This is a genomic window from Legionella bononiensis (assembly GCF_016786215.1).
GTDB lineage: Bacteria > Pseudomonadota > Gammaproteobacteria > Legionellales > Legionellaceae > Legionella > Legionella bononiensis.
The window spans coordinates 1-115,343 of record NZ_JADOBG010000002.1 but is presented as its reverse complement, the minus strand read 5'-3'; the positions used below and the strand labels follow the sequence as shown (position 1 = coordinate 115,343).

Below are 115,343 nucleotides of genomic sequence, written 5' to 3'. Positions count from 1 at the left end.
GCATTTCAAAGTCACTGGTGCTTATTGAAATTTCTTCATCAAAGAGATGAACACTCTTAGTACTAAAATTGATAGAAAAATTGCCAAATTGAAATTGATTTTGATTATTAACTAAATTGGGTCGACGTAACAATGCCTCTATTCTTGCTTTCAAAACCTCATCTGCAACAGGTTTAGTTAAGTAGTCATCTGCTCCTAAATTTAAAGAGGATACTTCATTTTCAATATCATTAATTGCTGTTAGCATGAGTATTTTCCCCAAATACTCATCTCTAATGGTATGGCATATTTGATCTCCATTCATGCCAGGAAGCATTATATCTAATATGACTAGGCAAGGTTGCTCACGAATGATGCGATAGACCGCTCTATCACCACGTTTTTCAATAGAAACATCATAACCTGCTTCTTGTAAGCTTTCTTTGAGGTAATTGGCTAACTTAACGTTATCTTCTACAAGCAATATTGATTTATCTTTCATTCGTTCTGTCTAAGCCTCTTTAAATAAGAAAACTCTCTAAACAAATTTAGTCTGAATTGATTTTTAAGTTCAGTGTTACATAGATATCAGTAGGTAAGCAAACACACGGCGCATCCGTACATTTTATATACAATTGATCTGTTTTAACTCGATATAATGATAGCTAATGGGCGAATCTGTGGAGATAAATTATGAGCGCTTATGTTAAAAATTTTGATGAACATAAAGAAATCAAGTCTTCACGTGACATTTGCAAATCATTAAAACCTGTTCCCACAGCATATATGGACAATAAACATTGTGAGCATTGCTATCCCGAAAAACGTTCTCATTTTCGAAGAAAATTTTTTAATTTATTCCATTATTTTATATTCAATCCATTTATCTATCTTTTATCTAAACTCTTTCTCCTATCAGAGCATGATTTTTTACGATTCAATAACCTATTAAATCAGTTGGTCATTAATATTTTTCAAAAACTAAAACTATATACCAAGACTCAGACCATTGATAGGAAACAATTCAATAACAGTGTCCTTGCATTTTGGGATGAAGCACAAAAAAGAGGGCTAGAGCTGTATAATTTTAAGGAATCTAACTTGCATACTCTGTATTTTAAGTTGGTCTACAATAAGAAAAAATATTATTTCATACAGACTCCAATCTCTCTTATTTCTCAAAAAAATACACGCTTTGATGAGGATACTAAATATGATAATAAATGGATCTTCAAGAAAAAATTATTAGATAGCCAAATTCCCTGCCCCTTAGGGAGGGTTTTTATTTCCAGCAAAAAAGCCTACAACTATGGCATTTCATTGGGATTTCCTCTTGTGGTTAAGCCATTATCTGAATCTCTAAGTATTCACACTTCATGTACTATTCAAACTCCAAATGAATTAAAAGAAGCGATAAACATAGTAAAGCAAGTTGATTTTCGCGTGCTGGTTGAAAAACACATACCTGGGGATGTTTATCGGTCATTAATTATTAATGATTCATTAATCGCTTGTGTGAGGCGACAACCTGAGAGCATTGTTGGCGATGGTGTCACTATACTTCAAGAGTTAATTGATAAAAAAAATAAAGTTACGTGGAAAGAAGGTCATGGTAAATATCCATATAAAATTACTCCAAATAGCAACTTGATAAACATTTTGTCAGCCCAGGGAGTTGCTCTTAATACGGTAATAAACAAGGGACAACAAATCTTTATTGCAAAAAAAGTTACTATGAGTAGTGGTGCAAAAATCAGTGATGTTACCGATCTGATACATCCTGAGAACAAACTATTATTGGAAAAAGCACATAAAATCCTCAATATACCGCTTACGGGTCTTGATTTTATTTGTCAGGACATTTCTCTTCCATGGCATAAGCAACAATTTGGAATTATTGAAAATAATAGCTTCCCTTACATTGAATTACATCTCAATCCGTCTGATGGGAAAGGAATTAATGTAGCAGGTAAAATTTGGGACTATGTACTCGATGTTTTAAGTCAAAAAAACGAGTAACCCAATAAATGTACAATTTATATACAATTGGGTTTTTTTAACTCGGTATAATAACAGATAAGTAAATCTTTATTCGGATGAAACCATTATGAACTTGCACTGGAGTATTCTCATGAAAAAAGACAAAGAAAAGCATCAGCCTGTCCTTGAATCCATAACGGCAGATGAACCCAAAACCTCTTCTATAGCATTAGCTTTACAACAATTTAGAAAGGAAGCAGAAAAAAAAGAGGCTGCTGAGGAAGGTGCAAAAGTACGCTGTCCGACTTGTTTTAAAGAAATCGCACCTAAGCGCCTTTGTTCCGGACATGGCGCAGGTGGTAGCGGAGGTGATAGTGCCACCTCTGATAAGAAGACATCTGAGGAAAAAGCGAGTCCTGGTGAAGATAAATTCCTAACTAAATCAGGCAAAGTAGTTGGGTCTGAAGATGAATTGGTAGGAGTGTTTGGTTCAGAAGAACTTGATTTAGAGTCTGGTTTTGACCCAGAAATAATTGAAAAATTAATTGCTGATGGGAAATTGTTGGTTGATAGTGATCGTGAATCAATGACTCTTAAGCTTGAATTACAATGTGATCCTAATGAATTAACTCCAAAGCAACGACATGAATTAAAAAAATTCATGGAAGCGATTATAAACGAATTCAGTGAATTTAAAGAAGAAAATCATCTTTCTGATGATTGCATACAAATCCTTCAGGATGAGGAGGGAAACATACATTCTCTTCGCATTACCATGCCCACATTAGCTTTATACGATGCATTTATCCAACAGCTAGCAAATAATTTAGTACCCGTACCCAGTCCGAAAGCACAAGAAAGAGATGAGGTAACAAAAGAGCAAAGCTTTGCTCCAAATCCACTTTCGAGGGAACCCAGGCCGTCTAATAAAGATCAATCCTCCACACAAGAAGCTAATGAGATACATACTAAATCTGAAGATGGGGAACAAGAAATTTTTAACCCATCTCCTTTTAATATGAAGCCGTGGTAATAAAGAGCAGGGGTTTATTGATTATTGAAAAGAACTATTCAAGATCCCCTTTCGTATCCAATAATACGATTACGTAATTGGGAAATACCATTTATGCTTTCTCCAAGACGGAGCCCTTAAGTCTTGGCACAAGAGCGTTGAGGTCATTGGTTGTAGTGTTGATGCTCTTCAGTGGGGCGTCGATTTATAACTGATATTTATTTTTCTGGTTTTCCTATTTATCTGATTGAATGGTGTAGCTTTTTAGGCTATGATTGAAGCTTAGTTGGCTTCAAAATAAAAATCATGTTTGATACTTCAATATTGTTTTCTGAATATCGGCGGCGTGTGCTGGCACTTTTATTGCTTCATCCTGATGAGCGTTATCATGTCCGAGAGATTGCGCGGTTAACGAATACCACAGCGGGTACACTTCATCGAGAACTATCCAAACTTGCTAAATCCAAAGTACTTCTGCGCGAGCAGAGTGGTAATCAAGTTTATTACCAAGCAAATCGAAATTTTCCTATTTATATGGAGCTTACAAGCATTTTAAAGAAAACGTCTGGTTTGGTGGATGTGTTGTTTGATTTTTTAACTCCATTAGCTGAAAAAATTGAAGTGGCTTTTTTTTTGTTCGGTGGCCAAAGGAACTGAAAACCTTGGAAGTGATATTGATGTGCTTATTATTGGTGAGGTTGACTTTACAGAAGCAGTTGAGGCTCTTTATGCTGCTCAAGCTAGTTTAGGGCGAGAAATTAATCCCAAAATATATTCCAGGGAACAATGGAAGGCATCTTTACAAAAACAAGATCTTTTCATTCAGGAGGTTTTAAATAATCCCAAGCTATTTATTATGGGAGCTGAACATGACCTTGGATAATTTAATTGGCATCAGCCTGGAACAAATGGATGTGTATCAATCCGATGAGGTGCAGGATTCATTTGATGGTGTTAAGCCAAGCATTAATGGGTTTTATGCAATAAAAAAAGAACCTCCATTTTTGTCTGTCCCTACCCATGGAGTTGCGATGGTCGCTGTAGTAAGTGGAGCTATTTTTCTTGAGGACTGTGTTTGAACAGGCATTGGCTTTAAGATTAAAATGCCCGCATAGGGAAAACCCATCAATTAATGCTTTTTTGCAGCATTTATTTTGAACTAAAACGAGTAAACTAACATGGAAATAAGAACCGTAGCCTTTGAATCCGATTTAATTATTACCCTGGAAGGCAATCAGAAGGTAGTTATTACTCCCTTTAAGACTCTTGAGCCTGGCAACTTTAAGTTGGGTATTGAGGCTCCTAAAAATATATCCATTAACAGACAGGAAATCCATTTAAGAAAACAAGAACAATTAAAGAAATATGAGGGTTAGGGAAGACTGGTGCTATTTTCGTAATCTGCTGCATCGCAAAGAGGTGAAAAAAATTATTCAATAGGTAGAAAGTAGATTGAATTAAAAGGAGGTTCCTCTATATTGATATGATGGTGATCGTGTTAATGGGTATTTTTGAGCATTAATTGGGAACAAGAAAAGGCCATTCTAATATGTCAGTCAAAATCACACTGTATCGTTGGGAAGGACAATATGGGGCTTTCAAAATCAAAGTCCCTTGTGGTGAATGTTCGCTCACCAAGGATATTATCTTGGATGCGATTGCAACGGATTTAAAAGACATTCCTGTCGAATTGGACATTCATGCCTGGCTTAATGAGTGGTGGAAGCCGTTATTGAAAGGGGCGTGGCATGCCCCTATTGTACTGGTTGAGGGTAAAGTGATTAGCCAAGGCCATGCTCTGAATCGTGGGGTGTTAACTCAAGCGGTGATTGAGGCCCATGCAAAACAAACCACATTAACGGGGAATCATATTTTTGGTAAACCCCATTGCATCCACTGCCAGCATGCCAAACAGTATTTCGAAGAAGCCAAACTTTCTTATGAATTTCACGATGTGGTAAAAAATCCAAGGGATTTGTATGAGATGCTGGCACGGGTTAAGCCCATTGTTGGTGCAAAAACACCGATAACTGTTCCTCAAATATGGCTTGATAGTCAATACGTTGGAGGAGCTGAGGAATTAAGTGCCATTCTTGGGCGAGAGGTTGAGCCTAATCCTGAGCGAGGGATTTGCTCTCTTACCGCAAAAGGCCATGAGAAAAATTAAACCACTGATTAAATCAGTTCAACGTCTTCTGCTTGCAAAGACAATGTGATTAAAGATACCAAAGACTGGAGAAAAAGTAATTATTTTCTTGTGCTGATTATTATTGCACCGCCTAAGATAATCATAGTTCCATGTGAATTAGTCATGATGATTCTCCTTAGGCTCCAATGTGGTGAAAAGAAGGGCAGAGGTTATTCGGTCGATGCTGTTTACACGGATGCAGTAAGTGCTGCAATGCCACCTTTAATCGCCTTAACTCTTCAATTGGTGGATATCATTATTCTGGGGATTTTCCAGCAAGATTTTTATGAATTTACTGTAACTCCAAACGGAACAAACAGTGTTTTCCCATCGATTTGCACTTGGGCGAACATTTTAATAAATCCTACTTTGTTAGGTTTTATATGAAATAGCAATTCAGGTCCTCCTCGTTCCGTATTATTTGTAGGCTCCTTGCCCATTGGATGAACATGAGTTACTGTTTTAAAGTCCTCATTAAAACCAACGATGTGGGCATAAGCACCCATAATGGGCTCTAAGGTATGAACTGGGTTTTCCTTTGCATCGGTGATGTCAATTTTGCCCATGACTGCTTGACCGACGTGCAATGGTGTTTTATCAAAAGACAATTTAAAATGGTAGCCATCAACACTACTTTCAAATAATGGTTGTCGATGAATAGGATTTTCCAATTTCTTTTTTGTCTTTGGGAAAGGTAAATCGGCAACTACATATTCTTGGGTTTTTGTATTAGTCGGTATAAGATCAGCCCATGCTCGATAGGAGGCACTCTTAAGCGTAGGCTGCCATTCAAATTGATAGATGCCTGGTATCGTTGTTTCGACTGGATGGACATGACTATAGTCAAGGAGGCTATCATCGATAATCAACAAATGAATCTTTTGTGTATGTGCTTCAATAAGATCGTTTAAGGTGATTGGTTTATTGTTTTTTGTGTCAATTAATTTGATGAACACCAGTTTCTTGTCCTTTTTATCCATTATCTCTTGAATAGATAATTGCAAGGTATTTTTTGATTTCAAAGAATGTGTTGCTTGATTGTTCATCATGCGCTGATTAGGCTTTTCCGAGAAAGCAGTGGGATGATATAAGTTAATGAATATCAAGCTCATTAGGGTGATGGCAAATTTCTTCACAATATTTTTGTCTCCAAGAAAACCAATTGGTTATAAAATAATTTCTTATAGTCCTATTCTGTAAGCTATTTATTTTGATCAGCATATAGAATGATATCATGATTGTCCTTTTAAGACAGGCATTAAATATAAGTAAAGGTATCTTAAATGTTTATTAGGAGCGTCATCGATGTAATTGATTGGGATGACGAAATTGATGTGATATGTGTCAATTAATAGTTTAATATTTCAAAAAACCAGCTCAAATTTTGAATCGGTTTAGGATACGAAAAAAGTGAGCTAAAAACAATTCAACTATCATTCAATTAATTCAAAACAAAGGGACAAAATTTTCTTTTGCACGCTAAATCTTTTTAGGTTTTTTTGAGGACACATCAAGACATTTTAATTGGGTTTCTCAAAGGTTATTCTTAGCTAACTGTCTGTCAAAGCAGAGAACACTTTGTTTTGACTTATCCATACCAAAGAGTCTATATTGTAATTATTTCCCTTTAAAATCAAGGATAGAAATCATCATGAAACAAAGTCATTGGATGGTTTTGGCGTGTTGTTTTATTCTTACTGCATGCATGAGCAGTGGCACGAGCAGTAAGAATACTAAGAGTCTGGAAGAACATGTCGCTCAAGGCCATGTTGGTCATGGTGGCGGTGGTGGTCGCTAACACTAAAATCTTTTACTCAATCCTAAAGGTTAACATGAGCGCTCACTCTATTAAATAAGAACTATTTGGGCACTAAAAATTGGGATAAAATGATGCGCACCACATCATAATGGATGGCGAATGCAAAGGATGGCTGTTATGGCAGAACAGTGGCACGAAAAATCACCTGCAGATATGGCATTGTTGTTTGAAACTGACTTATCTTTAGGACTATCTGAGAAAGAAGCACAACAGCGGTTAAAAGAAGTGGGACTCAACCTGCTGAGTCAACAGAAAAAAACGTCTCCTTTCCTCATTTTTTTGCAACAATTTGCAAGTGTGGTCACCTGGGTGCTTTTAGGTGCTGTTGTTGTGTCTTTTTTGTTGGATGAAAAAGCCGATGCCATTGCCATTTTGGCCATTGTCATTTTAAATGCCATCATTGGATTTGTTTTAGAATATCGTGCCGATCGCGCCATGCTTGCTCTTCAACAAATGGCCGCTCCTAAAGCCACCGTGTTGCGAGATGGCCGCGTGAGGGTGATAGCTGCTTCTGATATCGTACCAGGAGATATTCTTCTATTTGAAAGCGGTGATTTAATCGCTTCCGATGCTCGCCTTTTTGAATTATCAGCGCTTAAAGTCAATGAAGCACCACTCACCGGAGAATCGATACCAGTCGCTAAAAACCTAGAGATTTGTGCTAAAGAAACGCCTCTAGCCGATCGTAAAAACATGGTGTTTATGGGCACCTCTATAGCCGATGGCACAGGTCGCGCGCTTGTCGTGGCGACTGGTATGCAAACGGAAATGGGGCACATTGCCAAAATGCTGGGTGAAGCATCTCGTGATGAAACGCCTTTGCAGAAAAAACTCAATCAAGTGGGTTCTCGTCTATTGTGGCTTTGCTTTTTCATTATCATTGCCATTTTTGGCTTAGGTCTCTTACGTAACATCCCTATCTTCAGTTTGTTCATGAGTTCAGTCAGTCTTGCAGTGGCTGCAATTCCTGAAGGATTACCTGCTGTAGTCACAGTGGCTTTAGCGCTTGGCGTGCAGCGTATGGTACGGCGTGCCGTACTGGTAAGGCGATTATCGGCGGTTGAAACACTCGGCTGTTTACAAGTCATTTGCACCGATAAAACAGGAACGTTGACGGTAGGGGAAATGACGGCGCGTAAGCTTGTGACAGCAAGTGATGTTTATAGCATTCAGGGAGAGGGTTATAACCTGACAGGGGGATTTTCACTACAAGGCCAGGAAATTAATGTGTCTGATGACACGTTGTTGCAAGCTACCTTACGAGCAATGACAGTTTGTAATAACGCAGAATTTAGCGAGCAAAATGGACAGACGACAACCGTGGGAGACCCAACTGAAGTGGCTCTTTTGGTTGCTGCAGCCAAAGGAGGCGTTTGGCAAGGGGAACTGCGATCCTCTTATCCTCGCATCAAAGAGTTACCCTTTAGTTCCGAACGCAAACGCATGACGGTTGTGTGTCGACAAGACCATCAAAACATCGCTTTTGTTAAGGGAGCACCCGAACTCATTTTGGAGCGCTGCACCTATATTTTGACCAAAACAGGCATTAAAAAATTAACACCTAATGATAAAGCGCGCATGAAACAATCCTGCGAACTCATGGCCAGCGAAGCATTAAGACTGTTAGCTTTTGCTGAGCGTCAAATAGAGCCTATAGCTTTAGAAAAAGAAGAGGAAGAGATTGAAAATAACCTGGTTTTCTTAGGTCTTATTGGTCTTCAGGACCCCCCTCATGCGAGTAGCAAGGAATCCATCAGTCGCTGTAAAAAGGCTGGCATTAAACCAGTGATGATTACAGGAGACCATCCTGATACAGCAAAAGCCATTGCCAAAGAGCTTGGCATTTTGGAGGCAGGGGATCGATTGCTCACTGGCAACGAACTTGAAAACATGTCAGAGGAGGAGTTTAACCATTGCGTCAAAGACATTGCTGTTTATGCTCGTGTGACTGCGGAGCATAAATTAAAAATCGTACGGGCCTGGAAAAAACAACAAATGGTGGTGGCGATGACAGGCGATGGGGTGAATGATGCACCTGCTTTAAAAGAAGCATCTGTGGGGATTGCGATGGGAAAAACAGGCACTGCAGTTACCAAGGAAGCCTCTGACATCATTGTCATGGACAATAATTTCACCTCGATTGTGGCGGGCATTGAAGAAGGCCGGACTATTTACGATAACATTGCCAAAACACTTGGCTTTTTATTAGCAGGCAATAGTGGGGAGTTACTGGTTGTGTTTGTAGCCCTTTTAATTGGTTGGCCATTGCCGTTGCTTCCTATCCAATTATTATGGATTAACTTAGTAACCGATGGTTTACCGGCCATTGGCTTAGCTACCGATATGTCAGAGCCAGGGATTTTGAATCGTCCCCCCAGAGCCACGCAAAAATCCATGATGGATATGGCGTTTTTCAAACGAGTAACCTTTGTGGGTTGTTTAACGGCTTTAGTCACTCTTGGTGTGTTTGCTTATGAATATTTAATCGATAAGGATTTAGTCCAAGCCCAGGATGCGGCGTTTTCTGTCTTAGTAACCGCCGAACTTTTACGGGCCTTTGGAGCACGAAGCGACACGAAGAACATCTGGCAAGTAGGATTGTTTTCCAATTTAAGACTCTTTTTTATTGTGAGCATCAGTTTTTCCCTGCAGGTCTTGATTCATCATATCCCGGCGCTGCGCGAATTATTTGGCATTGAACCGGTCTCACTCACTCAGTGCGTTGTTTGGATTCTATTAGGCATGGTGCCTTTGTTAGTGATAGAAGCTCAGAAGCGGCTAAGGAAGGCACCAAATGAAGCATTTTAGTGTTAAAAAAATGATTTGGACTATTCTCTTAGGTTTTTCATGTTTTACAGGACCAGTATCTTATGCCAAGATACCGCCTGCTTTATCGCAGCTAATCAATGAGGCCACGCAAAACAATCCTCAAATTCGTGCGGCACGCGACCGACTGCTGGCAGCAATCCATGTGATTCCACAAGCGCGTGCGTTACCTGATCCCAAGTTGAATGCAGGGTACATCAACATGTCTGAGAATATCCCTATGGATGTGGATCCAAGGCGAGAGCAAATGTTGGGTGGCCAACAAGAAATTCCTTTTCCTGGTAAACTCATTGTGCGAGGAAGGATAGCAACGCTAGAGGCCAAAAGAGCGGAAGCAGAATATCAAGCCACTAGTTTCGCCGTTATTGCTGAATTAAAACGGCTTTATTACGACCTTTATTTTGTCAATAAATCCATTGAAATCGTACAAAGAAACCAAGAGCTTCTTCATGAAATGGAAAAGAGTTCCGAAGCCAATTACAGTGTGGGGAAAACACCACAACAAGATATTTATCGTGCCCAAACTGAGATTTCTCGTCTGCTGATGCGTTTAGTCATCTTAAAGCAACAACGGGGATCCCTGCAGGCGGGTATCAATCGCCTTTTAAATCGTTCTTTAGAAATTACAATCCATACACCAGCAGTGCTCCCTGTAACGCCAATGTGTCATAATTTAGAGTATTTTTATACGCTCGTTAAGAGCCGAGCGCCGCAATTAATCATGCAGCAACGTGCTGTTCAAAAAGGACGGCAAGCCATCCGCTTAAGTAAAATGGAGTATTTCCCGGATGTGGAAATCGAAGGGGGACGACTTCATGATACGGGAATGCACACCAAAGGCTATCAAGTCTTGTTAAAAGCAACCGTGCCTCTTTATTTCATGCAAAAGCAAAATCATGCCGTGCGCGAATCACTTGCGCGGTATAATGCGGATATTGAGGATTTGCAGACCACCTATCGTATGCTTTCTTTTCAAGTGAAAAATGCTTATTTGTTGGCAGAGCGCTCTGCAAAACTCATTCATCTGATTCAACATACCATCATTCCACAAGCCAGCTTAACATTTACTTCATCGCAAGCCACCTACGGCGTGGGCAAAGTGGATTTCTTAACGATGCTGAATAATTTATTGACGCTGCAAGAAAATGAATTGGAATGGCACGGTGAACTCGCTGAACATGAAAAAGCGATAGCACAAATCGAAGAAAGCACAGGGACGTTCTTATGAATTTTAAGATGATAATCAAGGGTGTGGTTATCTTGAGTTTACTTTCGTTGTTGCAGGTAACTCAGGCGCAACAGGCCATGGATAATCATGACAAGATGGACATGAAACAGTCCACTCAAGGAAATGAGATTGTGATTGATCCGGCTCGTTTACAAGCCATTGGCATTACGTCAGAGCCGGTGCGTCGCCAAGTGGTTGAAAAAATAATCCGTACCGTGGGGCGTGTTGAAGCCGATGAGCGGCGTGTTGCCCATATTCATGTGCGCTTTGATGGGTGGATTGAGAACTTATTCATTAATTTTACTGGAGAAAAAGTCAAAGCAGACCAAGCTCTTTTCACCGTTTACAGTCCTGAATTGGTCGCCACCCAGCAAGAATATTTGCTCGCCCTTAATGCCCAAAAAATATTAAGCAAAAATACGACATCGAGTGCGGCTCGTGGTGCGCAGTCTGCTTTTCAAGCAGCCCACCAAAGGTTGTTGCTGTGGGGGATTTCCGAAAAAGACATTGAGCAATTAAGACGTACGGGCAAAATCACTCGGACGATGACGATTCATTCCCCCATCCAAGGTACGGTGCTTAAAAAAATGGCGCTGGTGGGCATGCGCATTGAGCCAGGAGATGAACTCTATACCATTGCTGATTTATCACGCTTGTGGGTTTTAGGGGACATTTACGAATATGAGCTTCCTTATATTCGTCTTGGTCAAATGGCTGATTTGACCCTTACCTACTTGCCCAATGAATTATTTAAGGCCAAGCTTGATTTTATCTACCCTACGATTGACATGAAAACACGTACAGCCAAGGTTCGCTTTGAAGTGGACAACCAGAAGGAGCAATTAAAACCGGGCATGTATGTGAATCTGGAACTCAAAGTACCTTTGGGTGAACGTCTTGTGGTCCCTAAAAATGCTGTTCTACTCACAGGTGAGCGCGCAGTGGTGTTTATTTACCATGGTAATGGCAAAATTGAATGGCGGGACGTGACCTTAGGGGTTAGGGCAGGGGATTTGCTTGAGATAATCAAAGGGGTTAAAGAGGGCGATCAAATTATTACGTCTGCCAATTTCCTCATTGACTCAGAGAGCCAGTTGAAAGCGGCCATGGGAGGCATGCAACATCAATAGATTTTCTTTCTGAACCGCTATAATGGGAAAGAAGCTCTAATAAAGAGGCGTGATTTGGCCTTGGAATAAAGGGATTTTATGGTCGAACGGATTATTGAATTTTGTGCACGCAACCGGTTTATTGTGTTGCTTTTTGTGCTCGGGTTTTCTTTCATGGGCTACATTGCCTTGAAGAATACCCGTATGGACGCATTGCCTGACATTTCAGACACTCAAGTCATTGTGTATACGACCTGGATGGGGCGCTCGCCCGATCTGATGGAAGATCAAGTCACTTATCCCATTGTAACCGCCCTCTTATCTGCACCAAAGGTTGTTGCTGTGCGGGGATTTTCTGATTTTGGCTTTTCTTATGTCTACATCATTTTTGAGGATGGCACGGATATTTATTGGGCGCGCTCTCGGGTCTTGGAGTACATGAGTCAGCTGGCTGGAAAATTACCTGAAGGAGTGACTCCTCAATTGGGGCCTGATGCGACACCGGTGGGTTGGATTTATCAATACGCCTTGGTGGATGACAATGGCAAGCATAACCTGGCTGAGTTACGCACATTTCAGGATTGGTATTTGCGCTATTGGTTAAGAGCGGTTCCTGGGGTGTCTGAAGTAGCCAGTGTGGGAGGTTTTGTCAAGCAATACCAAGTCAATTTGGATCCAGTCAAAGTCCTTGCCTACAACCTATCGGTTCCTGAGATTGTTGAAAAAATTCGCATGAGTAATAATGACACCGGTGGTCGAGTCATTGAGTTTTCGGGCGTGGAATACATGATTCGTGGTCGCGGGTACATTAAGTCTACTGAGGATATTGAAAAAATTGCCGTGGGCACCAATGCCAATGGCACACCGATTTTATTACGTGATGTGGCGACTGTTCAGCTTGGCTCGGATATGCGCCGCGGGGTGGTCGATTTAAATGGCCAAGGCGAAGCCGTGGGCGGTATTGTCATCATGCGCTTTGGTGAAGACGTGTTGCAAGTGATTGGCCGCATCAAGGATAAATTGAAAGAATTAGCTTCGGCCATCCCGGAAGGGATAAAAATGGTTCCTGTGTATGACCGAAGTAACTTAATCAGAGAAGCGATTTCCACGGCCAATTGGAACTTGATTGAAGAACTGGTGGTGGTTGGGTTACTCATTATTGTGTTTTTAGGACATTTTCGTTCCGCACTCATTCCTATTATTACCTTGCCGCTGGCGATTTTGATTTCGTTTATCCCCATTTATTTCTTACATGTTGGACTGAATATTATGTCCATCGGCGGCATTATTGTCGCCGTTGGTGATATGGTCGATGCGGCCATCATCATGGTCGACAATGCCCATAAACGCTTAGCGGATTGGGAAGCAAAAGGAAGCCCAGGCGATCGCACCCAGGTGTTAATCGATTCGGCGAAAGAGGTGGGGCCTGCCATTTTTTCATCCCTTTTGGTCATTGCCATCTCTTTTATGCCTGTTTTTACTTTGGAAGCTCAGGAAGGGCGGCTGTTTTCGCCCTTGGCTTATACTAAGAATTTAGCCATTTTCATGAGTGCTTTACTTGCCATCACCTTAATTCCTGTCCTATTGCCTCTTTTGGTGCGTGGTCGAATCATTCCTGAACAAAAACATCCGATTACGCGGTGGATGCAAGCCATGTACGCGCCCGTGTTGAGGCTTGCTTTGAGATATCGCCAATTTGTGGTGGGAATTGCCATTGTATTGGCTATGGCCACCATTCCTCTTTATAAACTCATTGGCTCTGAATTCATGCCCCCTCTTTATGAAGGGACGATTTTGTATATGCCGGTTACTTTACCAGGTATTTCAGTCACTCAAGCGACGGGTTTACTTCAGGAAATGGATAAGAAATTAAAAGCATTTCCTGAAGTGGCGCACGTTTTTGGCAAGACGGGAAGAGCCGAAACGTCCACCGACCCTTCTCCATTTAATATGATGGAAGTGATTGTGGAGTTAAAGCCTAAAGAATTTTGGCGCAAAGGAATGACTTATGAAAGCCTGGTTGCCGAAATGGATGAAGCGTTGCAATTTCCAGGTGTGAGTAACGCTTGGACCATGCCCATTAAAGCACGCAATGACATGCTCACCACAGGCATCCGAACGGCTGTAGGGATTAAAGTTTTTGGTCCTGACATTAAAAAGATTGAAGCCATTGGTAAAGAAATTGAAATGGTGGCCAAAGAAGTGAAGGGCACCAGTACGGTCTATGCAGAGCGGGTGGCTGGAGGTTACTTCCTTGATTTTCAAATTAATCGGGACCAGTTGGCTCGCTATGGCTTAACCATTATGGACGTCAATCGCATCATTGAATCCGCTGTAGGTGGTGAAAACATTGCTACCACGATTGAGGGGCGTGAGCGCTACCCAGTGAATGTGCGTTATTTGCGAGAATTGCGTGATGACCCCGACAAACTCAATCGTATTTTAGTCAAAACACCCAGTGGTGCGGAGGTACCCGTTGCGCAATTGGTGACTTTAACCTTTCGTTCAGGACCTGCCATGGTTCGCGATGAGAATGGCATGTTAGCAGGTTACGTCTTCATTGACATCAGTGGCCGAGACATTGGTGGCTATGTGGAGGAATTAAAGCAAGTGGTCAACGCCAAAGTGAAATTGCCTCCAGGCTATACGCTTGCTTGGTCGGGACAATATGAGTTCATGCAACGGGTCTATGAGCGACTTAAAATTTTTGTGCCACTGACCTTGGCCATCATTTTTGTCTTATTTTACTTTACTTTCCGCACCATTACCGAGACCTTGATGGTGATGCTTGGCGTACCCTTCGCTTTATTTGGCGGCTTTTTGCTGCTTTATATATTAGGGTACAACATGAGTATTGCCGTTTGGGTGGGGATGATTGCGCTTGCTGGTGTTGCGGCTGAAACCAGTGCCGTGATGCTCGCTTACCTTGATTCTGATTACAATGAACAAAAGGAAAAAGGGTTGCTCAAAACATTGCCCGATTTAATTCAGCTGGTACAACTTTGTGCGGTCTCCCGCATTCGTCCCATGGCCATGGCGGGTCTTGCTAACATCATTGGCCTATTACCGGTGATGTGGGCTACAGGCATTGGGGCTGATGTGATGAAGCGTCTTGCAGCACCCATGGTCGGTGGGGTTTTTTCTGCCCTTTTATTGACTTTAATTGTGATTCCTGTGGTTTATGTGATGTGGCGTTGGCAAGTGGATTTGAAAAAAACAGCAGACTTAACGGAGGCAAGATGAAATTAACTTTTTTAGGAGCAACTGAGACGGTTACTGGTTCTAAATATCTTTTGACCATTGGTTCTAAAAAAATCCTGATTGATTGCGGTCTTTTTCAAGGCTACAAAGAATTACGATTACGTAACTGGGCGCCCTTGCCAATTGATCCCCATGATATTGATGCGGTGATTATCACTCATGCGCATATTGACCATTCAGGCTATCTTCCCTTGCTCGTCAAAAACGGATTCCAAGGCAAAATTTATACAACACCGGGTACCAAAGCACTGTGTTCCATTTTGTTACCCGACAGTGGTCATCTGCAGGAAGAAGAAGCACGCTTGGCCAATAAGTATGGATTCTCCAAACACCAACCTGCTCTTCCTCTTTATACTGAAAAAGAAGCTCGGACAGCATTGCAGTATTTTGAAACCATTGATTTTGATACCCCGCATCAATTATTCCATGATTTCAGTTTTGAGTATCATCGTGCCGGTCACATTGTGGGTGCGGCCATGGTCAAAATAAAAACCCAAAAGGGTTCCATTGTGTTTACTGGAGACATTGGCCGTCCTTATGATCCCGTTATGAAAGCCCCTGCCTTCATTCAAGAAACGGATTATCTGGTGATGGAGTCCACCTATGGTGACCGATTGCATGATGCCACAGATCCCTTACCCCAAATGGCTCAGGTGATTAATCAAACCGTTAAACGAGGGGGCTCAGTCATTATTCCTGCGTTTGCAGTAGGGCGTGCGCAAAGTCTTCTTTATTTTATTTATGAACTGAAACGACAAGGGCAAATTCCCAAAGACCTTCCTGTCTTTTTAGACAGCCCCATGGCCATTGATGCCACTCATTTACTCTGCGCTTATAAAGAAGACCACCATTTAACTGCAGAACAATGTCGTGGACTATGCCATGTTGCCACCTATGTGAACACACCTGAGGAGTCCAAGGAGATTGACCGTCATCACATGCCGCAAATCATCATAGCGGCCAGCGGCATGGCGCAAGGCGGCCGCATTCTGCATCATTTAAAAGCCTTTGCGCCTAATCCTAAAAATACTCTACTTTTTACTGGCTTTCAGGCAGGTGGCACTCGTGGTGCTCGAATTGTGAATGGGGAGAAGCAAGTCAAAATTCACGGGAGTTTTATTCCGATACAAGCTAAGGTCGTAGTCATGAGCAGTACATCGGCTCATGCCGACTACCTGGAATTGTTAGAATGGCTAACTCATTTGACTAATCCGCCTAAAAAGGTTTTTATCACCCATGGGGAGCCTCACAGCGCCCAATCGCTAAAACAGAAGATTGAGAAGCAATTAGGTTTTTCTTGCACCATTCCTTCTTATCTGCAAACGGAGGAATTGTGGTGAGTAAGAAAACCTCTCATGGGCTTCGGTTAAAACATTTAGGGATTAAAACTTATCACGAAGCTATTATTTACATGCGCGAGGATTGTCATGTTTGTCATTCGGAAGGATTCGAAGTACAGACGCGTATCCAAGTGACTTTAGGTCAGCACTCTATGATAGCCACTCTTAATGTGGTGACCTCAGAGCTACTTCAGCCTGGTGAGGCTGGTTTGTCGGATTACGCCTGGGAGTCTTTACATGCCAAAGAAGGCGATGAAATTCAGGTCTCCCATCCAAAACCCTTGGAATCCTTAAGCTATGTGCATACCAAGATTTATGGCAAAGAACTGTCTTATGAACAAATGAAGATCATCATTGATGATGTGTTAAGCGGTCGTCTTTCTGATGTACAAATCTCCGCTTTTTTAGCGGCAAGTAGTGCAGGACGTCTAACCCGTACGGAAATCATGAAACTCACCAAAGCCATGATAGACAGTGGTGATCGCTTATCCTGGTCTTCACCTCTGGTCGTCGATAAACATTGCGTGGGAGGATTGCCGGGAAATCGCACAACTCTGATTGTAGTTCCCATTGTGGCCGCTTTTGGATTGATGATTCCAAAAACATCATCGCGTGCCATTACATCACCCGCGGGGACTGCGGATACCATGGAGACTTTAGCTCCAGTCCACTTAAGTCCCCAAAAGATGCGCCAAGTGGTTGAACAAGAAAACGGCTGTATCGTATGGGGTGGGGCTGTGAGTTTAAGTCCTGCTGATGACGTGCTCATCCGTGTGGAACGAGCCATTGATTTAGATAGTGAAGGGCAATTAGTGGCTTCCATTCTTTCTAAAAAAATTGCAACAGGGGCCACACACGCGGTTATTGATATCCCCGTAGGACCTACTGCCAAAGTGAGGAATCAGTCTATGGCGCTCCTTCTGAAACAATTGCTTGAGGAGGTAGGTAACGAGTTAGGGCTTGTTGTCCATACTTTATTTACGGATGGGACGCAGCCGGTAGGCCATGGCATTGGCCCGTCGTTAGAAGCTCGCGATGTATTGGCAGTATTACAAGGGTTGCCTGATGCGCCCAATGATTTGCGTGAACGAGCGTTGACGCTTGCAGGTGCTGCGTTAGAGTGTTCTTCGAAAGTACCAACGGGTTTAGGTAAATCCATTGCGACGCAATTATTGGATAGTGGACAAGCGTTTAAGAAATTTCAGGCCATTTGTGAGGCTCAGGGTGGGATGAGGGAATTGACCAAGGCACGTTTTACTTATCCTGTTGTGGCTGCAAAGGCAGGAAAAGTCTCCCTCATTGACAATCGAAAGCTTGCAAAAATAGCTAAGCTTGCTGGTGCGCCTAAATCGAAATCGGCGGGTATTGACCTCCATTCCCATGTCGGCGAATCCGTTGAAAAAGGCGAACCTTTGTTTACAATTCATTCGGAGTCTTCAGGGGAGCTCCATTACGCCTGTGATTTACTTCGCGATAAACAAGACATCATTATTTTAGGAGAAAATTCTTGAAGCCTCTGTTATGTTCATTATTTGATTCTTCAGAAATTGCCGGACAATTACAAAAGACACTTCAAGTGGAAGTGGGTAAGGTCACATTCCACCGTTTTCCTGATACAGAATGGTACTTAAAAATTGATTCAGAGGTTAAAAGTCGCAGCATTATGGTAGTGGACAGTTTAAACCAGCCGGATGAAAAAATACTGCCTTTGTTGTTTTTTGCCAAAACGGCTAAAGAGTTGGGGGCTAAAAAAATCGGTTTGATTGCTCCTTATCTTTCCTACCTACGGCAAGATAAACGTTTTCACGAAGGAGAAGGAATTACTTCACGTTATTTTGCGGACATTTTATCGACTTCATTCGATTGGCTCATGACGATTGATCCGCACTTGCATCGCTATCACTCTTTAGATGAAATCTACTCAATTCCCACTTTTGTTTTGCATGCCACATCGATGATTGCCACATGGATTAAACATCATGTTCCTAAGCCAATTCTTATTGGTCCTGATATGGAAAGTGAGCAGTGGGTTGCCGATATTGCAGAAAAAGGTCGTTTTCCTTATGCGATTTTGGAAAAGATTCGGCATGGTGATAAAGAGGTGACTATTTCAGTACCCTATATTCCTGAGCTCGAATCTTCGACACTCGTGCTCGTCGATGACATCATTTCCACCGCCAGAACCATGGTAGAGACGGTGAAGCATTTACAACAAGCAGGGAGCAAGTCCATCGTTTGTATTGGTGTGCATGCGCTGTTTGCAGAAGACGCTTATTCTCTATTATCTGCGATGAAAGGGGTGCAAGTCATCACGTGTAATACCATTCATCATGTCACCAATGCGATCGATGTGAGTGGTTTGGCTGTGGACGTTTTAGTCCAAAACAAACTGGCCGCTTTAAAAAGTAAGCGTAAATGAGTTGATTATTAACAAGGAGTATCCATGTTGAAAGCCTTTAGAATGATTGCAGTGCTTATTGGGTTAATCGGAGGACCATTCTTTTTGAGTTCCTGCGATGGAGCAGTGAAGCATGGCTCCCAAGAGGTCGATGGCGGCTATGGAGGACACAGCGCGGGTGGGCATGGTGGTCATGGCGGTGCTGGGCATTAAGCCCATTCGCTGCATTGGTAAATCAAGCCAAAGCATACTCACACTTAACAGGTAGGGCAAACCATGAAACACGACCACCATCAAGGACATACCCATTCTGGTAAAGGACATGCTTGTCCTCACGAACATAATTCTCCCAAGACTCAGCAAGCCTCTTCCAAAATGGAGGGGCCTATTGTTTATACGTGTCCCATGCACCCAGAAATTCGCCAATCTGCCCCTGGTCATTGTCCTCTTTGTGGTATGGCTTTAGAACCGGAAACGGTGACGGTTTCGGAGGTTGTGAGCCCTGAATATCTTGATATGAGACGTCGATTTTGGATTGCATTGATGTTAACTATACCTGTTGTGATATTGGAGATGGGTGGACATGGTTTGAAGCATTTTATTTCTGGTAATGGTTCCAGTTGGATCCAATTGCTTCTTGCCACGCCAGTGGTGTTATGGGGAGGTTGGCCTTTTTTCAAGCGCGGTTGGCAGTCTCTAAAAACAGGCCAACTCAATATGTTTACCTTGATTGCCATGGGTATTGGTGTGGCGTGGATTTACAGTATGGTGGCTGTCCTTTGGCCAGGTGTATTTCCCCATGCGTTTCGAAGTCAAGAAGGAGTAGTTGCTGTTTATTTTGAAGCGGCAGCAGTGATTACTACGCTTGTCTTGTTGGGGCAAGTGCTGGAACTAAAAGCTCGAGAACAAACGGGTAGTGCCATCCGTGCCTTGTTAAAATTGGTCCCTGAAAGTGCACACCGAATTAAGGAAGATGGCAGTGAAGAGGAAGTGTCCCTGGATAACGTTGCCGTTGGTGATTTGTTGCGTGTTCGGCCTGGTGAAAAAATACCAGTGGATGGTGAAGTGCAAGAAGGCCGAAGCTTTGTCGATGAATCCATGGTGACGGGTGAGCCCATTCCAGTTGCTAAAGAGGCCAGCGCTAAAGTTATTGGTGCTACGATTAATCAGACGGGTAGCTTTGTCATGAAAGCGCTGCATGTGGGCAGTGATACCATGCTTGCACGCATTGTGCAGATGGTGAGTGATGCCCAACGAAGCCGTGCGCCGATTCAGCGACTAGCCGATACCGTCTCAGGATGGTTTGTGCCCGCTGTGATTTTGGTTGCGGTGCTGTCTTTTATTGTGTGGGCACTGTTGGGTCCGCAACCAGCGCTTAGCTATGGTTTGATAACTGCTGTGTCAGTACTCATCATCGCTTGCCCTTGTGCGTTAGGTTTAGCAACGCCCATGTCCATTATGGTCGGTGTTGGAAAAGGAGCACAAAGCGGGGTATTGATTAAAAATGCCGAAGCGTTGGAACGAATGGAGAAGGTCAATACCCTGGTGGTCGATAAAACGGGCACGCTTACTGAAGGTCACCCTAAATTGACACGCATTGTGACCGATGATTTCGTGGAGGATAATGCTTTAGCATTAGCTGCGGCACTTGAGCATCAAAGTGAACATCCGCTGGCCAATGCTATTGTGCATGCTGCAAAAGAAAAAGGATTGTCCCTTGGAACAGTCGAAGCGTTTGAAGCGCCCACTGGAAAAGGGGTTGTAGGTCAGGTAGACGGCCATCATGTTGCTATTGGTAACGCCAGATTAATGCAAGAGCATGGAAGCGATAATGCCCCTCTTTTTGAAAAGGCTGATGAACTTCGTGGTAAAGGCGCCTCAGTCATGTTTATGGCGGTTGATGGTAAAACAGTAGCTCTCTTGGTGGTTGAAGACCCTATTAAATCGAGTACTCCAGAGACCATCCTCGAACTTCAGCAAAGTGGCATTGAAATTGTCATGCTCACCGGAGATAGCAAAAAAACAGCAGAAGCGGTGGCAGGGACCCTCGGCATTAAAAAGGTGGTAGCTGAAATCATGCCTGAAGACAAGAGTCGCATCGTGAGTGAATTAAAAGACAAAGGTCTTATTGTTGCCATGGCAGGAGATGGGGTGAATGATGCCCCAGCGCTTGCCAAAGCTGATATTGGTATTGCCATGGGAACAGGCACTGATGTGGCCATCGAAAGTGCTGGGGTCACCTTGTTGCATGGAGATTTGCGTGGTATCGCCAAAGCGCGACGTTTGTCAGAAAATACCATGAGCAACATTCGCCAAAATCTTTTCTTCGCATTTATTTATAATGTACTGGGTGTGCCTTTGGCTGCTGGGGTTTTGTACCCCCTAACCGGCTTGCTCTTAAGTCCTATGATTGCAGCAGCGGCGATGGCGCTTTCTTCAGTGTCAGTGATTATCAATGCGCTGAGACTAAAGAGAGTGACACTATGAAAAAAGGATGGTCAGATGAGCTTAAGATGTGATTAGTCTTTATTGTATTGGCTAAACAAAAATCATCACGATCACTTCATTGAAGAAAAATCAAGTCTATACTAAAAAAATAGTTCAGACTGTATTTAAGGCAAAATCATGGTTATCCCAGTTGTTATGATAGTGTTTGGTATTGTCTTTCTTGCTAAAGGAGCTTATTTAATCAATGGATTAGTGCAACAAGGGAATCACTATCGGCGACTAAGGTTTGTTTCTCTTTCTTTTATTGGCATTTTTATCCTCAGTTATATAGCCAGCATTTTTTATGGTTTATTGGTCGACCCTCACTGCCTTAATTATTTTTATGGCAGTGTATTTTTGTTAGCAGCGACTTATACTTATTTTTCGTGTCATTTGGTGACTAAGACCATTCAAAAAGCGGAATTAATGGCTGATTTTAAAAGTCGCTACGAACTATTAAGGCAGCATGCTCAGTATGATTCGCTAACTGGCTGTCATAACAGAGAGACCCTTTTTGAGGTTTTGAACACAAGGCTCCAACAAATTAAGATGCATGGAGGATGGGTTATCGTTCTTTTTATTGATATGGATAAATTTAAGACGGTCAATGACCGTTATGGTCATGATGCGGGAGATAACACGTTACAAACATTTGGGCAACTCCTAACGCAGCGATTGCGAAAGGATGATATCGTGGCTCGTTATGGTGGGGATGAGTTTATTGCCGTGATGGAAAACATCTCTATCGATGAGGCGAAAAAGATTGCTGAAAATCTTATCACTGTGACGAGACAATCGTTCAAAGAAGGTATTTTATCGGAGCTTAATCTAGGTTGCTCTATTGGCATCACTCAGATGAATCCTCACTCGGCCTCAGTGAATACCGTCATCAAAGAAGCGGATTTGGCGTGCTACGCGGCAAAACAAAGAAAAATCAATGGCTCGGTTTGTGTCTATAGTCCAATGCTTGCAACAACAAACCATCTCATCGACACGAGTATCCATCCAATCGCTGACTAGAAAAAGAGAATGCATAAAACAGTCATCTTACTGCAGAAGCAGGTACGACATCATCTATTATTTTACAACCCATTGTTTAATGGCATTGGGTGGGAGATACTAGAAAATAAAAATAATAAAAAGAAGGGATTAATTTATGACTCATTATCTGATGAAACGCACCCTCCTGGTGATAATTCCCGCCTTTCTGGTGGGTTGTTCCTATAATGCCAAGTTAACCCCTGAAGGAGAAAAAGTAACCATTCTCCAGTCAGGTCAGCTCTCAAAAGGCTGTACTTTTTTAGGGGAAGTCAGAGCCTACGATCGCAATGGCATGAGCCAATCCTATCAATCACACGAGCATTTGATCAAGGACGAACGAAATATCCTAAGAAATGAAGCGGCGTTATTAGGTGCTAATACGGTTTTGGTGAGTCAACATCAGCAAACTTATGAAGGCAATCCCAAAAATGATTTCGTGGCAGACCATTGGATGGTAGGTCGAGCCTACCGATGCAAGATAAAACAATAGATAGACCTCTTTGAGCCATTGTTTATGGAATATCATCGTGCTTGGCGGTTTTCTTATAGGGTCGTTCTTCTGTTGCTGTATGCCTCTTTGGCAACAGCGGGGAAGGCATGGACTCTTCAGGAAATAACTCAAATGGCTTTTGCAAACAACAAGGATTTAAAAGCCGCTCGTTATAATGTGGCTATTGCCAAGGCCCGTTTGCTACAAGCTGGCCTTTGGCCCAATCCAAGCCTCAACCTCTCCAACAACGACGATCGCTTATTTAATGATGAAGGGGAATATTCACGAAGTGCTGGGTTTAATCAAGCATTCCCTATTTCTGGGCGTATTGCAAAGCAAAAGACAGTGGCGCGTTTAGATGTATTGAAAGCCATGGCAGAAATCAGGGAAGCAGAGCGCCAATTAAGCGCCAAAGTAGCAAATGCATTTTATGCCGCGATGATTACTGAGCGTCGCACGCAACAGGTGAATTACTTATTACGGATAAACCAAGAGCTTGTTGATGTGATTCATAACCGTTATCACGCGGCTGAAATTTCAAAGCTGGATGAGAATGCGGCACGCATTGAGTATCTGCGTATCGGGCAAGAAAAGCACCTGTTGCATAGTCTTCGTATTAGCCAATATGCGCTACTGAATCAATTGATGGGGCGAGAAGCCAATTCACCCTTATCCCTTAAGATGGATTTTATCGCTGAGAGAACGCTCCTTAAATTACCCCGCTTAAAAGCCTTAGCGCTTAAAAATCGTCCAGACCGTCAATCCATCGCATTATCGATTGAACGCGCCAATGCCGATCGCCGTTTGGCCAAAGCCGAGCGTTTTGCTGATTGGACGGTAGGGCTTGGGGTACAACAAGATAAAATTGTGGTCGAAGAGGGCCCACCTCAACCTGCCGATAGGACTTTGGGTGTGACTCTTTCCGTGCCTCTTCCTCTGTTTAATCGTAATCAGGGGCGAATTTTAGAAGCAAGTCACACAGGGACTCAGGCAATAATGGCTTTGCGTGCTTTGAATTTAAGTATTGAGACGGAAGTAACCAGTAACTATGGGCAATTAAAAGCGCTGCAAATGAGTCTTAGGGAAACGCAACAGGTTTCTCTGAAATTAGCGGTTGAGAATGTCACACTGGCTCGTGACTCTTATGAGAATGGACAAATTTCTTTTTTGAATGTGCTGCAAGTACAAAAACAACAAAATGATTTACAAACGACTTATCTCAACACGTTAGAAAAGTATTTGCAAGTGTATGTGGCTTTATGTACAGCTATTGGTCCTGGTAAAACCAATGGGTTTTGCCCTTATTTAGCGTATCAAAGGAATGGGGATAGTAAATGAGATGGCAACAGCGCATGAGAAGGATGGCATTAATTAGTCTGTTTCTTAGTCTACTCTTTCCTATTCAAGGGTGCTTTGCCCATGGAGAAGAAATTGAAGTGAGTGAGGGAGGAGCTAAAGGCCCAGTTCATTTAACACCCCAGCAAACCAAGATGCTTGACATCAAGGTGGTGGAAGCAACCAATCGTCCTATGGCGCAAATGCTTGGTTTAAATGGCCAAATTCAATTGTTACCTGATGCGCAAGCGGATGTTAGCATTCGGATTAGCGGAAGTGTGACGGCCATTGATGTGAATTTAGGAGATAATGTCAAGGCAGGACAACGCTTAGCCACAGTGCAATCAAGATTAGTGGGTAATCCTCCACCAAGTGTTGCGGTCACGGCACCCATTGCGGGCATCATTGATGCCAGGAACATTAACTTAGGTCAAGCCGTTGAACCGAACACCGTTCTTTTTCACATCAGCAATCGCGACAAACTGTTAGTCATCGCTCAAGTGTATGAAGAAGATTTAGATAAGATTAAGGTAGGGCAAGAAGTGAATGTTCATGCCCTAAGTTACCCCAAGCGAACTTTTCCAGGCCAAGTGACTTTAATTGAACCCAATCTTGACTCCTTAACCCGTACCGTGAATGTGCGCATCACCTTGGATAATGAAGAGAAACTCCTAAAGCCCGGAATGTTTGTACGCGCCAACGTCATTTTAGCGCGTAATGAAGCAGCACTTGCCGTACCCAATGCGGCCGTGTTGCAGGCAGATAACGAGTCGTTTGTTTTTGTGCAAAATAAGGATATTTATGATCGCGTCGTTGTTCAAATGGGTGCCGTGGATGATGAGTATTCAGAAATTAAAGACGGGCTAGTTCCTGGCGACCTTGTTGTGACGCAAGGACATCGTGAGCTTTATACTTTGTGGTTGAGTGGGGGTAGTAAGCCTCATTCAGGCCAAGAGGAGCCTCACTAAATGTTTACGCACTTAATTGCCTGGTCGTTACATAATCGCCCCTTGATTTTGGCCTTAACGATTATTCTTTGTTTGCTGGGTGGTTATACTTTAAAACAAATGCCAGTAGATGTGTTTCCCGAATTTGCCCCACCGCAAGTGGTGGTGCAAACGCAAGCGCCTGGCATGGCCACGCAAGATGTAGAAACTTTAATTACTTATCCTTTGGAAAGTGCGATTAATGGCACGCCAGGGGTGGTTAGTGTGCGCTCTAAAACGTCTGTGGGACTGTCCACCATCACGGTGGTGTTTGACGACCAAACTGACATTTATCGTAATCGCCAGTTAGTTAATGAACGCATTCAACAAGTAGTCAATCGCCTCCCTCCTGGCGTTGAGTCACCCATCATGTTACCGGTTACGTCTGCCGTGGGGTGGTTGGTCAAATATGCGTTGGTGAGCCGCACCGAAAGTCCTGAAACCTTGCGCACTATTTCGGATTGGACGATTCGTCCCAGGATTCTAGCATTAGGTGGCGTAGCTTCTGTAGTTTCCCTGGGTGGTGAGGTCAAGCAATACCAGGTGCGCCTCATTCCTGAGCGTATGCTCGCTTATCGAATCTCGGTGGAAGACGTGCGACAAGCGCTGACATCGGCGAATCAAAACGTACCCGGTGCCTTTGTTCACCAGGCAGGAACCGAATTCGTAGTGAGTACCCTTGGGCGGATTAAGACGCTTAAAGACATCAAAAAAACATTGATTGTGGTTCGTAATGGGGTACCTATTACCATGAATAATGTGGCAAATGTTGCTTTTGGTGGAGAAATTAAGCGAGGTGATGGAGCTTATAATACCCAAAATGCGGTGATTGGGACAATTTCTAAAGCCTATGGGGCTGATACGGTCACGACCACAGAGAAAGTCGAAAAAGCACTTGCGGAAATTAAAAAGTCCTTGCCTCACGATGTGACCTTAATGACTAATGTGTTTCGCCAAACCAGCTTTATTGAATCTGCCATTCACAATTTAACTCGGGCTTTGCTTGAAGGGGCTGTGATTGTTATTGCGGTTCTTTTTGTTTTTTTGATGAATTGGCGCGCTTCGTTTATTACGTTCCTTTCGATGCCCGTTTCGTTCGTAGTGGGTATTCTAGTGCTTCATTATTTTGGTATTGGCATCAATTCCATGACCTTAGGTGGTATGGCCATTGCCATTGGAGAAGTAGTCGATGACGGCATCATTACGGTGGAAAACGTGGTGCACCGTTTACGGATTAATCGTCAGGAAGCCCATCCTTTACCCACCATACAAGTAGTTTTTGATGCGGTGCTTGAAATTCGAAGTTCAGTGGTTTATGCCACGATTATCATTAGTTTGGTTTTTTTACCCATCTTCTTTTTATCGGGGATTGCTGAGCATATTTTTAGCCCCTTAGCCATTGCCTACATTGCCTCGGTATTGGGCTCTCTCGTGGTCTCCATCACTATGGTTCCTGCTTTGTGTTACTGGTTACTGGTGTGTGGTCAAGAAAAACAGCAAGATGTTGAAGTGAGTCTGCACGCTTTATCGAATAAGGAACGGCATTATGCCGTAGAAAAGGAAGGTAACCATCAGGCGGAGTCCGAAACTCGCTTTGTCTTGTGGCTTAAAAAGCATTTTTTAACAGCACTCCAATGGTCTATTGCCCACTGCAAAATGGTTCTTGCGTTTGCATTATCGGCTTTTGTCTTTGCACTGGCGTTACTTCCTTTTTTTGGCACGTCTTTTTTACCGGAGTTTCATGAAGGCAACTTTATTGTCGTGATGAGTACCTTGCCGGGAACCTCCCTTAATGAATCCATGCGTTTAGGTCAACAAGTACAAAAAGCATTGCTTCGCTATCCGCAAGTGATTTCCATTGCGCAGCGGGCAGGGCGCAGTGAGCTTGATGAAGATGCGCTACCACCCAACATCAGTGAATTTGATGTGCTTCTTAACTTTGATAAAGACAAGTCCATGAGACCTGATGAATTGCTGCGTCGCATTCGTGCGGATTTGGCGAATATTCCTGGAGCCGTATTTAACGTGGGGCAATTCATTGCTCATCGTATGGATGAAGTGCTTTCTGGGGTACGCGCTCAAGTGGCCGTTAAGATTTTTGGGGATAATTTATCCACACTCAATGAACTAGGACAATCGATGGAGACCCTGTTAAAATCAGTACCAGGGGTGGTGGATGTGAATAAGGAACAACAGATTAAAGTCCCTCAATTGGTGATTCAACTCGATCGCGAAAAAGCAGCGCGCTATGGAGTCAATGTGGGGCAGATTTCGGAAGACGTGCAAGTGCTTCTGAATGGCGTGAGTGTTTCCAGCGTTTTAGAGGGGCAACGCACGTTTGATTTGTATCTTCGAATGGATAAACCAGGGCGTGACAGCGTCAAGAACATTCAAAACATGCTGATTGATGCTCATGGCGTGGGGCAAAATACCATTACGCAAATCCCATTGCGGGCTGTGGCTGAGATTGCATTGGAACCGCAACCTTTTGCAATTAATCGTGAGAACGTGCAACGGTTGCTGGTGATTTCTTTTAATGTGGAGGGGCGGGATTTAGGTAGCGTGATTGCTGAAGTGCAACAAGAAGTGCAGGAAAAAATCAAACTACCCACTGGTTATTTTATTCAATACGGCGGCCAATTTGAAAGCCAGCAACAAGCCTCCAGAGTGATTTTGGTTTTTGGTGGCTTGGTGATTTTTGTGATGCTGATTTTGCTGCATAAAGCGTTTGGGACGTTTCGAGAGGCTTTATTGGTGATGTTTAATTTGCCCTTGGCACTTATTGGTGGGGTCATTTCATTGTTTGTGGTGAGTGGCGAGATGAGTGTGGCCGCCATGATTGGGTTTATTACGCTGTTTGGAATTGCGGCGAGAAATGGCATTATTTTGGTGAGCCACTATAATCAATTACGATTGCAGGGAAAAACTCGGGAGCAGGTGGTCATTGATGGCACCATGGACCGCTTGGTGCCCGTATTAATGACAGCTGCTACAGCGGCACTGGGCTTGATTCCTTTGTTGTGGGGTTCGCCTGCCGGAAAGGAACTTGAACGACCTTTGGCCCAAGTGCTTTTAGGTGGGTTATTGACTTCTACGGTTCTCAATATGTTGGTAGTACCTACGGTGTATAACGCCATTGAAGTATGGCGAAAAAAACGGATGCAATTCAATGAAACAGAACAAGGAGAAATAACATGAAGCACATTACTTTGAAACAAAAAAACCACTTCTGGTTGGGGCTTATAGCCAGTGTTTTGATGGTTTTCGGGAGCTCCCAGGTTTTTGCTAATCCAACTGAATCTATTCCTAAAACCGTCCCAGCCATTTGGGAAGCAATAGACAAGCATTCTGCATCCATTAATCAAATATTAGGCGGGGATGATTTAACGTCCATACACGAGCATGCGTTTGCCATTCGTGATTTAGCCAATGCATTACCTGCTTTAAGCAAGGATTTATCAGAGGAGCAGAAAAAGACACTGCAACAAAATCTAAGCTATGTTGGTCAATTGGCGACTCGTCTTGATAAAACAGGAGATGCCAATGATAAAGAAGGGACGCAAGCCAACTGGCAAAAATTGCAAAAAGTGTTAGCACAGCTGCGTGCGCTGTATACTCCCAATGCCCCTAATTAATCAAGGAATGAGTCATGAGGGGTGCAGGAATTCAATGGATTGAACATTTTTGTAAAAATCTGTCCACAACAGATAAAGATGTGGATTATTCAGGATGGTGGTGACGCATGGACAAGGAAAACACCGATTCGCCTTATCAAATGGGGCATGATTTTATTTCTTATCAACTGGATTGTTGGCAGCGTTCTATTTTATTTTGGGATACCTTGCGTGAACGCGCCAATAATATGATGGAGCACGAACAACAAGGGTTGCCACCACTGCTTAATTTCAAATATGAATTAGTTTTGGATGGGAAATCATTGGAACCCAAAACCAATTATGCATTGGTTAAAATTCTTGAGGTCGGTGATGTGTGCTTTGAAGAGTGTTTTGATCCTCATGCTCATCCGGTGATTATTGTGGATCCCAGATCAGGCCATGGGCCAGGGATTGGTGGTTTCAAACGGGACTCTGAAGTGGGCGTAGCACTTCATAGTGGTCATCCTGTGTATTTTGTTATTTTTTATCCTAATCCTGTGCCTCATCAAACGCTCGCCGATGTCCTGATGACTTTGCGCCATTTTGTTGAAAAAGTCCAAGCCTGGCATGAAGGTAAAGCCCCCATTCTTTATGGCAATTGCCAAGCCGGTTGGATGCTGGCTTTATTGGCCTCTGATTGCGCGAGATCGGTTGGCTTGACAGTCATGAATGGCTCACCGGTTTCTTATTGGTCCAACAGCGAAGAAGAAGCCAATCCCATGCAGTTATTAGGGGGACTCTTGGGTGGCTCCTGGAGTGCCCGTTTTCTATCGGATTTAAAAGAAGGGATCTTTGATGGGGCGTGGTTGGTCTCTAATTTTGAGTTACTCAATCCCACCACAGCCATTTGGGATAAGTATTATGGCTTATTTGATGAAATTGACACAGAGCAGGAGCGATTCTTGGAGTTTGAACGCTGGTGGAATGGGTTTTACCAATTTAGCCAGGAAGAGATAATGGCCACCGTGAATAATCTTTTTATTGGCAATCAACTAGAGCGCGGTGAAATGCGGATTCATAAAGGATGTGTTTACGATTTGAAACGCATTCAAAGCCCTATTGTTCTCTTTGCTTCCCAAGGCGATCAAATTACCCCACCGAGGCAGGCTTTACATTGGATAAGAACAATTTATCCTACGACACAAGCATTGAAGAAGGCCAAACAGCGAGTGGTGTATCTGCTTCATCCTTCCGTTGGGCATTTAGGAATCTTTGTATCGGCTAAGGTCGTTCGTTTGCACCATCGTGCTATTTTAGAGCATAGTGATGCCATTGAGCAATTGCAGCCAGGGCTTTATGAAATGATAATCGTTAACCCAACAGGCGATCCCGATTGCAGTAAAGAACAATATCATGTGCGTTTTGAAGCGCGCGAACTCACAGAACTTTGCACAACGAGCTCCACGCAACAGTTTGACAAGGTTCGTCAAACATCCGAAGCCAATGACTCGATTTATCAAAAAGTTATCCAACCTTCCGTGCAGAGCTTAAGTAATCCTTTTTTATCCTGGTGCCTTGAGAAAACGCATCCCATGCGCCTAAGTCGCTATGTGTTTTCTGAAAAAGTGAATCCGCTGATGAAAGCAATCGAACTATTAAGCCCACCCATTCAAGCCAATCGCCGCATGGCTACACAGAGCAATTGTTTTAAAAAAATAGAGCATGGTGTTGCGCAGATGATGAGGGATTCGTTGGAATCCTCCCGAATCATGCGTAATGACGTGATGGCAAATTGGTTTGAAGCCCTTTATAAGGATCCCGATTAACAGGCGAGGAAATTAATTCATGGAGCGTATGGCATCAAATTCCTCGTCAAGGTTCATTTCACTCTCTAAGTCCGCTTCATGAACCCCTTTCTCATCAAAAAGAGGGTTAGTTTCTCGAGCTTTTTCTTCGTAGTCATTCTCTACAAAACAATCCTTAGCGTTCATAACAATTCCTTCAAAATGATTGTTCTTGTCCTTGCCAACGACTAAAGACAACCCGGTTTATTGTTGCTATTTTCATCTCTGACATTTAGCATAACGGATACGATTCAATGAACAAAAATAAGAAATAAAAAGGGGTCAACTGAATAGCCATTTGGCTATTTTTTTATAAGAAGAAACGAGGGAATGGGATGTTGGTTCCCCAAACTGGAATAAGGAACGCATCGACCATGATAGAAATTATCCCCAATTGGCACCCCATTTTTGTCCATTTTACCGTGGCCTTATTTACTGTTTCGGTGATTCTTTATGCCCTAACCTATGTATCCTCTTACATTCATTGGAACACCAAGCCATTGATTGTCGAATTGGAAATTGTGGCGCGTTGGTGTTTATGGCTGGCCGCATTGAGCACGATGACCACCGTGTCCGCTGGGTTTTATGCCTTTTATACGGTAAAACATGGTGCTATGGCGCACGCCGTAAAAGTGATTCACCGCAACTGGGCACTGGCTACTGCAAGTGTCATTTTACTTATGGCGTTTTGGGTTGTTTGGCGTTATATTAAACACCAAAAACCGACGCTGCTCTTCTTAATGGCTTTATTCCTTGTGCAAGTGCTGTTGCTCACAACCGCTTGGTATGGGGCGGAATTAGTCTATCGGCATGGGTATGGTGTTTTGCCTGTCACAGCAGAAAAGACGGTATCACCGCATTAATACGATTTTTATGGAAGGATGGAAACATGTTACAAAAGGATTTGCGTTGTTCAATTAGGAATTATTGCTTTATTTTTTCCTTTTTACTGCTCGGTTCTTCTGCTGTGTTTGCCCAGCATGAGCAACATGGTGCCTCAACACAACCGTTAACTTCCTCGAAGAGTACACCATCTCAATCGAAACCTGCACAATACAAAATGGAACAACCTACCACTAAAAAACAATCTCCTAAAGCGGTGACGCCTCTAACTATTACAGGTGGAGCAAAGCGTACGGTTAATTTGGTGGTTGCTTATAAAACGGTGAATTTTGCAGGCAAACCAAGACGCGCCATTGCTGTTAATGGGCAAATTCCAGCACCGACGTTGCATTTTAAAGAAGGGGACGATGTCACCATCAATGTGTATAACCATTTGGATGAGGGAACGTCCATTCATTGGCATGGTCTTTTAGTCCCTTGGCAAATGGATGGGGTGGACGGGGTGAGTCAAAAACCAATTCCCCCAGGAGGCGTGTTCCATTATCGCTTTAAGCTTTACCAACGAGGGACCTATTGGTACCATGCCCATGCCAAGGTTCAAGAACAAGAAGGCTTATACGGGACTTTTATTATTGACCCGCCTAATCCTCCAAGCTATCACTACACCAAAGATTATGTGGTGGTGTTATCCGATTGGAGCAACACCCCTGCGGAACAAGTACTTGCGAATTTAAAAAAAGACGGCGACTATTACGGTCCTCGATTTCCCCTACAACCCTCGCTTATGAAGTTTCTTCATGATTATCGTAAAGCGTCATCCGAAGAGCGTAAAAAATTAATTGCTGATTATAAAATGATGCAACAAATGCGCATGAGTATCTATGACTTAAGTGACGTGGCGTATGATGCGTATTTATTAAATGGTCACCCTAAATCTCATCCTTGGACCGCCCCTGTGAAAGTAGGGGATAGGGTGCGGCTACGCTTCATTGGCGCAGGAGCAAGCACCATCTATCGTGTTAAAATTCCTGATGCCAAAGTGGAGATGGTGCATATTCAGGGAAATGATGTAACCCCCTATCCCATTGAGGATTTTTGGATTGCACCAGGTGAAACCTATGATATCCTGGTGACCATTCAAAAAAACGAGCCTTACATTATTTATGCCGAGTCGATTGACACGCTGGGCAAAGCGTATGGGGCTTTAGTGACTCATCCTAATCAAGTCGTCAACTATCAGCACGTGACTCCTTTCCCTGAGCCACTTCCTGTCACAAGAGAAATGATGGCCAACATGATGCAGTCTATGAATAGCGGGGGGATGAGTGGAAATCAACAACACGCCTTGATGAACAAAAAAACATCATCAACGGCGATGAAACCCTCCATGACCATGCCTTCGCACTCTCAAGCAATGAGTTCGCAAAGTGCTAATCATTCGATGTCCTCTAAGACTATCCAAAAGAAAATGGACAATGCATCCAATCATTCCGCTCACACCTCATCAATGAAGTCCAAATCCTCATCGACCTCGATGAACAAGAGTATGGACATGCCAGGTATGAATCATGGGGCAATGAGTCAGAGTAAGACGCCTAACTCTGCTCAAATGAAATCTGACCCCTCGTCGACCTTAATGAACAAGAGCATGGCCATGCCGGGCATGAATCATAGCGCAATGGGTCAGAGTAAGAAGTCTCACTCTGCTCAAATGAAGTCTGACTCCTCGTCGACCGCAATGAACAACAGCATGGCTATGCCGGACATGAATCATAGCGCAATGAGCCAGAGTAAGACATCTCACTCTGCTAATGACATGTCTATGAATAGGAACATGAAGTCAGATAGGCCTATGGAACATGGCATGTCGATGAATGATTCCATGAACATGCAGATGCCTATTGAGCCGACCATCATAGGCGATAAAATAGAGCCGCCTGATTCAGCAAAAGCCACCACCTTAGGAACCAAATACCAAGAGTTAAAAGCAGCAGTGAAAACCAATAATCCGAATAAACCAGTCGATGGGATTATTAAAATGGAATTGTTTGGTTATATGGACCGTTATATCTGGTTTATTAATGGCCTACCAGAATACAAGGCCAAACCGATTTTGATTGAGCCAGGCAAGCGTTATCGGATTATTTTTACCAACAATTCGATGATGCGTCACCCCATGCATATTCATGGTCATTGGTTTATTTTACGCAATGGTCATGGGGCTTACGATCCCTTATTACATACCATTGAGGTGGCTCCAGGAGCTACTGCCGTTGCCGATTTTGATACTGAAGCCAGCGGCCAATGGTTTTTCCATTGCCACCATCTTCTGCACATGACCGCAGGCATGGCGCGGGTATTTCAATACACCACCATCATTGAGATTGCCAAAGGCACTCGAAAGCCAGACAATTACGCCTATCAGCAAGCCTACATCAATCGGCCGGTCGTACGAGAAGACGAAGTCATGCCACTGGATGCTTCTCTCATCAAACACCCCGCAGGGCATCATCAAGGTTTCTATCGTTCAAGCTATATTGAACTCGGTGAAGATCCTTTTCATAATGCTCAGGAAATGACGTTTAGAGGCCTCTATGGCCCAGATTACAATAAGCTCCAGTTGTATACTGAGGACGCTGAAATTTATAAAGGAACCGTTGAAAACGCAGATATCGATGTGTTCTATTGGCATTTGATTAGCCAATTTTGGGCAGTTAAAGGAGGAGTCAATTATTTTTATCGCCCCGGAGGCCCTTATTGGCAACCTGGTATTGGTATTGAAGGGTTAATGCCTTGGTATATTGATACCAATATTAGAACGTATTATCGTGATGGCAGTGTGAAGTTTGACATTCAGTTAGCACGGGCTAACCAACTGACCAATAACTTCTTCTTCCTCACTGGGCTTCGCAGCATTCTGGCCACTCATACCGTCGTCAAAAACGAGATTGGCAATGGCTTAAACCAAATGCGTTACATCCTTAGGCCTTATTATCGTCTTAAGCCAGGGCTTAATATTTTTACAGAGTACGAACATGATGAAGAATATGGTGCTCTTAAGAGAATTCTTCGAAGTCAAGGAGAGCCTACCACTCAAGATACAATCACGTTAGGAGTAGCTGTTCTTTTTTAAACGGTCACGTGAGTTGCTTATACCAGGATACTGGAGTCCTGGTGCACTAGATAAAAGTACCGGTTTAAGCCCACGCTCTTGCTCATGGGTTTGAAATTATTTTGAGTTCAGAGTAGGCCAAATAACAAATAGTTAGTACCCATGGTTTGTCCAGAAGAAACCTCGTGAATGCACTAATTGGAGGAATGTATGTATTTAGATGCTCTTTCACGGCTTGATAAGGCCGCTTCATTTTGTCGTATTGATTCCGAAGCTTTAGAGAAACTGAAACACCCTAAATCCTGTCTGGAAGTATCTCTCCCAGTTCGGATGGATAATGGTGAATTAAAAATTTTTACAGCTTATCGAGTCCATCATAATGACAGCCGTGGTCCTATGAAAGGGGGCATACGGTTTCATCCAAAATTGGATTTAGATGAGATAAAAACTCTTGCATTATGGATGACAATAAAATGCGCTGTCGTCGACATCCCCTTTGGTGGTGCAAAAGGTGGGGTAATTGTTGATCCAAAACAATTATCTCGCATGGAGTTGGAGCGATTAAGTCGAAGCTACATTGAGTTAATAGCGGATTTTATTGGACCAGACAAAGACATCCCTGCTCCTGATATGTATACCAATGAGATGATCATGGGCTGGATGATGGATGAGTATGCCACCATTGTTCGGCAAAATAGTCCAGCGGTAATCACAGGCAAGCCTATTTCTTTGGGAGGGTGCTTGGGGCGTGAGGGTGCGACCGGTCTAGGTGCCTACTATTGCATTAAAATTCTTGAAAAAAAGAAAAAATGGCAGTCTTCTGAGCTACGAGTTGCTGTTCAAGGATTTGGTAATGCGGGACAAAGTATTGCTAAGCTGCTTTACGACAATGGCTATAAAATTGTTGCGATAAGTGATTCGAAAGGAGGAATTTATAATACCAAAGGCATCGATATACCTCGCATGATTGAAATAAAAAACAGCTCTAAAGAGGTGCAGTCCATATATTGCAAAGAGTCTGTTTGTAAACTTGCGAAGGATGCTACCATTACGAATGAAGAGTTATTGGAACTCGATGTCGATTTACTTATCCCAGCTGCTGCACAAAATCAAATTACCCAAGAAAATGCAGCCAGAATTAAGGCGCCAATAATCATTGAAATTGCAAATGGTCCAATAACCTTAGAGGCCGATGCACTATTGCAGAAAAAGGGAGTATTAATTGTACCCGACATATTAGCCAATACGGGTGGGGTCATCGTAAGCTATTTTGAGTGGGTTCAAAATAAATCAGGTTATTATTGGAGTATGGAAAAAGTTCAAGAAGAATTACAGACTATCATATCCCGTGAATTCAAGAATATTTGGCAGCTGATGGAACAATATCAAACAGATATGCGGCAAGCGGCATACATTCATGCCTTGAGTCGATACGATAAAGCAGTTACAGCCCAAGGAACTCGCGGATATTTTTCAAATTTAAGCCTAAGCCTATAAGGAGAGTTATCCTGCTTGAATTTCATGCCTCTTCTTACTGGGGCTCATTGTCCTATTATTGGTGTTGATTGGGGTATTAGGCTTACTCTCCCCAAAGATTAGAAGGTCCTTCCCCACGTCTTTATGACGGTGACTGATTTACCTGACTGAATATATTTGGCACAAAAAAAACCTCTTAACAACATGTTATTACAGTACCACGCATCAAGAGAATGAGCTCCCTTCTTCTTAATGTCCGCTGCCATGCCCGCCTTGCCAGCCGTGTCCACCTTGTCCACCGTGATGCCAGTTTTGTTGGTGCCAATTTTGATGCCAGTTATGATGCCACTTGTAGTGGTATTGAATCCAATGCCATCTATGTCCATCCCAATGCCACTTACCATGTCCACCATGAGGTGTCCAATGAGGTGGATGATGGACACTGGCAGCCAATATCATAGAACCTAATTGGGAATCATTTTTGACTGAGGTATCAAAAGCAGCGGCTACAGCAGTTGAGCCTATCAAAGCGGCTACAGCAACAAACCGCTTCAACGTCTTTAAAGTCCACATATTGCCGCTCCTTGTAAAGGATGTGATAGCGTTATTTCTAAGCTAGTCTAAATCCAATACTTATCAATCTAAGTATAGACAAGATAGCACTTTAGTTCGAAATTTGAACAATATATGGGTGATACTTTACTGGCGCAATCTTTTATCAGGATGGACTATACTAATAAAATTTAATGAGCAAAGGAGGGCACATCATGTCGCCTGAACCTAAGCATCACCCGCAGTCATCAAAACCACAAAAAGAGATGCACTTTTGGAGTTCTCCTTCTGGTATGGTGGCCATCATCATTATTGGGATTATTGGCTATTTCTTGATTGTAGAGCATGGTGCTCACATTGCGAGTTTTCTTGGGGCTTCGCCTTTTTTGCTGTTAGTCTTACTCTGTCCACTAATGCATCTGTTTATGCATAGAGGACATGGAGGTCATGAAGAGGAGCATCATCATAAGTCTGATAATGAGGACGACTCGTCTGAGGATAAGGATTAATCGAAAATGGAACATACTTCGTATGCCTATGGTTTGTGGTTATTGGTCATTGTCAATTCGGCTATTTTCATTTTGTTTGCGTACAGTTTTACCACCACGTTTAAAACAAGGCGAGATTGGCGCGCCTTTGGTGCTTTTTCTGCGTTTGTCATCGCTTATTTTACCGAAATGTATGGTTTTCCTTTAACCATTTATTTTCTGTCAGGATGGCTTTCTAAATATTATCCTGGAGTAGATTTATACGGTCATGACAGTGGTCATTTACTCCATACCCTGCTTGGCTTGAAAGGTGATCCCCATTTTGATGTCTTTCATATCTTAAGTTTTGTCTTCATTATCGGCGGTCTTTGGATGATTGCATCCGCCTGGGGTACTCTTTATCGTGCTCAAAAGAAGCATCAACTTGCAACCAGTGGGCTGTATGCCAAAATTCGTCATCCGCAATATGATGGGTTTATTCTGGTGATGATTGGTTTTTTATTGCAATGGCCAACCATTCTGACCTTAATCATGTTTCCTATACTGGTTTATATGTATGTTCGTCTCGCACGTAGGGAAGAAAAAGAGGTTTTGGCGGAGTTTGGTGAGGAATATCAACGCTACGCTGCGGTTACTCCTGGGTTTATACCTCGTTTTGGTAAACAACAAGACAGTAAAGGAGGTGCACCATGATGTTTATGTTTCACAGTGCCGAGATGCTCGGCCTTATCGCAATAGCGCTTGGAATCATGTTGGTCGTCTGGGCATTACGTAATGAAGGCAACAGTACTGGATTAAGCAAAGTATTTGGATGGCTGATTGTCATTATTGGGATTTTAGGGGAATTATGCAGTTCTTATTACGCAATTAAATACTGGTATGCAGGCTATTTCCAGATGCCAATGATGTCAGGTGAAGCATTCCTATTTCATGTGGCTCAGATGTTGTCTTTGATTGCTATAGCGTTTGGTATTATTTTGGTTGTCTGGACTTCACGTCACGAAGGTTTCGGTATTTCGTTGGCAAAAGTTTTTGGTTGGCTCATCGTTCTCTTTGCGATTTTAGGAATGATTTGTAGTGCTTATTATGCCACTGTGTATTGGCATAAAGGATATATTCAAACGCCTACTGGTATGCCTCTGTTGATGCAACATCAAATACCGATGCAGAAACAGTCACCCAATCAATAGTCCTGGTAAGTGCCATAATAAATTGTTATGGCACTTATAATTTTCCATTGTAGAGAAGGAGTCCCTCAATGATGCTTATAAAACCCAACTCCTTTAATATCAGTCCACAACGTGGTTTGGTGGCAAAGGAAGCATTGATCGACACGGGCTTCATGCTCATGAGCCACTTTTTTTGAAATCATATTAAAATGCTCCATATAATGACTGGGTGGCGCTTGGTGGCATTGAGCACAATCCATTGAACTCGGAGATGGGTGCCTAAATTCAGAGAGGCTCCAATGAGCCGTTTCATGACAAGCAGAACAATCGTCGCCAAATAACTTAAAGTGCTTGTCCTTGTTTTGATGACATGAGGCGCAGCGTAAAGTCAGTTCTTGAGGTGATGAATGGGGGTTGACCCGTAATGTGGACTTATTGGATTCGTTCTGCGCTAAAAAGAGCATAACTTGATTAATAATCAACTGTTCTTCTTCATCATTTGCATTTGAAAAGGCACGAAGTTGCTGAAGTCCTAACGAAACCAAAGCATTGTGATCCATCTGGGTGATACGTGCTGTTCTGCCCTGGTGCTCTCTATGACATTCAACACAACTGCCTATGTTGGCATGAAAGGAGGTCGGCTGGCGTTTTAACAGAGATTCGTTGTTGGCATGGCAGACGTTACAGTTCGCTGCCTCAACCCCTTTCACAGGCGTATGACATGCAGTGCAGTTGTGACTTAAAAACGAGTGGGCTTTGGAAAGTTCTCCGGGGCTTGCCATTCTTTGCCACTCCGCTACGTTCGTCAAACTGCTCACCTCATCTCCATGAGAAGACAGATAATAGGCCATAAAAGACAGTGCCGCGATTACGGTAAGGGCAGCGAGGGTAGCCCAACTCAGCTTCATTGAAACCACCTTAATCCAAAATAAATTCCAGACCAAACGTGCAAACCCAGCAGAACATACAATACCAGTGCTGTAATAATGTGACAGGTTAACCATTTTTGAAACAGGCGCTTGAAGTGCTCGTGAAAACGAATGGCGTATTCCAGCTCAGAGATGGCATCTGCTAAACACAAAGCGCGTACTTCTGCTGACTTGATTAACTGACCATCCAGTGCGGTGTCTTCAAGAAGCCAGGAAAGAAAGCGAGCTGTCATAAGATGTAATTTCCCGATGTTTTGCTTGGGGTGTGCGCTTGCTTGTAATTCTTGAGCTACGATTTGGTATTGCTGTTGTAATCCCAAGAGGATTGTCTTTTTTTCATCGATTTCCTGAGTCATAAAGCCCATGAGATAACGGCCAATAAAACCACTGAGCGTGACAATGAGCGTCATAGCAGTCAAAGCAATGCCTAGCGCGCTATTAAATTTATGTCCTGTATGAATCAAGACTAAAATCGAGCCGATAATACCTGTGTAAATATGCCACGACAACAGCGTATTCATGGACACATAGTGTGTTACCCAATTTTTCAAAAATGAAATGCGTTTAACAAAGAGGTAGAGGAGCGGAATCAGCATCAATATCGAGCCACTCACCCCAAACACACCACCCCAAAAACTCCCGGCAAAACGAGAAGACGTATGGACTGCAAAGCCTAGCCATGTAATAAGCATTAGAAGTACTAACCCCAAAACCATCATACGTCCTTGCGCATTCATTAAGCATCCACCTCAATGTTTTGAGTCGCTTTGGCCTGACAGGCTAAGATAAGCCCCTGTTGTTTGTCTTCCTTGGAAAGTGCATCTTCACAAGCCATGGTCACTTCCCCCGACAGCAATTTCACTTTACATAACCCACATTGCCCGGTTCGGCACGCATTATCAATCGCTATCCCATTGGCTTCAGCGATTTCAAGAAGGGTACGGTCCGGCAGAATTGGAACCATTTTTTCGGATTTCCTAAACGAAACCATCGCACGGGTATCGGCTTTGATGAAGTCTTCTTGGACTATTTCTGGTTTCTTTTCTGGTCCAAATGCTTCTGTTAGAATCAAATCAGCGGGCACGTTAAGCTCTTTTAAGATACCAAGGATAGCTTCCATCATCGCAGGAGGACCACAAACGTGGATACGATGAGAGGCAATATCAGGGACAAGATGGCTGATGATATTCTTGGTAAATAGGCCTTGTAACCCCATCCAAACGGTTCCCTCTGAACGCAGCATCGACGCATACACATGGAGATTCAGGTATCTTTCTTGAAGTTGCTCTAATTCTTCGCGAAAGATAAACTCACTTGTCGTGCGACAACAATACAGCAAATAAATGTCATTGTGCCATCCAATATCGGTGAGATAGCGGATGATACTCATCATGGGGGTAATGCCGACCCCGCCACAAATCAGTACAATGCTCTTTGCCTCTTCCCCAGTAAAAGTAAATTTACCATTAGGTCCCATCACCTCCAGTAAATCCCCTTCCTTAATTTCGTCATGCAAATAACGGGAAAACACGCCTTGTTCTTCCCGCTTGACCGTGATGGCACAATAATGCAATTGGGTTGGGGTGGACGCCATGGTGTAACTGCGTCTTATCGTTTTACCATTAATTAAGGCGGTGAGCGTAATGAACTGGCCAGGATAATAGGTAAATGGCAAAGCCACCTCATGGGTTGATGCCAAATGATACGTTTTGATTCCTGGTGCTTCTTGAAAGATACGGCAAACACGAAGTTGTCCTTCCCATTTCTCTTCCGGTTCGGTGAGCGATCTCATGACCGGAAATTGGGGGACTGGACATTTATGCGCGGGGCAGGTAGGAGGGGTAGTTGGGGCTGTTTCTGATGGCACTTTAGAAGCTTGAGAGGATTTAATGGGCTCCACTGATGTTAAGGAAGGGGTTGGTTCAGGTGTTTTTGAGAATTGGGGTGAGGTATCCAAAGGAGCAGCCGTATTTTGTTGGATTAAGCGATCGAGCAAAGCAGCCGCTCTTCTCATTTTGAAAAAATACATCCAAATCATGACCAAAAAAAACAGAGCAAATAGCGCAATAATCGTTAAATGAAAAAAAGGCCCCCCTAAGACATTCTCGGCTTGCGGACTAGTTGGAAGAAGATTCATTTCTCGTTTAAACCACTGCAAGGCGATGTCGCTTGGATTTTTTCCTTCAGAAAGGGCGCGAAGTGCGGCCAGTGCACTCTCATATTGCGCAATCCCTTCTCGTAATTTCTCTAAAGCTTCCTGCATTTTAGCGTAATTGTTAGTGCTGGATGCCAACAAAAGCTCGTTAAGCCCACCTTTCATGAGCGCGATGCCTGAGGTGATGCGCTGGTGTGCCTTTTGTTGAATTTCAAGGCGTTTTTCAGGGGATAATGTGGGTAAACTCATTAAAGAAGGGTAAAGCTCCTTAGAGGGAGTCCCTATATTTTTCATCATGCCACTCATTCCCTCGCCTTCTTTCTCCTTTTCTCCTGGATGATGTGCGGCATGCTCATCCGCTGTGGGTTGTGCAAAGGAAACAGAGGCCATCGCCAACAGGAAAGAAATGGATAATGTTCGAACCCATCGAAGTAAGGTAAACTTTTTAGTGTATTGAAACAGCATCCTTTCTCTCCAAAAGCTCACTTAACATGACGATTCAAAAAATGGTTAAAGTGGAGCAGTCTGCACGAGTGTTTTCCCGCCTCATATGAGTTTATTCACTATTCTGTAACCGATTTCCAATCACTCGAAAGGGATGACTACGAATTTATAGAAAATTCATTTCATTGATTAGAAACCCAGTCCAATCAGTATATTATAGTTTACCTTGTCTTTCTATGTGAGCTCATGACCAATAATCGCTTCGGCGCTTTGTACAATATTCTGAATTTCTTCGGTAATTTCTTCTTGGCGCAGTAAATTGAGACGATGGTTTAATGCATTTTTTTTATTTTCTAAGCGATCTAATGCCTGGTTTAAGTGAAACAGTCTTTGATGATTCTCCGCAAAAAACGATTGATATAAAATCGAATAACACATGGCCAGTAAATAATGCTCCACCAAGTCAGCGAAAAACTGGTCTTTGGAACCATTCAAAACGGGTGGCACAGAAAAATAAGGCGCAGGACTTGTATCCAACTCTTTAAAGGGTTGCCAGGTTTTTGCTTGAATTTGATTGTGCTCTTCCTCATTGAAGAGAATAGTCCATTGCCAAGAATGCCATGTCTTATTTCTTTGCAATAAGGCTTTTTCTAATGTTTGTAACACGTTTGAAATCACGTCTGGGATTTCTTCAATGGCATTGGGTCCATCGATTGTTGCTATGACACGAGGGTCATTAGGCATTTTTAATGCCAGTTTATGCCCTACAAGAATGAGTGCTGGTTCCAATTCAGAATGGTGCTCTTTGTGCACGTCTAACTGATGAAGCACATTATCATTAAAAGAACCACAAAAGCCGCGTTCTGAGCCAATAAGAATAGAAACTAAGGGAGGATTTTCTTGTTGATTCATGGGGGGCATGGGATAGAAACTTAAAAAATCATGACTCACCTCACTAATGGTTTTAATGACGTTGTCCTGCATGGAAAGACATTGAGTGATTTTGCCCAGTTCAATTAAAGAAAGATTTTTCATGGCCGTCATAATGTGGCCAATTTCTTCTAAAGTATGAAGATGTTCTTTGAGTTTGGTTCGTTTCGTCATGATACCATCCGGGTATTAAGTGATACTCATTGCTTTGGAGTGGATAATGAGTCCGTTCTATGCCATTAGCCATTCTTTTATCGCTTTTTCCCATTGTTCTCGTGGGTTTCCCAAGGATAAAGTGCTCTGTTTTATTTCTCCCTCTATTTTTTTGAGAATTTTGGGGATGTCTTCTAAATTCAATTCGTCAAAGAAACCCTCATTGTAAGCAATTAGCCATGCGAGTTGAAATTCAATGGGTAGTGGTGAAAAACGTTCTTGTTTTAGAATTTCTCTTAAAATTCTCCCTTTTTGAATCTGCTTTTGCATTTTGGCATCCAGTTTCGCCCCAAAGCGGGTGAACAGTTCCAAATCAAGAAATTGCAGGTAATCAAGTTTCATTCGACCGGATTCTTTTTTAATTTGTGGATGCTGCGCTTTACCACCGACTCGTGAGACCGATTTGGTGATATCAATGGCGGGAAGAAATCCAGAAGAGAATAAGGATTCATCAAAAAAGATTTGCCCATCGGTGATGGAGATGAGATTCGTTGGAATATAAGTAGCCATTTCACCTTCTTTGGTTTCAATAATAGGCAACGCGGTCATACTGCCGCCGCCCATAGCAGGGGAAAGACAGGTGGAGCGCTCTAATAAACGGGAATGCAGATAAAAAATGTCCGCAGGAAATGCCTCACGTCCAGGAGGTCTACGCAGTAAAAGGGACAGTTCACGATAACTATTGGCATGAGCACTCAAATCATCATAGACCACCAGGGTATCTAAGCCCTTTTTCATCCAGTGCTCGGCAATGGCGCACCCTGCAAAAGGAGCTAGATAAAGTAATCCTGGTAAGGCCGTCGCTTGGGCCACCACAACAGTCGTATAGTCCAAGGCATTGGCTTCTTTTAATAATTGAATGGTAGAGCTTACTGTAGAACGTTTTTGGCCAATCAACACATAGACACAATACACATTTTTATCTTTTTGATTCATCACAATGTCAAGGGCTAAAGCACTTTTACCAAGCCCATTATCCCCAATCAGTAACTCCCTTTGTCCTTTTCCGATGGGAATTAGATTATCAAGCATCTTATTTCCCGTGTACAATGGTCGATTCACAAAGTCGCGGTGAAGAATAGGTGGGGACAGCCTATCCAGTAATCCTTGTTCTTCATGGGGCGGAATCTCACCGCCGTCTAATGGATGGCCTAGAGGATCAATCACCCGCCCAAGCAGTTTATCGCCTACTGGAATACTCAATACGCGTTTCAGAGGAAAAATAGGGGTGCCTGCCTTTAATTTTTTGGTTTGTACCAGCATCACAGCGCCAACCAGATCTTCGGTGAGATGGAACACCATGGCAATACAGCACTCATCTTCTGAAATAAGAATTTCATCGATGGCAGCCCTTGGTAAGCCCTTAATCCAGATAATCCCATCTCCAACAGAAACCACCCGCCCTTGTTCGGATACCTTGATTTGAAATTGATAGCGCTCAAGGCGTTGTCGTTGCTTCTCAAGAAAAGAAGGGGTGTTAGGCCAATTCATTTTTTGTCTCTGTAAAGAATTTTAATTCATCACGAAGATTGGCTTGCAAGCACATGGGGCCCATTTGCAGGGTTAATCCCGCGAGAAGCTTTGGATTTTCCGTGAAACAGACGGTAAGTTTTTTAGGCGACAATTGTTCAATGACTTGCAAGAGATCCTGTTTCTGATGTTCTTGGATGGGGTAGGCCGTTTGTATCGAAATGGTTTCTTCTTCCGGCACAGTATTGAGCCATTGCCATTGTTCTACCGGAAAATGATTCAGATCCTCAATGGTTTTTTTAATGATGTTCTCTTCAAGATGGGCATCCGCAAAAGGCATTAACAATTTTTCAGCAAATTTCCCAGCCAATAGAAACGCTTCCTTGGCATTGTTTTCAATGGTGGCTGCGGCTTTTTGCATTTCATGGGAAAAAACCTGCTCTTTTTCTTGACGCAATTGTTTTTCAAACCGGAGTCTTTCTTCTGATTTCCATTGCTCCATCGCCTCATGCCACTCGTTTTGTAGGGTCGCTTTCTCTTGTTGCCAATCGGCAAGGCGATGTTCATAGGTTGTTTGCAATTGCGTTGCTTGCCTGTGCAGTGTTTGTGCAGTCTCTAATTGTTCTTGCACTCTTTTTTTTCGTTCTAATATGGTTTTTTGTATGGGCTCATAAAGAAAGCGTTTCAAAATCCAAATGAGAATAAGAAAATTAATGAGTTCTAATGAAAAAGTGGTCCAAGAGAGTTCCATTGGTTTTATCCCTGTTGCGTTACAAAATAAGACAATAATGGATTTCTAAAGAGGATAATCAAAACAATCACCAAACAATAAATGGCTAACGACTCGATCATGGCCAAACCAATAAATAAGGTTCTGGTGATGGATTTTTCGGCTTCAGGTTGCCTTGCCAAAGCATCTAAGGCGTGACTAATCGCGCGCCCCATGGCCAGAGCTGGCCCTATAGTTCCTATGGCAATGGCTATTGCTGCAATAACGGTTGACGCTAAACTAAACCAACTTATGTCATTCATAACGATTCTCCTTGGCTTTTAAGCTCATGGGCTTGAATGCCCCCAGCAATGTAAATTAAGGCCAGCATGCCAAAAATATACGCTTGGATGATGGCTTCAATAATATGTAAAATGAGTATTGGAATAGGAACTAAAAATCCGGCAATCATGAGGACAATCAGGGCGGTTAATTGCAAGCTCATGATATTACCAAACAAGCGGACGGCCAATGCTAAGGTTCGAGAGATTTCGCTGATTAAATGAAAAGGCAATAAAAAAGGAGTTGGCTTAATATAATGTTTCAAATACTCTCGCCACCCCTCGGCACGAATTCCAAACCAGTGTACCGATAAAAAAGTTATTATCGCAAGGGATGCCGTCACCGATAAATCCGCCGTTGGTGAATAAAATCCCGGGATAACACCGATTAAATTGGAAACAAGGATAAAAATCCACAAGGTGGCTACAAAAGGAAATATCAACTCAACGTGGTTGGGCAATACTTCTTTTATCGCATCGTACATGGTGCTCAAAACACCCTCCCAAAGGAGTTGGTACGTGCTTGGCTGTAGGAGAGAGCATTTGTAAGTGGTACTCCATGCCATGATGAATAAGGAGATCATAATGAACCACGTGGTTAAGACGCTTTGTGTGATGGGTAATCCACCGATTGAAAAGGCAAAATGCGCTAAGAATCCTTCTTCTCCCACGGTTAGTCCTTAATTAAAAGATACACGTTAATGGCACCAATAATCACCCCAAGGAGGATTAAATTGATGGTCCAACTCATGGAATACCCTTTTATTTTCTCATCGAGCCAAACCCCGAGATAGGCTCCTGCAATGATGGGTAACACAAAAACAAAGCCTAAAGTACCCAGGTAAACTGTTTGGGCTAATAACGTTGATTTTCCCTTTTTAGCTTTATTGATTTTGCGGACGTTTCGTTTCACTTGTTGTTCCAGTTCCTTGTTTGAATTTTTAAATTCCATAGCTGTTCTGCCGGTTTAATTCCCATAAACGCTTTAACATTTCTTCATCCAAACGATGCACGCTTTCTTTAGTGCGCAATAGATTGTTTTCTTCCCAATGTAATTCTTCCGCCAGGACCCTTTGTATGGCTTGGTATTCTTTATGGCGCACATAATGTCGTGTCGCAATATGCAATTGATTGTCAATGAAATAAACCACGGCACCTGGCAATGCTAAGTATTCCGTCTCTTGATTTTCATCACGAAACCAGGCCAAGCCGAATTTTAAGCACGTCATCATTCGGCTATGATGAGCTAAAATTCCAAATTGCCCAGAAGCATCCTCACCCACAAAACTGATGACCTTATCGATTTTTTCATATTGTGTGGCACTCTTAAGATGGATAGTAAAAAGCTCCATGTCCGTCGTTATCTCCCTTTATCCATGGCACCTCTCATGTAACACTCTTCTTCTGAAAATTCATCGTAATCGCCTCTTAGAAAGGATTCGCAATCGGTTAATGTGTGTTCTAATGAAACCGATTTCCCTTCCATTCCTGTTTGAAGCTTGGTGACATGAAAGGGTTGGCTAAGATAGCGCTGCAGTTTACGTGCTCTTAACACAATAGCACGGTCTTTAGGAGAAAGCTCTTCAATCCCCATCATAGAAATCATGTCTTCTAATTCTTGATAATGTTCAAGGTGTTCTCGTACGGCTTGTGCAATGGAATAGTGTCGCTCGCCCAATAGGATTTTATCCATAAATTGACTCTTGGAAGCTAAGGGATCTACGGCGGGATAAATGCCTTTGCCTGCTTGTGCGCGAGAGAGTACGATGATGGAATCCAAATGAGTAATAATCCCGGTCACCGCCGGATCGCTCATATCATCAGCCGGAACATAAACCGCTTGTACCGAAGTCACTGCTCCTTTGGCAGTCGATGTCATGCGCTCTTCAAGTTCCGCTATCTCAGTCATTAAGGTGGGTTGATAACCGACACTGGCCGGCATTCGGCCGAGTAGGCCTGAAATTTCACTGCCGGCTTGCACAAAACGATAAATATTATCCACAAGAAAAAGAACCTCATGGCCCAACGTATCACGCAAATATTCCGCATAAGTTAATGCCGATAACCCTGTGCGAAAACGCACTCCCGGTGATTCGTCCATTTGACCAAACACCATGAGGGTTTTATCCATTACGCCTGCGGATTTCATCTCATGCCACAATTCATGTCCCTCCCGAATACGCTCGCCAACACCAGCAAAGACGGAGGTTCCTTGATGCAATTGAATAATGGCATGCATCAATTCCATCAGGAGTACGGTTTTTCCAACTCCTGCACCACCAAACAATCCCGTTTTAGAGCCCCTGACGAAGGGACAAAGTAAATCAATGACCTTAATTCCTGTCTCAAGAATGGTTTCTTGAGTGCTCGTCATTTGAAGTGGTTCTGATTTGGCTAGAACATCACGATATTCATTGGTTTCTAATGGTGGGCCGCCGTCTAACGGCTCACCAAAAATATTTAAAAGGCGGCCCAAGCATTCTTTTGAAACGGGAATTTGTAACGAAGTGCCTTGGTCATAAACTATTAAACCTCTTTGCAATCCTGAGGCACGGTGGAGCGTGATGGCTCTCACATGATGCTCATCAAGGTGCTGACACACTTCCAAAATGTATTCATCACTGTCCGTGTAAGTTTTAAGAGATTGATGCAAAGGAGGCAGTACATCACAATGTATCCTGACAACAGGGCCATTGATTTCGATTATCCTGCCGATGGGAGTTCCATGACTTTGAGCAACAGCCGTGTTTTTATCCATCATTTTCCAATTGTATTCATGACCCATGAATTAGGTGTCGTCCTATTCTCTCTATTTTTACATCACTTTATGGAATTTTAATATAACAGAGTTTGAAAACAGAGAGCAAAATGCTAATTAATAACAGCCCGCCTCAAATCTAAAAAACAAAAGCTATGTAGGAGGTCTCATCAATCTGCACACCCATGTCACTGGGTTATATGATGATACACCAAACCATCCCTTTATAGAGTTCAATGAAATAGGTAGGCTCTGAATAGGCCAATCTTAATGGGCTACTGACAATAGGGCTCTTAGACATCTCATAAGAGCTCAGGTGATTTGAGTCAATTACCCTAGGATAGGCCTCTCTTATAGAGGAGTTATTGGTTTTTCATCATGGGACATCCCATCATTTGCCTATCCATCATCATCTGCATCATTTGCGTCATCATTTGCATCATTTTCATACGTTGATCCATCATCTCGGGTTGTTTTGCTGTATCATCGTGCATACTTTGCATCATCTTCATGCCTTTTTGCATGGTGTGCATGCCTTCTTCCATCATGGGCATTTGTGTTTGCATCAACGATTTCTTTTCTTCCGTTGTTTTTGCATTCATAAGCTTATCATGCATCTCCTGCATTTGTTTTAGTGCTTCTTGCATTTGCTTCATTTCGTCTTGCAGTTGGGTTGACTGCTGATTAGAGCTTTGCATTCCCATATTATTCATTTGAGAACCAGAAGGCATATCTTCTGCGAAGAGTGGCGTGGCAACCAAGCTGCAAGCGGCCAATAAAATGAACGCATTCCTTTTTAACATAATGAAATCTCCTTATTATTTTTTCAATGAATTGTTTGGACTGAACATCCTACTATAGCACTACATGAACAGGGGATGAAAAGCAAAAAACATACTTGTTCATGTTAATGCCAACCTATTCCTCCCGTGTTGTGTCCTTCATAAGTATGAGAAACACGGTGTGAATTATTGGTCGTTGTTGATGGGGCGCAAGAGATCAACAAAAGTATCGCGCTCATTATCCCAATAACTGCTTTAATAAGTCTCTGCTTTGGCATATCTATGCTCCTTGCAATGAAATAAAGTGAGAGAGAATCAATATAAAAACAACCCACCTCATTTTATAAATCATTTATATAATATAGCACCGTTTAGAAATACGCAGTGCCAGTCATGACTACTTGTTGAAAAAATCAGTTGTCTTTTGGAATAGGGAATCTATACCTCCCCAAGCTTAATATAAGTTCAAATTATTATTTGAATTCACTGCCAAGGATGTGAATAGATGTTGGAGTTAAGGAAGACGATAAGTAGGGTATTTAATTATTGCGAAGATTCTACCATTCTTTTATGAAGAAATTTTAAGATGATTCAAAAGGTAACATGCCAGTTAAGAAGCGATTTGGTGGCTATCATCACCACAGACATGGGCATTGACACCATTAGAAATGATCCAATGAACACTCATTATTAGTGATAATTAATGCCTGATATCGTATGAAAATATTGAGTATACGAAGACAAGTACTTTTGTTATAACTTTATTAATTTTCCTTATCCTGCAGGCATTTTTTACATGGGTTTTTATTTCAATTTTCCACTTCTTTATCAAGCATTAGATTAGCCCCTTACTCATCATGGTTTATGAGGCTGAGTTTTTAGTTATTTTCCTCTTCAAGCTCACATAAGTTGAGGGCGGGAACAACTCATTTGGTGTGACATCTAATCCTTTAAGAATTTTTAGAAGATTTAAAATGGTTATATTGGCTTCGCCACGTTCCACAGTCCCGTAGTAACCCCGATTCATTTCGATGAAATTGGCAAAACCCTCTTGAGAAAAACCTTTCTCTTTTCTGATTTTGCGAATTTGCTTGCCTAGTACAATTAAGTCGGTTTGTTTTTTCATTCAAAAAGCATATGTGCTATGCTTCATATATAGCCACACGGTATGTCTATCATTTTTGAGTTTTGTTTAGGAAATGGTAATAAAATCCTATTTTGTTATTTTTAACATTGTTAATTTTTAACACGGTAAATAATCGTTATTTGAACTATATTGATACGATTAGGAGAAGAAAATAATACCTGACTCACTGGATAGTTATCAGGAATTAAAGTAGGTTAGAGTTCTTTAGTTAAATTGAGCGGACTCATGAGGAATTCATCTGTAGGTAAACCAATTTTAGTATTGAGAAATGACGTGCTACTTAATTAAAAGGGATTTAAAGATTTGTTTTATGCTGGAGACCATAGATGAAAGGTATCGTTTTTACCTCCTTAAATAACATGATTATAGAACAATTTGGCATAGAAACCTGGGACCAACTCGTATCCTCACTAGACCTTCCAAGTGGTGGAAGTTATACAGCAGGCGGCACTTACTCGGATACAGAACTTCAGCAATTGATTCAGGCCATTGCGAAGAGGACCAATCAGCACGCTTCTGTTTTTTTAGAGGCCTTTGGTGAATACATGTTTCCTATCTTATCGAGTAAGTACGCAATTTTTTTAAAAAAGGACATGACATTAAAAGAATTTTTAAAAAGCATTGATGGAACAATTCATGTGGAAGTAGAAAAGTTATACCCAGATGAAACATTACCTACCATTAGCTATGAAGAGCCTGCTGCAAAACAATTGGTTATGTTATATCGATCACATAGAAGGCTCTGCCATTTTGCAATAGGTCTCATCCAAGGAGCCGCTCAACATTTTAAAAAGAGAATTACCATTAAGCAGACTCACTGCATGTTAAAAAAAGATGATCATTGTCGTTTGGAGATTACCTTTGAGTAATGAGAACAAAGCAATATTTGAGCGCTCTTATTATCGCGAAAGAAAAGCACGCGAGGAAGCCGAATTATTGTTGGAAAATAAGACAAGGGAACTTCATTTACTGAACCAGGATTTGGAAAAAAAGAATGCTGAACTGCTAAAAACGCTAAAAGATTTAGAAAGCGTACAAAAGAAATTATCGAAATTAGCCCATTTTGATGTATTAAGCCGATTACCCAATCGATTGCAGTTTGAACTGGATTTAAAACGTGAGATTGCCAGGTCAAAAAGATACGGTCGTCATCTGGCTCTGTTAAGCATCGATTTGGATTTTTTTAAAAATGTGAATGATCGCTTTGGTCATGATGTCGGTGATGGTCTATTGCGTGAAGTAGCGAAGCGTCTTTGCTCAAGTCTTCGCGAAGAAGATTGTGTGGCTCGATTAGGAGGAGATGAGTTTGCTGTTATTTTGACAGAAATTAATAATCCACAACAGGCAAAATTAGTGGCCAATACTATGATTCAAAAGATGGGTCAACCATTCCTTATTAAAGGTCATACCGTCATGATTGGACTAAGTATAGGAATTGCTTACTTTCCTGATGCCGGTGAGGAGGCAGTAACCCTTCGTAAGAATGCCGATATTGCTTTATACAACGCCAAAGAATGTGGTCGAAATAATTGCCAAATCTTTACACCGTCTCTTAGAAAACAATATTCAAAACGCTTGGGAATAGGGACCGAGTTGCATCTTGCTTTGGAGCGACAAGAGTTTTTTCTCGTTTATCAGCCTCGGGTTGACTTAAAAACGAATTCTATGGTTGGGATGGAGGTCTTATTGCGTTGGCAACATCCCAAGCGAGGTGTTGTTTTTCCTGATGAATTCATTTCCGTTGCAGAGCATTTTAACTTGATTATTCCAATTGGTGAATGGGTCTTACGAACCGCGTGTAGGCAGTATGTGGATTGGAAAAAGAGTTACGCTCCTTTCAACTGCACCCTGGCGATTAATATTTCGCTTCATCAATTTCAACACAAAGGGTTTATTTCTTCTGTGAAGCACATTTTACAAGAATATCAAATGCCATCGGATTGGTTAGAGCTTGAAATTACGGAAGCAACGGCAGTCAATTTTTTGGGAAAGATTGAAGATACATTAAGTACGCTTCGCAATATGGGGGTAAAGCTTGCTTTTGATAATTTTGGCTCAGGCTATTCTTTTTTATCTCACTTAAAAAATTCACCAGTCCAATCCATCAAACTGAAACAAACCTTAATTGAAGATGCTCATCTCAGAGAAAATGATAATTTAATTATCAAATCGACGATTGCTTTGTCGCAAGAATTAGGATTGAATGTGGTGGTGGGTGGTGTCGAAACAGAAGAACAACTCAATTTTTTACGGTCAAGTCACTGTTTCGAAGTGCAAGGTTATTACAGCAGTAAACCGTTAACAGTAGGACAGATGACGCAATTTATCGAGGAAAGGAACTCCAAAGGGCTGTAGCTTTATGTTATTTCATTCCTATCAAAAAATAACACCAATTAGGTTACCAAAAATAATTTAGCCTAAAATGGATAAGTTAATAAGCCCCGCTTTATTGACCAAAATCTATGAGAAAATGTTTCTTGTAGGAAAGTAGGAGCGCTGTTTGGTCAAGGAGACAGCAAGGGGTGACTATTTAGCCTTTCTATTTCCGAAGAGAGACTCCTTAAACGGAATTGATGGGTTAAATCTTGTGCTATGCTGTATTATATCGTGTTGATTATAGGGCATAATGCCAGGGATGTCGTGGCCATGAAGAGATCAGAAAAACAATGTTGTCCTAAGGAAAGGATACTCACTCAGAGTCAAGAATTGCAAGAAGGGGTAGATTTCTCGTGTTGTGCACAGGCTGATAGAGGTACTTCCGATAACTTCTTTCCATTTTTCACTCGATTAGTGCAAGCCAACTTGGCTAAATGGACGGCAGGAATAAGTCCTGCTGCCATCGGCTCTTCTTATTCCACCTGGCTTTGGCAATTGGCCCAATCCCCTGGGGTTTTGTGGGAACTTGCTTTTTATCCGTTTTTTCATGCCAAGGATTGCATTAATAATATCGTTTGTGTTGAACGTGCTGCGGATGGTAAAGACGTGCGTTTTAAAAAAGACAGTTGGCAGCCCATGCCTTGGCGTTTATTCGCCGAAGGATTTTTGCAGATGGAGGATTGGTGGCGACGCGCCACAACGGACGTACCAGGATTGCCCAACCAGGTGGAACGTATTGTTTCGTTCTGGGCACGTCAATCCCTTGATGCCCTATCCCCTTCCAATTTTGTTTGGTCTAATCCTGATTTATTCCATGAAGCCAGGCGCACTGGGGGCCTTAATCTCATCCAAGGAGGCCAAATCGCATTCGAAGATTGGCTAGAAAAGCTAACCGGTGCACCACCTACAGGTTCTGAACATTTTATCCCTGGGAAACAAGTGGCTATTACCCCAGGGCGGGTGGTCTTTCAAAATCATTTAATTGAGCTCATTCAATATGAGGCCCAAACGAAAACAGTCTATAAAGAGCCGATACTTATCTTACCAGCCTGGATTATGAAATATTATATTCTCGATTTATCACCACATAACTCCTTAGTGAAGTGGCTCGTAAGTCAGGGGCACACCGTATATATCATTTCTTGGCGCAATCCTGACAAAGAGGACCAGGATTTGGGGATGGATGATTATTATCGGCAAGGAGCTATGGCTGCATTTGATGCGGTGTCGACCCTTTTGCCAGAAACTAAAATCAATCTGATGGGGTATTGTTTAGGGGGCACCCTGGCCATGATTACCGCAGCTGCGATGGTAAGAGACAAGGACGAACGTTTAAACAGCTTGACCCTCGTGGCAGCCCAAGGGGATTTTACTGAGGCTGGGGAATTAATGCTTTTTGTGACTGAAAGTCAAGTGGATTTTCTTAAAAGTATGATGAGGGAGCAAGGGTATCTGGATACCAAGCAAATGGCCGGTTCTTTTCAGATGTTGCGTGCTTATGACTTAATTTGGTCCAAAATGGTTCAAGATTACATGCATGGCATGCGGCGCGGGATGATTGATTTAACCGCTTGGAATGCGGATGCTACACGAATGCCTTATAAAATGCACAGCGAATACCTTGAAAAACTGTTTTTAAAGAATGATTTTGCCGAAGGGCGTTACACCGTTGAAGGAAAGCCGGTGGCTGCTGAAAATATTCAGTTGCCTGTTTTTGCGGTGAGCACTGAAAAAGACCATGTAGCCCCTTGGCAATCCGTCTATAAAATCCATCTTATGACAGAAGGGGATGTGACCTTTGTTCTCACTGGCGGTGGGCATAATGCGGGCATCATCAGTGAACCTGGCCACTCAGGACGTTCTTATCGTGTTCATGAGCATAAACAAGGCGAGGCTTACTTAAATCCTGGGAGCTGGCTTGCGATGGCAGAGAAGCGGGAGGGCTCCTGGTGGCAAGCATGGCATGCGTGGTTAGTCCAGCAAAACACTAAAAAACGCATTGCATCATCGGTCATGAATCCCTCACTGCCAGCGGCACCGGGAACTTATGTGCTTCAGAAGTAGAGCGTTCTTCTTGAACAATAAAACAGGAGTCAAGGACGGATGAAGAGTAAAAACGCTTGATTGTCGATTTTGCTAATCCGCATTCTATTGGTGCTGCTCAATAGGGCAATGAATTGGTCATTACTTATCAAAATTGAAAAACCAGGGAATAGGTACAAATTTTTAGCCCCCCATTTTCATGCCGCTGGATATTATTAAGCATCTGATAAAGCCGCACCCATTGCTGGGCAAATCCTTTATGTGGATGGCGGCTTTAAAATATAAACGCTCAATGGACTTTCGAGTGAGTTACATGTATTGCCCACCATTGACATCAAAATTGGCGCCGGTAATAAAACCACTTTGCTCTTCTGCAAGGAAAGCAACAACACGAGCAATTTCCTGGGGTTTGCCTAATCGTCCCACAGGAATTTGAGCAACAATCGCTTCTAAAATGTCATCCCTCAGAGAAGCAAGCATCTCGGTATTAATATAGCCAGGGGAGATGGTATTCACTGTGATGCCTTTCTTTGCGACTTCTTGTGCCAGACTTTTGGTAAAACCGTATAATGCGGATTTAGTGGCCGCGTAATTACACTGGCCAAATTGACCTTTGCGTCCATTAACGGAAGAAATGGTGATGATACGTCCATAACTATTATCCAACATGGTGGATATCACGGTTTTCGTCATATTAAAGACACTATTTAAATTGGCATGGATGACATTCTGCCATTGTTCTTGAGTCATCTTTTTCAAAGTGGCATCGTTTGTAACACCGGCATTATTCACTAGAATATCGATCTTGCCGTATTTTTCGATGACCAATTCGGTCACTTTCTCACAATCATTGAAGGAAGAAATATCGGCGTAGACAATGTCGATATCAAAGCCTTGCATGGCCTGTTTTTTCTGCCATTCTTTCGCCAAATCATGATTGCCTTGTTTAAAATAACAGGCAATGACTTGATAATCTAACTTTTGCATTTCCTGGCATATGGCAGTACCAATACCACCAGTGCCCCCTGTGACTAAAGCAACTCGTTGATTCACTTCTTTCCTCCTTGATGGTTTCATACAGTAAAAAAATAAGTGTTATTGTCATCAGAACGGTTTTGCCTAGATCTAATAGTGGTCATTTATTAGATAACTTCTACTTCCTCGGCCTGAGGTCCTTTCTGTCCTTTTCCCATTTTAAAAAGAACAGTTGCCCCATCAGGAAGTGTTTTAAAGCCGTCACTTTGAATTGAACTAAAGTGGACAAAGTAGTCTTTGCCACTGCTTTCAATAAAACCAAAACCCTTGTCTTTATTAAACCATTTGACTTTACCACGAATTTTATTGGCCATTTTTGTTTATTTCCTTATAATCAAGCAGGTTACATAGTGTCATGCCACGTTGTTCTTTTTGTCAATACTTGTTAACCAGAGAGCTCTTAGTGATTTAATGGATTGAATCAGTGGACTCTCCAGTGTTTCCCTTTGTTTTTTTCAATGAAACCACTTTATCACATTGAATCTCAATGGTATTTGTTTTAGCAGCAGATACTCCCCAACATCGTATTCTTTTTCCCTCTTTCTCGATGAATAGCACGTGAATAACCAAATTTTTCCCATAAGTGTTGTCGATGGTGATGCCTTGAGTCTCATTCGTTTTTGTCAGGAGTCTTCCCAGTGAATTGCCACTACGGTGGAACTCTATTAATACTTCAGTATTGGATAAGGAAACATTGTTTATTTTGGAGTCTTTGTGGTATTTGATGTGATAGGATTGCAAGCCAGCATAGGCATTGAGTGTCGTGCAGGAAAAAATTGCCGCAAAAGTAATTTTAAGAAGAACTATTTTTTTTATTTTAAATGACTTGATATCGTTCATGTGATTCCTATCCTTATCTTTGTCCATGTACTTTTACTATTTTGTGTCATAAAATTTTTACATGCCCAATCTTTAATAGCAAACGGATTATCTGCTTAGACGTTGCACTTCTAACCTTAATATGTATAATTCTCAAAAAATTTACATTTCATTAAAATTTAAAGGCATCCATTAAATGGCTCATATAAGCAAATTTTTACCCCAATCTATTGAAGAGGCAAGTAAAATAACCACCGATCCTTTTAAAATTGGAGACCGTGTATATTTTGTAAATGATCAAACAAATGAAACATGGACAATTGTGAATTTTTCATTGAGCTCTATTGATAAAAAACCCGTGGCTATTCTCAGAAGCGATACTTTTGATACCTATTCTTCCCTGGGAAATATCAAATTAATTTGTTAATTGGGCTGATTTCAAAATTAATCAGCTAAATGCTTTACCCAATCAGCAAAAGCCTCATCTTCGAACTGATAAGTTCCAAAATCAATTTTAGTAATCAAATTTTTATTCGATAATCTTCTTAGTGCATTATGAGTGGTATTTTTATTAACACTATCAATTCCAAGGGCTTCACCGAGTTTTTGCAAAGCTAGTTTTCCATGTAAGTCACTTATTCCATTGGCAATCATTGACATTATTATTTTATCGGCCGGCAATAACGTTTCCCATTGACGCTTAAAATTATCATCACTAAATACCCTGCTTTTAGTAGCCGCTAAAGCTGCAGCCGTGCCCTCCTCCGGATTACTTAAATAGTATTCTATGTATCTTCGAAAAAACTCAGGAGTCTTCTTCAGTTTTTCAAATGCATCAAGAGCGTCATGAATACTCATTGGGTATTTCGATATTTTATTTACCCTTTCGACCATAGCCAATACGAAATCTTTTCCTAATAATTCGAAGGGTTCTAGAGGCGCCCAGTTATAAAATGGCTCTGATGCAACCCCAAACATACGTCTTAGAGTGGTTTCCGAACTGCCAGCAAAAATTACTTTTATACGCTCTTTCCTGATATCCAATGCTGCTCTTAGAGCATGAGCAAAATGAGAGTTCTCTTCATATGCCAAAACTTGGGCTTCATCTATTACCAAAATCATTTGATCTTTTGTTTTATCGAAAGCATTCATTGCTTCCATTAATAAAGTACTGGTTCCTTTTTTTGTTTCTGCTAAATCTGTCTCAAGAGTCCTTTCCCCTAGACCTGTAATTTTTCCTGAGGCCTTAACTTTTTTAATATTTATAGGCTTGTTTAAACTGGTCCAAATTTTATTAAATCCTTTTGGCTCAATTGTCTTATAAAATTCGGAAACCAAAGCTGTTGCAGGATCAATTTCTAATTCCCAAAGATTACTATAGACGACAATATAACCTGCCTTTTGAGCTGCAGGTATAAAATCTTGTTTCAAAAATTCGGTTTTTCCCATTCTTCGTCTAGCAAATAATCCTCGGGCAGAGGTTAGACCTATTTCAAATAGATCGAGATATTTTTTAGCTAGTTCGGGGCGGGCATAATGCCAATTGTTGTGTTTTTTCATAAGTTCTTAATAATTCTTAAAGGATTTAAGAATTATTCTATAGGATAGCCTAATCATTAACAATGAAAGTCTTAAAAATTCTTATCGTATTTAAGACTTTTTAAGAATTATCAGAAGTGTCTTAGTATGTGCATAAACCTTCGTGGTCTATTTCTTGCTTTAGAAAATGTTTACTTTTGGGTTGATTGAATCTCAAACATTTTCTTTATAATCGATATATCCTTTAAGGATCAAATATAGACTCTTATTCGCAAAATGTCCTAAACAATTTGTCATTTAATGTATTTGCTACATTGCTACACGACCATCAAATCATTGAAACCTGATGGATAAAATTATCCATTAAATCATAGGGTAATTCGGTTTTTTCTGTTATAAATCCGATTAATTAATTGTAGCAAAACTCGTGCTACTGTATTGCTACATAACGCTACACTAAGAACACCGAAAAAACACATCCTGAAATAGGCAAAAGAGGGTGTCCTCAGTTGTGGCTTGGGTTTCTTCATGTTTTGTTTTTTTAAGTTCTTTTGTTTTTTGCAAAGAGTTCCTTATTTATAATAATTTTCTATAAATAAGGAAAATGGCAGAAACAAGACGTGATCCAGTGAAATTTATTAATCTCTGAAATTGTAGCGATATGTAGCATTTATGTAGCAATATATTGCTACATAAATGCATTCATTTTGATGCGATGAATATTGTTATGATCCTTGTGAACACTGTATTATCTGATCAATATAGGTATGCTCGTTTGTCAACGAGTAGCAAAAGTAGCATGGTGCTCAATGGGTGAATATTAGAATAACGTTTAAATCAAGGGGAAGTTAATGCCTTCTGAAAAATCTCGGTACCTTAACAGAGGACCTAAATCACCTGTGGATATGCATCAGCTGAAAAAGTATTTAAACTCTTTTACTAAAGAACATTTGGCTGAAATTGTTCTTTTAAATGCACAATATAATTCTGTCTTATGGAGGGCTTTAAGTGCATCTATTGGAATGCGACTTGCCAATGGAGACTGGGAAGAGATAAAGAAAGCCATTGACTATGCATTTTATTTCCCTGAGTACATCCGTTATACAGAAAATGGGTATGGATTCATTATTTATGAAATGATTAATGCGCTTGAGTTCTTGTATAAAGATAGAGACAAGCAATTTATTTTGCAGGTTGCTGATTATATGTTTGAGCAGGCAGAACAGGCTCTTGAATCTTTTGAAGAAGGTTGGGATTGGACTTGTGCATTAGAAAGCCTTAAAGACTGGATAAGAAATAAAAAATCAAATGTAAATGAAGGTGTAACTTAATAGAATTAACACAGAAAAAACAACTTTTATCTCATTGGCTTTCTCCTAAATGAAAGGGATCGCAAGCAGGCGCACAATCGTGAAAGAGATGTTGCTTAAAATTTTTTCTTAGGGATACTTAAATAATCTTTTGATTCAACTTCCCTAATCCCCTTTATAAATTTCGTGATGATTGACCTTTTATTATAAAAAGCACTATAATTAAGTCATAATAAAGGTATTTATTTAGGTCATTAAAATGCAAACTTTATATGCAACACAAGTCGCTAGCATTAGCGAATTAAAGAAAAATCCCACAAAACTTATTAATGATGCGCATGGGATGCCCGTGGTGATTCTTAACCATAATGTAGCTGCTGCTTATTTAATTCCAGCAGAAACTTTTGAAAAACTGATGGATGCTGTTGACGAAAGCGAGCTAAAAAGCATTGTAGAACAACGCCTTTCAGAGCCCTTTACGCCAGTTAAGGTTGCGCTTGATGATCTATGAGTTACATTTCCATCCGCTTGCGTTAAAAGAATGGAAGAAACTATCGAAGGAGTTGCAGGAACAGTTTAAAAAACTATTAAAACGGCGACTGGAAAATCCGCATGTTATTTCTGCCAAACTTAGTGGCCATCTTAAAGATTGCTATAAGATAAAATTGCATCAGGCTGGCTATAGATTGGTCTACCAAGTTAACGATAATAAAATGATTCTCCTTGTTGTTGCTGTAGGCAAGCGAAACAAAAATAAAGTCTATGAGTCAGCAGAAGATAGGACTTAAGCTGATGATGAATAGGGTATTTGATGGTGTGCACCTGAAGTGATTCTTAAAAATAACAACTACAGAAACTTGCTAATTTAACTTAGTTTATGCAATCAATTTGATGACTGGATTAATGGTCGTTTTAACAGGTTTAAAAAAATTATTATATCTATTGACCTTGCCGTTACGTCAACCCTTATCGTGTATGTTGTCAATTAGAGGAGAGCAAAATGGCATACACGATTAATCAATTGGCGAGGCTTTCAGGGGTCAGTACCCGCACTCTGCGATTCTATGATGAAATTGCTTTATTAAAACCTGCCTACTATGGTGGCAATCAATATCGTTATTACAAAGAAGAGCAGCTGCTTATGTTACAGCAGATTTTATTTTTTCGTGAGCTTGGTTTTCCTCTAAATGATATCCAACAGATTATGAGTAGTGATGATTTTGATAAAATAGAATCATTAAAAAGACATAAATCTGCTTTGGAATCTAGTCTTGAACGAACAGCAACGCTCATCAAGACGATTGATAAAACCATTTCACATTTAAGAGGAAAAATAATTATGCGTGATGCGGAAATGTATGATGGCTTCGATCCCATCAAACAACAAGAGCACGAAAAATATATGCTCGAAACAGGAGTGATATCACAAAAGCAAATTGATGATAGTTGGACGCGTGTTTCTCACTGGAAAAAATCAAATTGGGAACAGTTTAAAAATGCGGGTGAAAAGCTTAATCTTGAGCTGGCCAATGCATTAGCAAAAGGAGTTAGGACTGATTCGGATGAGGTTCAGGCATTAATCCAAGAACATTACGATTGGGTTAATAATTTTTGGACACCAACAAAGGAGACATATTTAGGACTTGGAAAAATGTACCTGGACCATCCAGATTTTCGATTATTTTATAATAAATATCACCCTGGTTTGGTTGATTATTTGGTAGCTGCTATGAGAGTTTTTGCTGAACGTAAGCTATCGTGATCATCTTGCTCTGCTGATAGAAGCATCAGTAGAGCACTATCTTTCTGGGAAATTATTATGAATACCAAAATTTGCTTTACTAATTCTACTATTCTGTTAAACGATGGCAGAACACTTGGATATGCTGAGTTTGGAGATCCAAAAGGAGAGGTAGTTTTTTATTTTCATGGACTTCCAGGTTCTAGGCTTGAGGCTGGGCATTGGGAAAATATAGCATGTTTAAATCATTATCGATTAATTAGTATTGATAGACCAGGAATGGGTTTATCTTCTAAACATCCAACGCGCACTATTCTTTCATGGGCTGATGATGTTGAGGCTCTTGCCAATTACTTAGGTATCCCTAAATTTTCTATTATAGGTCACTCTGGTGGAGCTCCTTTTGTTGCAGGATGTGGATATAAAATACCTCATCGGTTAAATAAAATAGCGATTGTCTCAGGTATGGGGCCTTTTGAAATACCTGAGGCTACAGCAAGTCTAGGACGAGGACAGCGGTTTATAAATAAAATGATTAAAGCAATACCCCCAATTGCTACCGTCATGGTAAATCTCATGTTTTTGATGCTGAAAAAACCCGGGATATTAAAAAAAATGACGAGTAAAATGTCAGAGGTAGATCAGCGTATTTTAGGTGACACAGAAGCTGGTGATTTATTTATCCAATCATCGTTAGAGGCTTTTAAAGGTGGTATTACAGGCGTATCTCAAGAAATTCAATTAAGCCTAAAGCCTTGGGGATTTGATATGAGCCATATAAAGTGCCCTGTTGTCATTTGGCAAGGTAGATTAGATAAACAAGCTCCGTTAGCTCATGCCAATCTTTATGCAAAATTAAACCCTAACGCCTCACTAAAAGTTTTGGATCATGAAGGACATATCTCGTTGCTCATTAACCATGGTGAGAAAATTTTGCGCAGTGTTCGTGAATAAAATTTTGCATCGTCGCTACTATTTTAGGTTACAACCGTATTGGAAGTAACGATCGTGATAAAAGTGGCATACAAGAGAACATTTTTATTTATATTAGAGCGTTAGATTCAACGATTTTCCCCCAATTTCACAATTGTCGCTATTGCCTGTAAGATAAACGTAGCCCATCGTTTTAAGTTCTGTTTGCAATCCCAATAAATTATAAAACTGCTCACATTCAGCAAGTTTATTAACTGCTAGGGCTATATGTCCCAAACTGGCATTTTTGGGTAACATTTTTTAGGTCCTTATTTGAATGTAAGTTGGTTCATATTGGAAGCATTGTTTATTATTAGATACTCTCAACCCGAAACGCTTGATAAGAAGGTGATTCATAGGGATGAGCCTTCTTTAAGGCCGCAACAGCCACTGTGATTTGCTCTTCAGTACAGATAATTTCTACTTTATATTCAGGTACTCTTTCAAGCTGATTGATTTCCCCAATAAAAGCATGGCTTCCAGGTAATGGCATAAATTGCCCCTCACCCAATGTTTGCCAAGCACAATGCTGATAATGATCAACACTCCCTGCGCCTGTAGCAAAAATAGCATTTTTAACAATTTCTAAATGGGTTTCTGGAACACAAAAACAAAGCATGTACATGATATCACCTATGGGGAAATTAATTCTGATTTCCAAGAATCTTCTATCTTCGTATAGCGAATTACTTCAGAAAAAGAAATAGAGCCGACCGTGTAGAAAATCCATGTTTCTGGGATAAAGCGAAAACCGAAATAATACTCGCTCATAGGGATAGGAAGTCCTGCAAATTGATCACTCAATTCTTTTTTCCTGGTTTCCAATTGGTTTAAATCTTTAATGACAAGTCCTGAAGTAGGAGCATAAGCAGAGAATCTCAATTGGCGTTCACGAGGAAGAGTACTCCAAAAAGCTTCATTTTCTTCTTGAGAAATGGGGATTGCTGTACTTTCTAAAATAACTTGTCGGTTCTGCATCGCAAATAAAAAATTTAAACAGGATTTAGGGTTATTTAATAATTCAGCAACCTTGCGTGTTTTTTGCTGCGTAAAAAATAAAAGACTCTCTGTTTCAATTTCCCGAATGGCCACCACTCGACTATGAGGTTCGCTAGAGCTGCTACAAGTACTTAAAACAGCACAGGAAGGATCCTCAATCCCCCTTTCTTTTTCCTTGTTCAACCATTCTTTTAGCATGTTAAAGGGCACGAGTTTCTCCTGTAAATTGGTGTGATAAAGTTAAAAGTATTAAACAAAACTCATGTTGGCACTTTGCATGCGCGTGGATTCACTTCCACCATCGTTTTTGAACCTGATTTTACAATGCGTATTTGATTGTGCTCCACTAATAATTCAACCGCTTGGTCGCGTTTTATTTTATCTCGCAATGGACTTAATTGTTGAATAGTTCGTAAGGTTGTTGAACTAATATTTTTTTCAATAAACCAGTCCATAAGTTTTAGGGCATCGGAAAACTGCAAAGAAACGGTTTCAGTAGGCATAATTCGTCGTGCTTCTTGCAAATGCCAACTAATTATTTCAATGGCATTTTCGGTATGCTCTACACCAATATCCCCATGGCGTCCTTCAAAAAGATGAAAGAGTGCTGCAAGCCGCGCTGTATTTTCAGCGGCCTTTGACGCGAAATCAACGACATCGACCCACTGGCCTTGAGGTTTTAACCCAGCTTCCACTGCATTAAAAAATAAAATCCATTGTTGTTTTGCGGCCATACTCATTTTCAACAATGGAAGTTGAATACAACCTTGATGGCTTAATTGTTCTGACTGGTTTAAGCAGGCAGTGACGCGTTGCTCATAATGGGTTAGAGAATGTAAAGAGGCAGGCGGCTCTTGGTAAAATCGATTTCCCATACTATTGGCAGGATAAGCCATAAGGCAACGAGCTAAAAAACCGCTTTGTCGGCTAATACCGGATGCTTGCTTGGTAAGTTGTTGTAAGATAAGCGGTTGCATCATCAAGTTAAGTGTTAAACGCCGATTTTCAATGGTAAATCCTTGCGTTGTCTTACGATGTGCTGTGAACGTCTTACCGTCCCACAAACGATTAAGCAATGCTACAAAACGAGTTGGATTGCCTTGCATGCTATGGCTACCCAAGATGATGCCTGCCTCATCAGACCATAAGGATGCAGAAGGCCAACCTTGGGCTAAATGAATAGCCAGTGCTTCTTGGGTAGCATCTTCAAAATAAAGAGTGGGTTGCAAAGGAATTTCCGGTTCTTGATGAATTAACTCATCAAGCATTTCTTTGGCATAATCCGAGTCTTCTCCCGTATAGGTTGCACGTTTGATTTGGGAGAATAAACTGTCTTTTTCCATTTGCCATACTTGGTGTTGCGTTAGCGCTGACAACACTTCAGGTTCGCGCCTTTTACGAATAAGTGTTTCCCAGTGACGCGCTGCCCTCGAAAAAACATTATCTGCAGCAGTTTTTCGGGTGCCAGAGCCGCTGGCAATTAAAAAATAAAGCGATACAGGACTAATTAAATAGTTGTCTCGCGCTACATTGGCAAGTGATTGACATGATAAAGACATGTTAGCCAAGGCGCTGCATGCAATCAAAGGCAGAGGTTGCTGTCCATATTGTTGATAGTCTACTACGGCTTTTTTAACAATTGAGGGAAGTGCCTCAACTGGGTAAGGACAGTCAGGGGCTAAGATTGGGGAAAGTGGAATAGGTTGTCCCCATGTAATGCTTTGATGTAGATTATTTTTAATCTCTAATTCATTCTGTTCAATAGTCATTGTTTTAGAGGATAAAGTTTTGGTTTTCGATTTTACCAGTAGCCTCAGTATGATGTAAAATTAGTGGCTGAAATATACTGATGATGCTAAATACTGGCTCTATGGCGATTCGGATATAGCGCTTCTATTAAAAATTGTTAGGGTCTAGATGATTGTAAAATGTGTACGAGCTGGTGTCCATGAATTAAAACAGATCAATGAGTTAATGTATCGCTCAAAATCTTATTGGGGATATGATAAAGCATTTATGGATAAATTCATGCAGCTTTTTCAAATGACCACAGACTATCTTGAAAAAAATACAGTGCAACTTTTTTGTGAAAGAAATACTGAAAAACCCGAAAAGGTGATGGGTTTTTATAGTTTTAGCATCAGAAATAAAGAGTCTGAACTGGATAATTTTTTTATTGATCTAGATTATATTGGTAAAGGCTTCGGTAAAAAAATGTGGTCTATGATGGTAGAAGATTTTAAATCAAATGGTGTTAGTAGATTCAAATTATGGAGCGATCCTGGTGCTGAACCATTTTACAAGAAAATGGGATGCATCAAAATTGGTGTTAAAAAATCTCCTATGATGCCAAATAGATATCCCATTATTTTTGAGTATAAGATTTGAAGAAGTTTTTTTCATTTTACTCTGGAGTAATGTGGTTTTTTTGAGCAACCCAAACAGTTGCTTCCCCACAATCAGGATCCCTAATGTTATGTACAAGGACTTTAAAATGGCACTTTAGAAGAATTTGAGTATATTCTTCAGACGAAAGGGATGCATGATATAAATCATATCCCCCATTATCACCCCAGACTTCCCCGTACTCGGGTCCGGAAGTAAATATTAATAAACCATTTTGCTCTACCAAAGAAGCAAGAGATTTTAATGTTTTTCGTTGATCATCATGAGGTAAATGAAAGAAACTATGCCAGGCAATGACCGCATCGAATTTCTCTTGTAAATCTAAAGTTCTCATATCAGCAAGTAGCCATTTTGCATCTGGGAATCTTATCTTGTATTGCTCAATCATTTTTTGACTTGCATCAATGCCCGTTACTTTATATCCTTGTTTAATTAAAAATTGTGCTATGGGTTCGCCTGTACCGCAGCCATCCGATATTTCAACTGAACAAAACCACCGCCAATACATTTGGTTTCAAGATGCTCCAGTTCAATGTCTTGTGTCAAATGTACAAATAATGAACGACCAGAACCTAGCAAGACTGGTGCGATGGTTATTGTTATTCATGGATTAAATTCGCGGCTATAAAATTTTGGACAGTTATTCCTCCATCAATATAAAGATGCTTAAATCCTTCATCAGTTAACCGCTTAACGAGCTCGATGGGTGTTTCGGAAGATGCTGAAACATATTTTAAATGAGCAGGAATTTCTATAGGTTTGCTACTCATCACTATGACAGGAAGCTCACCATAAGGCCAAGGGTCGAATGATAAGACTTTCTCAAAAGAATGCCTCCCCATAATGAGTCCATCGACCGTAGATATGAACTCTTTATAACCACCATCCTCACCTGGGGGCACAAGCTCATTTGCTTTCATTAGCCAATCAATAGAACCATTATCTCTTGCAATAAAGCCATCAAGACTTGTAGCAATAAATACAGAACATTTAGCAAACATCATCATTTATCCTTTGTATACAGACTTATTGATTGAGCTCATGCAGTGTAATAGCATTTCCTTCAGAATCGATGATAATTGCCATTCTACATACGGGTGATGAAAAAGTATCCAATTTGAATGTTACCCCATTCTTTTTTAATTGTTGCGTTAAGGAATCCAAACCTTCCACTTCAAAAGCAATACTACCCCCGGACACAGCACTTGGTTTAACACCTTCCGCAAGGGTTGTGATTGCAAAGCATCCGCCTTGGGGTAAGTCGTACTCTATCCAATGACCATTCGCAGATATTTTGCTAGGTATTAAACCAAGATTTTTTTTATAAAAATCCATCGCTCGATCTAAATTTTCGACAGGATACATGGTAAACGCTACTTTTTTAACATGGTTTCTCCTTTAAATAATTTTTCCCATTATTATAAGCTCACATGCGCCCAAATGTCGTCATGGTGAAAATGATCGATTATTTATCGAAGCGGTTTGCTGGATTATCAGGACTGGCGCGCCTTGGAGAGATTTGCCACCTGATTATGGAAAATGGCAAAGTGTTTATGGTCGCTATAATCGATGGGTTAAAAATGGACATTTCAATGGAATACTTGAAATTTTAAAAAAAAGATGGCGATCACGAATGGCACATGATGGATGGTAGCGTTATTCGAGCACATCAACATGCGGCTGGAGCTCAAGGCGGCCAAGAGAAACAAGCACTAGGCCGAAGCAAAGGTGGTTTTAGCTCAAAAATCCATGTAAAGGTTGATTCTTTTGGATTGCCTTTGAGTTTTATTTTAACACCTGGACAAGACAGTGAGATAAAAACAGCAAAGGAATTGCTCGGTGATGAACTATCCGAGTATTTATTAGCCGATAAGGCTTATGATAGCAATGAATTTCGCGGGGAGTTGAAAAATAGAGGAATCACGGCGGTCATCCCATCCAAAAAGAATCGCATCATACCTATAGAGCATGATACACATATATACAAAGAGCGTAATTACGTTGAGCGTTTTTTTAATCGAGTCAAAAGTTTTAGGAGAATTGCTACACATTATGATAAAACAGCTATCATGTTTCTAGGAGCACTAACTCTAGTAAGTATTATATTGTGGCTGAAACTTTAAAAACACGCCCTAGTATTAAAGTGCCATTGTTACCTAAAAATAAATTTTTTTAAAGAATTCACTCTAGACATTGAATAGAACTATTTGTTTTTCTAGCAGTATTTGGAAAATTAATTACTAATAAAGAAAGACTTTGGTTATCTATCTGTATGAAAATACTATAACAACTTTATGTCACATGAACATCATGTATTTATTCAAGCATTTTTGGGACCCTTTTATTAAAAGTTCACGAGAAGTTTTCAAAGAAATTTTTGGCTGGGTATTTATTGTGTGGGATATTTTGCGATTATCTGCCTTTATTAGCCTCTATTTTACAGAAAGGAGGTTCTAGTTCACATTTGCTCCGTTTCTGTAACTTAAGCATTCAAATTCTTAATGCTAACTATATGAAAACAAATTATTTTGTTAAAATAAGCGCTAACTTTTGATGGTAAGTGGCCTAGCGCTCCGGAACTTGCGCCCTGATGCAAAAATCTAAAATATTAGATTGGAAAATCTCTTATGACGTCATTATATTTATCTTGTGCATGCTAAGCCTTCCTTGGATTTAAAAAACAGGCAGCATTGCAGGCATCAGCTGATTCGTGATGGCTCTTGGGATAAGGATAGAGGATGTCAAGTCTTAAATTTCTTTAAGCTTAACTTAAATAGGTTGGCTGTTTTATTTATTGAAAAATTTTAAATGTTGCAGAATTAATAACTCTAGTTCTCTTATTCAAGGATATATATTTTGCCAGAATTAGCATCGATGCGTAATTTAATTTTTTTATCCTCTGTACCAAGGGCCTTTGCCTCATACTGACTGCCGTGCGCTTCAATTTTGAAAATAGTATGATAGCCAGCGCCCTCAATTCTCTGCGCCGCTTCAAGCATTGAGATGGGGTATTTCTTGGTTTTTAAATTGGTGTTGATAAAGTCCCCTGTATTTGGGTTCATTCGAATAATAAGCTGAATCCCTTTTTCATCAAAGGCTTCCACCTCATATAAACCATCATCAAATTCAACTTCTCTTATTACGCTATAACCGCGAGTCTGTAGAATTTTCAAGATTTCAGACATAGGTAAGGTGCGACTGGGAATTTCATCGGCCAGGATTGTTTGTGTGGATAACGAAAAAATAAGGCCGCCACAGATTGAAATAAAAACCTCTTTTTTCATATTCGCCTCCTGTGCGGTGTTGACGGGAATAAAATTTCATCAATTTAACTCCGTTTTTTTTATATTGAATGAATATAAAACCAAAGGAGTACAATTTACTTTTATTTCATCCATAATAATGATATTAAAAAATAACAGCAAGTGAGTTATTCCAAGGATGCGAATGATGAAAAAATCTAGTTTGGTAACCCCATATGTATTAGTGCTCATTTCTTTAATGTTTTTGTTGGCTTCCTGCGCTTCTTCTATTAATAAGGAAGATTCAAAAAACAATAAACAGCCTAAACGTGTATTTGGTGGGTATCACCCGCGTGGTCATGGTCACGGACACCACTAAACCGAATTAAATTAAAAAATTGACATTAAGATAACCGTTAGTGATTCATATTTTAATGCATGGGTATGGTGTGAAAATATTTTTGATATAAAGATAAATAAAATCCATTTTTTTCGATATGTTTTAAGGCTTGATTGATTTGGTTCATTAGCATCTTAGAATCCATTTTGGCCATGATTCCATAACCGATGCCGACGGGGAAGGGTTTACCTAATCCTTTAAACAAGGTGTTATTATTGGCTATCCAATAATCAGCCGAAAAGTCATCCATAAGCAAGGCATCCACTTCCTGTTGATTTAAGGCAGTGATGAGTTGATTAGTTGAAGGATATTCTCTAACCCTATTGGTTTTAAATTTCTGAGTAATGAGTTGTTTGAAGAGAGAGCCTCTGATAATGCCTATTGATCTATTGTTGAGTTTTTTAAGAGATGTAATTGAGTCGTTTTTTGTGGTCATAAAACGTGCTGCACTTGCCAGATAGGGAAGACTAAAGAGAAAGGTTTTCTGTCGTTCGTCGGTGATGATAATTGCCGCTATCCCCAAGTCAATTTTACTCGCTTTTAATTCTGTAAACAGCTCGTCAAACAGCATGGGTTTCAATTGACACTGAGCTTTAATTTGCTTGCAAAGCTCTGTTATGAGCTCAACATCAAATCCAAAGAAATGATTTTTGTCGGCATTCATTGAAAACGGCGGGTCATACGCTACTATTCCAATAGTTAATGACTGAGCCTTAAGTTCGGCAGTCAAGATTATTAAAAAAACAAATAATAATCGTAGGTGCATAGGATAAACAAGTTAATGGATTATAAAGATCAGTGTATACCAGTTTGGTAATCATTTCAGTGACTTAATGCTATGATTTTCTGGTTTTTTTAGCAATAAGGTGTATCAAGGCCCAAAATCAAGGTACACTGGAACGAAAGGTTTGACAAGGATTTGATAGGGTAGGGAATGCGTTATTTATTTTATTATGTTGTGTGGAGTGCAATGAGCCTTGTAGCGAGTGAGGCACTCGCGGCCACCCCTTTGACATTCAAACAAGCCCTGGGCATTGCTTATCGCAATAATCCCGAATTACAGGCCGAAATAGATAAAGCACAAGCCATGCGCGGTTTTTTTATCCAAAGTGGGCTTTATCCCAATCCTCAAGTGACTTTAACCGCAGAAAACTTTGGCGGCTCGGGGAGTTATTCAAGTTATGAGGCGGCAGAAACTACGGCATCAGTGACCCAGCCCATCCCTTTGGGTAATCGGTTGCAGTATCTGAAAAAAGCAACCTATTCAGATTACTTAGCCTCTCTTGCCCAAATTCAAGTACAAAAAGCGATACTTTATGTGGCAGTTGGTGTGGCCTATGTGGATGCACTTTATGCGGGTCAATGGCATCAAGTCACCCAAAAACTTATTCGCCTCAATCAAGACATCGTAAGCGCAATCGAGCGTCGAGTTAAGGCAGGCGCTGGAGCGGAATTAGACTTACGTTTGGCCCAGGTGCGCTTAGGCGAAGCGCGTATTCAAGAAAATAAAGCTGCAAGGGATGCATTATTTCAGCGTGCGAAATTGGCGCGTCTATTAGGTGATGGATTACGAGTTGATGGACAATTAGTGGATAAAGGTCTTCCTGGAGTGACATTGAACTGGGCTGTGTTACTTAGAAAATTACCGCAAAGCCCTCAGTTAGTACAGCTTCAACAGCAATTACACGCCAAGCGTGCGACTATTACTGCAGTTAAAAAATCTGTGTGGCCGGATTTAAACATTCAATTAGGCGGTCGTCATTTCTCTGATGATGGCAGTAATGCCGCAGTGGCTTCAGCCTTTGCAGAAGTCCCTGTTTACAATAGAAATCAAGGAAAAATCATAACCGCTGAGGCACAATACACCCAAACGGCTCATGAGCTTCAAGGTACACGCCTTGATGTGCGTCAAAATGTCTATGGGGCTTTTCTACAAGCCGAACAAAGTCATTATGAGGCGAGCTTGGTGACGAATTCGTTATTACCTTTGGCGCGTAAATCAATCAAATTGGCACAGGATGGCTACCAAATGGGACGTTATACGTATATTGAATTATCCACAGCCCTTAATTCGTTGTATGAAGAAGAGCGTCATTACCAACAAGCTCATGCTGATTATCATAAAGCCTTAATTCAACTGACCGGGCTTTTAGGATTAGCGCCTTCTAAGGAGAGTAAATGAGAGTTTTAAAGCCATTCCTATCCTGCATGCCCTTTATAATTCTGTTATTGGGGTTGAGTTCCTTTTCGTTATGGGCAACAAATGAAGAATCCCATGGCGATGAAGAAAAAAATCATCAAGAAACCATGGAAAAGGGTCCGCAAGGTGGGCGTTTGTTTAAGGATGAAGATATAGCCCTTGAGTTTTTAATTTTTGAACGGGGCATGCCACCGCATTTTCGCGCTTATTTGTATAAGAATGGTGAGCCTATCGCGCCTGGGAAAGCGCAATTGACCGTTCAGTTAAAGCGATTTGGTGATAAAAAAGAAGCAATTGCGTTCACTCCTGTCGAGAATTTTTTACAAAGCGTTGAGGTGATTGAAGAGCCTCATTCTTTTGATGTGAGCATTCAATTAGAGCTTCAGGATAAACGCTATACCTGGCATTATGCGACTTATGAAGGCCGCATTAAAATGGTGCCAGCCATTCTAAAAGCGGCAGACATTCAAACGGCTAAGGCACAAAGCCAAACAATTAAAACTCAACTTAAAGTCGTAGGTAAAATTGCTCCCAATCGAGACACCTTAGCTCCCATCTATGCACGCTATTCAGGCATTATTAAATCAATGACTAAGAATTTAGGCGATGAAGTCACCAAAGGGGAGGTATTAGTTACGATTGAGAGTAACGAAAGTTTACAAAATTATACAATTAATGCACCCATGAGCGGAACCATCGTGCAAAAATACGCAACCAATGGGGAGCTTGCGCAAAGCACCAAACCTATTTATGAAGTGGCTAATTTGGCTACTGTGTGGGCTGATTTTACCTTATATCGTAAAGAGGTGCCTTTAGTAAAACAAGGAATGAGTGTGGTGGTAACTGGAGATGAAGGAACACCAAAATCCATCAGCACCATCTCCTACATTGCGCCCTTAGGCATTGAAGACAGTCAAACAACGCTCGCACGAGCAGTTCTTTCTAATGAGCCTCGTGTTTGGTTGCCTGGGATGTACATTAATGCCGCAATTACCATTAAAGAAAAAACGGTTCCAGTTGCCATACTTTTGTCGGCTATTCAGCGCATGGATGAGAAAGAAGTAATTTTTATCCAGCAAGGAGATTATTTTGAGGCAACGCCTGTTATTTTAGGCCAAAGGGATGATGAATGGGTCGAAGTGGTTTCGGGGCTTGATGCAGGCCAGCGCTATGTCAGCAATAATAGCTTTTTTATGAAAGCAGAGTTAGGAAAGGATGGCGCAAGCCACGAGCACTAAGGATTGGTAATGCTTGAAAAAATAATTCGTTTTTCCCTAAAACATCGATGGTTTGTCTTATTATTTACGACAATCATTGCTCTTTATGGTGTGTATAATTTTCAACGTTTGCCTATTGATGCGGTACCTGACATCACCAACGTGCAAGTGCAAATCAATACTCAAGCCTCAGGCTATTCACCCTTTGAGGTGGAGCAACGAATTACTTTCCCTATTGAACTGGCTATGAGCGGGTTGCCTAATCTGGATTACACTCGTTCTTTATCACGTTATGGACTATCGCAAGTCACGGTGGTCTTTAAAGATGGCACGAACATTTATTTTGCGCGTCAATTAATTAATGAGCGCTTGCAGGAGGTAAAAGACAAGCTCCCACCAGGAGTAGAAACCACTTTAGGCCCAATCTCTACAGGGCTTGGTGAGATTTTTATGTACACGGTAACCAATAAAGCCAATGTACCAGCAAGTCAACGTTACAATCCAACGGAACTGCGTACCATTCAAGATTGGATTATCAAGCCGCAACTGCGTAATGTAGAGGGAGTGGCTGAAGTAAACACCATTGGGGGTTATGAAAAACAATTTCACATCACTCCAGATCCCATGAAACTGGTTCGTTATGGGTTAAGCTTAAACAATGTGGTTGAGGCATTAGAACGCAATAATGCCAATGTGGGTGCAGGATATATTGAAACTAATGGCGAGCAGAACTTAATTCGCGTACCAGGGCAGGTGCAAAACATCACTGATATTGAGAACATTGTTATTGCAAGCTTTGAAGGAACACCTATTCGAATTCGTGATATTGCAGAAGTGGCTTTAGGCAAGGAGCTACGAACAGGAGCAGCAACAGAGAACAGTAAAGAAGTCGTTTTAGGCACAGTATTTATGCTTATGGGCGAGAACAGTCGCACAGTGTCTGAACGAGTTGCGGCCCAAATGAAAGTTATTAATAAATCATTGCCGGAAGGCATTGAAGCAGTCACGGTTTATAACCGAACCTTGCTTGTGAACGCTACCATTAATACGGTGAAGAAAAACTTGCTCGAAGGGGCATTGCTTGTTTGTGTTATTTTGTTTTTGTTTTTAGGTAACATTCGCGCAGCACTGATTACCGCGATGGTGATTCCTTTATCCATGCTCTTGACCATTACAGGGATGGTATCTAATAAAATCAGTGCCAATTTGATGAGCTTAGGCGCTCTTGATTTTGGTTTGATTGTCGATGGTGCGGTCATTATTGTTGAAAACTGCATTAAGCATTTGGGTGAACAACAGCATGCCTTGCATCGTGTTTTAAATTTAGAAGAGCGCTTGAAAGTCATAGCTTATGCCACAACAGAGGTGATTCGGCCCAGTATCTTTGGTGTCTTTATTATCACGGTGGTTTATTTACCGATTTTAACGTTAACAGGGGTTGAGGGGAAAATGTTTTTGCCGATGGCGCAAACGGTTATTACCGCGCTGCTCGCCTCCATGCTTTTTGCTCTGACTTTTGTTCCAGCAGCCGTTGCCATTTTTTTAGGTGGGCGTGTACAAGAAAAAGAAAATTGGTTGGTACACTACCTCTCACTTGTTTATGCAAAAGCCTTGCGCCGCTGTTTTCATGCCAGAAGGTTGGTGATAGGAGCTGCGGTTGCTTTGGTGGGGATAAGTCTTTTGCTTGCATTTCGGTTGGGTGGTGAATTTATTCCAAGTCTTGATGAAGGCGATATTGCCATGCACGCGATGCGAATTCCTGGCACTAGTTTAACACAAGCCATTACCATGCAGCATTTAGTAGAGGAGCGAGTAAGCCAGTTTCCAGAAGTCAAACGTGTTTTTGCAAAACTAGGGACTGCGGAAGTGGCTACTGATCCCATGCCGCCCAATGTCGCTGACACGTTTATTATGTTAAAGCCTCGGAAGGATTGGCCGAATCCTAAAAAAAGCAAACAGCAACTAGTACAAGAAATCGAGGCGGCAGTAAAGCAAATTCCGGGGAATAACTATGAATTTACTCAGCCCATTCAGATGCGCTTTAATGAATTAATTTCAGGGGTTCGTAGTGATGTTGCGGTGAAAGTATTTGGCGATGACATGAATACATTGCTGGAAGTAGCTGAAGCCATCAGTGCTCAATTAAAAAAAGTGCCCGGTGCTGCTGATGTAAAAGTAGAGCAAGTCAGTGGTTTACCGCTACTAACCGTTGAAATCAATCGCGATGCTTTGGCACGCTACGGCTTACAAATTGGCACGGTTCAAGATGCCATTGTCATTGCCACAGGCGGCAAAAAAGGTGGCGAGCTCTTTGAGGGAGATAAGCGTTTTGATTTAGTGGTGCGCTTGCCTGAAGAGTTACGTACAAACCCTAATGTACTACGCCAAGTATTTATTCCGTTGCCACAGGCTAAAGATGGCGAACGACATTTTATTCCGTTGAGTGAAGTAGCCAAAATGGTGCGTAGTGAAAGCCCCAATCAAATCAGTCGGGAAAGTGGTAAACGGCGTGTGGTGGTCAGTGCTAACGTTCGCAATCGGGATTTAAGCTCGTTTGTGAATGAAGCCAAGCAACGGATTGACCAGAGTGTCAAAATTCCCAGTGGCTACTGGGTAACCTGGGGTGGTCAGTTTGAGCAGTTGCAATCAGCCTCTCAACGGCTACAAATCGTTGTTCCTATCACACTATTGGGCATTTTCTTATTGTTGTTTATGAGTTTTGGTCGAGTACGAGATGCGCTCTTAGTGTTTAGTGGCATTCCTTTGGCGTTAACTGGTGGGGTATTTGCACTGTGGCTTCGAGGGATTCCCTTGTCCATTTCAGCCGGTGTTGGGTTTATTGCGTTGTCAGGGGTGGCAGTTCTTAATGGCCTGGTCATGATTACCTTTATTAATAAACTGCATGAACAGAAAAAAATGTACTTAAAAGATGCGGTATTACAAGGCTCTCTGGCGAGGCTTCGTCCGGTACTCATGACTGCTTTAGTGGCCTCTTTGGGGTTTGTGCCGATGGCTTTGGCTACGGGCACGGGCTCTGAAGTACAACGTCCCTTGGCAACGGTGGTTATAGGTGGCATTATCTCATCCACTTTCCTAACACTCTTAGTCTTACCCGGTTTGTATTACCTGTTTCATGAGCGGCACAAGAAATCAGTAATTAAAAAATCAGGCGAGGATGAGTGATTCCTTTGATGGAATTGTAACATATTGGTGATTGTCATTTTAAAATAAGTGGAAAGACATCTATAAAAAGCACTATAGCAAAGATAAGTGCGGCAGCAAGAGAAAGATAAAATCCCAAGTGAGTTATAAATTTCATTTTATGGCCGGAACTCCCTTTTGCCAGAATAATTAAAATTATTCCCATAAAAAAAGCAAATCCTAAGATGATCAGAAGACTGTGATTTGAAAGAAGGGTCGTCATTCTTCTTCCTTATACAAAAATAGATTCATTTAATTATAGCTCTTTTGAGCAAAGGACAACGGATAGTGTTTTTGACAACCGCTGTGAATGAGCTACACTTAAAGTTAAATACTTATTTCACTGTTTAATAAACTATGCTAACTCAAGACCAAATCATCACTTTAAGCGATATCTTGCATTTGATGGGTGAGCCTAATCGTTTAAAGCTTCTTATCGAGTGTTTGCATGGTCCAAAATCAGTTTCAGAGCTGGCGGAACAACTGCAACTTTCGGTGCCATTGGCGAGCCATCATTTAAGTCTGTTACGTTCTGCACGCCTTCTTCTAGCAAATAGAGAGGGAAAGCATATTTATTACACTATTTATGATGCGCATGTGCGTTGTATTTTAGAGGACATGCTCAAACACTTTACTGAAGAGACGGAGAATTAACATGAGTTTTCTAAAACGAATGCTTGGAAGTCTTGGCGGCCATCATGGCGGATACCGACGCTCTCATCATGGCCAAATAAGCCAACAGAATAATTACTCAACCAATCCTGAGCCAAGAGGATTGAGTTGCCCGCGCTGTAAGAGCTCTCTAGCTCCTGGATCACGATTTTGTAGTCAATGTGGCAGTGGTCTTGAGAATACTCAATGCAGTTGTGGCGCCACTATTGCTGCAGGGGCAAATTTTTGCGGCCAATGTGGGGGCTCATTATGACAAAGCCTCTAACCTTAACCACTTTTTTTGTTGCAGGCCTTGATTGCCCGGCTGAAGAGCAATTAATCAGGCGGCAATTAAAAGTGATTCCTGAAGTGGCGCAGATGGATTTTAATTTCATTGCTGAGGAAGTGACCGTGCACCATCGTCTTCCAGCTATTGATGTGTTGCAAAAACAAATTGAAGCGTTAGGCATGAGTGTTCGGGTTCAAGGCAGTACCTCCTCTGCAAAAGAAGAGAAGAAGCAAGTTGATTCGTCATGGCCATTGCTTGCTTTGGCAGGTCTTTTAGCGCTTTGCTCTGAGTTAACTGCTTATTTCATTGCCAAAGAGCAATCAATCTGGGTCATTTTGCCTGCGGTGCTTGCCATTATCTTAAGTGGCCCTTCTACTTTTAAGAAGGGTTTAATCGCGCTTCGTACTAAGGCCATGAATATTAATAGCCTGATGTTAATTGCAATCACCGGGGCTATGATTATAGGTGCCTGGCCGGAAGCTGCGATGGTCACCGTTTTATTTGCTCTTGCTGAGCGAATCGAACGTTATTCATTAGATAAAGCCCGCCTTGCCATTCGCAGTCTCATGCAAATTGCACCAGAGGTGGCTCGGATTAAAATGGATAATGGTCAATGGCAGACTTTGCCTGTAGAAGATGTAGCGGTCGGTGCGGTATTTAAAGTAAAACCCGGTGAGCGCATCCCACTGGATGGGGTGTTGATATCGGGACAAAGTACGGTCAATCAAGCCCCGATTACAGGGGAATCCATGCCGGTGAGCAAGCAAGTAGGTGATGACGTGTTTGCCGGAACCTTAAATGAGCACGGTGCCTTTGAAGTTAAAGTCACTAAGGCTTCGGGTGATACGTTGCTTGCTAAAATTGGTAAAGCCATTGAGCAGGCACAAAGTGAGCGGGCACCAACGCAACGCTTTGTCGATGAGTTTGCCAAATACTACACCCCAATTATGGTCTTGATTGCACTGGTTATTGCACTTATTCCCCCGTTGGTGTTTGGTTATCCTTTTTATGATTGGATTTATAAGGCCTTAACGTTATTGGTTATTGCTTGCCCTTGTGCTTTGGTCATCTCTACACCGGTAACGGTAGTCAGCGGATTGGCTTCAGCAGCACAACATGGTCTTCTTATCAAAGGCGGCAGCTATTTAGAACTGGGGCACCAGCTCAAATTAATTGCCCTGGATAAAACAGGCACCTTAACTGAGGGGAAGCCTGTGGTGACTGATTTTATCGTTTACGATAAAATCCAACCAAAAGAATACTTGTTAGTGCTGGCTGCAAGCCTTGATAGTCATTCGGAACATCCAGTGGCTCATGCTTTGGTTGAGTATTGGAAGCAAAGCCAACCTAATGGGTCTTTATTTGAGGTAGAGCAATTTTCAGCACTTCCTGGCCGCGGGGTGCAAGGCATTATTAGTCAAGAACTGTATTACGTTGGAAATCATCAACTGGCAGAAGATAATAAGGTGTGCTCTCTTGCTGTAGAGCAGGAACTTAAGCGTTTGGAAGAGGAAGGAAAAACAACAGTCATTTTGAGTAATTCAGCGGTAGTTTTGGCGGTTTTTGCGGTGGCTGATACTTTGCGCTCTACAAGCAAATGGGCAATTGACACCTTGCATCAACAAGGACTTAAAACAGCGATGTTAACGGGTGATAATGCCTTAACAGCTAAAGCCATTGCCAAAGTGGTGGGGATTGATGAAGTGCAGGCGAATGTCTTGCCTACTGAAAAATTACAAGCAATTAATCACCTTTTGGAACAGTATAAAACGGTAGGAATGGTGGGGGATGGAATCAATGACGCTCCAGCCTTGGCTAAGGCTACGATTAGTTTTGCAATGGGGAAAGGTACTGATACCGCTTTAGAAACGGCAGATGTTGCATTAATGAATGATAATTTAGCCATGCTGCCTTTATACATTGATTTAAGCCGAAAAACGGCGCGTATTCTTCGCCAAAATATTACTTTGTCCCTTGCCATCAAAGGGGTGTTTTTTATTCTGGCCTTGGGAGGATTCGCAACGCTATGGATGGCGGTATTTGCTGATATGGGTGCGAGTCTAATTGTTGTTGCGAATGGTCTGCGCTTACTTAATTCCCATAAAGGGCATTCTGAATATCAGGAAATGAATGGATAATGAGAGTCTTTGCGGGTTTGTCACGAAAGAGGTTGCATGATGAATGATTGGGTTGAAAATGAACAATGCAGCGCTCATCCATTGCGTTTTTTAGTGGTGGAATCCTCATTAGGAATTCGTATTCTCATTCGTATGCATTTATTAGAGTTGAAGCATTTGGTGGATATGGCAGGAGATGATGACTCGGCAAGAGAGTTGGCTTTCATGAGAGTTTATGATTTTATTTTAGTGGATAAAAATTTAAATTGCCATGAGCTGATTGACCAGATACAAAAAAATTCAGTATTAAACAACCATACGCCTATGATCATTTTAACTTCCAACCCTAATCAGGAAAACCTGCACGATAGCGCTACTTATTTTAAAAAACCTATATCCAAGAAGGATGCAGTACAGTTGCTTGATTTTGTAAAGAATATTAAAAAATGAATTTTTTTAAAGGTGGCGTGTAAACGTAAAATTGGAGAAGATAAGATGCATTTATCTTATGTTATTGAGTATATTACGATGTAAGTAGTTTCATGTTATTTTGATTGGCTGTTAAGGAGAAATAATGAATATTAATGGATTTAAAATAATTGTATTGATCGGTTTATTGGGTCTGGGCTTAACTGCCTGCACTCCTAAAACAACACCTGCTCCAGCTCATCCTGAGGTTGGCTATGAGGGAGGATTTGGTGGTGATGGAGGTCATAACCACCAACCTAAGAACGACTAAATAGGAAAACATAATGTTTACTAATGGATGGTTTTTAGGTTCTTTAGGTATTGCAATTATTGTATTGATTGGTCTTATCTTCTGGTTCAGAAAAACTAAGAAAACCATTCATTTTTACACCGCTTTAATTACTTTTCTTATTCTTGCCGCAATTTTCTTACATGGTGTTTCATTTAAATTAAATTAGCTGGTGGTGATGAGGAGCAATAATGAGTAAGGATGTACCTCATGATTAAAAAAATACTCAAAAGAGCAGTTACTTTGGTTCGCTCTTTTGCTCACGGGAGGCTTTTTAATTGTCGATGTCGCTGGTGGCATTATGGGTTAAATTACTCGTAACACTAGTTCCTATTTATTTTACTTCGTTAATTTTTTATATCCGAATACTAGCTCTTACCCAATAAACTTCTTTAAAATCATTTCAAGAGGACAAAATCCTGTAAATCCACTTTGCAAAAGATTAGCTCCTACAAATACCGTAAACCATAAAAAATTAACGTTGATAAATACTGGGCTGGTCGACACGCCTAGAGCGAGTGATATCAAAACAAAGGCACCAGCGACAATTCGAATAATACGTTCAATAGTCATCATCTATTCTCCTAATACTAATTAATGGTTACGCTTCCACCAACTTAAATAGATCAATGGAATTAAAAACAAGGTAAGTACTGTTGAAGCAAATGAACCAAATATCAAAGAAATAGCAAGGCCGCCAAAGACAGGATCGGATAACATCACAGCGGAGCCCAGAATAATAGCAAGTGCTGTTAAGACAATCGGTAGAATTCGCTCCACGCCTGACTCAATAACGGCTTCTACGATAGAGGAACCTCGATGTTGATGTTCTAAAATAAAATCGATGAGTAATAGCGAATTTCGAACAACAATTCCGGCTAAAGCAATTACCCCTATCATGGACGTGGCAGTGAACGGTTGGTTCATTAACCAATGGCCAGGAAAAACGCCAATGACAGTTAGCGGTATAGCCCCCATAATAATTAGGGGAATAAAAAACGACTGGTAAAAAGCTGTTAGTAAAATATAAATCAAGACTATAGCCACAATAAAGGCTGAGCCTAAATCACGAAAAACATCCAACGTCAGGCGCATTTCACCAAGCCAAAAGAGTTGACTTTTAGCAAAGCGATTAGGCTGTGATTCATGAAATCCTAAATTTTCAACCCCCATTGAAAAAGGGGGCTTCTTGAGCATATTTGTTGCAGAAGTGACCGCATAAGCAGGGCTCGTGCCCAACACTTCACCGGTTACATAAACAACGGGTGTTTGATCTTTAGTGAAGATGGGTTTTTCCTCTTTATCTTCATGTAAGGTTGCAATTTTTGCCAGAGGGATTAGTTGTTGTTGCTGATTTTTTAAACACAGCTGATTAAGTACTTGAGCAACTTCACGTGCCTTTTGCGGAAGACGTAAGATGATGTGCTCGGGCTGTCTGGCATTGGGTTCATGTGCATTTCCGATGGAAATACCCTTGAACAAAGCGCTTACCTCCTGCGCTACCGTTTTTGGGGCTAAGCCTGCCAGCATGACTGCATTATGATTGATTTCAATGCGGTATTGATTGGTGTCTTGAGTCACTGAGTTATCAATATTTATCATGCCGTATATTTTGGGATACACTTCAGAGGTTATCTTATTAGCGACAGACCTCAATTCATTGTAATTAGGCCCGTAGAGACCTGCCTCCATTTGTGAGCGAACAGGCGGCCCAGGAGGGCTTTCAAAAAGCTTGATATGGCTTTGGGGATGTTGTTTTTGCAAATGCACAAGTCCCTGGTAAACCTGTGTTGCAATTTGGTGTGAGCCAATAGCTCGATGATGTTTGTTCACCAAATTCACGCGTATTTGCCCGTATTGACTGCCTCTTAATAGATTATCTCCACGCACCAGAGCGGCAAAATCTTCTGGGGCTGATTCTCCTAAGTACAGCTCCAAGTCTGTGACGTAAGGATTTTTTTGGATGGTTGCACTAAGTTCGCGAAGTAACTCGTTTGTTTTCGTTAACGTTGCGTTAGCGCCTGCATCAACGGACACTAAAAAGGTATTCACGTTGTCATCGGGTAGCATTTTAATTTCAACTCCTAACGGGCTTAATGGGCCATTAGGGCCTGCAGGGCGAATAAATTGCCAGGCAGGTTGGAGTAATACCGCGAAGAGCAATAGTACAATAATCAAATAAAAGAGATGTCGTTTTTTCGATGAGTAAAGTAATCCTTTGAATAATACAAGGTACGCTCGCTGCAACCAGGTGCTATGGCTTTGATGATGCTCATTCATTTGTTTTTTAGCTTTAGTTCTTAACCAACGATAAGCAAGATAAGGAACCACGCTATAGGCAATAAAGAGGGATACAATCATTGCCAATGGCGCATTAAAAGGTATAGGCGCCATAAACGGCCCCATCATTCCACCTACAAAATCCATAGGCAGTAGCGCCAGCATCACTGTAAAGGTAGCAATAATCGTTGGCTTACCAATTTCATTGGCTGCATAAATAACTAAACGGGTAAAGTTTTTTTGCACTCCCTTAATAATATGGCGGTGAATGTTTTCAATCACCACAATGCTATCGTCTACTAAGAGGCCTAATGAAAGAATGAGCGCAAACAAAGTAATTCGATTGATAGTCTGGCCTGATAGCCAGCCAATACCAAGTACTAGGCACAAAATTAAGGGAATAGAAAAAACAACCACTGATGCTTCGCGCCATCCTAAAAACACCATCAGCAATACCACGACACTTAGAATCGCAATCCCTAAGTGCTCGACCAAAGTATTCACTGCATCATTAGCTTCATCTCCATAATTGCGAGTGATTGAGACATCTATATTTTTTGGAATGAGCTGACTGTTTTGTAATTGCTCAAGTTTATTCAAAAGTGCTTTTGCTACATCAACACCATTGCTTCCTTTTTGACGTGCAAGAGCAATGGTTACTGCAGGTTCTATATCTGCATTCTTCAATGGGCCGTGTGCTCCATAGGCAAAATAGGACGCAATAGTTTCATCTTGAGGCCCCTTTTCAATAGTCGCAATATCTTTTAATAAAATAGGTTTGGCCCCATCAGTTCCAATAATAATGTTGGCTAAGTCTTGATTGGAAATGAGTGAGCCCTCGATGCGAAGAGATGTTTCACTTAATTCATGCTCTAATGTTCCTGCGTCAAGACTGATGTTATTAACAGAGAAGGCTTGTTGAATGTTGGCAATTGAAATGGCGTGCTCTGCCATGTGCTTTGGGTTCAGCCAGACACGAATAGCCTGAGGTGATGCACCCATTACCCAACTTTTCCCAACTTGGGGTACGGTGCGCAATTCCTCCAAGACTTTATCGGCAAGCGTGCGTAAGTCAACTGGATTTGCGCCTTTAGCATGTAATGTCAGTGTCACTAGTGGAACATCGTACAAACTGATAGAGCGGATTAAAGGCATTAAAGTACCCGGGGGCATTTTATCCATGTTGCTGTTGATTTGGTTATAGACCTTAACCAAGCTCGCCTCTTCATTTTCATTCACTTTAAAGCGAACCGTAACCATAGCACTATCATCAATGGCCATCCCGTAAGTATGCTCAACGCCTGAAATAGAGGCCATCAACCCTTCTAGTGGGCGAACAATTTGATGTAGCATTTCTTGGCTATCACTACCAGGGCGACTCACAGAAATAGTTACTGCTGGAACAATAATTTCAGGATTATAGCTTCGCGGGGTGCGTTCTAGGGCAAGTACGCCAAACAACAGAATACCAACAATCAGTAACAGAGTCAGCTTGGATTGAATAAAGGTTCGCGCCAATTGCCCTGCTTTATTGAGCTTATTTTTGGAATAAAACACATCCTTCACCATAGTCTCCTGGTATACAATCAATTTATGCGCTTTTTATCGCTTTAGAAATTAGTTGATTACTGAGCATCAGCCAATGGGCTTGATGCACTCTTGATTGATGAAGCGCTTGCAGTTCTTGTGCTTTACTCTGCGTTAGTTTCATCTGACTCTCCAATAAAGCACTTAGAGGAACCAACCCACGACCAAATCGCTGCTTTAGTTTTTGAATTACTGCCTCTTCTTTCTCTGCTGTTTGTCGACTTAATTGCAACTCGTAAAGAGTTTGTTGCTCGGCACGCCGTATTTGCTTTAATTGTAATCGCAGCTGATTTCGTTGCTCATCAAGCTCAAATTGAATTTTTTTTGCATTTGCACTTGCTACCTGGACAGCGCCAGCGCGCTCGCCCGCACTAAATAAAGTCCAGTTAGCACCTAGCGCAATCGTATCTGACGGAAGGCCTGAACCTATGGTATTGCCATTCCAATCATGTCTTAATTGCATCGACACTTGGGGCTTATAGAGTGCCAAAGAGGCAGCAATTACCGCTTTTTCTGCTTGAAGACGTGCATGAAGGGTTTTAATTGATGGATTATCATTGATTGCTCGTGTCATCAATAAAAAGTTGAGTTTTGTCTTTGCACTCAAGGTTGTGTGCCGACTTGGTATAAAGGTGCTTTCGGGACTACCAAGCAACGTTCTAAAGCCATCAAGTTCATCTTCTGTTTGAATTCTTGCATTAGATAAACCAAGAAGAGAGCTGTTTAAGTAAGCCTCTGCCATTAATACATCGCTATTTAGGGTAATAGATTGCTTTTTTAGGTCCTTGGTTGTTGACAGAAACACCTTTGCTCGAGCAACCTGTCTTTCAGCGATGCCTACCAGTTCCTTGGCTGTTAAAAAACGCTCATAGGACACATAGACTTCATACGCCAGTTGATTTTGAGCTTGTTGATTGCCACGTTGTGCGGATGCAACTAAAGCACGCGTCTGTGCTTGCTGCGCTTTTATTCTTCCTCCAGTATAAATAGGAACGCTTAGTTTAAACGCAGTATCCAGATTACTATAATATCCTGGGTGGTTTAATGCTTGAGGCTTGGTATATAAGGTATTTAGTCCAGTATATTGATTGGCGCCAAAATCAGCAAAACTGGCATTCCCTTGACTTAGTTTATAACCAAATACCGACATCGGATTATCAGTCCTTGCTCCGCTTACCTCAAGGTCTAATTGTGGCCAACTCATACTTTTTGCTTGCTTTGAGGCCCCGACCGCTGCTTCTATTGAAGCGTTTGCCGCATGGATTTTAGGGTTATTAGCGAGCGCAAGCTGAATCGCTTTAGAATATGAGATGGGTACCGAGCCTGCGCAAAGAGAAGTCGACAGTGCACTTATTACAATAATAAAAGCACTGTGTTTTCTTGGGGTAATACTACTTAATAACATGACAGAAATCCTTAAAACATTAGAGTATTCTAATGAATGGAGCGATTTTTATTCTTTGCAATAAATTAAATAAAGCGTTGATAAAACAGCTTCCACTTCGGGTTTGCTAATAAAATAATAAACTCGAGTCCCTTCTTTTCTTACCGAAAGTACACCTTCGCGCCTCATTTTAGCTAAATGCTGTGAAAGCGCAGATTGAGACAAACCGACAAGGGGTTCTAGTTCGCCAACCGTGCATTCTTGTTTGAGGAGATAGCATAGAATGAGAAGCCTTTTGGAATTGGCTAAAAGTTTAAGTAATTGTTCAGCCTTAGAAGCATTATTTTTCATCACTTCAAGGCTAGTGTTTATTAATGTATTCATAGGGTCATTATATTAGAAAATTCTAATATTTCAATGTCAGGTACAATCTTTTTTTACGAGTAGTTAAAGTCGAGCAACCGGGTCTTGACTTAATCACACTGTGTTTAGGTTACGGCTTCAAATCTGTCTCAAAATAATGGGCATACTTATTTGCGACTTCTATCCTAATTATTTCATGATGTATTTCACGTAATTATAAAATATACGTTATTTTATTGTTATTACTACAGAGGGATACTTAAAGGAGCGAGATTAAAGTGGGGCCAGAATCGATGTTTTTATGAGGAGCCATAGGCCAACTTGATTATCGGTAATTAGACGCCTCTTTGTGTAAAACAAACATTGAAAATGTAACGCATTTGTTATACAATTTAATTATGAAAAGTATTGGAGTGAATATCATGAATAAGGCGGCGACAATTAATGCTCGTATTGAGCCTGCTCTTAAAATACAGGCGGAAGAGATATTACATAAAGTAGGTTTATCTGCTGCTGAGGCTATTCGGCTTTTCTATAGTCAAGTATGTCTTCAAAATGGTCTTCCATTTGATGTAAAAATACCGAACAAAAAGACGCTTGATGCAATTGAAGAGCTTGAGTCAGGTAAGGGCGAACGATTTAAAACAATGAAGGATGTTTGGAATTCTATAGATAATGCTTGAATTAGAACTGGCTACTCAATTTAAGCGTGATCTTAAAAAGATAGTAAAGCAGAGGAAAAATAAAGATCTTTTAGATTCTATTTTAGATCCCAAGCATAAAGATCATAATCTTTCAGGAGATTGGCATGGTTATCGTGAGTGTCATATAACCCCTGATTGGCTTTTAATTTATAAAATCATTAAAGATGATTGTGTGCAGTTGTTAAGATTATCAAGAACAGGATCTCATTCTGATTTGTTTAAGTAAGTATGGCATCATTCTAATGCGTACTTCTAAGAATATTAGTCAAATCTCTTTTAGGTTGAACATGGAACTTTTAGATAAAATTAGCGCTCTGGAAGAAGAAGCCTCCCAATTTGGGTTCAAGTGGCAAAGTGCAGACCAAATCATGAATCAAATTCACAGTGAGTGTGATGAAATCAAGGAGCACTTGAATCATGATAGTTCTAAAGAAAATCAAACTGCTTTGCAAGAAGAGATTGGTGATTTACTCCACGCAGTGTTTTCGCTGTGTATTTTTTGTAAGTTAAGCCCAAGAGTAACACTTGGACAAACGCTGACTAAATTTGAAAGACGATTACGAGCGGTTAAACTGATTGCTGAGGAACGTGAATTGATTAACCTTGAGGGTCTATCCCTTAATGAGTTGATGCATATTTGGGATAGGGCTAAAGAGTTAGTTGGGTAAAGAGCTGTAATCTCATTATTAAAAGTTAAGCTGAATTCTGGGTCTTTTTTGTTGTGCGTGGAATTAAATTCTGTAGTGAGCTAACCAAGGGACGTCCTGTATACATAGAAGTCATAGTTGTGCCTGTGCGCAGCTGTGATTGCCATTGAATTGAGATCATCCTTGATCTCGCTAGTGTTTCAACATCCTGTCAACAATCCAGCTGCGCCAAACAATTACATTGTAGCTTTATATTAATAAAATAAATTGATTTGTTTGCTTATTTTTTTGTAAGATATTTCTCAAATTAAATACTGATATACCTTGGCGTTCGTTTCAATCGACCATGTATGTTTAATGATCTATTTGATCCAATTAACGTACATACACTTCAATCCTGCTTTTTATTTTTTATCTACTTTTATCTAATCTTGATAAGTATATGACAAACAACAATATAATTGGGTAGCCGTTAAAATTACATAAATTAAGACACTTTTTGTTTACTTGGCTTAAGAAAAAAAAATATTGATGATGCTTTTATCCAACCTTACTCCGAACATGCGAAAAGAGATTCGTTAGAAATTTATTCAAAATTAAGCTTAGCTGATGCACAAGATAAATATAATGATGTTATTGGAGACTTCCCAGTCTGATATTTTAAATTTTTGCATCAGGGCGCAAGTTCTGGAGCGCTACGCCAATTAGAGTATTCTCACAAAAGTTTAATTGGGGGTAATGGGATCTATACAAAAACAGCATCGATAGTTTTTATAAGTCCAATAGTTTATACTATTGGACTGTTTGCAATTATTTGAAAATTAAGTATTATTGATATCTAATTTGGCAATTAAACTTTTTGCAACGCCCGTTGCAGAAAGTTTTTGAAATTAAGTTATCGTAGTCGTATAATTTTCGCTCACGACAGGACAGTGAGCAAAAATTTTGTGCTTGGAAGACAAATTGAATTGAAATCGATTAGTCAATCCAACAAAGGAACCAAGTATGTCAAAAGAAATAACTTTTCATCTCGATCATGATTATAAGTCATTTTTAAGTGCGCTTAAAACTCAAATAAAATCCTCACAATTCCGTGCAGCACTGGCCGTAAATCAAGAAGTTATCAACCACTATTGGTACATTGGCAAACAAATAATTGAGAAACAGAAGCAAAAATCTTGGGGAACGGGCTTTATTGAAACATTATCTCGAGATCTACAGAATTTATTTCCTGAAACCCGGGGTTATTCAGTAGCAAACATCCGACGAATGAAACGTCTTGCCGAGGAATATCCTGATTTAAATGAAATTCGCGCACAAGCTGTGCGGGATTTACCTTGGGGACATATTGTTGTTTTAATACAAAGAGTTAATGATGCTATCATGCGTGATTGGTATGTAAGTCAAACCATTGAAAATGGTTGGTCACGCTCAACACTTGAAAAAAATATTAATCAAAATTTATATCAATCTCAAGCTTTATCCTCTAGTAAAGCATCTAATTTTATACACCGATTACCAGCGGCACAATCATCACTTGCGCAAGAAGTACTTAAAAGTCCATATAATTTTGATTTTTTAGGTCTTCATGATGATGCACTTGAGCGCGAAATTGAGCATGCTTCCATTGCACATATTACCAAGTTTTTATTAGAGCTGGGCAAGGGTTTCTCATTTGTTGGTAGTCAATATCCGATGGAAATTGATGGCGAAACTTATTTCCTAGATATGCTCTTTTATCATTTAAAACTTAGGGCATTTATTGTTATAGAATGGAAGGCAGTTCGCTTCAAACCAGAACATGCTGGACAATTAAATTTTTATCTCAACTTGGTTGATCAGTATCTTAAAACGGAACACGATAACCCTAGCATAGGTTTATTGCTTTGCAAATCAAGAAGCAAAGTCATTGCTGAGTATGCTCTAAAAGGCATAGAAAAACCAATAGGCGTTTCTGAATATCAACTTACAAAGGCAATTCCTGAAAACTTAAAATCAAACCTGCCAAGCATTGCAGAACTTGAAGCAGAATTCAGTGAAGATAATATTGATGGTAGTACGCATAAGACCAAATGATCTATTTATTTTAAATTAGAGTGTGACCATGGCAAGTATTCCTATACCACAACCATTAATAGACACTTGCCAACAGCTTAAAGAAAAAAATTGGCAAGCATTTATGCCACCATCTTTTGCGCCATATGACCTAATTTTTTGTCTCGACTTTTTAAAACAATATGATAACAATAATGCCACATTTGAATCATATCGTCGAGAAGTAGAACGATTAATTCAATGGGCCTGGCTAATTGAGAAAAAATCATTACTGGATTTGAAACGGCAAGACATTGAAAATTACATGCAATTTTGTTTCAATCCACCAAAATCATGGATTGGATTTAAAAAAGTAGCACGATTCATTACGCATAACGGCGAACGCATTCCCAACCATGAGTGGCGCCCATTTGTAGCCACTGTAAGTAAAATTGATCATAAAAATGGACTGAGGCCCAATAAGCAAAACTATCAATTATCACAAAAAGCAATTCGTGAAATTTTTACGGTGCTGAGCAGTTTTTATAATTACTTGGCCTTAGAGGAAAAAGTATCCATTAACCCGATTACTTTGATCAAACAAAAAAGCAAGTATATCCAAAAAACTCAACATCAAGCACAAGTGATGCGCTTGAGTGAAAAACAATGGCGAACTTGTCTTGATACAGTTAAAAATATGGCAAATAATGCGCCCGATAGACATGAACGGACATTGTTTATTATTTCTGCGCTTTATTTATTGTACTTACGTATCTCTGAGCTATGTGCCAGTGATCGTTGGACTCCAGAAATGCGACATTTTTATCAAGATAGCCAAGGATGTTGGTGGTTTAAGACGGTAGGAAAAGGTAACAAAATGCGAGATATTGCCGTACCTGATGACATGCTTGCAGCACTCAAGCGATATCGTGTCAGTATGCAGTTAACCCCACTTCCTTCAATGAATGATCAAAGCCCTCTATTACCTAAAGAAAAAGGTAAAGGAGCAATGACTAGTTCAAGACACATTCGTCGCTTGGTTCAAGACTGCTTTGATAACACCATACAAAATTTAAGAAGCACCGGCTTTTCAATAGAGGCTGATAGTTTTGAGTCAGCAACAGTACATTGGTTGCGCCATACAGGTATTTCCGATGATATTAATATGCGTGGGCGGCCTGTTGCGCACGTACGAGATGATGCTGGTCATAGTTCCAGTGCTATTACCGATCGATATAATGATATTGATCTCCTTGAACGACATCAATCTGCCAAATATAAAAGACTAATGTCGAAAGAAGATTAATCAGGAGGTGTACCAAAATAATTCTGTCAGCAATGCTGACAGTTTCGCATTTTACTTTAACAGATTTCCGCAACACCGCTGCGGAAATCTGTTATTAGCTAGTTTACTGCCGGAGATAGTGACAATTATCACAAATATGAGTTGGATTACATATCTGGGGCAAAAGCGAACTGAGATCCAATAGATACCATGCCAGGCTTGAGTTTATCTCATAATTTATGACATTCAGTGAGTGACAAAAAATCCAGGGGAGAATCAATAAAATTAGTGTGACACGCAACCGGTTTGATTATAATTAACACTTATTTGTGTGATATAGAAACTCTAATTCGCTTTTGCCCCAGATATGTAATTCAACCCAGTATAGCGAGAAAAACAAAAAATACGCTGCTCTCTGGAGTCTGAGTAGATTAATTCGGGATCAATATTTTGCCATGTCTCCTTTATATGAGTATTCAGTCCACGAGTAAAGCAATGCAAACCAAATTCAATGACAAACGCATATCGAATTTCAGGCTTATTTGTAGCTTCCTGTTGAACAAATTCCCAACGCAATTCGTTTAGATGATCGAGTTGATATACTTTGCTTTTGTAAATAAATGGATTCCACGTTTTAATTGTACATACCTCTTATTGTTATTTTGATTTTATCAATGCAAACTGGATTACTTGTTAAGCAATAAATAATCCCCCCGCTCCATAGCAATGGTAATGAATGCACTATATCTTAATGGGCTTGTGCTCCTACGGGCTTTAGTTCTTTTTGAAAAGTCCAAATCAAACCTAATATAATAATCCCCATCCAAGTTATTGATTTGCACCATGAAGCATAATAATAAAGCTGTATGAAGTGTTGTGGCTGATTTAAAATGGGAATTACATTAGGGGATGAAAATAAACTGATATTATTACTTACAATAATTGGTGATGCAAAAAGGAAAAACCCTTTTAAAATAAGCTCATGATTCTTCATTTTAACAGAAGAAAGAATAATCAAAACAAGCGCAGGCGCTAGAAGCAAAGCAAACCTTGGCCAGTAAAAAATATGAGTTATTGGGGTAAATAAATCGCCATAAGAGGAAAATACCCCTGATTTTAAAGCGGTTTCAAAAGAAAGCGACAAATAGGACAGAACTAACAGTAAAAAAGAGAAGTAGTGTATTGGTGTTTTTAGATTTATGCGCATTATAATAGTTCCTTTTTTTTGATCACGGTGTGAGCGTGCTTTAGCTCACCGCTTATTCTTTAGGATATAGTGTTCTTCCAGAAACGGTTGCTATTGCTTCTATAGGAATCGCATGTTCCTCATCATTAGAACAATTTAGGCTGATGATGCTAGCTATAGCATTGCTGTATCGTAATCAGGCCTAATATGTGTATCTGACGAGGCGATACATAATGTATTTCCAATGAATAATTTAAAACGTGCTTGGCTTAGTTTTTCTGAGACGTCGAAAGTCTTTAGAGTAACTCCTGATAACACTGTCCCAGGGGAAATTGTTTTTTCCTTGTGAGCCTTATCAGATGGAAGCTCAAATTGTTTTGTTACTATAATGTGCGCTGTTTTCCCTCCTTCAACATAAATTCTATTGGGTTTTTCTGATGAAGTCGAATTGGTATTTTTTGCTTTGCTTTTTATTAAAAGGAGATCAGGCGGCATTGGGCCGATAATTTTTAGTTCTGGTGAAGCCCAATAGATGGCTTTATTATTGCCTAAAAGTTTATAAGGCAAAAACACCACATCATGTTCCCCCATATTCCAAAAAACACCACAAAATAGATGCTTATCACCTATTGTAGAGCGGTTTAATAAATTACCTTTGCTGTCTGTAAAGCGATCGCAATAATGGTTATTTTGGGTCTTTGGCACTTTTAATGGTGAATACGCTAATTGAATTTCGCCATTGGCACCCATAAGAAACAATTGCCGTGAAGCAGTTGCATAGAAATCATAGCTCAATTTAGCAATGAATGGAGACAAAAACAGCACCAAGATCCCTAGCTTTATACCCAAACGCCGCGATGATTTTTCATCGAAAATAGAAAATAGAATGCACCACGTAAGCACAAGCCCCAGAACAATGATACAACCGTTAGCAAATGTTAAGAACACAATACCTCTCTTGTAAAAACTATCTATGCAAATGGTTACCATTTTATCATATTATTTTTTATAACATTTAATCTTATTAATTAGCTCATTTTTATTGAGTGCATCTATTTTATGTATTATCTTCTTAGGATTATGCCCTTGATCGAGCAATTGTTTAGCCCATAACATAAACACATCATCCTCGGTGAGAATCTTAAAAAGAATACGTTTTAATAAAGTCTTCGTGTGAACGTTTCAGATGTGATTTAACCTCCTCCAAAAACATCTGATATTGCTCAGTCGAAGAAAATAAATCCATGTTTAGATACCAATGTGCGCCATATTTCAAACTCATGGCATTTGATATAGCGGTACGAAAAGCGACTTCTATTCTCTCTAGGGCATCGATAACTAATAAGCGTAGCTCTCTATCAAAGGCATACAAATTTAAAAGATCCGAAAATCGCGTGTTAGGTTTAAATTGGCTAGTGTTTGTCGCAGAGCTAATGAGAAAAGGCTTAAAATAAATCATCAAACGATAGTAACCAATGGTCGTCAAATACTGGCTAGCTTCTTGTTCATTATCCAACAATAGCCCTTTTTGCCGTAAGTGATGTATTTGTTCTGGTATGGAAAGAGGTGGTTTATTAAAAACCATTTTTGAATGCATAAAGTAAATAACCCGCCCTGGTCCGCATTATTAAGAGGCGTGGCAGGTATGGTTAATTATATTATAACCCGATTGCGCTCAAAATCAAATACGATTGATTGTCATTAATGTAATTTAAACAGAATGTGCAACGTAACTGCCTGAATCACCGTACACGCCAATTCCCCATAAGAATGTTATAATTAACCGATCGTTAAAAGTCCTCATTTAAAGATTTTTGATTTAGGAATTATGGTGTAAGCAATGGATGTGAGTGTAAAAGAGTTTTTGATAACGCTATATATCGTAGGTGGATTAATTACCCTAAGTTATTCTATCCACAGCTTTCTCAATTTTCGACGCTTAAAAATATATTACAATAATAATTTGCTGCTAAAAAGGCCTGATATTAAACGCTATTTGATTCTTAACCCTCTCCCTTTGGCCATATTTTTTTGTTATCGAAAAAAGCCCTATAGAGCGATTTTCCGAGCTATTTTTTAAACATTATGGTGATGAGGGGCATACTTATTTTAGAAGCCAAGGGCTTAAAAACTTTTTAAATGACCTATTCAAAGGAAAAAATCGTTATAAAAAGTATCAAATACACACACTTTGCTGGCCAATTGACAAAAACTCTCAAGATTGGATTGAGCATGAGCGATTTTTTAAAGGCAATAATTTCTATGCGCGGATTGGGTTGAAGGAAGAGACACAGGTCTATTAGCCTATATGTACATAAAACAGTTAGCCCCTAATTTTGATTTTGGCTCAACTGGAAATTATAATAGTGAGGTTTGGGAGTATGGAGAGTCTCTACCCTGGATTATAATGCACCATTGCCGGAATGGGTTCTAAAAGCTATTTAAATAGCTTTTAGAAATATTTTTCTTTTCAACCTATAGAGATTATATTTGGGATATTGAGTTGCAATTTAATTAAACAATAATGTCCCAAAATTCCATCTTTCTGGTACTGAACAAATCCTCTTTTGTATATTATATGTTGTCCTTGGTGTTGATTGAACTTGAAACAGGAACGTGCAATCTGTTTTTATCAATTAAATCCAGATGCTTTGGAAGTCATCTATCAAAAGTAAATATTTAAATCATATGATAGATGTAACCCTCTTGTTTTCTGCCTATCACTAAAGTGTGTACCCTTGTGATATCAGAAAGCCAGTTTTGAAATTGTGTGTAATGGCTCGGCATTGGCCATCAATGCTCTTGCTTTTTTAGAGACTTTAATAAGAAAAGGCTAAAATCAAATAGCTGAATTTGTTTAAATAGTTTCGAGATCCTCATTGAGCGTTTATTATTACGGGGAAGGAAAATAATTGTTTGGTCATAAAATGGTCGTGGAGCAGGGTAAAATCCAACTGGAGCACCAAAATGTTCACATTCTTCACTAATAAAGAACCAGTCTTTACTATTTACAGAAAAAAGATCAAATTGGTTTAATAAAGAAAATACGGACTGTGAGTCTAAATGAACTGTATATAGTCTACCGCAAACAGGAAACTTTTTATTTAATTTTAAGGCAAGATATCGAGCTGCTGAAAAATGATGAGATCCCCCACTATTACATAAATGAATGCGGTTGTTATCCCATGCATAGCAATAAAATGAAGGATTATTGAATATTCGTCCGCCCTCCCACTGCAAATTTTTATTTAAATTTTGTTCTGATATGTCGGCGATTAAATTATGGTTAACTGTTGTTGCGAAATCATCAAGGGTTTTAAACAGGCTCAGATCTGATTTTGATGCGCCAAGGCAATCAATATCGCGAATATCACACCACCAATTTTCTGTTTCGTTAACTGTGACAATATATTCTAATTCTGGGATATATTGTTGTGTTGAGTAGTATCTTTCCCTTAGATTCATGGTGTATTTTTTATCAAAATAAAAACTATCCCACCTGTTCCAATGAATTATTTGATCCGCGTTAGCCGTTTGGGGAGGTGTTTTTAATAACATTTGTAGCTGAGAGTGACTTTTGATTTTTTTTATAAATCTTGATGGGTGTAAAAAACCTTCTTGTATCGAATCAACAATTAAATTAAGTACAGTCCCCATGCTTATCCTTTGTTTAGACGTGCGTTCAACTAGCTCAAAAGCTATTAAAATAATGCTAAAGAAGTATTCCTTTTACTATTGATGAAATACTGTTTTTTAGTTGTTTCCCATTATATATTTAAAGTGTTCAGGTTTTTTTTGTTTTAAAATGAGTTGTGTAGTTGGCTGTAATATCATCAGCCTCTAACTTGTATTGATTAAGACGTTGTTTGACAGTTTGACTGTCTTCAAACTTATTATCAGAGGCTATAGATTTTATAAATTGACGAGCGTTATTAACTAACTTTTCTAACAAGCTCTTATTTATTATTTTTATATTTTTACTTGGAGAACACGCATACTCAAAACAAGCAGATAAATGAATCATAATAGGTACACATTTAGCACCATTGCCATAATTGTTATTAAACCAAATTTCAGAACCATTCAGCTGATTACAATCGTGTTTACAAATAAGATCAGTGGTTGCACCATTTTTACATTCAATAACTAAAAATTTTAAATCATCCAACAGCCAGAGATTATCTGGTCCTTTTCCATAATCATTTTCGGGGCGTTGGCCTATAAAGCCAAGTAGGTATGCTAACTCTTTAAAAGCATCCTCAAATATATTTGCAGTGCCTTCACTAAATACAAGTTTTGAAAATACTCCCTCTGCATAGATAATAAGTTTGTTTCCATCTTTAAATTTTTCTTTTAAATAGTTAGAACATTGTATTGCTTGTGATCCGGTATGATTTTGTAGTGGCCTATAACAGATGCCTTCGATTGGTTTAAGAACTCTTAAATTATCAGATATAGCGGATAGCTGAGTTTTTTGCGATTCCACCTTATCGTACTTGTTTATATATTCCGACATGTATTGTTTTAACACGCCTCTTAATAAAGGATCTTCAGTTGACCTATTGATTTCATTCAAAATTCTATTTGCTGCTTCTTGTGGTTTCCCAGAGCGATCTAAATCGTAAGCCTCTCTTAAAGCTATTTTTATTGGGTCAGTTTTATTTTGATTGGAATAATTTAAGTCTGCCATAATACCTCTGCTTAACTTAACCCATTGAGGATCCCTTTTTAGACTGTAGTTTATGACAGTTTTAATCTCATCAGCTCCCTTATCTTTTATTTGGTCTGCTATTTGCTCTGATAATTCTAATTGAGCCTTTGTCGCGGGTGAAAATAGTTCTAAAGTTTCGCTCGTATAAAGCTGAGAAGTAAGATCTTTCCCCATAAGAAAAATGACGCAATAATCATCATTAGATCTAATTCCTCTCCCCATCCCCTGTTCCACTTTATGAACTATTTGATTTACTCTGTTCGAACTACCTGCAAGCTCACTCTGGCGAATTTTATCAATATTATTTCGGGCTGCTGGTAATCCATCTATAACTAATAATCGGCAAGCATTTTCGGGTAAATCAATCCCATCATATTTGTTAACTAAAATCGTTAAGCCAATATGAGTCGTTTTAAGTTGTTCAATTCCATGAAGCATACTGTCTTTATTTAAAATGAGATCCGCTGCATCCTCCCAAAACTCCACTCGCTTGTTAGAGGGGACAATAACTACCACGTTATATTCTTTGGATAATTCCAAACATAATGCTTTAACATCACTATCGAACATATTGGTGTTAAGAGCTTGTGGTAATAAGATTAATCTGTCACCTACATCCCCCGCTGAATCTGGAGTGATGGGGGTATTAAGATATTGGGGGCTTACACCAAAATGAGTCGTTAAGACGCTATCGTCCGATAATGTGGCGGTCATAAATATTTTTCTTGATGCATTACTCAGAGACGGAATCACATCAATTGGAATACAATTACTTGTAATTTCAATGTCATGCTTACTAATCACGCAACTACATCGCTCTAAATTTTCTTTTATTAATGCCCATTTAAATTTTATTTCTTCATGATTTTTGTTTTCAATTAAAACCTGCATTACATTACTAAGATTTTCTTGCCAGTTCCAATATGGGATTAAGATGTAGGCAAAAGGATCCCCTGATTTAATCTCCAAATATTTTGCTTCCGACTGCCTTTTCATTGCCTCTTCAAAAATACTAAATATTTTTTTATGTGCCGGGTTAGAGGATGATACATTCAAAGTGAATTGTTCTTCGACTGTATTTACGCATGCATGGGCATCATCAATAAGGATCGTTTTAATGGGTATTTTAGTTCCTTCATCCCCAACACCAAATACTGATTTTCCGTTAATTAATTTATATATATTAGTTACTAAAATTGCTTTCCCTTTTAAAAAACTCTCATTTTCAGGGTCATCGACTGCATTTAATCCAAGATCTTTTGCTTCGGATAAAACTTGCTCTACTAAAAAATTATCTGGAACAATGTAAACTACAGGTCCTTTCTTCTCATTCAAGCAACTTTTTAAAATTAAAAGGCCAACCACTGTTTTACCGCCGCCTGTATTCATTTTTATGACCAGGTTTCGTTCCTCTTTTCGGTCAAACCACTTGCTCCATACTTGAGATTGCACATCGCGGGGATAATGGAATTTGTTTGATTTTTTATTGGGTAACGCATTAAAAATTTCTCTCGGTTTTAAAACAGTATCAACAGTTTGTCCCGTACCCAATTTGGAAAAATCTAATGCCATTTAATGTCCTTTAAAGTTTACTGTTAATCCATATTGGCCAAAGAGTAATTAGGCCTGTAATTGCAATTTTAAGTGCATGTTCAGCGCATCAGCAACCTTCACCAGGGTCTCTAATGAGGGAATAAATGAACTATTGCCACTTTCAAGGCGAGAAATAACCGATTGTTTGGTTCCAATTTTATTAGCCAATTCAGATTGTGTCATATGTCGCTTTTTACGGGCATTTACAATCATTACTGCTATATTATTAATAATTTGCTCACGCTCATAGTGCTTGGCAAATTCTTCATCTTGATTGATTTTATCGTCAATAAATTCATTTAAGGTAAGTGCTTTCATTCTCGTATACCTCCATCATTCGTTTTTCAGCCAGTTCAATTTCTTGCTTTGGCGCTTTTTGTGATTGTTTTTTATAGGCATGTAAAAGAACGATGATTTCTTTTTGAATGCACACATAAAAAAACCGATAACCACTGCGCGATGTTTTAATTTTAATTTCCCAAAGCGAGCCTTTTATTTGCCTGAATTGTACCCTTGGGCTGTCAAACCCTAGCTCTTCAATACTCTTTAAACAACCAGCAAGTCGCGCTATCTCATCGGACGGCAAATCATTTAGAAATTCCGCCACGGGGTTTTTGCCCGATTGTTTTTGGTAAAATTTTATTTTCATAATAATTTATAGCATAAATGTGATAATTTGGAAAGTATTTAACTAAACTTAATCCATGGATTTTAGTTTATTGCTTAACGTTTCCGAGTTATTCAAAGATTCTAGTTTATCGAGCAGTTCCTTGAGCGGTCTATGATTTTTTAGTAATGGATTTGCCCACAAAAACAAGATATCGTCATCAGTTAATATTTTTTGCACTATATCTGGTTTTTCCTCCAGTAAAATCTCTACAGCACAAGCTACTAACCATTTAGAGGTTGATAATTCACCTTTTGCGATTTCTTCAATGGTTTTTGGCGCAATACTTTTATCTTTATTGAAAAGCGTTCTGGCTTTTTGGTGCAGTTTTTCTGATTTGTTATGAATGGATAATAATTCAGAAAATATCGCCTGTATTTTCAAGGAAACATCTGTTTTTACATTTTCAGATAATCCTAGTTGATTAAGCAGTGTAAGCGCTTGCTGTTTTTTTTCATCAGGAAGGCTTGCTGTCTTTATTTTAAGTTGCCCAATAGCGGCACTTATCATGGCATCATAAACATTCAAGTCGATGTGTTCTTCAAAGCATAACCTGCTGAGCTCATCAATAGCATCAATAAAACTACCTGGTAATCGGATCCTAAAATCTTTTTGTTCGGACAGAGCCTTTGTGGAAAAATAATGCTCAATAGCCACAAGATTATTCATGTAGTGCTTTAGTTCAATGGCTTCGTCCTGGCTTAATTTGTCCCAGCTATCGAATTCATCGCAGTTATTTGCTTGAAATGAGCCATAGGTTGTTTTTTTATCGGCTGATTGCACGTGAACTCTAGGTGGTTTATTCATGTTTGCTTTAACGGCAAACGATAGTTTTTTCATGAATCTACTCCTGTTAATGGCCTACTCCCTACGGTAGGGAGTAGGGCAATAGTCAGTATTTATAATCGGGTATTCTTTCTATTCTGTTATCAATGAATTCAACCAGTTGATCGCAATAGACTCCTTTTATCGGTTTATAGGGTATCACTGGCCACACTAGCATGTCTGAAAAGTCTTTGTTAAGGTAAAAGGAAATATTGTATAAGTCTTGCGCCTCATCCAACTCGATACAGACAAAACCATCTAAATAACGCGCATGAACTCTTATTGCAAGTGCATTAGATGATAGTTCATGCCATTTAGATACGCCCCAAGACCAAACGATCGCTTTATTCGTGTGCAGCAATTGTTGCTGGATAATTTCTGGAATAGTCATTGTGTTCTCCTATGTTTTTACTATGTGTCATTAGGACAAGAACAATATAACAAGGGCAGCAATAAATATCAACATTTTTGGTAAATAATTTTTATAAATATATTTTATAATAATTGTTGACGATTACGCGCTTTTTTGAGATACTGTATTTGTTCCTTGAGAACAATAGTAAAAACATAGGAGAAAACATAATGTTACCCATTTTATCAAAAGAAAAACTATTTAAATTAGCCCCTTCCATATTCACACAAGAAAGTTCCCACAAAACAAGTGATCAGTACTCACCCATCTCAACAGAGCAAATCATTGAAAAATTAATGTCAGAAGGATTTTTTCCAACTTGGGCAACTCAGACCAAAAGCCTGAGTCAAGAATCGAAAGCATTTGCAAAACACATGCTCCGTTTTCAACGCCATGATGTCATTCAAAATAATCAGGGACTTTATCCAGAACTTGTTCTTATCAATTCTCATGATGGCCTGTCTTCTTATCGCCTAATGGCGGGTCTTTTTCGGGTTGTGTGTGGTAATGGAATGATTGCGGGACAATCCTATGACGAAATTAGAATTAAACATCAGGGAGATGTTGTTGGGAACGTTATTGAAGGTACTTATAAGGTGATTGAAACCGCGAACAAGATGCTCGATGTATCAGATGATATGGCTTCAATTCATTTAAACGATACTGAAAAGATGATTTTTGCCGAAGCTGACCATTCTCTAAAATTTTCTGATGATGAGGGCGCAATGATCGTTGCTCCTGAGCGTTTATTGCAACCAAGGCGTTATGTGGATCAAAAAGATAATGATTTGTTTACGGTGTTTAATGTCCTACAAGAAAATTTAATTAAAGGAGGGATCCGTGGCCATCGTTTAAATAAATACGGTTACACCACTCGAACAAAAACGAGAGAAGTAAAAGCCATTGATCAAAATGTGAAATTAAATCGTGCGTTGTGGACGTTAACCGAAAAAATGATGGAAATAAAAAGGTAAAGGAATTTTTTAGAGGCAAAGAAAAATCCCTTTGCCTCATCTTGAAAATAGCGTGTTAACAATAGCAAGATAAAAGGAACATTGATGAAATTAAGACTATACCACGGACGCAATACCCCAGAACAAGAAATGGATGATTGGGGCTTTGAAGGAGCAACACTTTTTGGTGTTGATGGCATTATCTGGACATACGGAGTTCCTAGAGTGTTTTTTATTAATGATGATTATTTTAATATAGCCAAGGAAGTAACCGGTTGGGATGAGATTGCTGATGGTTTAGAGATGCGTGTTTATGAGGATTTAATTAAAACCAAAGAGGGGTACTTTGGGGATTGGGAATTAATTGGAATATAAGTGGTACTTTTTTCTATTCTTTTTGTCTCCTTTTGTTGGTTTTATATCTTATATATGCGTTGATAATTAATAGTATGTTAATTGATAGGATCACAGAATAATAAAAAATTCTGTGATCTAAAATTAGAGCTTCCAATTTATTGATGATTAAAAATAAAAAATTCTTGATGTAAGAAAAAATAGCATTAATATTAATCAGAATAATAATGACTAAAAATAACCCCACCTTCCTTTTTATTAAGGAAAAAAATAACATTATTGAATGTGCTTTTATTTGTAAGGATCTAATATTCATTCTAGGATAGTACCCTACCTGATACCAATCCCACGGCTTCTAAGGGTATCGATTTTGAGTTCTCATTGGCGCAGTTTATGCCGCTAATTTTTGCAACTATATTTCCTGATCTATAATCAGTTTTTAAAATGGAATCCGCAATTGCCGTACAAGACATGGAATTGATGTTTATTTTAAATCGTAATTGATTTGGATTATCAGAATCATGAAAAGGAGCCATGACGAATGCGCTGAAAATTGTACCCATGGGTATCGATTTAGATTCCTTAATATCAGATGAGGTGAAATTAAAATTTTTTGTAACCACAACTTCCCCCATCTTGCTTTCTGACACATAAATTCTTTTTGATTTTGATGTGAGTTCATTTTTATGTTCGGCCAGCAGTTTTAGAGACTCATTTTTATTAATAAACGGAATAGGGATAAACCAATCAACAATGGTTATCATGACCTTATCCAGAAAAGGAGGTTCAACACCATGAATTTTCGCGGCAATCTCGGACAACTCTTTTAGAGATATATAGGTTTGCTTTTCTTTTTGATTTAGTTTTGATTGAACGGAATAAGAGTGATAACCAAATAGACCAATAATAGTTAGTGGTATGATGTATTTACATGTAGTCCTAATACGGTTTTTCACTCGGATATCCTTTTTTTTTAATTGTATATTTACTAAATTAAATCCTAATGCGGAACAATACTAAACGGATTCAATAGCCTGTTTCTTCTCTTTTCGATGTTGCTTCCATTCTTTATCTTTAGAAAAGATCATGATGGAGGACTCTTCAAAAAAATAGCTAATATCATCAATGCCAACCCATGAGCAGTATTCTTTTATTTCTGAGTAAATGTCTTTACTAATTTCGATTTTAATTTTTTCTTTTTCAGGTGTTTTTTTTGCACTAATTAAAGCCATGGTATTCTCCAAAATTAACATCAATTTTATAAAAAATTTAGTTTACTATATCAGTAAAAATAGGACATAAAAATACAAATCGAAACAATTAATAGCGATTGGCAAACGGATCATAACTATTGCAATAATTTGTAGATGAATAACTACGATAATTGTTGTCATGATTTCTATAATAATCATCAAATGAACTGTTAGATCCAAATGTATTGCCATTTACATCCAGACAACCAATCATTGGCAGGCCGCTTGCAGGATTAATTTTTGTATCATTTGATTTAGAGTAAGAATGAAAAGAATGCCGTTTAGCATACACAGCCTTCTCTTCTTCAGTCCATTCACTATAGGGTCTAAAATGAATGATTTTAGCAATTTTTTTCAGAAATCTTTTTAATATATTCATGATATAAATATCCCTATTGAGTAAATGGTTAAGAGAATACTGTGAATCACAAGCACGCAATTATTATGCGCTTTTCATAATATTAATTTAAATAAATAATACTAAAATTCCCAGTTAAATGCCCATACAAAAAGAATGATTAAATTAAAAAAGAACACACCCCTCGCAATGGTCATTGCCTAAAACAATTCTGTTATAATTCAGATAGTTAGCTATAATTTTGCATTTTATATTTTATCAACACCTTAATTACCATTAGGTGTGGATGCACTCTTATATAGTAATCAATAAGTTAAAATAATTCAACACCTAATCCACACCTATTTATTAATATATAAAAGTCTTTAAATAGCTAATAGACACCTATTCCACACCCATTATTAAATGGTACAATTCTCTATAATGTATCAAAAACGATGTGCGGAATGTGCATTCTGAATTAACCAGAGGAATTTATGCCCAAGGCTTATTGTTATCTAAATCAAAAAACAATCGACCAGCTCGAATCAATAAAAAAAGATGAAGGACATGATTCATCATCTCAAACCATGAAAGAAATAATTGAGTTGGGGATCAAAGTTTATCTCCATAATAAAGAGAATCCTACGATGAGCGAGGATGAAAAAAGACGATTGGAAAAAGAAGAGGAATTGAACAAGCAACACACAACTCATCTGTTAAGATTGCTCGCGGTCAGTGCTGATATTTTTCGTTGCGTTTATGATAAAAACAAACTCCCTGATGGAGCGGTCAATGCAGATGAACATATAGCTGCACTTAAGAAAAAAGTAGATAATTTTGTTGATGGCTATATCAATAACTAAGTCATTAAGATGATTATATGAGTTAACAAAATAACATTTGAATGGTTTAATAGGGGCTTCTATAGCGAAACCCTTGAATGTATTTTCATACATATTTTTAGCTTTTTGATAGCTTAATTTTTAATTGAAAGCCAATTAGAAAACCTAAATGAAGCGACAATAATAGGATTGATATTGCATAAATGGTTTCAATTTCCACTAAATTAAAAACCTCTATTTTTCTTGGAGAAACGCTTAATAAGCTATAAATTGAGATAATTGCTACTGAAAAAAATATAGTGTATTTTTTATGACTGTCATTAAAAACAAGCCCTGATAGTGAGTAAATCAATGAGAATATAAATCCAAATGCACTGACAAAAAAAATTAAAAAAGGCCAAAAATCTCTAAGATCACTATTATTCGAATCCATCATTAATGAAACAAACCCAGCCAATAGAAATGAAGAGGTTATCAGGAATAAATCAATTTTAAACCCTTCTTTTTTTGTAATTTCAGAACCATTTAATAACAAGAGTTTATTGTTTCTTTGTGACCAATAAACAAATGCTAGTACTAAAGGAAGTGTCATAAAAATTCCTTCTAAAGGTACACTTAACTTATAACTCTGATATTCCATAGCTAAGGTTCCAGCTAAGTAACAGATAATTATTAGCCATGTGTATCTATTAATTTGTTTCAAGTACGCCTAATCTTTTTATTACAAATAAGTATGATCATAATAAATAGTACCGGTATTTTAATAACATTTATGTTCATGAATAGAGTTATTAAGAGCCAATTTAATGACCCATTCATCATAATAAATGTGCCTATAAAAGCGAAAATAAATGCAATGAAAATGTGTATGGAATCGCGCATAATGAACCTTAATTAATATAAATTTAATAAAATTATTCGTGATGAAATCTATGAAAATATATTTAACTTATAGTAAATAGATTCCACCACCCCAATTTACTACTAATAAATTTCCATTTCTTCTCGTTGTAACGTTCTTGTTTTTTCTATGGATGGATTTTTATTTTCAGGTATTTCTATCTTCAATTGCCGAGAAATTGTCTCAAGACACTTCTTTATTTGGTCTTCATTCACATCGATTTTGTTATTAGTACCAAGCATTTTTTCAATACTTACTGACTTGTTCAATGTATCAATAACACCTTGTACTCCACTGGATTTATTCACATCATTAAAATCTTTTTCCCGTATGGGTATGGCAATCTCAACGGTTTTTCCATGATGTTTTAATCGTTCAATAGTTTGAATGATTGCTTTGTCTTCCTTAATTGGTTTTCCATCATTATCAAGACAAATAACCACTTTATCAGTGAGTAAATCCATATGAATACTAGGAAAGTTACTTTTCCCAAGAGAGACTATGACGCGTTCATTTTGTACGGCATCTCGAATACTTAATCCAGTGACCACGCCTTCGGCAATGTAGGTGACACTTTCCTTTCCTTGACCTTCATTTAAGATAACCCCTGCTCCATTTTTTGAACCATATGATCTCTTGTCTTTTATGTTCATTAGAGGTTTATTAGCTGTGTCTTTATCGAGGTAAATTGCCTCAACTGCTACCACCTTATTATTTTTATCGCGCGCAATATTTAATAAAGCTGGCCTGTATTTTATTTCTTCAGATTTATGAGTATATACCTTCGGATGAAAACGAAGATTCTCACCAGAAATATTGTGTATTCCTCTAATTTCTTTTAAATACTTTTCTGCAATCGTGCCTATTATAGGCCTGGATTCTCGAATCAATTGCATGCCATATTCATTTTGTTTATCCTGTTTTATAGTATGTTTCGTTTTAAAATGATTCTGCTGTTCTCCCATAGCTTTAATACTTTCTTTTAAGTCATCACCTGTTAATTTTGCCGCATATTCAAGACTTTCTTTAAAGTTTAGATTGCATGTATTTTGAATTAAATGAAGTAAATTTCCTTTTTCATTGGTTTCATGGTTGAACCATGTTCCTCTTTTTTCTCCAGTTAAACAAAAGCTTAAACTGCCATGTGTGCCATAACGATAATTAACTTTTGAGGATAAAGCTGGATTAGGTTTTCCAAGCAAGGATTCAATAACCAGCTCCGCATGATGTGATAAATTCTCTGACACGATATTGGCATCATAATGAGGCCTCTGGTTCTTTACTATAGGATTGAAATTAAACGAAGTTGGATCCGCTGATGGAGGACTAAGTGCTTTAGTTGTATAGTCAGTATTAAGACGGTTTAATGATTCCAATGCAGAGGTTTTCTCTGGAGTTACACGAAGTTGTTCTTGCAATTTCTTATAATTATCCGTGTAAATCATGGCATGCTGTGAGCCACGTGTTACCATGATGTAGAACGAGCGTAAATGATTTACCTTATCATTCCCAGTTTCAGCTACTCCGATAACAAAAGGTGATGATGCGCCTTGAATAGAGTAACTCGTAGCCGTATAACTGTAATCCCAATGTGAATCTTTCATTTCCTTTTTTAGTAATACATGATTTGCTCCACTGCTGTCTTTTACTGTAAAGGACTCGTCTTTTACATCAATTACTTGCACCCTTTCATTAGCAAAACGTCCTAAAGACTTATCGGATTTTTTAAAATGTATTTTTTCTCCAACAGAGATTTTTCCTGGCTTCGATTGAAACAATTCGATTTTCCAATCCTTATTTTCTTTTTCAGGTATAAATACTGTTTTATTACCTTTCGTATCATTTAAAACTACAACTTTAGCGGATTCATCCACAGAAACCACCTTGAAATAGTGTTCTCCTCTTTTTAAAAAAAACTCCCCATCTTTTTTTAAACAATCACGATATGTTTCACAATAGTAAAGCTCTGCGGTGGTGTAGTTAGTACTTAATAACCGAGGAAATGACTTATTTTCAGAGCCTATAGAAGATTCTTCCATTAGAGCATCCCGTATAAGGGTATTTGCAAATTCTCTTTTTTTGTTTTCATGAATAATAACAATGGTTTTATCACGACAAGCCGGAGTACGGGATAAATAGTCCCCTACTGCCATTTCAATTGGGCTCTTTTGCTTTAATATCTCCAGAGTATTTTCATTAGAGTCTTGTATATTATTAGTCTGTTGTAGCGCGTTTTGTTCCGCGTTTCTTGTTTCAATAATTGACGAGTTCATCTTATGGTAAAGACTATCGGCATTAGTTCGCTCAATATCGACTAAGGGTAGATCTGCTAATTGAACTAATGCTTTATCAGTATCACCACTAATCAAGGTTTCAATCGCTTTTTTGTATCCTACAACCTGCTGCCTTACCAGGTCGTCCATACAGGCAACACGTATACTCCCTTCCTGTATCAATATTTTGCTTGGCTTTCCACTTTCTATACTCTGATGCTGACTAATATCGCCTAGTAACGCACAACGTGCACCCGAAGCTTGAATTTTTTGTACTAGGCTCGCACAATCTCGATTGGATACCATAGACGATTCATCAAGTAATACCAGCGAATCTTTGGTTAGGGTAGACTCTTGGTCTTGTGCAATAAGGAAACTCTTTAATGTTTGTGCTTGGATCCCCAATGCCCTCATTTCCTTAACGGCCTGGTGTGTCGGTGCTACAGCAATGATATGAATATCTTCCTGAACCATTGATTTTGCAAACTGTATGCTGTCGATGGCGCTTCGAGTCATGGTTGTTTTTCCAGTGCCTGCATAGCCTTGAATCATAATAAACTGATCGGATGTGGTCGTGATTAACTCACAGGCTTCTTTTTGACCTTTTGTAAGGTTCGCATGATCTAATTTTTGGAGTGCCTCTTCATTGCTCATCAGTGGCTTAAGCGTATTTATTCCCGCTTTAACTGTATTCACAATGGATTCTTCAAAGACAACAGCTTCTTTGGTGGTCAACAAATTCTGGGTTCCAGAAATTAAATCACCGCTTTTTATTACCTTATCTAATACAGTATCCAATTCGTTAAAGCCTGACTTCCCAATAGCCTTATCCAGTGCCACCTTGAGTACTTCTTCCCTTTCGAATGCAGCTTCTCTCTCTGAAAGATGGGCTATAGCAAATTGCAGTGCTTTTTCTGCATCACTTTTTATTGGTTTTTCACCGGACAAAAGTACTAGGGCTTTCTCAAGTGATGTTAACAGCTCACCGGTGGTTACGTTGTCAATAATTTGTGCTCCATGATTCATTTTGGCAGCCTCTAAAGTTAAGGATATTGCAGAACCTTGTGAGGTGGTCCTTAAAGCGTATCGGTTAGCCTTATCCACATCATCGGTAATAATCATTAACTCTTCTTTAGTTGATTCCGATAACAACGACAGGGTGTTTTGACGAAGAGCATAGGCTGGTAGAGTAACGAGCGTTCTTTCAACAGGCTTAAAATCATGAGCATGCATGGTCTTGGCATATGCATAATTGAGAGGAAGATGTTTGTCGGTACTCGTGATTAGGTGAATGGTATTTTTTCCATTCTTTATCTTTATTCCATGACGTGTAAACGCGGATACTTCATACTGAGTACCCATTTTTACTCCCTCAAAGGAAAGGCTTCCCGTGGCCACCAATTGTTCACCTATCCCAATAGAGAGTGGCGTTTGTTCATAAACCTGCATGGAACCTGTAATATTTTTAGTAGGTAATTGTGAGATTCCCCCATTGTGATTACGCACAACCAGCAGATTATCCTTCTCATTAACACTAATCACGGTGAATTTTTTAGACTCTGTGCGAGTGTTATGGATTAATACCAAGTCTTTCTGATAACTTTTAGCCAGTTTTTTTTCACTGTCCGTAAGTGAGAGACGGGTCAACGTATTAATAATTTTTTCTTCCGATGAAATCTCACCTTGTTCTTTTAACTTTGTTCGAATGGTTTCATTAACTTCTTTTGCCTCCAGCTTCGATGCAGTTAATACCAGGGTATTCTGCCTTTGATTCAATGGCAGGGCACTATAGAGCGCGGCTGTTTTTAAAATACGAGCATCTTTTTCTCGCGCTTCTATCAGATTGACATTGGAGGTACGCAACGGTTTATGTTCGACATTAAATGTTTTCACAAAAGCTTTATCAAGAAGACCTGGTATATCTGACTTAAAGCCGTTTAATGAGTGTGATTTTTCCAGAAGAATTACTTTGGCCGCACGCCTATCTGCGATAGCTAATAAGGTATTCATCTCGTCAGGAGAAAGGCGCTGTGACTCATCCACAATAAGTAGCTCTCGCTCTTTTTTACTTTTAAAAAAAGGTAGTCTATGGTCTGAGTCATGACGGTAATTAAAGCCTGCAACTGTTTCGCACAAATCCTGCTTTCCAATAGATAAAATCCATTGCCACAATGAGGGCGCTGATTTGGCCATATCTTTATTAATGCTTAGTGCAGAAAGAGTTGATGGAGCAAGTACTCTAATTTTTTTTGAATTTTGCGCATAATCGATTAAAGTGCTTAGAAGCTCTCGTGATGTGGCACTTTCTTGTTTGATTCGAACAACCCCCTCTTTATGAGATAAGGCCTGTGTAACCCCTTTTTGAATGGACTCATTATTCGTTAATTCCTTTACCTTATTCATATCGCGAACTATGGCATTTTTTTGTGGCGTAAAGTCTGAGATTTTTTTAATAAGTTCACGCTCTTTATAGATGAGTTTATGCGTTGTAAAACACGTATCTTCTGTATCAAGAGCAATAAGCTGTTGTGTGCCAAGCGCCTGTTCAATCTGAGACATCAGCGCATCAAACCCCTGCTCGCCCAATGAAAAATAAAGGCTTGTCTGCAATAGCTCCTGATAAGTAAACTTAAGTTTTTTTTCTTCTAAGTGAGCAATGGCATCAAACACACCCATTCCAAACTCTTGACTCTTGATTTGAGTATCCTTTATCGAGTGTGCCGCATGAGTTTGTTCTTTCAAAGTAGCTAAATAAGTCGATGGATTAATACCCAAATCTTCGCTTTCTTTGTTCCAACGTTCACGCAATACCTCGGGATCGGTCGTCTCTTTTGCTTTTCGGGAATCCAAAGTTGCCCGGTCATACGCTTTTAGAGAATCAGAGTGCATTCCCTTTATTTGTTCCTCAACCTGAGCGCGACGTTTGGACAATTGCGCCAAGAGTTCCTTATCAAAATGTTTGATTTCAAATAAACCATGCGCATCACCAGTCTGCTCTATTTCTAACCCCATGTTTTTTAAACCAAGAGCAATTTCAGAACGATACACAAGGCCTAAAAAGATTTGGTTATCCATAATCCATTCCATGGTTCCGTGATTGCGACTGATGTCAGAAGCCAGTGCACGCCACTTGCCATCAAGACGCTCAGTTAAATTCATCAACAGCGCATGCACATGAAGTTGGGGATCTTGCTCTCGCGAGGTGTCATGAAGAATGGTTGCAAAACACAGGTTGCCAGTTTTTTCATACTCTATGCCTTCTTTCCCTGACTTTCGCGCTTCTGCAGCTTCCCTCTCAATGAGTTTCAATACGGTTTTCACCGCATTTAAGTGCAAATCAACAAATTCTTTATGCCCACAGACCAGCGCAAGATACGACACAGATTTAGGTGCGGAAAAGGTCAAGTCATAACCACCACGATGCTTGATTTCACCACTAAGAGATTTCAGACCAATGACATCACCGCTTGGTAATGTACCGCCAACAACGGCTTCAAGATCGAGTACGTTGACCTCTCCAGATAGGTTTTGACGTACAGCACTTAAGCCAACCCATTCGGTGGTTAATTGATTAGTAAAGTAATAATTTTCTTTATCAAAATAATACTTGGGATTAGTAATAGGTTTTACTTGCATACTTAACATGATTTATTCCTCTATCAAAAAATGGATTCCATATCGCACTCACGTTCGACACGTTTCTTATTGATTGGTGCTTGAGCATCAAAGCGGCTGTCTGCCGTATCATTAACAACAGCAGTATTTTTAAGAGTTGCATTACAGGCCGAAGGAAGCGGTAGGGTTCGAGGTAAAAAACCTGATGCTTTTGCACTTCGTTTTTGATAGAGAAGTTCCAATTTAGTAATAGGATATTGACCAGGTAAACGCAGGTAGCAGGTAAGGGGATCAAGTCCCATAATTTCAGGATAGGTTACTAAGGGGCGTGTTATACGGTTTTTTCCTAATGAAATACCGTCACGAATGGAGTTGGCTCCATAAGAGTAATTTTCTCGGGTGTCATCAATTTCTTCATCCCCAAGCTCTTTACTGACAAGTTGCGCCATTTCATGGCTTGGGCTTGCAAAAAAGGCTCGGGTATTAAGCAAATCAAAAATTTCAGCTGCCCCACTACGCCCATATACCTTCTCCAATTGACTAAAGCTCTGCATTCCCAGAAGAAAACAGCCGCCAAATTTCCTGACTTCAGCAATGGTTTCACCCAATAAGGGTAATTTGTGCAGGCTTGGTAATTCATCACAAATAAACCAAATTCGCCTGTTCGCGTCTTCTGGCAAACTTAAGAGTGTCAGTGATGCCATGGCAATCCACATCGAAATCAACGGCTTTAAAGATTTATGTTGCTCCCCATTGCTTGATATAAAAAGCCAGCCCTCCAAATCTTTATTTAACAGATAATCACGAATGGAAAAGGAAGGCTTCCCAGACTCATCAAGCCCACTTAACGACTGCATTGATTTAAGGTAGGTTGTAATGACAGAGCGAATGGAGATGGCTGTTTTTTCTATTTTATTACTGACCAAAGTCGCTGCGGCTGTACCGTTGAGATAAGGTTCCAACTCGCTAAACTCGCCAGTTACAAGTAACCCTAACAGCTTGGATAAGGAACGTTCTTTATCCTCACGCATTTGACTTGCAAGACAGGCAAACACGGTACGTGCTGCATTAACCCAAAACGGATCGTTTTCTCCATGCATAGGGATAAGACTTTCTGCCATATTTTCCAGTAATTCATCTTTTGGGGCTTCCAGCCATAAATCCCAATTAGCGCAGCGTGCATCAAAAGGATTGAGCAAGACATCATGACCTTCCTGAAAATACGCCTGAGTAAACGTGCACCCCTTATCATAAACAATGACTCGGTCGCCACGCGCACGTAAACAATCCATCAATTTCATGATGAACTGACTTTTTCCCATACCGACCGTACCATGTACTAATAAATGCTGTACCTCTGAGCCTTGCAAAAGAGGGAATCCATCAAGATGTAAATCAGATGCTTTTCTTTGCTTTATTATCTGTTTTTTAAGTGTTTCTGATGGGACTAAACTCGCCCCTCGTATAAATTGGTTTTGTGTTTGTACCTTTCCTCGATAAATGAAATATCGGCTCACCAAAAGTGCCACAATCAACGATAAGGGAAAACTCCATAGAGTTGACTGTAACAAGAAGGTCAGTAAACGATCTGAGGTAGCAGAAAAATAGTGATTGTGGAGAAGCTGCTCGACAGTTTGTGATGCATACCCCCCTTTAACAGGGATAGAAAATACATGTGGCACCCCTGCCAGGTGATAAAAGTGAGCCGCGTGATAGGACACCGTCTGTCTTATCATTCCATGTGGCGCAAAAATACCGGTCAATACAATGCTTAACCCTGCCCAAATGAATAAGTAAACATGAAAGAGCGCTTTGTTAATCTGAAACCACATCCGCAGATTATGGAATGAGATCTGGCCTCCCCGGGTATAATGTTTGTAATTGGATTCATGACTCATTTTATCTTCCTCCTGCTTGTTTTGGGCAAAGCAGCGGCTTCCACTGCTTGTATTTGTGGTTAAAAATTATTCTTTTTGATGTGTTTTTTTTATTTTAAGGGTATTGCCGCACTGGCATTTTTGTCCTTATCAAAATAATTCTTTATAAGAGTAAACAGCACGCTGATGCCTATCCTATTGAGCTCCATTTCAACAAGGATGCTCGTTAAAATCCCACTGATGAAAAAAGCGCCAAAGGATATGAAGAAGGCAGCACTGGGAAACAAGAACAGTGATGGAATCAAAACAATCCCCGCAAATATTCGATAGGCTATAGTCCCAGCTCGCCTTATTTGTTTTACAATCAATGAGCCTGTTCTTAGTTTGTGTTTCAATTGATAGTCAATCAAAATGTATTGATTTAATGAGCTGTAAATGAATAGAAAAACAAAAAGGCACAGTCCTAGAGCCATTAATGGCAGCCAGAAAAAAATGTAGATGAGCTCGTGCGTTGAAGTCTCCACCATCAACACGTTCCAATAAAAAGGAAGTGGAAGTAAAAATCCTAGAAGTATTGTTCCATATAGTTTAAAAAAAACATGCAAAAACAAACGCCTGTTCGCCTGGTAATACTCCTTGGCCGGCATAATATCCACGTCCAATGTTTTTAATGTTTCTATATCCAAGGCGATGGCCTCTTTTAATTCTTGTGAATTCATTTCTTCATTATTCATGGATAAGCTCCTTCTTTGGGGCTGATTTATCATGATGATCAACCCATTTAGTAAAATAGGCGGGTATAGCCACGTTGGTTTGCCCCAGTTTTTTACCTTCGCCTACATCGTTGTTTGTTGTTTCAACCGCTTGCTGGTATTGACTCTTTAAACGCCCTCCTCCACTGCTTGTTTTATTTACCGCCGCATCTACCTGATTATTAATTTTTTGCTGCATACTTTTGGCTCTTGATGCATCCATGCCAACTCTCATAGTCCTTCCAGAATCCTCCAATGCATTACTGTTTTTGTGGTAGTCAGCTCTCATTTGTGATTCTTTTGAACTTAATGGATTTGCTGCATCCTGATAAAAGGAGTCAATCCGAGCATTTTTAGAAGCATTGCCGTATTGTGCGATTAAACCTTCTCGTTGCTCATGGATAAACTCATTAGCTAGCGTTTGTAATTGTTTTAATGAAGCCAGATCTGAAGGATTGGAATACAATTCATCTCGTGCCTTCTCTCCAATGCGGTGTGCCACAAAGCCAGGAAATGCCTGATTAAGATCGGTAGTAACTTGATCAGCGTTTGATTCCACATAACTCCTGGCCGTGCTAATGCGAGCGGCTTTAGACATCGAGGCATCATAGTTTTGGCTTGCCGTTTGCGCCTCCCTTAAATCGGTACCCATTTGATTCGAAAGGCTTGCCCCTTCCGAATGGCTGTTATCAAAATGATGGTTTTGTGCAAACTGGCTCACGTAATTAAGCGCCTGATTAAAGTCTTCTGCTTCCTTCGCTGACATGCTGCTGTCCGTCCCTTCATGGTAACGATCACTACTTGTTGATGACCGATCGAACTTGGCATGACTATCAGCACCTCCTGTTGCTCCAAAAGCAAACCGCCCAATGCTTCCCAGTATGCTTTTTTCACTTGCAACTCCGGCGTGGACATTTAATCCAGCAGCGGTCATATGAGCCAGCGCATCCTCTTGGCTTATCCCTTCGCGTTTAGCTACATCCGAGGCAATATGCGTCATGGTCGATAATGCCTGGCTGTATTGACCGGATTCACTTTCAGACACTCCATCGCCCAAACGCATATCATGCCCCTGCATTTTAGATAACTGCACGGCACTGTGCGCAAAACTGGACAAGGACGTTTGATAATGCTGACTTTCATTGGCTGCAGCCTGTCTGGATTCTTCAAAAGCCTGATTTAAAGAGCCGCTTAAGGCCTTTGTATCTGAAATGTGTACGGGGCCTCGTGACATCCCAGGATTTACGTCAAAAACAGCATCCCCATGGCTTGTGGTAGTCTTAAGCACACCACTTCCCAATTGTTCCGTGTGCATCCCATGCATGTTCGTCCAATTGGTATCGTGCTTATTGGCCGAAACGTTATTGGCGCTGGTATTTTCATAGTTCATATTCCAACCGCTGTAACTTGCCATTGAGATGTTACCTGCAGCTGCAGATTGCGCTTCACTGACTGACAAAGATTGCGCCATACCACCAAAATGCTGGGAGGATGTACTTAAAATCTGTCCTAATCCTTTCGTGATGTACAGGGCAATAACTGGAACACTTGCCGCCAATGCACCTGCCGTATAGGCAAAATTACTGTGCATGCTGGCTAATGAATCGATATTAGAGAAGGTCACTCCTCCTGTTTTTTGACCAAACAAAGTAATGGTAGTACTTGAGGCCATGGAAACAAACCAATGAAAAATAATAAACATCGGTGGCCATGACCAAAGGTAGATTTGAGATTGCACCCACAGGAAATAAGCGTTACTCAGGGTCGGAAAAAATGAAATCAAAACGACTAATGGAAAGATACACAGCGTCAACATCCACATCACGGTCATATAGTAAGGCAGGCGAAATCCTGCAAGCCAAAAACTATTGGCTTCAGCGATGTGCATTTTTTGGGTGCTGTCCGTATTGGTGTAATTCATGAGTGCAGCATCAGCTCCTGAAAAAGCAAAAGCATCGGCTGCGGCATCTCGGGTCGCATTAATTAAGATATTTTGGGTGAGTGTTTCGGCAGCATCTTCGGTAATGTTCATGTAATATTTGTGAGCGGCCTGCAGTCTGTCACCAAAAGTCTTTTCGCCAGGCAACGAACTGCTGTCTGTGTTGCGTGATGTTAAAGCGCCTGTGGTTACCAGATGATTAAGACGCTCCAACTCCAATTTCGCTGCAATGGGCAGTCGAGTCTTCAAATTGGCTGCCGCGTCACCACAACTTAAATTGACTCCATTATGCAGAATCACCCGATAAATGGGTGAGGGCTCCTCAAAATAGGTTTTAGAAAGATGAGCACTTTGGGTCAGCTCTTGAGGGCTTAATTGATGGCTTGCCAAAAGTTTTGCCGTAAACACGCATTGGCGGATAAAGGACGATAGGTCTTGTGCCAAATCAGGCGACATGGAGAGTCTTGTCTGAGTTGCGGCCAGCCAGGTTCTTGCACCAAAAATCATTCCTGTTTTGTTATACTCCAGACTATCTGGCATGCGAAATACATCACTAAAGGCAGTCGTAATTCCATACCCCATGCCACTAATCAATGAGGCAGGTAAAGCAACGCCTAGCGGTACATGATCAACCGTTAAGGCTTCCCCTGCTCCTTCGGCTGTCTGCATGTCAATAATAGCCACAGGCACTTTAATGCCCAGCACGCAATACATGACTAAAAAGGTGGTCAGCATAAAGCGAGTTAATGATTCGAGCTTTTTCCCCATCACGTACTGATAACCGACCATACCAACGGATAGAATCATGATAATGT

At 40.1% G+C, this 115,343-nt stretch carries 113 protein-coding genes and 1 pseudogene (1 of these 114 running past the window's edge); 60 read left to right on the top strand and 54 right to left on the bottom strand.

The genetic code is table 11. The features are described from left to right. A protein-coding gene (locus IZU94_RS01590) for a response regulator (protein ID WP_203107472.1) crosses the window boundary here: on the bottom strand, positions 1 to 481 show its 5' portion. It extends 212 nt beyond the left edge of the window; 481 of the gene's 693 nt are visible here — the first part of the coding sequence; the start codon lies at positions 479 to 481; its stop codon lies off the left edge, out of view. Between the two features lie 191 nt (positions 482 to 672). Between IZU94_RS01590 and IZU94_RS01585 the strand changes: the two genes are divergently transcribed. The 7 genes from IZU94_RS01585 to IZU94_RS01560 all read left to right on the top strand — a co-directional run bounded on the left by IZU94_RS01585 (position 673) and on the right by IZU94_RS01560 (position 5,138). After that, entirely contained in the window at positions 673 to 1,998 is a 1,326-nt protein-coding gene (locus IZU94_RS01585; protein ID WP_021582648.1) for a hypothetical protein, read from the top strand. 112 nt (positions 1,999 to 2,110) lie between these two features. Further along, positions 2,111 to 2,992: a hypothetical protein gene (locus IZU94_RS01580; RefSeq protein ID WP_021582649.1), complete on the top strand. Its 882-nt coding sequence runs from the start codon at positions 2,111 to 2,113 to the stop codon at positions 2,990 to 2,992. Positions 2,993 to 3,277: 285 nt separating this feature from the next. Further along, positions 3,278 to 3,628: a winged helix-turn-helix domain-containing protein gene (locus IZU94_RS18085; protein ID WP_021460536.1), complete on the top strand. Its 351-nt coding sequence runs from the start codon at positions 3,278 to 3,280 to the stop codon at positions 3,626 to 3,628. Further along, the gene (locus IZU94_RS18080; RefSeq protein WP_021460535.1) at positions 3,612 to 3,854 is read left to right on the top strand and encodes a nucleotidyltransferase domain-containing protein; all 243 of its coding nucleotides are present in this window, start codon (positions 3,612 to 3,614) and stop codon (positions 3,852 to 3,854) included. Before IZU94_RS18085 ends, IZU94_RS18080 begins: the two co-directional genes overlap by 17 nt. Further along, positions 3,841 to 4,050 carry a hypothetical protein gene (locus tag IZU94_RS01570; protein WP_029345383.1) on the top strand — a complete coding sequence of 70 codons (210 nt, stop codon included), beginning with the start codon at positions 3,841 to 3,843 and terminating at the stop codon, positions 4,048 to 4,050. Before IZU94_RS18080 ends, IZU94_RS01570 begins: the two co-directional genes overlap by 14 nt. A 99-nt stretch (positions 4,051 to 4,149) precedes the next feature. After that, complete coding sequence (locus IZU94_RS01565) at positions 4,150 to 4,347, top strand: carbon storage regulator (protein WP_021460533.1); 198 nt, start codon at positions 4,150 to 4,152, stop codon at positions 4,345 to 4,347. Positions 4,348 to 4,520: 173 nt separating this feature from the next. Continuing rightward, entirely contained in the window at positions 4,521 to 5,138 is a 618-nt protein-coding gene (locus IZU94_RS01560; RefSeq protein WP_021460532.1) for a glutaredoxin family protein, read from the top strand. 305 nt (positions 5,139 to 5,443) lie between these two features. Here the strand turns inward: IZU94_RS01560 and IZU94_RS01555 are convergent, their stop codons facing one another. After that, positions 5,444 to 6,295 carry a DUF8832 domain-containing protein gene (locus IZU94_RS01555; protein ID WP_021582650.1) on the bottom strand — a complete coding sequence of 284 codons (852 nt, stop codon included), beginning with the start codon at positions 6,293 to 6,295 and terminating at the stop codon, positions 5,444 to 5,446. Between the two features lie 515 nt (positions 6,296 to 6,810). Here IZU94_RS01555 and IZU94_RS01550 point away from each other — a divergent pair. The 17 genes from IZU94_RS01550 (at position 6,811) to IZU94_RS01470 (ending at position 30,901) form a co-directional block, all read left to right on the top strand. Next, a complete protein-coding gene (locus IZU94_RS01550) occupies positions 6,811 to 6,957 on the top strand; it encodes a hypothetical protein (protein ID WP_021460531.1) in 147 nt (48 codons plus the stop codon). A gap of 138 nt (positions 6,958 to 7,095) precedes the next feature. Next, a complete protein-coding gene (locus tag IZU94_RS01545; RefSeq protein WP_031301740.1) occupies positions 7,096 to 9,786 on the top strand; it encodes a cation-translocating P-type ATPase in 2,691 nt (896 codons plus the stop codon). Beyond that, positions 9,773 to 11,032, top strand: a complete 1,260-nt coding sequence (locus IZU94_RS01540; protein ID WP_021460529.1) for a TolC family protein — start codon at positions 9,773 to 9,775, stop codon at positions 11,030 to 11,032. The genes IZU94_RS01545 and IZU94_RS01540 overlap by 14 nt, the downstream gene beginning before the upstream one ends. Next, positions 11,029 to 12,162: an efflux RND transporter periplasmic adaptor subunit gene (locus IZU94_RS01535; RefSeq protein WP_021460528.1), complete on the top strand. Its 1,134-nt coding sequence runs from the start codon at positions 11,029 to 11,031 to the stop codon at positions 12,160 to 12,162. The genes IZU94_RS01540 and IZU94_RS01535 overlap by 4 nt, the downstream gene beginning before the upstream one ends. Before the next feature lie 78 nt (positions 12,163 to 12,240). Then, the gene (locus IZU94_RS01530) at positions 12,241 to 15,384 is read left to right on the top strand and encodes an efflux RND transporter permease subunit (RefSeq protein WP_203107470.1); all 3,144 of its coding nucleotides are present in this window, start codon (positions 12,241 to 12,243) and stop codon (positions 15,382 to 15,384) included. Further along, positions 15,381 to 16,742 (top strand): MBL fold metallo-hydrolase RNA specificity domain-containing protein, encoded by a 1,362-nt coding sequence (locus IZU94_RS01525; protein WP_021460526.1) that lies wholly within the window; start codon positions 15,381 to 15,383, stop codon positions 16,740 to 16,742. Before IZU94_RS01530 ends, IZU94_RS01525 begins: the two co-directional genes overlap by 4 nt. Then, the gene (locus IZU94_RS01520; protein ID WP_025519943.1) at positions 16,739 to 18,253 is read left to right on the top strand and encodes a thymidine phosphorylase family protein; all 1,515 of its coding nucleotides are present in this window, start codon (positions 16,739 to 16,741) and stop codon (positions 18,251 to 18,253) included. The genes IZU94_RS01525 and IZU94_RS01520 overlap by 4 nt, the downstream gene beginning before the upstream one ends. Next, complete coding sequence (locus IZU94_RS01515) at positions 18,250 to 19,161, top strand: ribose-phosphate pyrophosphokinase (protein ID WP_021460732.1); 912 nt, start codon at positions 18,250 to 18,252, stop codon at positions 19,159 to 19,161. The genes IZU94_RS01520 and IZU94_RS01515 overlap by 4 nt, the downstream gene beginning before the upstream one ends. Positions 19,162 to 19,185: 24 nt before the next feature. After that, a complete protein-coding gene (locus IZU94_RS01510; RefSeq protein ID WP_015961484.1) occupies positions 19,186 to 19,353 on the top strand; it encodes a hypothetical protein in 168 nt (55 codons plus the stop codon). A 63-nt stretch (positions 19,354 to 19,416) separates the two neighbouring features. Then, positions 19,417 to 21,627 (top strand): copper-transporting P-type ATPase, encoded by a 2,211-nt coding sequence (gene copA / locus IZU94_RS01505; protein WP_058393167.1) that lies wholly within the window; start codon positions 19,417 to 19,419, stop codon positions 21,625 to 21,627. A gap of 138 nt (positions 21,628 to 21,765) precedes the next feature. Then, complete coding sequence (locus tag IZU94_RS01500) at positions 21,766 to 22,647, top strand: GGDEF domain-containing protein (RefSeq protein ID WP_025519938.1); 882 nt, start codon at positions 21,766 to 21,768, stop codon at positions 22,645 to 22,647. A gap of 136 nt (positions 22,648 to 22,783) precedes the next feature. Continuing rightward, a complete protein-coding gene (locus tag IZU94_RS01495) occupies positions 22,784 to 23,158 on the top strand; it encodes a DUF4156 domain-containing protein (RefSeq protein ID WP_021436947.1) in 375 nt (124 codons plus the stop codon). Between the two features lie 24 nt (positions 23,159 to 23,182). Then, positions 23,183 to 24,496 carry a TolC family protein gene (locus tag IZU94_RS01490; RefSeq protein WP_015961480.1) on the top strand — a complete coding sequence of 438 codons (1,314 nt, stop codon included), beginning with the start codon at positions 23,183 to 23,185 and terminating at the stop codon, positions 24,494 to 24,496. Then, entirely contained in the window at positions 24,493 to 25,461 is a 969-nt protein-coding gene (locus IZU94_RS01485) for an efflux RND transporter periplasmic adaptor subunit (RefSeq protein ID WP_015961479.1), read from the top strand. Before IZU94_RS01490 ends, IZU94_RS01485 begins: the two co-directional genes overlap by 4 nt. Further along, positions 25,462 to 28,677 (top strand): efflux RND transporter permease subunit, encoded by a 3,216-nt coding sequence (locus IZU94_RS01480; protein WP_058393166.1) that lies wholly within the window; start codon positions 25,462 to 25,464, stop codon positions 28,675 to 28,677. Continuing rightward, positions 28,674 to 29,114: a hypothetical protein gene (locus IZU94_RS01475; RefSeq protein ID WP_021460701.1), complete on the top strand. Its 441-nt coding sequence runs from the start codon at positions 28,674 to 28,676 to the stop codon at positions 29,112 to 29,114. The genes IZU94_RS01480 and IZU94_RS01475 overlap by 4 nt, the downstream gene beginning before the upstream one ends. Positions 29,115 to 29,221: 107 nt before the next feature. Continuing rightward, positions 29,222 to 30,901: a DUF3141 domain-containing protein gene (locus IZU94_RS01470; RefSeq protein ID WP_058393165.1), complete on the top strand. Its 1,680-nt coding sequence runs from the start codon at positions 29,222 to 29,224 to the stop codon at positions 30,899 to 30,901. 12 nt (positions 30,902 to 30,913) lie between these two features. Here IZU94_RS01470 and IZU94_RS01465 read toward each other — a convergent pair whose 3' ends face one another. Further along, positions 30,914 to 31,066, bottom strand: coding sequence for a hypothetical protein (locus IZU94_RS01465; RefSeq protein ID WP_021460683.1), 153 nt, complete (start codon positions 31,064 to 31,066; stop codon positions 30,914 to 30,916). Between the two features lie 188 nt (positions 31,067 to 31,254). On the opposite strand from IZU94_RS01465, the gene IZU94_RS01460 reads away from it, so the two are divergent. The 3 genes from IZU94_RS01460 to IZU94_RS01450 all read left to right on the top strand — a co-directional run bounded on the left by IZU94_RS01460 (position 31,255) and on the right by IZU94_RS01450 (position 36,371). Continuing rightward, complete coding sequence (locus tag IZU94_RS01460) at positions 31,255 to 31,782, top strand: DUF2231 domain-containing protein (RefSeq protein WP_031297968.1); 528 nt, start codon at positions 31,255 to 31,257, stop codon at positions 31,780 to 31,782. 26 nt (positions 31,783 to 31,808) lie between these two features. Continuing rightward, positions 31,809 to 34,895, top strand: a complete 3,087-nt coding sequence (locus IZU94_RS01455) for a multicopper oxidase domain-containing protein (RefSeq protein ID WP_021460681.1) — start codon at positions 31,809 to 31,811, stop codon at positions 34,893 to 34,895. A 189-nt stretch (positions 34,896 to 35,084) separates the two neighbouring features. After that, on the top strand, positions 35,085 to 36,371 hold the full coding sequence (locus IZU94_RS01450; protein WP_011946137.1) for a Glu/Leu/Phe/Val family dehydrogenase: 1,287 nt from the start codon (positions 35,085 to 35,087) through the stop codon (positions 36,369 to 36,371). Between the two features lie 228 nt (positions 36,372 to 36,599). On the opposite strand, the gene IZU94_RS01445 is transcribed toward IZU94_RS01450, so the two are convergent. Continuing rightward, positions 36,600 to 36,923, bottom strand: coding sequence for a hypothetical protein (locus IZU94_RS01445; RefSeq protein ID WP_021460680.1), 324 nt, complete (start codon positions 36,921 to 36,923; stop codon positions 36,600 to 36,602). Positions 36,924 to 37,117: 194 nt separating this feature from the next. Between IZU94_RS01445 and IZU94_RS01440 the strand changes: the two genes are divergently transcribed. From IZU94_RS01440 to IZU94_RS01430, 3 genes are read left to right on the top strand one after another with little or no spacing between them, the layout of a single operon-like run. Next, the gene (locus IZU94_RS01440; RefSeq protein ID WP_021460679.1) at positions 37,118 to 37,411 is read left to right on the top strand and encodes a DUF2933 domain-containing protein; all 294 of its coding nucleotides are present in this window, start codon (positions 37,118 to 37,120) and stop codon (positions 37,409 to 37,411) included. A 6-nt stretch (positions 37,412 to 37,417) separates the two neighbouring features. Next, positions 37,418 to 38,083 (top strand): methyltransferase family protein, encoded by a 666-nt coding sequence (locus IZU94_RS01435; protein ID WP_021460678.1) that lies wholly within the window; start codon positions 37,418 to 37,420, stop codon positions 38,081 to 38,083. Then, complete coding sequence (locus IZU94_RS01430) at positions 38,080 to 38,580, top strand: hypothetical protein (RefSeq protein ID WP_021460677.1); 501 nt, start codon at positions 38,080 to 38,082, stop codon at positions 38,578 to 38,580. Before IZU94_RS01435 ends, IZU94_RS01430 begins: the two co-directional genes overlap by 4 nt. 65 nt (positions 38,581 to 38,645) lie before the next feature. Here IZU94_RS01430 and IZU94_RS01425 read toward each other — a convergent pair whose 3' ends face one another. From IZU94_RS01425 to IZU94_RS01360, 14 genes are all read right to left on the bottom strand, one after another. Beyond that, the gene (locus IZU94_RS01425) at positions 38,646 to 39,467 is read right to left on the bottom strand and encodes a cytochrome c3 family protein (RefSeq protein WP_021582716.1); all 822 of its coding nucleotides are present in this window, start codon (positions 39,465 to 39,467) and stop codon (positions 38,646 to 38,648) included. Continuing rightward, positions 39,464 to 40,225, bottom strand: a complete 762-nt coding sequence (locus IZU94_RS01420; RefSeq protein WP_021460709.1) for a hypothetical protein — start codon at positions 40,223 to 40,225, stop codon at positions 39,464 to 39,466. Before IZU94_RS01420 ends, IZU94_RS01425 begins: the two co-directional genes overlap by 4 nt. Then, complete coding sequence (locus tag IZU94_RS01415; RefSeq protein WP_021582717.1) at positions 40,225 to 42,108, bottom strand: 2Fe-2S iron-sulfur cluster-binding protein; 1,884 nt, start codon at positions 42,106 to 42,108, stop codon at positions 40,225 to 40,227. The genes IZU94_RS01420 and IZU94_RS01415 overlap by 1 nt, the downstream gene beginning before the upstream one ends. A 213-nt stretch (positions 42,109 to 42,321) precedes the next feature. Next, positions 42,322 to 43,191 carry a F0F1 ATP synthase subunit gamma gene (locus tag IZU94_RS01410; RefSeq protein ID WP_021460706.1) on the bottom strand — a complete coding sequence of 290 codons (870 nt, stop codon included), beginning with the start codon at positions 43,189 to 43,191 and terminating at the stop codon, positions 42,322 to 42,324. A 57-nt stretch (positions 43,192 to 43,248) separates the two neighbouring features. Continuing rightward, entirely contained in the window at positions 43,249 to 44,721 is a 1,473-nt protein-coding gene (locus IZU94_RS01405; RefSeq protein WP_021582718.1) for a F0F1 ATP synthase subunit alpha, read from the bottom strand. Further along, positions 44,708 to 45,451 (bottom strand): F0F1 ATP synthase subunit delta, encoded by a 744-nt coding sequence (locus IZU94_RS01400; protein WP_021460705.1) that lies wholly within the window; start codon positions 45,449 to 45,451, stop codon positions 44,708 to 44,710. Before IZU94_RS01400 ends, IZU94_RS01405 begins: the two co-directional genes overlap by 14 nt. 5 nt (positions 45,452 to 45,456) lie before the next feature. Then, complete coding sequence (locus IZU94_RS01395; RefSeq protein ID WP_011946148.1) at positions 45,457 to 45,732, bottom strand: F0F1 ATP synthase subunit C; 276 nt, start codon at positions 45,730 to 45,732, stop codon at positions 45,457 to 45,459. Next, positions 45,729 to 46,382, bottom strand: a complete 654-nt coding sequence (locus tag IZU94_RS01390) for a F0F1 ATP synthase subunit A (RefSeq protein WP_237758685.1) — start codon at positions 46,380 to 46,382, stop codon at positions 45,729 to 45,731. The genes IZU94_RS01395 and IZU94_RS01390 overlap by 4 nt, the downstream gene beginning before the upstream one ends. A 41-nt stretch (positions 46,383 to 46,423) precedes the next feature. Then, the gene (locus tag IZU94_RS01385; protein WP_011946150.1) at positions 46,424 to 46,702 is read right to left on the bottom strand and encodes an AtpZ/AtpI family protein; all 279 of its coding nucleotides are present in this window, start codon (positions 46,700 to 46,702) and stop codon (positions 46,424 to 46,426) included. Then, on the bottom strand, positions 46,692 to 47,102 hold the full coding sequence (locus IZU94_RS01380) for a F0F1 ATP synthase subunit delta/epsilon (RefSeq protein ID WP_058393158.1): 411 nt from the start codon (positions 47,100 to 47,102) through the stop codon (positions 46,692 to 46,694). Before IZU94_RS01380 ends, IZU94_RS01385 begins: the two co-directional genes overlap by 11 nt. A gap of 8 nt (positions 47,103 to 47,110) precedes the next feature. Continuing rightward, complete coding sequence (gene atpD / locus IZU94_RS01375; protein WP_439649218.1) at positions 47,111 to 48,508, bottom strand: F0F1 ATP synthase subunit beta; 1,398 nt, start codon at positions 48,506 to 48,508, stop codon at positions 47,111 to 47,113. A gap of 362 nt (positions 48,509 to 48,870) precedes the next feature. Beyond that, positions 48,871 to 49,311 (bottom strand): substrate of the Dot/Icm secretion system, encoded by a 441-nt coding sequence (locus IZU94_RS01370; RefSeq protein WP_021582720.1) that lies wholly within the window; start codon positions 49,309 to 49,311, stop codon positions 48,871 to 48,873. 104 nt (positions 49,312 to 49,415) lie between these two features. Next, positions 49,416 to 49,568 carry a hypothetical protein gene (locus IZU94_RS01365; protein ID WP_165481402.1) on the bottom strand — a complete coding sequence of 51 codons (153 nt, stop codon included), beginning with the start codon at positions 49,566 to 49,568 and terminating at the stop codon, positions 49,416 to 49,418. A gap of 584 nt (positions 49,569 to 50,152) precedes the next feature. Then, the gene (locus IZU94_RS01360) at positions 50,153 to 50,416 is read right to left on the bottom strand and encodes a helix-turn-helix domain-containing protein (protein WP_015961459.1); all 264 of its coding nucleotides are present in this window, start codon (positions 50,414 to 50,416) and stop codon (positions 50,153 to 50,155) included. A 347-nt stretch (positions 50,417 to 50,763) separates the two neighbouring features. Here IZU94_RS01360 and IZU94_RS01355 point away from each other — a divergent pair, with 347 nt between their 5' ends. The 3 genes from IZU94_RS01355 to IZU94_RS01345 all read left to right on the top strand — a co-directional run bounded on the left by IZU94_RS01355 (position 50,764) and on the right by IZU94_RS01345 (position 54,877). Next, on the top strand, positions 50,764 to 51,306 hold the full coding sequence (locus tag IZU94_RS01355) for a heme NO-binding domain-containing protein (RefSeq protein WP_021460711.1): 543 nt from the start codon (positions 50,764 to 50,766) through the stop codon (positions 51,304 to 51,306). Then, the gene (locus IZU94_RS01350; RefSeq protein ID WP_031297987.1) at positions 51,272 to 52,792 is read left to right on the top strand and encodes a putative bifunctional diguanylate cyclase/phosphodiesterase; all 1,521 of its coding nucleotides are present in this window, start codon (positions 51,272 to 51,274) and stop codon (positions 52,790 to 52,792) included. The genes IZU94_RS01355 and IZU94_RS01350 overlap by 35 nt, the downstream gene beginning before the upstream one ends. A gap of 291 nt (positions 52,793 to 53,083) precedes the next feature. Further along, complete coding sequence (locus tag IZU94_RS01345) at positions 53,084 to 54,877, top strand: PHA/PHB synthase family protein (RefSeq protein WP_031297984.1); 1,794 nt, start codon at positions 53,084 to 53,086, stop codon at positions 54,875 to 54,877. A gap of 288 nt (positions 54,878 to 55,165) precedes the next feature. On the opposite strand, the gene phbB is transcribed toward IZU94_RS01345, so the two are convergent. The 3 genes from phbB to IZU94_RS01330 form a co-directional block, all read right to left on the bottom strand. After that, a complete protein-coding gene (gene phbB / locus IZU94_RS01340) occupies positions 55,166 to 55,909 on the bottom strand; it encodes an acetoacetyl-CoA reductase (RefSeq protein ID WP_021460714.1) in 744 nt (247 codons plus the stop codon). Between the two features lie 89 nt (positions 55,910 to 55,998). Then, positions 55,999 to 56,205: a cold-shock protein gene (locus IZU94_RS01335; protein WP_021460715.1), complete on the bottom strand. Its 207-nt coding sequence runs from the start codon at positions 56,203 to 56,205 to the stop codon at positions 55,999 to 56,001. 94 nt (positions 56,206 to 56,299) lie between these two features. Next, positions 56,300 to 56,731, bottom strand: coding sequence for a hypothetical protein (locus IZU94_RS01330; RefSeq protein WP_021460579.1), 432 nt, complete (start codon positions 56,729 to 56,731; stop codon positions 56,300 to 56,302). A 175-nt stretch (positions 56,732 to 56,906) separates the two neighbouring features. On the opposite strand from IZU94_RS01330, the gene IZU94_RS01325 reads away from it, so the two are divergent. Further along, a complete protein-coding gene (locus IZU94_RS01325; RefSeq protein WP_021460580.1) occupies positions 56,907 to 57,137 on the top strand; it encodes a hypothetical protein in 231 nt (76 codons plus the stop codon). Between the two features lie 17 nt (positions 57,138 to 57,154). Here IZU94_RS01325 and IZU94_RS01320 read toward each other — a convergent pair whose 3' ends face one another. Then, positions 57,155 to 58,270: an ATP-binding protein gene (locus IZU94_RS01320; protein ID WP_021460581.1), complete on the bottom strand. Its 1,116-nt coding sequence runs from the start codon at positions 58,268 to 58,270 to the stop codon at positions 57,155 to 57,157. Positions 58,271 to 59,100: 830 nt separating this feature from the next. Here IZU94_RS01320 and IZU94_RS01315 point away from each other — a divergent pair. The 5 genes from IZU94_RS01315 (at position 59,101) to IZU94_RS01295 (ending at position 62,254) form a co-directional block, all read left to right on the top strand. Beyond that, on the top strand, positions 59,101 to 59,580 hold the full coding sequence (locus IZU94_RS01315) for a hypothetical protein (protein ID WP_021460582.1): 480 nt from the start codon (positions 59,101 to 59,103) through the stop codon (positions 59,578 to 59,580). A gap of 238 nt (positions 59,581 to 59,818) precedes the next feature. Continuing rightward, positions 59,819 to 60,070 (top strand): type II toxin-antitoxin system Phd/YefM family antitoxin, encoded by a 252-nt coding sequence (locus IZU94_RS01310; RefSeq protein ID WP_011212545.1) that lies wholly within the window; start codon positions 59,819 to 59,821, stop codon positions 60,068 to 60,070. Beyond that, complete coding sequence (locus IZU94_RS01305) at positions 60,060 to 60,347, top strand: type II toxin-antitoxin system RelE family toxin (RefSeq protein WP_011212544.1); 288 nt, start codon at positions 60,060 to 60,062, stop codon at positions 60,345 to 60,347. Before IZU94_RS01310 ends, IZU94_RS01305 begins: the two co-directional genes overlap by 11 nt. A 212-nt stretch (positions 60,348 to 60,559) precedes the next feature. Continuing rightward, positions 60,560 to 61,321 (top strand): MerR family transcriptional regulator, encoded by a 762-nt coding sequence (locus tag IZU94_RS01300; protein WP_011212543.1) that lies wholly within the window; start codon positions 60,560 to 60,562, stop codon positions 61,319 to 61,321. A gap of 57 nt (positions 61,322 to 61,378) precedes the next feature. Further along, positions 61,379 to 62,254, top strand: a complete 876-nt coding sequence (locus tag IZU94_RS01295) for an alpha/beta fold hydrolase (RefSeq protein ID WP_203107468.1) — start codon at positions 61,379 to 61,381, stop codon at positions 62,252 to 62,254. Positions 62,255 to 62,347: 93 nt separating this feature from the next. Here the strand turns inward: IZU94_RS01295 and IZU94_RS01290 are convergent, their stop codons facing one another. From IZU94_RS01290 to IZU94_RS01275, 4 genes are all read right to left on the bottom strand, one after another. Then, complete coding sequence (locus IZU94_RS01290; protein WP_011212541.1) at positions 62,348 to 62,530, bottom strand: VOC family protein; 183 nt, start codon at positions 62,528 to 62,530, stop codon at positions 62,348 to 62,350. 55 nt (positions 62,531 to 62,585) lie between these two features. After that, complete coding sequence (locus IZU94_RS01285; RefSeq protein ID WP_025520126.1) at positions 62,586 to 62,897, bottom strand: YqfO family protein; 312 nt, start codon at positions 62,895 to 62,897, stop codon at positions 62,586 to 62,588. 8 nt (positions 62,898 to 62,905) lie between these two features. Next, positions 62,906 to 63,469: a pyridoxamine 5'-phosphate oxidase family protein gene (locus IZU94_RS01280; protein ID WP_238400667.1), complete on the bottom strand. Its 564-nt coding sequence runs from the start codon at positions 63,467 to 63,469 to the stop codon at positions 62,906 to 62,908. Positions 63,470 to 63,531: 62 nt separating this feature from the next. After that, positions 63,532 to 65,040, bottom strand: coding sequence for a YfjI family protein (locus tag IZU94_RS01275; RefSeq protein WP_021460635.1), 1,509 nt, complete (start codon positions 65,038 to 65,040; stop codon positions 63,532 to 63,534). 148 nt (positions 65,041 to 65,188) lie between these two features. Between IZU94_RS01275 and IZU94_RS01270 the strand changes: the two genes are divergently transcribed. Continuing rightward, entirely contained in the window at positions 65,189 to 65,659 is a 471-nt protein-coding gene (locus tag IZU94_RS01270; RefSeq protein WP_021582682.1) for a GNAT family N-acetyltransferase, read from the top strand. A gap of 16 nt (positions 65,660 to 65,675) precedes the next feature. On the opposite strand, the gene IZU94_RS01265 is transcribed toward IZU94_RS01270, so the two are convergent. The 3 genes from IZU94_RS01265 to IZU94_RS01255 all read right to left on the bottom strand — a co-directional run bounded on the left by IZU94_RS01265 (position 65,676) and on the right by IZU94_RS01255 (position 67,042). Further along, entirely contained in the window at positions 65,676 to 66,185 is a 510-nt protein-coding gene (locus IZU94_RS01265; protein WP_021460632.1) for a class I SAM-dependent methyltransferase, read from the bottom strand. A 91-nt stretch (positions 66,186 to 66,276) separates the two neighbouring features. Continuing rightward, a complete protein-coding gene (locus tag IZU94_RS01260; protein WP_238400666.1) occupies positions 66,277 to 66,684 on the bottom strand; it encodes a dihydrofolate reductase family protein in 408 nt (135 codons plus the stop codon). Positions 66,685 to 66,703: 19 nt separating this feature from the next. After that, a complete protein-coding gene (locus IZU94_RS01255; protein ID WP_021460631.1) occupies positions 66,704 to 67,042 on the bottom strand; it encodes a VOC family protein in 339 nt (112 codons plus the stop codon). A 37-nt stretch (positions 67,043 to 67,079) separates the two neighbouring features. On the opposite strand from IZU94_RS01255, the gene IZU94_RS01250 reads away from it, so the two are divergent. Together IZU94_RS01250 and IZU94_RS01245 are read left to right on the top strand one after the other, a co-directional pair. Further along, on the top strand, positions 67,080 to 67,331 hold the full coding sequence (locus tag IZU94_RS01250) for a transposase (RefSeq protein ID WP_080447406.1): 252 nt from the start codon (positions 67,080 to 67,082) through the stop codon (positions 67,329 to 67,331). Further along, positions 67,312 to 67,800 (top strand): annotated as a pseudogene (locus IZU94_RS01245) (IS5 family transposase); the annotation flags it as partial. The gene IZU94_RS01250 and the pseudogene IZU94_RS01245, both read left to right, overlap by 20 nt. Before the next feature lie 714 nt (positions 67,801 to 68,514). On the opposite strand, the gene IZU94_RS01240 reads toward IZU94_RS01245, so the two are convergent. After that, positions 68,515 to 68,961: a PepSY domain-containing protein gene (locus IZU94_RS01240; RefSeq protein ID WP_021460627.1), complete on the bottom strand. Its 447-nt coding sequence runs from the start codon at positions 68,959 to 68,961 to the stop codon at positions 68,515 to 68,517. 163 nt (positions 68,962 to 69,124) lie between these two features. Between IZU94_RS01240 and IZU94_RS01235 the strand changes: the two genes are divergently transcribed. Then, a complete protein-coding gene (locus IZU94_RS01235) occupies positions 69,125 to 69,298 on the top strand; it encodes a hypothetical protein (RefSeq protein ID WP_154694749.1) in 174 nt (57 codons plus the stop codon). 52 nt (positions 69,299 to 69,350) lie between these two features. Here the strand turns inward: IZU94_RS01235 and IZU94_RS01230 are convergent, their stop codons facing one another. Next, positions 69,351 to 70,085, bottom strand: a complete 735-nt coding sequence (locus IZU94_RS01230; protein WP_032831349.1) for a transporter substrate-binding domain-containing protein — start codon at positions 70,083 to 70,085, stop codon at positions 69,351 to 69,353. A 204-nt stretch (positions 70,086 to 70,289) separates the two neighbouring features. Here IZU94_RS01230 and IZU94_RS01225 point away from each other — a divergent pair, with 204 nt between their 5' ends. From IZU94_RS01225 to IZU94_RS01215, 3 genes are read left to right on the top strand one after another with little or no spacing between them, the layout of a single operon-like run. Further along, entirely contained in the window at positions 70,290 to 71,501 is a 1,212-nt protein-coding gene (locus tag IZU94_RS01225; protein ID WP_370569567.1) for a TolC family protein, read from the top strand. Continuing rightward, a complete protein-coding gene (locus tag IZU94_RS01220) occupies positions 71,498 to 72,757 on the top strand; it encodes an efflux RND transporter periplasmic adaptor subunit (protein ID WP_021460624.1) in 1,260 nt (419 codons plus the stop codon). Before IZU94_RS01225 ends, IZU94_RS01220 begins: the two co-directional genes overlap by 4 nt. A 9-nt stretch (positions 72,758 to 72,766) precedes the next feature. Continuing rightward, entirely contained in the window at positions 72,767 to 75,919 is a 3,153-nt protein-coding gene (locus tag IZU94_RS01215) for an efflux RND transporter permease subunit (protein WP_021582687.1), read from the top strand. A gap of 34 nt (positions 75,920 to 75,953) precedes the next feature. On the opposite strand, the gene IZU94_RS01210 is transcribed toward IZU94_RS01215, so the two are convergent. Next, a complete protein-coding gene (locus IZU94_RS01210) occupies positions 75,954 to 76,160 on the bottom strand; it encodes a hypothetical protein (protein ID WP_021460623.1) in 207 nt (68 codons plus the stop codon). Positions 76,161 to 76,294: 134 nt separating this feature from the next. Between IZU94_RS01210 and IZU94_RS01205 the strand changes: the two genes are divergently transcribed. The 6 genes from IZU94_RS01205 to IZU94_RS01180 all read left to right on the top strand — a co-directional run bounded on the left by IZU94_RS01205 (position 76,295) and on the right by IZU94_RS01180 (position 79,920). Further along, on the top strand, positions 76,295 to 76,591 hold the full coding sequence (locus IZU94_RS01205) for an ArsR/SmtB family transcription factor (protein ID WP_021460622.1): 297 nt from the start codon (positions 76,295 to 76,297) through the stop codon (positions 76,589 to 76,591). Between the two features lies 1 nt (position 76,592). After that, complete coding sequence (locus tag IZU94_RS01200; protein ID WP_021460621.1) at positions 76,593 to 76,862, top strand: zinc ribbon domain-containing protein; 270 nt, start codon at positions 76,593 to 76,595, stop codon at positions 76,860 to 76,862. Beyond that, positions 76,859 to 79,015: a heavy metal translocating P-type ATPase gene (locus IZU94_RS01195; protein ID WP_021460620.1), complete on the top strand. Its 2,157-nt coding sequence runs from the start codon at positions 76,859 to 76,861 to the stop codon at positions 79,013 to 79,015. Before IZU94_RS01200 ends, IZU94_RS01195 begins: the two co-directional genes overlap by 4 nt. Before the next feature lie 36 nt (positions 79,016 to 79,051). Then, positions 79,052 to 79,444 (top strand): response regulator, encoded by a 393-nt coding sequence (locus IZU94_RS01190; protein WP_021460619.1) that lies wholly within the window; start codon positions 79,052 to 79,054, stop codon positions 79,442 to 79,444. Positions 79,445 to 79,568: 124 nt separating this feature from the next. After that, the gene (locus IZU94_RS01185; protein ID WP_021460618.1) at positions 79,569 to 79,733 is read left to right on the top strand and encodes a hypothetical protein; all 165 of its coding nucleotides are present in this window, start codon (positions 79,569 to 79,571) and stop codon (positions 79,731 to 79,733) included. Between the two features lie 13 nt (positions 79,734 to 79,746). Further along, positions 79,747 to 79,920 carry a hypothetical protein gene (locus IZU94_RS01180; RefSeq protein WP_021460617.1) on the top strand — a complete coding sequence of 58 codons (174 nt, stop codon included), beginning with the start codon at positions 79,747 to 79,749 and terminating at the stop codon, positions 79,918 to 79,920. 206 nt (positions 79,921 to 80,126) lie between these two features. Here IZU94_RS01180 and IZU94_RS01175 read toward each other — a convergent pair whose 3' ends face one another. From IZU94_RS01175 to IZU94_RS01160, 4 genes are read right to left on the bottom strand one after another with little or no spacing between them, the layout of a single operon-like run. Continuing rightward, a complete protein-coding gene (locus IZU94_RS01175) occupies positions 80,127 to 80,327 on the bottom strand; it encodes a YgaP family membrane protein (RefSeq protein ID WP_021460616.1) in 201 nt (66 codons plus the stop codon). Between the two features lie 18 nt (positions 80,328 to 80,345). Continuing rightward, complete coding sequence (locus IZU94_RS01170; protein WP_058393155.1) at positions 80,346 to 83,600, bottom strand: efflux RND transporter permease subunit; 3,255 nt, start codon at positions 83,598 to 83,600, stop codon at positions 80,346 to 80,348. 22 nt (positions 83,601 to 83,622) lie between these two features. Next, positions 83,623 to 85,023: a TolC family protein gene (locus tag IZU94_RS01165; RefSeq protein ID WP_021460639.1), complete on the bottom strand. Its 1,401-nt coding sequence runs from the start codon at positions 85,021 to 85,023 to the stop codon at positions 83,623 to 83,625. 48 nt (positions 85,024 to 85,071) lie between these two features. Further along, positions 85,072 to 85,386 carry an ArsR/SmtB family transcription factor gene (locus IZU94_RS01160; protein ID WP_021582658.1) on the bottom strand — a complete coding sequence of 105 codons (315 nt, stop codon included), beginning with the start codon at positions 85,384 to 85,386 and terminating at the stop codon, positions 85,072 to 85,074. Between the two features lie 401 nt (positions 85,387 to 85,787). On the opposite strand from IZU94_RS01160, the gene IZU94_RS01155 reads away from it, so the two are divergent. The 5 genes from IZU94_RS01155 (at position 85,788) to IZU94_RS01135 (ending at position 90,056) form a co-directional block, all read left to right on the top strand. Further along, positions 85,788 to 86,048 carry a type II toxin-antitoxin system RelB/DinJ family antitoxin gene (locus IZU94_RS01155; protein ID WP_021460640.1) on the top strand — a complete coding sequence of 87 codons (261 nt, stop codon included), beginning with the start codon at positions 85,788 to 85,790 and terminating at the stop codon, positions 86,046 to 86,048. Beyond that, positions 86,041 to 86,295: a type II toxin-antitoxin system RelE/ParE family toxin gene (locus IZU94_RS01150; RefSeq protein WP_021460641.1), complete on the top strand. Its 255-nt coding sequence runs from the start codon at positions 86,041 to 86,043 to the stop codon at positions 86,293 to 86,295. The genes IZU94_RS01155 and IZU94_RS01150 overlap by 8 nt, the downstream gene beginning before the upstream one ends. A gap of 61 nt (positions 86,296 to 86,356) precedes the next feature. After that, the gene (locus IZU94_RS01145) at positions 86,357 to 86,737 is read left to right on the top strand and encodes a MazG nucleotide pyrophosphohydrolase domain-containing protein (protein WP_021460642.1); all 381 of its coding nucleotides are present in this window, start codon (positions 86,357 to 86,359) and stop codon (positions 86,735 to 86,737) included. A 984-nt stretch (positions 86,738 to 87,721) separates the two neighbouring features. Continuing rightward, on the top strand, positions 87,722 to 88,792 hold the full coding sequence (locus tag IZU94_RS01140; RefSeq protein ID WP_021460643.1) for a PDDEXK nuclease domain-containing protein: 1,071 nt from the start codon (positions 87,722 to 87,724) through the stop codon (positions 88,790 to 88,792). A gap of 28 nt (positions 88,793 to 88,820) precedes the next feature. Further along, positions 88,821 to 90,056, top strand: a complete 1,236-nt coding sequence (locus tag IZU94_RS01135; RefSeq protein WP_021460644.1) for a tyrosine-type recombinase/integrase — start codon at positions 88,821 to 88,823, stop codon at positions 90,054 to 90,056. Positions 90,057 to 90,380: 324 nt separating this feature from the next. Here the strand turns inward: IZU94_RS01135 and IZU94_RS18540 are convergent, their stop codons facing one another. From IZU94_RS18540 to IZU94_RS01085, 10 genes are all read right to left on the bottom strand, one after another. Further along, complete coding sequence (locus IZU94_RS18540) at positions 90,381 to 90,653, bottom strand: YjaZ family protein (RefSeq protein WP_489833448.1); 273 nt, start codon at positions 90,651 to 90,653, stop codon at positions 90,381 to 90,383. A gap of 130 nt (positions 90,654 to 90,783) precedes the next feature. After that, the gene (locus IZU94_RS01130) at positions 90,784 to 91,242 is read right to left on the bottom strand and encodes a hypothetical protein (protein WP_058393154.1); all 459 of its coding nucleotides are present in this window, start codon (positions 91,240 to 91,242) and stop codon (positions 90,784 to 90,786) included. 153 nt (positions 91,243 to 91,395) lie between these two features. Further along, the gene (locus IZU94_RS01125) at positions 91,396 to 92,169 is read right to left on the bottom strand and encodes a hypothetical protein (protein ID WP_230305092.1); all 774 of its coding nucleotides are present in this window, start codon (positions 92,167 to 92,169) and stop codon (positions 91,396 to 91,398) included. Between the two features lie 193 nt (positions 92,170 to 92,362). Next, entirely contained in the window at positions 92,363 to 92,806 is a 444-nt protein-coding gene (locus IZU94_RS01120) for an Abi family protein (protein ID WP_162262800.1), read from the bottom strand. Positions 92,807 to 94,014: 1,208 nt separating this feature from the next. Beyond that, positions 94,015 to 94,779 (bottom strand): DUF6685 family protein, encoded by a 765-nt coding sequence (locus IZU94_RS01115; RefSeq protein WP_021460516.1) that lies wholly within the window; start codon positions 94,777 to 94,779, stop codon positions 94,015 to 94,017. Positions 94,780 to 95,005: 226 nt separating this feature from the next. After that, positions 95,006 to 97,504 carry a helicase C-terminal domain-containing protein gene (locus IZU94_RS01110; RefSeq protein ID WP_025520167.1) on the bottom strand — a complete coding sequence of 833 codons (2,499 nt, stop codon included), beginning with the start codon at positions 97,502 to 97,504 and terminating at the stop codon, positions 95,006 to 95,008. Positions 97,505 to 97,552: 48 nt separating this feature from the next. Next, positions 97,553 to 97,843 carry a helix-turn-helix domain-containing protein gene (locus IZU94_RS01105; RefSeq protein ID WP_021460513.1) on the bottom strand — a complete coding sequence of 97 codons (291 nt, stop codon included), beginning with the start codon at positions 97,841 to 97,843 and terminating at the stop codon, positions 97,553 to 97,555. Continuing rightward, positions 97,821 to 98,174 carry a type II toxin-antitoxin system RelE/ParE family toxin gene (locus IZU94_RS01100; protein WP_021460512.1) on the bottom strand — a complete coding sequence of 118 codons (354 nt, stop codon included), beginning with the start codon at positions 98,172 to 98,174 and terminating at the stop codon, positions 97,821 to 97,823. The genes IZU94_RS01105 and IZU94_RS01100 overlap by 23 nt, the downstream gene beginning before the upstream one ends. A gap of 48 nt (positions 98,175 to 98,222) precedes the next feature. Continuing rightward, the gene (locus IZU94_RS18505; protein WP_021460511.1) at positions 98,223 to 99,032 is read right to left on the bottom strand and encodes a hypothetical protein; all 810 of its coding nucleotides are present in this window, start codon (positions 99,030 to 99,032) and stop codon (positions 98,223 to 98,225) included. A gap of 52 nt (positions 99,033 to 99,084) precedes the next feature. Then, positions 99,085 to 99,408: a hypothetical protein gene (locus tag IZU94_RS01085; RefSeq protein WP_021460510.1), complete on the bottom strand. Its 324-nt coding sequence runs from the start codon at positions 99,406 to 99,408 to the stop codon at positions 99,085 to 99,087. A gap of 191 nt (positions 99,409 to 99,599) precedes the next feature. Here IZU94_RS01085 and IZU94_RS01080 point away from each other — a divergent pair, with 191 nt between their 5' ends. After that, the gene (locus IZU94_RS01080) at positions 99,600 to 100,403 is read left to right on the top strand and encodes a DUF932 domain-containing protein (RefSeq protein WP_203107464.1); all 804 of its coding nucleotides are present in this window, start codon (positions 99,600 to 99,602) and stop codon (positions 100,401 to 100,403) included. An 84-nt stretch (positions 100,404 to 100,487) separates the two neighbouring features. Further along, a complete protein-coding gene (locus IZU94_RS01075) occupies positions 100,488 to 100,757 on the top strand; it encodes a hypothetical protein (protein ID WP_021460508.1) in 270 nt (89 codons plus the stop codon). A gap of 296 nt (positions 100,758 to 101,053) precedes the next feature. Here IZU94_RS01075 and IZU94_RS01070 read toward each other — a convergent pair whose 3' ends face one another. From IZU94_RS01070 to traS, 3 genes are all read right to left on the bottom strand, one after another. Continuing rightward, positions 101,054 to 101,692: a hypothetical protein gene (locus IZU94_RS01070; RefSeq protein ID WP_021460685.1), complete on the bottom strand. Its 639-nt coding sequence runs from the start codon at positions 101,690 to 101,692 to the stop codon at positions 101,054 to 101,056. A 60-nt stretch (positions 101,693 to 101,752) separates the two neighbouring features. Continuing rightward, complete coding sequence (locus tag IZU94_RS01065; RefSeq protein ID WP_021582697.1) at positions 101,753 to 101,968, bottom strand: hypothetical protein; 216 nt, start codon at positions 101,966 to 101,968, stop codon at positions 101,753 to 101,755. An 88-nt stretch (positions 101,969 to 102,056) separates the two neighbouring features. Next, positions 102,057 to 102,428, bottom strand: coding sequence for a conjugative transfer entry exclusion protein TraS (traS, locus tag IZU94_RS01060; protein WP_454783463.1), 372 nt, complete (start codon positions 102,426 to 102,428; stop codon positions 102,057 to 102,059). A 395-nt stretch (positions 102,429 to 102,823) separates the two neighbouring features. Between traS and IZU94_RS01055 the strand changes: the two genes are divergently transcribed. Next, on the top strand, positions 102,824 to 103,192 hold the full coding sequence (locus IZU94_RS01055) for a hypothetical protein (protein WP_025520174.1): 369 nt from the start codon (positions 102,824 to 102,826) through the stop codon (positions 103,190 to 103,192). Between the two features lie 97 nt (positions 103,193 to 103,289). Here IZU94_RS01055 and IZU94_RS01050 read toward each other — a convergent pair whose 3' ends face one another. From IZU94_RS01050 to IZU94_RS01030, 5 genes are all read right to left on the bottom strand, one after another. Continuing rightward, complete coding sequence (locus IZU94_RS01050; protein WP_021582696.1) at positions 103,290 to 103,811, bottom strand: hypothetical protein; 522 nt, start codon at positions 103,809 to 103,811, stop codon at positions 103,290 to 103,292. A 344-nt stretch (positions 103,812 to 104,155) separates the two neighbouring features. Further along, complete coding sequence (gene traI, locus IZU94_RS01045; protein WP_058393173.1) at positions 104,156 to 109,990, bottom strand: conjugative transfer relaxase/helicase TraI; 5,835 nt, start codon at positions 109,988 to 109,990, stop codon at positions 104,156 to 104,158. Positions 109,991 to 110,004: 14 nt separating this feature from the next. Further along, the gene (gene traD / locus IZU94_RS01040) at positions 110,005 to 111,858 is read right to left on the bottom strand and encodes a type IV conjugative transfer system coupling protein TraD (RefSeq protein WP_021582615.1); all 1,854 of its coding nucleotides are present in this window, start codon (positions 111,856 to 111,858) and stop codon (positions 110,005 to 110,007) included. A gap of 89 nt (positions 111,859 to 111,947) precedes the next feature. Beyond that, positions 111,948 to 112,571 carry a hypothetical protein gene (locus tag IZU94_RS01035; protein WP_019350437.1) on the bottom strand — a complete coding sequence of 208 codons (624 nt, stop codon included), beginning with the start codon at positions 112,569 to 112,571 and terminating at the stop codon, positions 111,948 to 111,950. Continuing rightward, positions 112,564 to 115,343: conjugal transfer protein TraG N-terminal domain-containing protein (locus tag IZU94_RS01030; protein WP_203107462.1), on the bottom strand; the 2,780-nt coding region annotated here is incomplete at its 5' end. The genes IZU94_RS01035 and IZU94_RS01030, both read right to left, overlap by 8 nt.

What these genes read in the sequence shown, in the direction of transcription:
- IZU94_RS01585 (WP_021582648.1), top strand. Translation starts at nt 673, where the DNA reads ATGAGCGCTTATGTTAAAAATTTTGATGAACATAAAGAAATCAAGTCT.
- IZU94_RS01580 (WP_021582649.1), top strand. Translation starts at nt 2,111, where the DNA reads ATGAAAAAAGACAAAGAAAAGCATCAGCCTGTCCTTGAATCCATAACG.
- IZU94_RS18085 (WP_021460536.1), top strand. Translation starts at nt 3,278, where the DNA reads ATGTTTGATACTTCAATATTGTTTTCTGAATATCGGCGGCGTGTGCTG.
- IZU94_RS01570 (WP_029345383.1), top strand. Translation starts at nt 3,841, where the DNA reads ATGACCTTGGATAATTTAATTGGCATCAGCCTGGAACAAATGGATGTG.
- IZU94_RS01565 (WP_021460533.1), top strand. Translation starts at nt 4,150, where the DNA reads ATGGAAATAAGAACCGTAGCCTTTGAATCCGATTTAATTATTACCCTG.
- IZU94_RS01560 (WP_021460532.1), top strand. Translation starts at nt 4,521, where the DNA reads ATGTCAGTCAAAATCACACTGTATCGTTGGGAAGGACAATATGGGGCT.
- IZU94_RS01550 (WP_021460531.1), top strand. Translation starts at nt 6,811, where the DNA reads ATGAAACAAAGTCATTGGATGGTTTTGGCGTGTTGTTTTATTCTTACT.
- IZU94_RS01545 (WP_031301740.1), top strand. Translation starts at nt 7,096, where the DNA reads ATGGCAGAACAGTGGCACGAAAAATCACCTGCAGATATGGCATTGTTG.
- IZU94_RS01540 (WP_021460529.1), top strand. Translation starts at nt 9,773, where the DNA reads ATGAAGCATTTTAGTGTTAAAAAAATGATTTGGACTATTCTCTTAGGT.
- IZU94_RS01535 (WP_021460528.1), top strand. Translation starts at nt 11,029, where the DNA reads ATGAATTTTAAGATGATAATCAAGGGTGTGGTTATCTTGAGTTTACTT.
- IZU94_RS01530 (WP_203107470.1), top strand. Translation starts at nt 12,241, where the DNA reads ATGGTCGAACGGATTATTGAATTTTGTGCACGCAACCGGTTTATTGTG.
- IZU94_RS01525 (WP_021460526.1), top strand. Translation starts at nt 15,381, where the DNA reads ATGAAATTAACTTTTTTAGGAGCAACTGAGACGGTTACTGGTTCTAAA.
- IZU94_RS01510 (WP_015961484.1), top strand. Translation starts at nt 19,186, where the DNA reads ATGTTGAAAGCCTTTAGAATGATTGCAGTGCTTATTGGGTTAATCGGA.
- copA (WP_058393167.1), top strand. Translation starts at nt 19,417, where the DNA reads ATGAAACACGACCACCATCAAGGACATACCCATTCTGGTAAAGGACAT.
- IZU94_RS01500 (WP_025519938.1), top strand. Translation starts at nt 21,766, where the DNA reads ATGGTTATCCCAGTTGTTATGATAGTGTTTGGTATTGTCTTTCTTGCT.
- IZU94_RS01495 (WP_021436947.1), top strand. Translation starts at nt 22,784, where the DNA reads ATGACTCATTATCTGATGAAACGCACCCTCCTGGTGATAATTCCCGCC.
- IZU94_RS01490 (WP_015961480.1), top strand. Translation starts at nt 23,183, where the DNA reads ATGGAATATCATCGTGCTTGGCGGTTTTCTTATAGGGTCGTTCTTCTG.
- IZU94_RS01485 (WP_015961479.1), top strand. Translation starts at nt 24,493, where the DNA reads ATGAGATGGCAACAGCGCATGAGAAGGATGGCATTAATTAGTCTGTTT.
- IZU94_RS01480 (WP_058393166.1), top strand. Translation starts at nt 25,462, where the DNA reads ATGTTTACGCACTTAATTGCCTGGTCGTTACATAATCGCCCCTTGATT.
- IZU94_RS01475 (WP_021460701.1), top strand. Translation starts at nt 28,674, where the DNA reads ATGAAGCACATTACTTTGAAACAAAAAAACCACTTCTGGTTGGGGCTT.
- IZU94_RS01470 (WP_058393165.1), top strand. Translation starts at nt 29,222, where the DNA reads ATGGACAAGGAAAACACCGATTCGCCTTATCAAATGGGGCATGATTTT.
- IZU94_RS01465 (WP_021460683.1), bottom strand. Translation starts at nt 31,066, where the DNA reads ATGAACGCTAAGGATTGTTTTGTAGAGAATGACTACGAAGAAAAAGCT.
- IZU94_RS01460 (WP_031297968.1), top strand. Translation starts at nt 31,255, where the DNA reads ATGTTGGTTCCCCAAACTGGAATAAGGAACGCATCGACCATGATAGAA.
- IZU94_RS01455 (WP_021460681.1), top strand. Translation starts at nt 31,809, where the DNA reads ATGTTACAAAAGGATTTGCGTTGTTCAATTAGGAATTATTGCTTTATT.
- IZU94_RS01450 (WP_011946137.1), top strand. Translation starts at nt 35,085, where the DNA reads ATGTATTTAGATGCTCTTTCACGGCTTGATAAGGCCGCTTCATTTTGT.
- IZU94_RS01445 (WP_021460680.1), bottom strand. Translation starts at nt 36,923, where the DNA reads ATGTGGACTTTAAAGACGTTGAAGCGGTTTGTTGCTGTAGCCGCTTTG.
- IZU94_RS01440 (WP_021460679.1), top strand. Translation starts at nt 37,118, where the DNA reads ATGTCGCCTGAACCTAAGCATCACCCGCAGTCATCAAAACCACAAAAA.
- IZU94_RS01435 (WP_021460678.1), top strand. Translation starts at nt 37,418, where the DNA reads ATGGAACATACTTCGTATGCCTATGGTTTGTGGTTATTGGTCATTGTC.
- IZU94_RS01430 (WP_021460677.1), top strand. Translation starts at nt 38,080, where the DNA reads ATGATGTTTATGTTTCACAGTGCCGAGATGCTCGGCCTTATCGCAATA.
- IZU94_RS01425 (WP_021582716.1), bottom strand. Translation starts at nt 39,467, where the DNA reads ATGAAGCTGAGTTGGGCTACCCTCGCTGCCCTTACCGTAATCGCGGCA.
- IZU94_RS01420 (WP_021460709.1), bottom strand. Translation starts at nt 40,225, where the DNA reads ATGAATGCGCAAGGACGTATGATGGTTTTGGGGTTAGTACTTCTAATG.
- IZU94_RS01415 (WP_021582717.1), bottom strand. Translation starts at nt 42,108, where the DNA reads ATGCTGTTTCAATACACTAAAAAGTTTACCTTACTTCGATGGGTTCGA.
- IZU94_RS01410 (WP_021460706.1), bottom strand. Translation starts at nt 43,191, where the DNA reads ATGACGAAACGAACCAAACTCAAAGAACATCTTCATACTTTAGAAGAA.
- IZU94_RS01405 (WP_021582718.1), bottom strand. Translation starts at nt 44,721, where the DNA reads ATGAATTGGCCTAACACCCCTTCTTTTCTTGAGAAGCAACGACAACGC.
- IZU94_RS01400 (WP_021460705.1), bottom strand. Translation starts at nt 45,451, where the DNA reads ATGGAACTCTCTTGGACCACTTTTTCATTAGAACTCATTAATTTTCTT.
- IZU94_RS01395 (WP_011946148.1), bottom strand. Translation starts at nt 45,732, where the DNA reads ATGAATGACATAAGTTGGTTTAGTTTAGCGTCAACCGTTATTGCAGCA.
- IZU94_RS01385 (WP_011946150.1), bottom strand. Translation starts at nt 46,702, where the DNA reads ATGGAATTTAAAAATTCAAACAAGGAACTGGAACAACAAGTGAAACGA.
- IZU94_RS01380 (WP_058393158.1), bottom strand. Translation starts at nt 47,102, where the DNA reads ATGGAGCTTTTTACTATCCATCTTAAGAGTGCCACACAATATGAAAAA.
- atpD (WP_439649218.1), bottom strand. Translation starts at nt 48,508, where the DNA reads ATGGATAAAAACACGGCTGTTGCTCAAAGTCATGGAACTCCCATCGGC.
- IZU94_RS01370 (WP_021582720.1), bottom strand. Translation starts at nt 49,311, where the DNA reads ATGTTAAAAAGGAATGCGTTCATTTTATTGGCCGCTTGCAGCTTGGTT.
- IZU94_RS01365 (WP_165481402.1), bottom strand. Translation starts at nt 49,568, where the DNA reads ATGCCAAAGCAGAGACTTATTAAAGCAGTTATTGGGATAATGAGCGCG.
- IZU94_RS01360 (WP_015961459.1), bottom strand. Translation starts at nt 50,416, where the DNA reads ATGAAAAAACAAACCGACTTAATTGTACTAGGCAAGCAAATTCGCAAA.
- IZU94_RS01355 (WP_021460711.1), top strand. Translation starts at nt 50,764, where the DNA reads ATGAAAGGTATCGTTTTTACCTCCTTAAATAACATGATTATAGAACAA.
- IZU94_RS01350 (WP_031297987.1), top strand. Translation starts at nt 51,272, where the DNA reads ATGATCATTGTCGTTTGGAGATTACCTTTGAGTAATGAGAACAAAGCA.
- IZU94_RS01345 (WP_031297984.1), top strand. Translation starts at nt 53,084, where the DNA reads ATGAAGAGATCAGAAAAACAATGTTGTCCTAAGGAAAGGATACTCACT.
- IZU94_RS01335 (WP_021460715.1), bottom strand. Translation starts at nt 56,205, where the DNA reads ATGGCCAATAAAATTCGTGGTAAAGTCAAATGGTTTAATAAAGACAAG.
- IZU94_RS01330 (WP_021460579.1), bottom strand. Translation starts at nt 56,731, where the DNA reads ATGAACGATATCAAGTCATTTAAAATAAAAAAAATAGTTCTTCTTAAA.
- IZU94_RS01325 (WP_021460580.1), top strand. Translation starts at nt 56,907, where the DNA reads ATGGCTCATATAAGCAAATTTTTACCCCAATCTATTGAAGAGGCAAGT.
- IZU94_RS01320 (WP_021460581.1), bottom strand. Translation starts at nt 58,270, where the DNA reads ATGAAAAAACACAACAATTGGCATTATGCCCGCCCCGAACTAGCTAAA.
- IZU94_RS01315 (WP_021460582.1), top strand. Translation starts at nt 59,101, where the DNA reads ATGCCTTCTGAAAAATCTCGGTACCTTAACAGAGGACCTAAATCACCT.
- IZU94_RS01310 (WP_011212545.1), top strand. Translation starts at nt 59,819, where the DNA reads ATGCAAACTTTATATGCAACACAAGTCGCTAGCATTAGCGAATTAAAG.
- IZU94_RS01305 (WP_011212544.1), top strand. Translation starts at nt 60,060, where the DNA reads ATGATCTATGAGTTACATTTCCATCCGCTTGCGTTAAAAGAATGGAAG.
- IZU94_RS01300 (WP_011212543.1), top strand. Translation starts at nt 60,560, where the DNA reads ATGGCATACACGATTAATCAATTGGCGAGGCTTTCAGGGGTCAGTACC.
- IZU94_RS01295 (WP_203107468.1), top strand. Translation starts at nt 61,379, where the DNA reads ATGAATACCAAAATTTGCTTTACTAATTCTACTATTCTGTTAAACGAT.
- IZU94_RS01290 (WP_011212541.1), bottom strand. Translation starts at nt 62,530, where the DNA reads ATGTTACCCAAAAATGCCAGTTTGGGACATATAGCCCTAGCAGTTAAT.
- IZU94_RS01285 (WP_025520126.1), bottom strand. Translation starts at nt 62,897, where the DNA reads ATGTACATGCTTTGTTTTTGTGTTCCAGAAACCCATTTAGAAATTGTT.
- IZU94_RS01280 (WP_238400667.1), bottom strand. Translation starts at nt 63,469, where the DNA reads ATGCTAAAAGAATGGTTGAACAAGGAAAAAGAAAGGGGGATTGAGGAT.
- IZU94_RS01275 (WP_021460635.1), bottom strand. Translation starts at nt 65,040, where the DNA reads ATGACTATTGAACAGAATGAATTAGAGATTAAAAATAATCTACATCAA.
- IZU94_RS01270 (WP_021582682.1), top strand. Translation starts at nt 65,189, where the DNA reads ATGATTGTAAAATGTGTACGAGCTGGTGTCCATGAATTAAAACAGATC.
- IZU94_RS01265 (WP_021460632.1), bottom strand. Translation starts at nt 66,185, where the DNA reads ATGTATTGGCGGTGGTTTTGTTCAGTTGAAATATCGGATGGCTGCGGT.
- IZU94_RS01260 (WP_238400666.1), bottom strand. Translation starts at nt 66,684, where the DNA reads ATGATGATGTTTGCTAAATGTTCTGTATTTATTGCTACAAGTCTTGAT.
- IZU94_RS01255 (WP_021460631.1), bottom strand. Translation starts at nt 67,042, where the DNA reads ATGTATCCTGTCGAAAATTTAGATCGAGCGATGGATTTTTATAAAAAA.
- IZU94_RS01240 (WP_021460627.1), bottom strand. Translation starts at nt 68,961, where the DNA reads ATGAAAAAAGAGGTTTTTATTTCAATCTGTGGCGGCCTTATTTTTTCG.
- IZU94_RS01235 (WP_154694749.1), top strand. Translation starts at nt 69,125, where the DNA reads ATGATGAAAAAATCTAGTTTGGTAACCCCATATGTATTAGTGCTCATT.
- IZU94_RS01230 (WP_032831349.1), bottom strand. Translation starts at nt 70,085, where the DNA reads ATGCACCTACGATTATTATTTGTTTTTTTAATAATCTTGACTGCCGAA.
- IZU94_RS01225 (WP_370569567.1), top strand. Translation starts at nt 70,290, where the DNA reads ATGAGCCTTGTAGCGAGTGAGGCACTCGCGGCCACCCCTTTGACATTC.
- IZU94_RS01220 (WP_021460624.1), top strand. Translation starts at nt 71,498, where the DNA reads ATGAGAGTTTTAAAGCCATTCCTATCCTGCATGCCCTTTATAATTCTG.
- IZU94_RS01215 (WP_021582687.1), top strand. Translation starts at nt 72,767, where the DNA reads ATGCTTGAAAAAATAATTCGTTTTTCCCTAAAACATCGATGGTTTGTC.
- IZU94_RS01210 (WP_021460623.1), bottom strand. Translation starts at nt 76,160, where the DNA reads ATGACGACCCTTCTTTCAAATCACAGTCTTCTGATCATCTTAGGATTT.
- IZU94_RS01205 (WP_021460622.1), top strand. Translation starts at nt 76,295, where the DNA reads ATGCTAACTCAAGACCAAATCATCACTTTAAGCGATATCTTGCATTTG.
- IZU94_RS01200 (WP_021460621.1), top strand. Translation starts at nt 76,593, where the DNA reads ATGAGTTTTCTAAAACGAATGCTTGGAAGTCTTGGCGGCCATCATGGC.
- IZU94_RS01195 (WP_021460620.1), top strand. Translation starts at nt 76,859, where the DNA reads ATGACAAAGCCTCTAACCTTAACCACTTTTTTTGTTGCAGGCCTTGAT.
- IZU94_RS01190 (WP_021460619.1), top strand. Translation starts at nt 79,052, where the DNA reads ATGATGAATGATTGGGTTGAAAATGAACAATGCAGCGCTCATCCATTG.
- IZU94_RS01185 (WP_021460618.1), top strand. Translation starts at nt 79,569, where the DNA reads ATGAATATTAATGGATTTAAAATAATTGTATTGATCGGTTTATTGGGT.
- IZU94_RS01180 (WP_021460617.1), top strand. Translation starts at nt 79,747, where the DNA reads ATGTTTACTAATGGATGGTTTTTAGGTTCTTTAGGTATTGCAATTATT.
- IZU94_RS01175 (WP_021460616.1), bottom strand. Translation starts at nt 80,327, where the DNA reads ATGATGACTATTGAACGTATTATTCGAATTGTCGCTGGTGCCTTTGTT.
- IZU94_RS01170 (WP_058393155.1), bottom strand. Translation starts at nt 83,600, where the DNA reads ATGGTGAAGGATGTGTTTTATTCCAAAAATAAGCTCAATAAAGCAGGG.
- IZU94_RS01165 (WP_021460639.1), bottom strand. Translation starts at nt 85,023, where the DNA reads ATGTTATTAAGTAGTATTACCCCAAGAAAACACAGTGCTTTTATTATT.
- IZU94_RS01160 (WP_021582658.1), bottom strand. Translation starts at nt 85,386, where the DNA reads ATGAATACATTAATAAACACTAGCCTTGAAGTGATGAAAAATAATGCT.
- IZU94_RS01155 (WP_021460640.1), top strand. Translation starts at nt 85,788, where the DNA reads ATGAATAAGGCGGCGACAATTAATGCTCGTATTGAGCCTGCTCTTAAA.
- IZU94_RS01150 (WP_021460641.1), top strand. Translation starts at nt 86,041, where the DNA reads ATGCTTGAATTAGAACTGGCTACTCAATTTAAGCGTGATCTTAAAAAG.
- IZU94_RS01145 (WP_021460642.1), top strand. Translation starts at nt 86,357, where the DNA reads ATGGAACTTTTAGATAAAATTAGCGCTCTGGAAGAAGAAGCCTCCCAA.
- IZU94_RS01140 (WP_021460643.1), top strand. Translation starts at nt 87,722, where the DNA reads ATGTCAAAAGAAATAACTTTTCATCTCGATCATGATTATAAGTCATTT.
- IZU94_RS01135 (WP_021460644.1), top strand. Translation starts at nt 88,821, where the DNA reads ATGGCAAGTATTCCTATACCACAACCATTAATAGACACTTGCCAACAG.
- IZU94_RS01130 (WP_058393154.1), bottom strand. Translation starts at nt 91,242, where the DNA reads ATGCGCATAAATCTAAAAACACCAATACACTACTTCTCTTTTTTACTG.
- IZU94_RS01120 (WP_162262800.1), bottom strand. Translation starts at nt 92,806, where the DNA reads ATGGTTTTTAATAAACCACCTCTTTCCATACCAGAACAAATACATCAC.
- IZU94_RS01115 (WP_021460516.1), bottom strand. Translation starts at nt 94,779, where the DNA reads ATGTTATTAAAAACACCTCCCCAAACGGCTAACGCGGATCAAATAATT.
- IZU94_RS01110 (WP_025520167.1), bottom strand. Translation starts at nt 97,504, where the DNA reads ATGGCATTAGATTTTTCCAAATTGGGTACGGGACAAACTGTTGATACT.
- IZU94_RS01105 (WP_021460513.1), bottom strand. Translation starts at nt 97,843, where the DNA reads ATGAAAGCACTTACCTTAAATGAATTTATTGACGATAAAATCAATCAA.
- IZU94_RS01100 (WP_021460512.1), bottom strand. Translation starts at nt 98,174, where the DNA reads ATGAAAATAAAATTTTACCAAAAACAATCGGGCAAAAACCCCGTGGCG.
- IZU94_RS18505 (WP_021460511.1), bottom strand. Translation starts at nt 99,032, where the DNA reads ATGAAAAAACTATCGTTTGCCGTTAAAGCAAACATGAATAAACCACCT.
- IZU94_RS01085 (WP_021460510.1), bottom strand. Translation starts at nt 99,408, where the DNA reads ATGACTATTCCAGAAATTATCCAGCAACAATTGCTGCACACGAATAAA.
- IZU94_RS01080 (WP_203107464.1), top strand. Translation starts at nt 99,600, where the DNA reads ATGTTACCCATTTTATCAAAAGAAAAACTATTTAAATTAGCCCCTTCC.
- IZU94_RS01075 (WP_021460508.1), top strand. Translation starts at nt 100,488, where the DNA reads ATGAAATTAAGACTATACCACGGACGCAATACCCCAGAACAAGAAATG.
- IZU94_RS01065 (WP_021582697.1), bottom strand. Translation starts at nt 101,968, where the DNA reads ATGGCTTTAATTAGTGCAAAAAAAACACCTGAAAAAGAAAAAATTAAA.
- IZU94_RS01055 (WP_025520174.1), top strand. Translation starts at nt 102,824, where the DNA reads ATGCCCAAGGCTTATTGTTATCTAAATCAAAAAACAATCGACCAGCTC.
- IZU94_RS01050 (WP_021582696.1), bottom strand. Translation starts at nt 103,811, where the DNA reads ATGGAATATCAGAGTTATAAGTTAAGTGTACCTTTAGAAGGAATTTTT.
- traI (WP_058393173.1), bottom strand. Translation starts at nt 109,990, where the DNA reads ATGTTAAGTATGCAAGTAAAACCTATTACTAATCCCAAGTATTATTTT.
- traD (WP_021582615.1), bottom strand. Translation starts at nt 111,858, where the DNA reads ATGAGTCATGAATCCAATTACAAACATTATACCCGGGGAGGCCAGATC.
- IZU94_RS01035 (WP_019350437.1), bottom strand. Translation starts at nt 112,571, where the DNA reads ATGAATAATGAAGAAATGAATTCACAAGAATTAAAAGAGGCCATCGCC.